At 71.9% G+C, this 115343-nt stretch carries 98 protein-coding genes, 3 pseudogenes and 1 riboswitch (1 of these 102 running past the window's edge); of the genes and pseudogenes, 66 read left to right on the forward strand and 35 right to left on the reverse strand.

From position 1 onward, the window contains the following. The 3 genes from H8R17_RS12385 to truA form a co-directional block, all read left to right on the forward strand. Positions 1 to 765: DNA-directed RNA polymerase subunit alpha (locus H8R17_RS12385; RefSeq protein WP_187823214.1), on the forward strand; the 765-nt coding region annotated here is incomplete at its 5' end. 202 nt (positions 766 to 967) lie between these two features. Then, positions 968 to 1498, forward strand: coding sequence for a 50S ribosomal protein L17 (rplQ, locus tag H8R17_RS12390; RefSeq protein WP_187823215.1), 531 nt, complete (start codon positions 968 to 970; stop codon positions 1496 to 1498). Between the two features lie 75 nt (positions 1499 to 1573). Next, entirely contained in the window at positions 1574 to 2428 is an 855-nt protein-coding gene (gene truA, locus H8R17_RS12395) for a tRNA pseudouridine(38-40) synthase TruA (RefSeq protein ID WP_187823216.1), read from the forward strand. A 78-nt stretch (positions 2429 to 2506) separates the two neighbouring features. On the opposite strand, the gene H8R17_RS12400 is transcribed toward truA, so the two are convergent. Next, on the reverse strand, positions 2507 to 3388 hold the full coding sequence (locus H8R17_RS12400; RefSeq protein WP_187823217.1) for a hypothetical protein: 882 nt from the start codon (positions 3386 to 3388) through the stop codon (positions 2507 to 2509). 422 nt (positions 3389 to 3810) lie between these two features. Between H8R17_RS12400 and rplM the strand changes: the two genes are divergently transcribed. The 3 genes from rplM to glmM all read left to right on the forward strand — a co-directional run bounded on the left by rplM (position 3811) and on the right by glmM (position 6420). Next, positions 3811 to 4254: a 50S ribosomal protein L13 gene (rplM, locus tag H8R17_RS12405; RefSeq protein WP_187823218.1), complete on the forward strand. Its 444-nt coding sequence runs from the start codon at positions 3811 to 3813 to the stop codon at positions 4252 to 4254. Positions 4255 to 4296: 42 nt separating this feature from the next. After that, positions 4297 to 4809 (forward strand): 30S ribosomal protein S9, encoded by a 513-nt coding sequence (rpsI, locus tag H8R17_RS12410; RefSeq protein ID WP_187823219.1) that lies wholly within the window; start codon positions 4297 to 4299, stop codon positions 4807 to 4809. Positions 4810 to 5061: 252 nt separating this feature from the next. Then, positions 5062 to 6420: a phosphoglucosamine mutase gene (glmM, locus tag H8R17_RS12415; RefSeq protein ID WP_187823220.1), complete on the forward strand. Its 1359-nt coding sequence runs from the start codon at positions 5062 to 5064 to the stop codon at positions 6418 to 6420. Between the two features lie 147 nt (positions 6421 to 6567). Here the strand turns inward: glmM and coaA are convergent, their stop codons facing one another. From coaA to H8R17_RS12435, 4 genes are all read right to left on the reverse strand, one after another. Then, a complete protein-coding gene (gene coaA / locus H8R17_RS12420; RefSeq protein WP_187823221.1) occupies positions 6568 to 7557 on the reverse strand; it encodes a type I pantothenate kinase in 990 nt (329 codons plus the stop codon). A 45-nt stretch (positions 7558 to 7602) separates the two neighbouring features. After that, the gene (locus H8R17_RS12425; RefSeq protein WP_187823222.1) at positions 7603 to 7758 is read right to left on the reverse strand and encodes a hypothetical protein; all 156 of its coding nucleotides are present in this window, start codon (positions 7756 to 7758) and stop codon (positions 7603 to 7605) included. A gap of 104 nt (positions 7759 to 7862) precedes the next feature. Beyond that, positions 7863 to 8063: a DUF397 domain-containing protein gene (locus H8R17_RS12430; RefSeq protein WP_187823223.1), complete on the reverse strand. Its 201-nt coding sequence runs from the start codon at positions 8061 to 8063 to the stop codon at positions 7863 to 7865. Between the two features lie 8 nt (positions 8064 to 8071). Beyond that, positions 8072 to 8923, reverse strand: coding sequence for a helix-turn-helix transcriptional regulator (locus H8R17_RS12435; RefSeq protein WP_187823224.1), 852 nt, complete (start codon positions 8921 to 8923; stop codon positions 8072 to 8074). A 220-nt stretch (positions 8924 to 9143) separates the two neighbouring features. Here H8R17_RS12435 and H8R17_RS12440 point away from each other — a divergent pair, with 220 nt between their 5' ends. After that, positions 9144 to 9548: an ATP-binding protein gene (locus tag H8R17_RS12440; RefSeq protein WP_187823225.1), complete on the forward strand. Its 405-nt coding sequence runs from the start codon at positions 9144 to 9146 to the stop codon at positions 9546 to 9548. 468 nt (positions 9549 to 10016) lie between these two features. Here H8R17_RS12440 and H8R17_RS12445 read toward each other — a convergent pair whose 3' ends face one another. Beyond that, on the reverse strand, positions 10017 to 10862 hold the full coding sequence (locus tag H8R17_RS12445) for an LLM class flavin-dependent oxidoreductase (RefSeq protein WP_187823226.1): 846 nt from the start codon (positions 10860 to 10862) through the stop codon (positions 10017 to 10019). Positions 10863 to 11153: 291 nt separating this feature from the next. Between H8R17_RS12445 and H8R17_RS12450 the strand changes: the two genes are divergently transcribed. The 3 genes from H8R17_RS12450 to H8R17_RS12460 are packed head-to-tail and all read left to right on the forward strand — an operon-like array spanning position 11154 to position 12923. After that, a complete protein-coding gene (locus H8R17_RS12450; RefSeq protein WP_187823227.1) occupies positions 11154 to 12095 on the forward strand; it encodes a hypothetical protein in 942 nt (313 codons plus the stop codon). A 3-nt stretch (positions 12096 to 12098) separates the two neighbouring features. Beyond that, a complete protein-coding gene (locus H8R17_RS12455) occupies positions 12099 to 12542 on the forward strand; it encodes a hypothetical protein (RefSeq protein WP_187823228.1) in 444 nt (147 codons plus the stop codon). A 9-nt stretch (positions 12543 to 12551) separates the two neighbouring features. Continuing rightward, positions 12552 to 12923 carry a holo-ACP synthase gene (locus tag H8R17_RS12460; RefSeq protein ID WP_187823229.1) on the forward strand — a complete coding sequence of 124 codons (372 nt, stop codon included), beginning with the start codon at positions 12552 to 12554 and terminating at the stop codon, positions 12921 to 12923. A 56-nt stretch (positions 12924 to 12979) separates the two neighbouring features. On the opposite strand, the gene H8R17_RS12465 is transcribed toward H8R17_RS12460, so the two are convergent. Continuing rightward, positions 12980 to 14173: a hypothetical protein gene (locus H8R17_RS12465; RefSeq protein ID WP_223124953.1), complete on the reverse strand. Its 1194-nt coding sequence runs from the start codon at positions 14171 to 14173 to the stop codon at positions 12980 to 12982. Between the two features lie 153 nt (positions 14174 to 14326). On the opposite strand from H8R17_RS12465, the gene H8R17_RS12470 reads away from it, so the two are divergent. The 5 genes from H8R17_RS12470 to H8R17_RS12495 all read left to right on the forward strand — a co-directional run bounded on the left by H8R17_RS12470 (position 14327) and on the right by H8R17_RS12495 (position 19563). After that, positions 14327 to 15760, forward strand: coding sequence for an NAD(P)H-hydrate dehydratase (locus H8R17_RS12470; protein ID WP_187823230.1), 1434 nt, complete (start codon positions 14327 to 14329; stop codon positions 15758 to 15760). 473 nt (positions 15761 to 16233) lie between these two features. Further along, complete coding sequence (alr, locus tag H8R17_RS12480) at positions 16234 to 17406, forward strand: alanine racemase (RefSeq protein WP_187823231.1); 1173 nt, start codon at positions 16234 to 16236, stop codon at positions 17404 to 17406. 135 nt (positions 17407 to 17541) lie between these two features. Beyond that, positions 17542 to 18783, forward strand: a complete 1242-nt coding sequence (locus H8R17_RS12485; protein WP_187823232.1) for an alpha/beta fold hydrolase — start codon at positions 17542 to 17544, stop codon at positions 18781 to 18783. Further along, on the forward strand, positions 18749 to 19261 hold the full coding sequence (gene tsaE / locus H8R17_RS12490; protein ID WP_187823233.1) for a tRNA (adenosine(37)-N6)-threonylcarbamoyltransferase complex ATPase subunit type 1 TsaE: 513 nt from the start codon (positions 18749 to 18751) through the stop codon (positions 19259 to 19261). Before H8R17_RS12485 ends, tsaE begins: the two co-directional genes overlap by 35 nt. Before the next feature lie 134 nt (positions 19262 to 19395). Beyond that, entirely contained in the window at positions 19396 to 19563 is a 168-nt protein-coding gene (locus tag H8R17_RS12495) for a hypothetical protein (protein ID WP_187823234.1), read from the forward strand. 34 nt (positions 19564 to 19597) lie between these two features. Here the strand turns inward: H8R17_RS12495 and H8R17_RS12500 are convergent, their stop codons facing one another. Beyond that, entirely contained in the window at positions 19598 to 20140 is a 543-nt protein-coding gene (locus H8R17_RS12500; protein WP_187823235.1) for a hypothetical protein, read from the reverse strand. Between the two features lie 108 nt (positions 20141 to 20248). Between H8R17_RS12500 and tsaB the strand changes: the two genes are divergently transcribed. The 4 genes from tsaB to H8R17_RS12520 are packed head-to-tail and all read left to right on the forward strand — an operon-like array spanning position 20249 to position 22791. Further along, positions 20249 to 20902, forward strand: coding sequence for a tRNA (adenosine(37)-N6)-threonylcarbamoyltransferase complex dimerization subunit type 1 TsaB (gene tsaB / locus H8R17_RS12505; protein ID WP_187823236.1), 654 nt, complete (start codon positions 20249 to 20251; stop codon positions 20900 to 20902). 29 nt (positions 20903 to 20931) lie between these two features. Beyond that, a complete protein-coding gene (rimI, locus tag H8R17_RS12510) occupies positions 20932 to 21453 on the forward strand; it encodes a ribosomal protein S18-alanine N-acetyltransferase (RefSeq protein ID WP_187823309.1) in 522 nt (173 codons plus the stop codon). After that, entirely contained in the window at positions 21446 to 22531 is a 1086-nt protein-coding gene (tsaD, locus tag H8R17_RS12515; protein ID WP_187823237.1) for a tRNA (adenosine(37)-N6)-threonylcarbamoyltransferase complex transferase subunit TsaD, read from the forward strand. Before rimI ends, tsaD begins: the two co-directional genes overlap by 8 nt. Then, a complete protein-coding gene (locus H8R17_RS12520; RefSeq protein ID WP_187823238.1) occupies positions 22528 to 22791 on the forward strand; it encodes a hypothetical protein in 264 nt (87 codons plus the stop codon). The genes tsaD and H8R17_RS12520 overlap by 4 nt, the downstream gene beginning before the upstream one ends. Positions 22792 to 22855: 64 nt before the next feature. Here the strand turns inward: H8R17_RS12520 and H8R17_RS12525 are convergent, their stop codons facing one another. Further along, positions 22856 to 25174: a glycoside hydrolase family 3 N-terminal domain-containing protein gene (locus tag H8R17_RS12525; protein ID WP_187823239.1), complete on the reverse strand. Its 2319-nt coding sequence runs from the start codon at positions 25172 to 25174 to the stop codon at positions 22856 to 22858. 116 nt (positions 25175 to 25290) lie between these two features. Here H8R17_RS12525 and H8R17_RS12530 point away from each other — a divergent pair, with 116 nt between their 5' ends. From H8R17_RS12530 to H8R17_RS12540, 3 genes are all read left to right on the forward strand, one after another. Then, positions 25291 to 26343, forward strand: coding sequence for a LacI family DNA-binding transcriptional regulator (locus tag H8R17_RS12530; RefSeq protein WP_187823240.1), 1053 nt, complete (start codon positions 25291 to 25293; stop codon positions 26341 to 26343). 134 nt (positions 26344 to 26477) lie between these two features. After that, a complete protein-coding gene (locus H8R17_RS12535) occupies positions 26478 to 27839 on the forward strand; it encodes an endo-1,4-beta-xylanase (RefSeq protein ID WP_187823241.1) in 1362 nt (453 codons plus the stop codon). A gap of 85 nt (positions 27840 to 27924) precedes the next feature. Beyond that, positions 27925 to 28980, forward strand: coding sequence for an LCP family protein (locus H8R17_RS12540; RefSeq protein WP_187823242.1), 1056 nt, complete (start codon positions 27925 to 27927; stop codon positions 28978 to 28980). A 44-nt stretch (positions 28981 to 29024) separates the two neighbouring features. Here the strand turns inward: H8R17_RS12540 and H8R17_RS12545 are convergent, their stop codons facing one another. Further along, complete coding sequence (locus H8R17_RS12545; RefSeq protein WP_187823243.1) at positions 29025 to 29552, reverse strand: DUF6624 domain-containing protein; 528 nt, start codon at positions 29550 to 29552, stop codon at positions 29025 to 29027. 392 nt (positions 29553 to 29944) lie between these two features. Here H8R17_RS12545 and H8R17_RS12550 point away from each other — a divergent pair, with 392 nt between their 5' ends. After that, complete coding sequence (locus tag H8R17_RS12550; RefSeq protein WP_187823244.1) at positions 29945 to 30301, forward strand: YciI family protein; 357 nt, start codon at positions 29945 to 29947, stop codon at positions 30299 to 30301. A 46-nt stretch (positions 30302 to 30347) separates the two neighbouring features. Next, a complete protein-coding gene (locus H8R17_RS12555; protein WP_316959380.1) occupies positions 30348 to 31613 on the forward strand; it encodes an RNA polymerase sigma factor in 1266 nt (421 codons plus the stop codon). Between the two features lie 29 nt (positions 31614 to 31642). On the opposite strand, the gene H8R17_RS12560 is transcribed toward H8R17_RS12555, so the two are convergent. Beyond that, positions 31643 to 32824 (reverse strand): THUMP-like domain-containing protein, encoded by a 1182-nt coding sequence (locus H8R17_RS12560; protein ID WP_187823245.1) that lies wholly within the window; start codon positions 32822 to 32824, stop codon positions 31643 to 31645. Between the two features lie 90 nt (positions 32825 to 32914). Here H8R17_RS12560 and H8R17_RS12565 point away from each other — a divergent pair, with 90 nt between their 5' ends. From H8R17_RS12565 to groL, 4 genes are all read left to right on the forward strand, one after another. Continuing rightward, positions 32915 to 33835, forward strand: a complete 921-nt coding sequence (locus H8R17_RS12565) for a polysaccharide deacetylase family protein (RefSeq protein ID WP_187823246.1) — start codon at positions 32915 to 32917, stop codon at positions 33833 to 33835. Between the two features lie 2 nt (positions 33836 to 33837). Next, complete coding sequence (locus tag H8R17_RS12570; protein ID WP_187823311.1) at positions 33838 to 34677, forward strand: polysaccharide deacetylase family protein; 840 nt, start codon at positions 33838 to 33840, stop codon at positions 34675 to 34677. A 352-nt stretch (positions 34678 to 35029) separates the two neighbouring features. Further along, positions 35030 to 35338 (forward strand): co-chaperone GroES, encoded by a 309-nt coding sequence (gene groES, locus H8R17_RS12575; RefSeq protein ID WP_187823247.1) that lies wholly within the window; start codon positions 35030 to 35032, stop codon positions 35336 to 35338. A gap of 118 nt (positions 35339 to 35456) precedes the next feature. After that, positions 35457 to 37082, forward strand: a complete 1626-nt coding sequence (gene groL, locus H8R17_RS12580; protein ID WP_187823248.1) for a chaperonin GroEL — start codon at positions 35457 to 35459, stop codon at positions 37080 to 37082. A 163-nt stretch (positions 37083 to 37245) separates the two neighbouring features. Here groL and H8R17_RS12585 read toward each other — a convergent pair whose 3' ends face one another. The 4 genes from H8R17_RS12585 to H8R17_RS12600 form a co-directional block, all read right to left on the reverse strand. Further along, a complete protein-coding gene (locus H8R17_RS12585; protein ID WP_187823249.1) occupies positions 37246 to 37953 on the reverse strand; it encodes an ester cyclase in 708 nt (235 codons plus the stop codon). 103 nt (positions 37954 to 38056) lie between these two features. Further along, positions 38057 to 38830 (reverse strand): SDR family oxidoreductase, encoded by a 774-nt coding sequence (locus tag H8R17_RS12590; RefSeq protein WP_187823250.1) that lies wholly within the window; start codon positions 38828 to 38830, stop codon positions 38057 to 38059. Between the two features lie 13 nt (positions 38831 to 38843). Beyond that, positions 38844 to 39620: a multicopper oxidase domain-containing protein gene (locus H8R17_RS12595; protein ID WP_316959381.1), complete on the reverse strand. Its 777-nt coding sequence runs from the start codon at positions 39618 to 39620 to the stop codon at positions 38844 to 38846. Positions 39621 to 39666: 46 nt separating this feature from the next. Further along, positions 39667 to 40335 carry an MOSC domain-containing protein gene (locus H8R17_RS12600; RefSeq protein WP_187823251.1) on the reverse strand — a complete coding sequence of 223 codons (669 nt, stop codon included), beginning with the start codon at positions 40333 to 40335 and terminating at the stop codon, positions 39667 to 39669. Between the two features lie 79 nt (positions 40336 to 40414). On the opposite strand from H8R17_RS12600, the gene H8R17_RS12605 reads away from it, so the two are divergent. Further along, entirely contained in the window at positions 40415 to 41320 is a 906-nt protein-coding gene (locus H8R17_RS12605; protein WP_187823252.1) for a LysR family transcriptional regulator, read from the forward strand. A 57-nt stretch (positions 41321 to 41377) separates the two neighbouring features. Here H8R17_RS12605 and H8R17_RS12610 read toward each other — a convergent pair whose 3' ends face one another. After that, entirely contained in the window at positions 41378 to 41707 is a 330-nt protein-coding gene (locus H8R17_RS12610) for a WhiB family transcriptional regulator (protein WP_187823253.1), read from the reverse strand. A gap of 381 nt (positions 41708 to 42088) precedes the next feature. Here H8R17_RS12610 and H8R17_RS12615 point away from each other — a divergent pair, with 381 nt between their 5' ends. The 4 genes from H8R17_RS12615 (at position 42089) to H8R17_RS12630 (ending at position 46832) form a co-directional block, all read left to right on the forward strand. After that, a complete protein-coding gene (locus H8R17_RS12615) occupies positions 42089 to 42700 on the forward strand; it encodes a response regulator transcription factor (RefSeq protein ID WP_003948568.1) in 612 nt (203 codons plus the stop codon). A gap of 490 nt (positions 42701 to 43190) precedes the next feature. Continuing rightward, complete coding sequence (locus H8R17_RS12620; RefSeq protein WP_187823254.1) at positions 43191 to 43778, forward strand: sigma-70 family RNA polymerase sigma factor; 588 nt, start codon at positions 43191 to 43193, stop codon at positions 43776 to 43778. Between the two features lie 284 nt (positions 43779 to 44062). Then, the gene (gene guaB / locus H8R17_RS12625; protein ID WP_187823255.1) at positions 44063 to 45568 is read left to right on the forward strand and encodes an IMP dehydrogenase; all 1506 of its coding nucleotides are present in this window, start codon (positions 44063 to 44065) and stop codon (positions 45566 to 45568) included. A 145-nt stretch (positions 45569 to 45713) separates the two neighbouring features. After that, positions 45714 to 46832, forward strand: coding sequence for a GuaB3 family IMP dehydrogenase-related protein (locus tag H8R17_RS12630; RefSeq protein WP_187823256.1), 1119 nt, complete (start codon positions 45714 to 45716; stop codon positions 46830 to 46832). 551 nt (positions 46833 to 47383) lie between these two features. On the opposite strand, the gene H8R17_RS12635 is transcribed toward H8R17_RS12630, so the two are convergent. After that, a complete protein-coding gene (locus H8R17_RS12635) occupies positions 47384 to 48592 on the reverse strand; it encodes a nucleotide sugar dehydrogenase (protein ID WP_187823257.1) in 1209 nt (402 codons plus the stop codon). A 270-nt stretch (positions 48593 to 48862) separates the two neighbouring features. Here H8R17_RS12635 and H8R17_RS12640 point away from each other — a divergent pair, with 270 nt between their 5' ends. Continuing rightward, on the forward strand, positions 48863 to 50569 hold the full coding sequence (locus H8R17_RS12640; RefSeq protein ID WP_187823258.1) for a glycerol-3-phosphate dehydrogenase/oxidase: 1707 nt from the start codon (positions 48863 to 48865) through the stop codon (positions 50567 to 50569). A 191-nt stretch (positions 50570 to 50760) separates the two neighbouring features. Here H8R17_RS12640 and H8R17_RS12645 read toward each other — a convergent pair whose 3' ends face one another. Then, positions 50761 to 51804 carry a serine hydrolase gene (locus H8R17_RS12645; protein ID WP_187823259.1) on the reverse strand — a complete coding sequence of 348 codons (1044 nt, stop codon included), beginning with the start codon at positions 51802 to 51804 and terminating at the stop codon, positions 50761 to 50763. A gap of 170 nt (positions 51805 to 51974) precedes the next feature. On the opposite strand from H8R17_RS12645, the gene H8R17_RS12650 reads away from it, so the two are divergent. From H8R17_RS12650 to H8R17_RS12685, 8 genes are all read left to right on the forward strand, one after another. Beyond that, entirely contained in the window at positions 51975 to 54041 is a 2067-nt protein-coding gene (locus H8R17_RS12650; RefSeq protein ID WP_187823260.1) for a serine/threonine-protein kinase, read from the forward strand. Positions 54042 to 54202: 161 nt separating this feature from the next. After that, entirely contained in the window at positions 54203 to 57004 is a 2802-nt protein-coding gene (locus H8R17_RS12655; RefSeq protein WP_187823261.1) for a protein kinase, read from the forward strand. A 130-nt stretch (positions 57005 to 57134) separates the two neighbouring features. Next, positions 57135 to 58904 carry a serine/threonine-protein kinase gene (locus tag H8R17_RS12660; RefSeq protein ID WP_187823262.1) on the forward strand — a complete coding sequence of 590 codons (1770 nt, stop codon included), beginning with the start codon at positions 57135 to 57137 and terminating at the stop codon, positions 58902 to 58904. 116 nt (positions 58905 to 59020) lie between these two features. Continuing rightward, entirely contained in the window at positions 59021 to 60208 is a 1188-nt protein-coding gene (locus H8R17_RS12665) for a serine/threonine-protein kinase (RefSeq protein ID WP_187823263.1), read from the forward strand. A gap of 134 nt (positions 60209 to 60342) precedes the next feature. After that, positions 60343 to 60480: a hypothetical protein gene (locus tag H8R17_RS12670; RefSeq protein ID WP_187823264.1), complete on the forward strand. Its 138-nt coding sequence runs from the start codon at positions 60343 to 60345 to the stop codon at positions 60478 to 60480. Between the two features lie 109 nt (positions 60481 to 60589). Next, a complete protein-coding gene (locus tag H8R17_RS12675) occupies positions 60590 to 62518 on the forward strand; it encodes a serine/threonine-protein kinase (RefSeq protein WP_187823265.1) in 1929 nt (642 codons plus the stop codon). Positions 62519 to 62622: 104 nt separating this feature from the next. Next, entirely contained in the window at positions 62623 to 64236 is a 1614-nt protein-coding gene (locus tag H8R17_RS12680; protein ID WP_187823266.1) for a succinic semialdehyde dehydrogenase, read from the forward strand. A gap of 77 nt (positions 64237 to 64313) precedes the next feature. After that, complete coding sequence (locus H8R17_RS12685; protein WP_187823267.1) at positions 64314 to 66101, forward strand: GMC family oxidoreductase N-terminal domain-containing protein; 1788 nt, start codon at positions 64314 to 64316, stop codon at positions 66099 to 66101. A gap of 120 nt (positions 66102 to 66221) precedes the next feature. Here H8R17_RS12685 and H8R17_RS12690 read toward each other — a convergent pair whose 3' ends face one another. Beyond that, a complete protein-coding gene (locus H8R17_RS12690) occupies positions 66222 to 67232 on the reverse strand; it encodes an LPXTG cell wall anchor domain-containing protein (protein WP_187823268.1) in 1011 nt (336 codons plus the stop codon). Positions 67233 to 67503: 271 nt separating this feature from the next. On the opposite strand from H8R17_RS12690, the gene H8R17_RS48635 reads away from it, so the two are divergent. Both H8R17_RS48635 and H8R17_RS48640 read left to right on the forward strand, forming a co-directional pair. Continuing rightward, positions 67504 to 68187 (forward strand): hypothetical protein, encoded by a 684-nt coding sequence (locus H8R17_RS48635; RefSeq protein ID WP_316959382.1) that lies wholly within the window; start codon positions 67504 to 67506, stop codon positions 68185 to 68187. Positions 68188 to 68281: 94 nt separating this feature from the next. Next, positions 68282 to 68680, forward strand: coding sequence for a hypothetical protein (locus H8R17_RS48640; protein ID WP_316959383.1), 399 nt, complete (start codon positions 68282 to 68284; stop codon positions 68678 to 68680). Positions 68681 to 69281: 601 nt separating this feature from the next. On the opposite strand, the gene H8R17_RS12700 is transcribed toward H8R17_RS48640, so the two are convergent. Then, positions 69282 to 69590: a chorismate mutase gene (locus tag H8R17_RS12700; RefSeq protein WP_187823269.1), complete on the reverse strand. Its 309-nt coding sequence runs from the start codon at positions 69588 to 69590 to the stop codon at positions 69282 to 69284. A 280-nt stretch (positions 69591 to 69870) separates the two neighbouring features. On the opposite strand from H8R17_RS12700, the gene guaA reads away from it, so the two are divergent. Then, a complete protein-coding gene (guaA, locus tag H8R17_RS12705; protein ID WP_187823270.1) occupies positions 69871 to 71448 on the forward strand; it encodes a glutamine-hydrolyzing GMP synthase in 1578 nt (525 codons plus the stop codon). A 14-nt stretch (positions 71449 to 71462) separates the two neighbouring features. On the opposite strand, the gene H8R17_RS12710 is transcribed toward guaA, so the two are convergent. Next, positions 71463 to 71921, reverse strand: a complete 459-nt coding sequence (locus tag H8R17_RS12710) for a pyridoxamine 5'-phosphate oxidase family protein (RefSeq protein ID WP_399476634.1) — start codon at positions 71919 to 71921, stop codon at positions 71463 to 71465. Between H8R17_RS12710 and H8R17_RS12715 the strand changes: the two are divergent. Beyond that, a pseudogene (locus H8R17_RS12715) lies at positions 71857 to 72651 on the forward strand (class II aldolase/adducin family protein). The gene H8R17_RS12710 and the pseudogene H8R17_RS12715 sit on opposite strands and share 65 nt — an antisense overlap. A 24-nt stretch (positions 72652 to 72675) precedes the next feature. Here H8R17_RS12715 and H8R17_RS12720 read toward each other — a convergent pair. Then, a pseudogene (locus tag H8R17_RS12720) lies at positions 72676 to 73020 on the reverse strand (DUF4429 domain-containing protein); the annotation flags it as partial. A 195-nt stretch (positions 73021 to 73215) separates the two neighbouring features. Between H8R17_RS12720 and H8R17_RS12725 the strand changes: the two are divergent. Beyond that, the gene (locus H8R17_RS12725; RefSeq protein WP_187823272.1) at positions 73216 to 74514 is read left to right on the forward strand and encodes a hypothetical protein; all 1299 of its coding nucleotides are present in this window, start codon (positions 73216 to 73218) and stop codon (positions 74512 to 74514) included. Positions 74515 to 74877: 363 nt separating this feature from the next. Here the strand turns inward: H8R17_RS12725 and H8R17_RS12730 are convergent, their stop codons facing one another. Both H8R17_RS12730 and H8R17_RS12735 read right to left on the reverse strand, forming a co-directional pair. Further along, complete coding sequence (locus H8R17_RS12730) at positions 74878 to 75255, reverse strand: hypothetical protein (RefSeq protein ID WP_187823273.1); 378 nt, start codon at positions 75253 to 75255, stop codon at positions 74878 to 74880. Beyond that, entirely contained in the window at positions 75252 to 75638 is a 387-nt protein-coding gene (locus tag H8R17_RS12735; RefSeq protein ID WP_187823274.1) for a hypothetical protein, read from the reverse strand. Before H8R17_RS12735 ends, H8R17_RS12730 begins: the two co-directional genes overlap by 4 nt. A 1255-nt stretch (positions 75639 to 76893) precedes the next feature. Here H8R17_RS12735 and H8R17_RS12740 point away from each other — a divergent pair. Continuing rightward, a complete protein-coding gene (locus tag H8R17_RS12740) occupies positions 76894 to 77418 on the forward strand; it encodes a DoxX family protein (RefSeq protein WP_187823275.1) in 525 nt (174 codons plus the stop codon). Positions 77419 to 77421: 3 nt separating this feature from the next. On the opposite strand, the gene H8R17_RS12745 is transcribed toward H8R17_RS12740, so the two are convergent. Together H8R17_RS12745 and H8R17_RS12750 are read right to left on the reverse strand one after the other, a co-directional pair. Next, positions 77422 to 77670 (reverse strand): hypothetical protein, encoded by a 249-nt coding sequence (locus H8R17_RS12745; protein WP_187823276.1) that lies wholly within the window; start codon positions 77668 to 77670, stop codon positions 77422 to 77424. After that, positions 77657 to 79072: a PspC domain-containing protein gene (locus H8R17_RS12750; protein WP_187823277.1), complete on the reverse strand. Its 1416-nt coding sequence runs from the start codon at positions 79070 to 79072 to the stop codon at positions 77657 to 77659. The genes H8R17_RS12745 and H8R17_RS12750 overlap by 14 nt, the downstream gene beginning before the upstream one ends. Positions 79073 to 79251: 179 nt before the next feature. Here H8R17_RS12750 and H8R17_RS12755 point away from each other — a divergent pair, with 179 nt between their 5' ends. Together H8R17_RS12755 and H8R17_RS12760 are read left to right on the forward strand one after the other, a co-directional pair. After that, on the forward strand, positions 79252 to 80541 hold the full coding sequence (locus H8R17_RS12755; RefSeq protein WP_187823278.1) for an ATP-binding protein: 1290 nt from the start codon (positions 79252 to 79254) through the stop codon (positions 80539 to 80541). Then, the gene (locus tag H8R17_RS12760) at positions 80538 to 81290 is read left to right on the forward strand and encodes a response regulator transcription factor (RefSeq protein WP_187823279.1); all 753 of its coding nucleotides are present in this window, start codon (positions 80538 to 80540) and stop codon (positions 81288 to 81290) included. Before H8R17_RS12755 ends, H8R17_RS12760 begins: the two co-directional genes overlap by 4 nt. A gap of 46 nt (positions 81291 to 81336) precedes the next feature. On the opposite strand, the gene H8R17_RS12765 is transcribed toward H8R17_RS12760, so the two are convergent. Next, positions 81337 to 82401 carry an NlpC/P60 family protein gene (locus H8R17_RS12765; RefSeq protein ID WP_187823280.1) on the reverse strand — a complete coding sequence of 355 codons (1065 nt, stop codon included), beginning with the start codon at positions 82399 to 82401 and terminating at the stop codon, positions 81337 to 81339. A 534-nt stretch (positions 82402 to 82935) separates the two neighbouring features. On the opposite strand from H8R17_RS12765, the gene H8R17_RS12770 reads away from it, so the two are divergent. Next, positions 82936 to 83289 carry a hypothetical protein gene (locus H8R17_RS12770; RefSeq protein ID WP_187823281.1) on the forward strand — a complete coding sequence of 118 codons (354 nt, stop codon included), beginning with the start codon at positions 82936 to 82938 and terminating at the stop codon, positions 83287 to 83289. 40 nt (positions 83290 to 83329) lie between these two features. Here the strand turns inward: H8R17_RS12770 and H8R17_RS12775 are convergent, their stop codons facing one another. Continuing rightward, positions 83330 to 84505 (reverse strand): C40 family peptidase, encoded by a 1176-nt coding sequence (locus H8R17_RS12775; RefSeq protein ID WP_187823282.1) that lies wholly within the window; start codon positions 84503 to 84505, stop codon positions 83330 to 83332. A gap of 7 nt (positions 84506 to 84512) precedes the next feature. Then, positions 84513 to 84684: riboswitch (cyclic di-AMP (ydaO/yuaA leader) on the reverse strand. Positions 84685 to 84876: 192 nt separating this feature from the next. On the opposite strand from H8R17_RS12775, the gene H8R17_RS12780 reads away from it, so the two are divergent. Both H8R17_RS12780 and pcrA read left to right on the forward strand, forming a co-directional pair. Beyond that, a complete protein-coding gene (locus H8R17_RS12780; RefSeq protein WP_187823283.1) occupies positions 84877 to 85266 on the forward strand; it encodes a hypothetical protein in 390 nt (129 codons plus the stop codon). Between the two features lie 12 nt (positions 85267 to 85278). Continuing rightward, positions 85279 to 87762, forward strand: a complete 2484-nt coding sequence (gene pcrA, locus H8R17_RS12785; protein WP_187823284.1) for a DNA helicase PcrA — start codon at positions 85279 to 85281, stop codon at positions 87760 to 87762. A 132-nt stretch (positions 87763 to 87894) separates the two neighbouring features. On the opposite strand, the gene H8R17_RS12790 is transcribed toward pcrA, so the two are convergent. Beyond that, positions 87895 to 89376, reverse strand: a complete 1482-nt coding sequence (locus H8R17_RS12790; RefSeq protein WP_316959385.1) for a M23 family metallopeptidase — start codon at positions 89374 to 89376, stop codon at positions 87895 to 87897. A 424-nt stretch (positions 89377 to 89800) separates the two neighbouring features. After that, complete coding sequence (locus H8R17_RS12795; protein ID WP_187823286.1) at positions 89801 to 90673, reverse strand: triacylglycerol lipase; 873 nt, start codon at positions 90671 to 90673, stop codon at positions 89801 to 89803. A gap of 445 nt (positions 90674 to 91118) precedes the next feature. Between H8R17_RS12795 and H8R17_RS12800 the strand changes: the two genes are divergently transcribed. Beyond that, positions 91119 to 91535 carry a cobalamin B12-binding domain-containing protein gene (locus H8R17_RS12800; protein ID WP_187823312.1) on the forward strand — a complete coding sequence of 139 codons (417 nt, stop codon included), beginning with the start codon at positions 91119 to 91121 and terminating at the stop codon, positions 91533 to 91535. Positions 91536 to 91634: 99 nt separating this feature from the next. On the opposite strand, the gene H8R17_RS12805 is transcribed toward H8R17_RS12800, so the two are convergent. Together H8R17_RS12805 and H8R17_RS12810 are read right to left on the reverse strand one after the other, a co-directional pair. Then, on the reverse strand, positions 91635 to 93251 hold the full coding sequence (locus tag H8R17_RS12805) for a DUF5691 domain-containing protein (RefSeq protein WP_187823287.1): 1617 nt from the start codon (positions 93249 to 93251) through the stop codon (positions 91635 to 91637). Between the two features lie 236 nt (positions 93252 to 93487). After that, entirely contained in the window at positions 93488 to 94900 is a 1413-nt protein-coding gene (locus H8R17_RS12810) for an SWIM zinc finger family protein (protein ID WP_187823288.1), read from the reverse strand. A gap of 133 nt (positions 94901 to 95033) precedes the next feature. Between H8R17_RS12810 and H8R17_RS12815 the strand changes: the two genes are divergently transcribed. The 7 genes from H8R17_RS12815 to sucD all read left to right on the forward strand — a co-directional run bounded on the left by H8R17_RS12815 (position 95034) and on the right by sucD (position 106637). Continuing rightward, positions 95034 to 96164: an AAA family ATPase gene (locus tag H8R17_RS12815; protein ID WP_187823289.1), complete on the forward strand. Its 1131-nt coding sequence runs from the start codon at positions 95034 to 95036 to the stop codon at positions 96162 to 96164. A gap of 55 nt (positions 96165 to 96219) precedes the next feature. Beyond that, positions 96220 to 99024 (forward strand): DUF5682 family protein, encoded by a 2805-nt coding sequence (locus H8R17_RS12820; protein ID WP_316959386.1) that lies wholly within the window; start codon positions 96220 to 96222, stop codon positions 99022 to 99024. A gap of 177 nt (positions 99025 to 99201) precedes the next feature. Further along, complete coding sequence (locus H8R17_RS12825) at positions 99202 to 100365, forward strand: VWA domain-containing protein (protein WP_187823290.1); 1164 nt, start codon at positions 99202 to 99204, stop codon at positions 100363 to 100365. Between the two features lie 298 nt (positions 100366 to 100663). After that, entirely contained in the window at positions 100664 to 101719 is a 1056-nt protein-coding gene (locus H8R17_RS12830) for a hypothetical protein (RefSeq protein WP_187823291.1), read from the forward strand. 208 nt (positions 101720 to 101927) lie between these two features. Further along, positions 101928 to 103994, forward strand: a complete 2067-nt coding sequence (locus H8R17_RS12835; protein ID WP_187823292.1) for a hypothetical protein — start codon at positions 101928 to 101930, stop codon at positions 103992 to 103994. Positions 103995 to 104549: 555 nt separating this feature from the next. Beyond that, on the forward strand, positions 104550 to 105731 hold the full coding sequence (sucC, locus tag H8R17_RS12840) for an ADP-forming succinate--CoA ligase subunit beta (protein ID WP_187823293.1): 1182 nt from the start codon (positions 104550 to 104552) through the stop codon (positions 105729 to 105731). 21 nt (positions 105732 to 105752) lie between these two features. Then, positions 105753 to 106637 (forward strand): succinate--CoA ligase subunit alpha, encoded by an 885-nt coding sequence (sucD, locus tag H8R17_RS12845; protein ID WP_187823294.1) that lies wholly within the window; start codon positions 105753 to 105755, stop codon positions 106635 to 106637. A gap of 91 nt (positions 106638 to 106728) precedes the next feature. On the opposite strand, the gene H8R17_RS12850 is transcribed toward sucD, so the two are convergent. After that, entirely contained in the window at positions 106729 to 107937 is a 1209-nt protein-coding gene (locus H8R17_RS12850; protein ID WP_187823295.1) for a helix-turn-helix domain-containing protein, read from the reverse strand. 96 nt (positions 107938 to 108033) lie between these two features. On the opposite strand from H8R17_RS12850, the gene H8R17_RS12855 reads away from it, so the two are divergent. Then, positions 108034 to 109725, forward strand: a complete 1692-nt coding sequence (locus tag H8R17_RS12855) for a DUF6350 family protein (protein ID WP_187823296.1) — start codon at positions 108034 to 108036, stop codon at positions 109723 to 109725. A gap of 172 nt (positions 109726 to 109897) precedes the next feature. On the opposite strand, the gene H8R17_RS12860 is transcribed toward H8R17_RS12855, so the two are convergent. Next, positions 109898 to 110695 (reverse strand): hypothetical protein, encoded by a 798-nt coding sequence (locus tag H8R17_RS12860; RefSeq protein WP_187823297.1) that lies wholly within the window; start codon positions 110693 to 110695, stop codon positions 109898 to 109900. A gap of 342 nt (positions 110696 to 111037) precedes the next feature. On the opposite strand from H8R17_RS12860, the gene purN reads away from it, so the two are divergent. Both purN and purH read left to right on the forward strand, forming a co-directional pair. Beyond that, positions 111038 to 111676 (forward strand): phosphoribosylglycinamide formyltransferase, encoded by a 639-nt coding sequence (purN, locus tag H8R17_RS12865; RefSeq protein WP_187823298.1) that lies wholly within the window; start codon positions 111038 to 111040, stop codon positions 111674 to 111676. Further along, a complete protein-coding gene (purH, locus tag H8R17_RS12870) occupies positions 111673 to 113235 on the forward strand; it encodes a bifunctional phosphoribosylaminoimidazolecarboxamide formyltransferase/IMP cyclohydrolase (protein WP_187823299.1) in 1563 nt (520 codons plus the stop codon). Before purN ends, purH begins: the two co-directional genes overlap by 4 nt. Before the next feature lie 56 nt (positions 113236 to 113291). Here the strand turns inward: purH and H8R17_RS49190 are convergent. Continuing rightward, positions 113292 to 113573 (reverse strand): annotated as a pseudogene (locus H8R17_RS49190) (hypothetical protein); the annotation flags it as partial. A gap of 776 nt (positions 113574 to 114349) precedes the next feature. Between H8R17_RS49190 and H8R17_RS12875 the strand changes: the two are divergent. Together H8R17_RS12875 and H8R17_RS12880 are read left to right on the forward strand one after the other, a co-directional pair. Further along, positions 114350 to 114868 carry a peptidoglycan-binding domain-containing protein gene (locus H8R17_RS12875; RefSeq protein ID WP_316959387.1) on the forward strand — a complete coding sequence of 173 codons (519 nt, stop codon included), beginning with the start codon at positions 114350 to 114352 and terminating at the stop codon, positions 114866 to 114868. Further along, positions 114865 to 115343 carry the 5' portion of an XRE family transcriptional regulator gene (locus H8R17_RS12880; protein ID WP_187823300.1) on the forward strand. Its footprint extends 517 nt past the window's final position, so 479 of the gene's 996 nt are visible here — the first part of the coding sequence; it begins with the start codon at positions 114865 to 114867; its stop codon lies beyond the right edge, outside the window. The genes H8R17_RS12875 and H8R17_RS12880 overlap by 4 nt, the downstream gene beginning before the upstream one ends.

Consider the following 115343-nt stretch of genomic DNA (forward strand, 5'->3'; position numbering starts at 1 on the left):
TCGGAGCACGACGAGCCGGTCGTGATGTACCTGCGCAAGCAGGGCCCGGGTCTGGTCACCGCCGCCGACATCGCGCCGCCGGCCGGTGTCGAGGTGCACAACCCCGACCTGGTCCTCGCCACGCTCAACGGCAAGGGCAAGCTGGAGATGGAGCTGACGGTCGAGCGTGGCCGCGGTTACGTCTCCGCCGTGCAGAACAAGCAGGTCGGTCAGGAGATCGGGCGTATTCCGGTCGACTCGATCTACTCGCCGGTGCTCAAGGTCACGTACAAGGTCGAGGCCACGCGTGTCGAGCAGCGCACCGACTTCGACAAGCTGATCGTCGACGTCGAGACGAAGCAGGCGATGCGTCCGCGCGACGCGATGGCCTCCGCCGGTAAGACCCTGGTCGAGCTGTTCGGGCTGGCCCGTGAGCTCAACATCGACGCCGAGGGCATCGACATGGGTCCGTCCCCGACGGATGCTGCGCTGGCTGCCGATCTGGCGCTGCCGATCGAGGAGCTGGAGCTCACCGTTCGGTCGTACAACTGCCTCAAGCGTGAGGGCATCCACTCCGTGGGTGAGCTCGTTGCGCGCTCCGAGGCTGACCTGCTGGACATCCGTAACTTCGGTGCGAAGTCCATCGACGAGGTCAAGGCGAAGCTGGCCGGGATGGGTCTCGCGCTCAAGGACAGCCCGCCTGGATTCGACCCGACCGCGGCTGCGGACGCCTTCGGGGCGGACGACGACGCGGATGCCGGGTTCGTGGAGACCGAGCAGTACTGAGAGCTCGGACTCGACGGTTCGTCGGGTGCGGGTGGACTGTTGCTGGTCGCGCCCACGCGGCGGAGCCGCAAATGCAACACAGCCCCGCGCCCTTCCGGGTTCGCCCCCGCGGGGCTTACCCGGATCTCCGACAGGCGACCGCCTGCTCGGATACTGACCCCGGTACCTGATACGGCCGGGGCAGACACACAGGAGAATCACCATGCCGAAGCCCACCAAGGGTGCCCGTCTGGGCGGCAGCGCCGCGCACGAGAAGCTGCTGCTCGCGAACCTTGCGAAGTCGCTGTTCGAGCACGGCCGGATCACCACCACCGAGGCGAAGGCCCGCCGCCTGCGCCCGTACGCCGAGCGTCTGGTCACCAAGGCGAAGAAGGGCGACCTTCACAACCGCCGCCAGGTGCTTCAGGTCATCACGGACAAGAGCGTCGTCCACACGCTCTTCACCGAGATCGGCCCGCGCTACGAGAACCGTCCCGGTGGCTACACCCGCATCACCAAGATCGGTAACCGCCGTGGCGACAACGCGCCCATGGCCGTCATCGAGCTGGTCGAGGCGCTGACGGTGCAGCAGGCGGCGGTCGGCGAGGCCGAGGCGGCCACCCAGCGTGCCGTCAAGGAAGACGCCCTCAAGAAGGAGGAGGCCCCCGAGGCCAAGTCCGAGGAGGCCGTCGAGGACGCCAAGGTCGACGTGACCAAGGCCGAGGACGCCGCTGAGGAGTCCAAGGACGCCTGAGGCCAAACCTCGCTGTGAGCGGGCCCGTTCCCTCTGGGGACGGGCCCGCTTTCGCATACCTGAGAAGATGCGTACGTGAGCGATGAAGTACAGCCCGGATACGTACGTCTGCGCCTCGACCTGTCCTACGACGGGAGAGAGTTCTCCGGGTGGGCCAAGCAGGCCGGGGGACGGCGGACCGTGCAGGGAGAGATCGAGGACGCCCTGCGGACGGTGACGCGGTCGAGGGAGACGTATGAGTTGACCGTGGCCGGGCGGACCGACGCCGGGGTGCATGCGCGGGGCCAGGTCGCGCATGTCGATCTGCCCCGGGAGGTGTGGGCGGAGCACGGAACGAAGCTGCTGAAGCGGCTCGCCGGGCGCCTGCCCCGGGACGTACGGGTGTGGGCCCTCAGGGAGGCGCCGAGCGGCTTCAACGCCCGTTTCTCGGCGATCTGGCGACGCTACGCGTACCGGGTGACCGACAACCCCGGCGGCGTCGATCCGCTGCTGCGGGCTCACGTCCTGTGGCACGACTGGCCGCTCGACGTGGACGCCATGAACGAGGCGGCGCGGGGGCTGCTGGGGGAGCACGACTTCGCGGCGTACTGCAAGAAGCGTGCGGGTGCGACGACCATCCGCACGCTCCAGGAGCTGAGCCTCGCGCGCGGAGCCGACGGGATCATCACGGCCGCGGTCCGCGCCGACGCGTTCTGCCACAACATGGTGCGCTCGCTGATCGGCGCCCTGCTGTTCGTCGGCGACGGCCACCGTCCGCCCGACTGGCCGGGCAAGGTCCTCGCGGCCGGCGTACGCGACTCGGCCGTCCACGTCGTACGCCCGCACGGCCTGACCCTGGAGGAGGTCGGCTACCCGGCGGACGACCAGCTGGCCGCGCGCAACAGGGAGGCGCGCAACAAGCGGTCACTGCCGGGCGCGGGCTGCTGCTGAGTACCGGCGGACAGCGGGGCCTGGGCGGCAGCCCCCAGACGGCCACACCTGCGCAGGGCGCCCTACTCAGCCGGCGCCCTACTCGTTCGCGGCCGCCGAGGCCTGCGCCTCCCCGCGCCGCCGGATCTGCCGGAACGTGAACTCGGCCAGGTCATCCCCCGTGGAGAAGGCCGCCGTGTCCTTCTCCGTCACGTCCTTGCCGTTGGTGAAGCCCGTGATCGTGAAGTAGGCGTACCGGCCGTAGGAGTTGGTCGTGGACCGGCAGAACGCACCGTCGCAGAAGGACTTGACCCCGCCGCCGGTCAGCGCCCTGACGAAGCTCTTGTCGTCGGCCTGCGTCTTGGCCTTGGTCGCCCGCGCCTCGGTGTCGAAGACGGCCACGCCGACCGTCACCGCCATGTTGTCCTTGGTGTAGGTGACCCGGATCAGACGGGTGCAGTCGTTCGCGTCGAGGATCTTCGACAGGGTGCCCTGCACGGCCGAGGTGCAGTTCCTGGTGTCGGCCGTCGGGCCCTTCTTGTACACGGTCTCGCCCATGGTCAGCTGCGTGCCGGGGAACAGCGTCTGCGGGCTCAGCGGCGCCTTGTCCTTCTTCGCGCTGGCGACGAAGTCCTTCGGGTCCAGCGGGGGCGGCGCGCTGGTCGGCGCGAAGGACGGCGCGGCGGGGCTCTCGGCCGGGATGTCGGCGGTCGCGGGCAGCTGGGAGGCCGGCCGGTTGGACGCCTCGCTGTCGCCGTTCGCGGACACGACGGCCACGGCGACGGCGGCCCCGATCGCCACGGTGGCGAGCGCGCCGCCGCCGATGAACAGCAGCCGGCGCCGCTTGTTGCGGGCCTCTGACGCCTCAGCGAGCGCGGCCCAGTCCGGAGTCCCGGTACCGCCGCTGTTCCACGGCTGCTGCTGAGAATGCGGTTTCCAGGGGTCCCACTGAGACTGAGGACCCCCCTGCCCATAACTCATGGGGCGCATCTTAGACGGGGTGAGTGGCGTGCTGGTCCGCCTCAGGGGGGACTGGGGCCGTCGGCGTCCCTTCACCGCGGGCGGCAAAAACGACATCTCCGGGTGCTTGGTACGACCGGCGAACCGGCACCGGTGGGCAGGTCTCGTGACGGGGTTGTGCGCAGTGGCAGACCACGCGGCGGCAGACGGCGGAGACGGCGGTGTGCCCTCGTTTTGACCCCCTCGGGTGCGCCCAGGTATTCTGCCTGTTCGTTGTGTATTGGCTTGCTCATTCTCACGGGACGGGCCCTTACACCGGTCCACCGGGCCGATGACCAGCGACCCCACGCACGCGGTTTGCGTCGCCGCCGTGGGTCAAGGCTGTCGTGATCGTTTCGGTGACCTTGTCTAGGACCATTCACTCGAAGCGAAGGCTACGAACCGTGCGTACGTACAGCCCCAAGCCCGGCGATGTGACGCGCCAGTGGCACGTCATTGACGCTCAGGACGTTGTCCTGGGTCGTCTCGCCACCACCGCAGCGACCCTTCTCCGGGGCAAGCACAAGCCGATCTACGCACCGCACGTCGACGCTGGTGACTTCGTCATCATCATCAACGCCGACAAGGTGCACCTGTCCGGCAACAAGCGGACGCAGAAGATGGCGTACCGCCACTCCGGCTACCCGGGCGGTCTGCGCTCCGTCCGCTACGACGAGCTGCTGGAGAAGAACCCCGAGAAGGCCGTCGAGAAGGCCGTCAAGGGCATGCTCCCCAAGAACTCCCTGGGCCGTCAGATGCTCTCGAAGCTGAAGGTCTACAAGGGTGACCAGCACCCGCACGGCGCGCAGCAGCCGCAGCCGTACGAGATCACCCAGGTCGCGCAGTAAGTCCGGCCACCCCCTAAGACTGAAGAGAATCTGAGGAGAATCGTGGCCGAGACCACTGCCGAGCAGCCGCTCGAAGAGCTTGACATCGACAGCTACACCACCGAGTCCGAGACCCCCGTCGAGGGTGAGTACACCTCGGAGTCCCTCGGCTCCCGCTTCGGCGAGCCCCAGCCGGCCGCCGGCCTGGGCCGCCGTAAGAACGCCATCGCCCGCGTCCGGATCGTCCCGGGCACCGGCAAGTGGAAGATCAACGGTCGCGCCCTCGAGGACTACTTCCCGAACAAGGTGCACCAGCAGGAGGTCAACGAGCCCTTCAAGGTGCTGGAGCTCGAGGGCCGCTACGACGTCGTCGCCCGCATCGCCGGTGGCGGCGTCTCCGGTCAGGCCGGTGCGCTCCGTCTCGGTGTCGCCCGTGCGCTGAACGAGGCCGACGTCGACAACAACCGCGGCGCGCTGAAGAAGGCCGGCTTCCTGCGCCGCGACGACCGTGCGGTCGAGCGCAAGAAGGCCGGTCTGAAGAAGGCCCGCAAGGCTCCGCAGTACAGCAAGCGCTAATCGCGTCCGCTGTATCGCGTTCGCAGTTTCGCTGTTCGCGACGATCGCCCCGGCGGCACATTCCGTGCCGACCGGGGCGGTTCGTTTACGGGGGATGTCGTTACGGGGCATGCCGTTCACGGGGAATGTTGTATAGCGCAGGCTTACAACCTCGGGACACGTCGGACGGTCTCAGGGGATGTACTTCGCCCAGGGCGTGACTGGACACTCGGTGAGAGCCGCACTCTCTCAGCACTTTCGGAGGACACCACAGTGGGACGACTCTTCGGCACAGACGGCGTGCGCGGCGTCGCCAACGCGGACCTGACGGCCGAGATGGCACTCGGCCTCTCCGTCGCCGCGGCGCACGTACTGGCCGAGGCGGGCACGTTCGAAGGACACCGGCCGACCGCGGTGGTCGGGCGTGACCCGCGCGCGTCCGGGGAGTTCCTGGAGGCCGCCGTGGTCGCGGGCCTCGCCAGTGCCGGCGTGGACGTGCTGCGGGTCGGCGTGCTGCCGACGCCGGCGGTGGCGTACCTCACCGGCGAGCTGGGCGCCGACCTCGGCGTGATGCTCTCCGCGAGCCACAACGCCATGCCGGACAACGGCGTCAAGTTCTTCGCCCGCGGCGGGCACAAGCTCGCCGACGAGCTGGAGGACCGGATCGAGGCCGTGTACGAGGAGCACCGGCGCGGTGAGCCGTGGGAGCGGCCCACAGGCGCGGGGGTCGGGCGCGTACGGGAGTACGGCGAGGGGTTCGACAAGTACGTCGCGCACCTGCTCGGCGTGCTGCCGAACCGGCTGGACGGCCTGAAGATCGTCCTGGACGAGGCGCATGGCGCGGCCGCGCGGGTCTCGCCGGAGGCGTTCGCGCGGGCCGGTGCCGAGGTCGTCACGATCGGGGCCGAGCCGGACGGGCTGAACATCAACGACGGGTGCGGGTCGACGCACCTGGAGCAGTTGAAGGCCGCCGTCGTGGAGCACGGGGCCGATCTCGGTATCGCACACGACGGGGACGCCGACCGGTGTCTGGCCGTGGACCACACCGGCGCGGAGGTGGACGGCGACCAGATTCTGGCCGTGATCGCGCTGGCCATGCGGGAGCGGGGGGCGCTGCGGGCCGGGGCCGTGGTGGCGACCGTGATGTCGAACCTGGGGTTCAAGCTCGCCATGGAGCGCGAGGGGATCACGCTCGTGCAGACGGCGGTCGGTGACCGGTACGTGCTGGAGGAGATGAAGGAGAAGGGGTACGCGCTCGGGGGCGAGCAGTCCGGGCACGTGATCATTCTTGATCATGCGACGACGGGGGACGGGACGCTGACGGGGCTGATGCTGGCCGCGCGTGTTGCCGGGAGTGGTCGTACGTTGCGGGATCTTGCGGGGGTGATGGAGCGGTTGCCGCAGGTGCTGATCAATGTGCCGGACGTGGACAGGTCGCGTGTCGCGGACTCGGCCGAGTTGTGTGCTGCCGTTGCCGACGCGGAGAGGGAGTTGGGGGCGACCGGGAGGGTGTTGCTGCGGCCGTCGGGGACTGAGCCGTTGGTTCGGGTGATGGTGGAGGCCGCGGATATTGAGCAGGCTCGGTCGGTTGCCGGGCGGTTGGCCGATGCGGTGAAGTCGGCGCTGGGTTAGGGGGCCGTTCCGGGTAGGGGGTGGGGGTTCTGTGCGGCGCGGGCTGCGGGATCGTCGTGGCTGGCCCGCGCAGTTCAATGCGCCCCTTACGGGGCGCTCCTCTTCGCCAAGGTGATGCTCTCTGGCAGGCCGCTGTGACGGTCGCTGTCACAGCTTGCGCAGGCTGAGCCGCTGCACCTTGTGGTCGGGGCCCTTGCGCAGGACGAGGGTGGCGCGGCCCCGGGTGGGGGCGATGTTCTCGAGGAGGTTCGGCTTGTTGATCGTGCGCCACATCGTGCGGGCGTAGTCGAGGGCCTCCTCCTCGGACACCTGGGTGTACTTGCGGAAGTACGAGGACGGGTCCTGGAAGGCCGTGGCGCGCAACTTGCGGAAGCGGCTCAGGTACCAGCGCTCGATGTCCTCGGTGCGGGCGTCGACGTACACGCTGAAGTCGAAGTAGTCGGCGAGGCCGACGCGGGTGCGGCCGTCCTGGCCGGGCAGGGCGGGCTGGAGGACGTTGAGCCCCTCGACGATGAGGATGTCGGGGCGGCGGACGGTGAGTTGCTCGCCCAGGACGATGTCGTAGATCAGGTGGGAGTAGACGGGGGCGGTGACCTCGTCCTTGCCGGCCTTGACGTCGGCGACGAAGCGGGTCAGGGCGCGGCGGTCGTACGACTCGGGGAAGCCCTTGCGGGACATCAGGCCGCGGGCCTCCAGCTCCCGGGTGGGCAGCAGGAAGCCGTCGGTGGTGACCAGCTCGACGCGGGGGTGCTCGGGCCAGCGGCGCAGGAGGGCCTGGAGGAGGCGGGCGACGGTGGACTTGCCGACGGCGACGGAGCCGGCGACCCCTATGACGAAGGGTGTGCCGGACTGGGAGCCCTGCTCGCCGAGGAAGGTGTTGAGGGCGCCCCTCAGCCCGTCGGTGGCCTTGACGTAGAGGTTGAGCAGCCGGGACAGCGGCAGGTAGATGTCCCGCACCTCGTCGAGGTCGATGACGTCACCGAGGCCGCGCAGCCGCTCGACCTCCTCGGCGCTGAGCGGCAACGGCGTCTTGGCCCGCAACGCGCTCCACTCGTCACGGGTGAGGTCGACGTAGGGAGTCGCCTCCGGCCGCTGCCGGTGGGCGCTCCGGGGTATCGAGGAGACCGGAGAGATCACAGTCCATTGTTAACGCGGATTGGGTGGGGTGGCGGGTGGGGTGCGTCACGCCCGGTGCCGGTGGGGGCGGATCGTGCAGCGCGGCGTCGACGAGACCTCGCCGTAGACGCCCTTGGCCTTGTACGGGTCGGGCTTCTTGGGCTTGATGGGGCTGAGGACCCTGCTGCAGTCCTTCGGCAGGGCGGCGGCCTTGGCCGTCACCGCGACGGCGGTACCACCGGTGAGGGCCGTGCCCGACGAGGGCAACGGCGGCGGCCGCGATCCCCAGCGACTTGAACTTCATGGTCAGTGAGTGCGTGGGAGGGTCACTTGCCCTGGCCAGAAGGCTTTCTGACGGTTTCTATGAAGAGGGCGAAGGCTTTCGGGGGGAAGGTGAGGGTGGGGTGGGTGGGGGTCTTTGAGTCGCGGATGGATGTGTGGGTGGAGCTGTGCGCGATCTCGACGCAGGCGTTGCCGTCGCCGCTGCCGGAGTAGGAAGACTTCCGCCAGTTGTCGGGAGTGATCACCGGACGCCTCACAGTTCCTGGGCCAGCCTGTGGATGAGGTCACGCGACCGTTCGTGGTCGAGCGACGCCGCCTCCACTCTACGGAAGAGTGTTCGGAAGACGCCGAGTTGTGCCTCGGAGTCGATGAACAGCGAGCCGTGCGGGCCGTCGCGTACGACGGTGTCCAACTTCGGTACGGCGCCGCCGGCGTACACCATGGCCGCTGTGACGTCGGCGAAGCTGTCCAGTTCGAAGGGGATGACCCGCACGGTGATGTGTTCGGCTTCCGAGGCCTCCAGGATGCGGGCGAGCTGAGCCCGTGAGACGGCTCGGCCGCCGACCCTGATCCGCAACGCCGCCTCGTGGACCACTACGTGGTACGGGATCGGCTGTGCACCCTCGATGATGACGCGCCGTTGGAGGCGGTGGCGTACGCGCAACTCCAGCTCGTCCTCGGGGGGTTCCGGGACACGGCAGGAGAAGAGTGCGCGGGCGTAGTCCTCCGTCTGGAGAAGGCCGGGGATGTGCAGGAAGTCCACGTCCCACCGGTGTGTGGCGTGGTGCTCCAGTTCGGACAGGTCGAGGAACGGTGTGGGCAGCTGACCTCGGTACTCCTCCCACCAGCCGCGCGTCCGGTCCGTTGCCATCGCCACCAGAGCGTCGACGAACTTTTCGTCCGTGCACGAGTAGTGGGCGGCCAGGCGGCGCAGTCGCTGCTCGCTCACGCCCGTGAGGCCGGATTCGATGTGGCTGATCTGGACGCGACTTGCTCCGAGCAGCGCAGCCGCCTCGCGGGCGGTGAGTCCAGCCGTGTCGCGGAGTCTGCGCAGTTCGACTGCCAGGCGCATCTGACGTGCTGTGGGTTCGCGCCTCAGAACCATCGGTTGCTCCTCGTTCAACACGCCTGCCGGTGCGACTCGTTCGGGGGTCAGATTACGCGAGCGGCTTGCTCGGGATGACAGGTTAGCCCTACCGTCAGTGACGCGACGTACACTCTGCGGAACGCCGGGGCACCGCAAGCGCACCGCTCCGCCCTGCCATGACGGACGCGGCACTGACACCGGCCCGATCTCTCCACGACCACTGAAACGGAGCCCACGCATGCCTGAAAACGAACCCTGGGAGTACACCCTTTACATCCCGAACGACCTGCGCGCCGTCACGGTCAGTCGCCGTACCCTGCGCCTGATCCTCACCCTGCACGGACTGATCGGTCTCGTGGACACCGCGGAGCTGGTCTCCAATGCCGTACGCCATACGAAGGGGCCGGCCGCGTTGCGGGTGTGCTGGTCGGCGGGAGTGCTGAGGATCGGTGCGTGGGATGCCGACCCGGAACCGCCGGAGCCGCCGCGGGTGTTGGAACAGCTCGGTGAGGTGGAGGAGGGGAGGGGGCTGGCGTTGGTGCGGGCGTGTGCTGATGTGTGGGGGTGGAATCCGCTGACGAGGCACGGGAACCGGGGGAAGTACGTGTGGTGTGAGATCACTGCCGGTCGGCTGGCCGCGTGATGAGGAGGTGGGCGTTGGGCCGCCCGCTTCTTGGTCAGTGTCGTGCTTCCGCGAGCCGAGTAAGGGGCGCTTCACTCCGGTGCGCTGCGTTCCGCGTCGGCTTCGCCGATGGCCCTTCGGGCCACCCTTGACTCGGCTCGCGGAAGCACGGGGAAGGAGCGAGCGGGCGGCCGGGGAGCGGCGGGTGGTCCAGGGGGTTGGCGGTGCGGGTTGGTTGGGTTGTGGGGCGGGGTTGGCGGCGAGGTCGGGGAGTTGGGGATACGCCGGGTGGGCTGAGCGGCGGTCGGCCGGTGGGTGGTGCGGCCGCGGTCGCGGCTCGCATGCACGCCGGGTGGGTTTGGCGGTTTGTGGTGAGTGGGTGGGGTGAGTGGTCGGAAAGCGCCAGATGGGGGTGGCGGGACCCGCCTGGCGCCGTCCGGTGTTGGCCGAACGCGGCCGATCCCACCCTCACCCTCGTTCCGTACGGCGTTACAAGGTGTCGGCGAGGCGGTGTAGCTGGCTCGGGTCGAGGGCGTGGCAGTAGAGCATGACCTCGTCGGCGCCGAGGTCGGTGAAGGCGGTGATCGCGGTGCGGATCTCGGTGGGGGTGGTGAGCAGGGCGGCGACCATGCGGTCGGGCATGCCGGTGAAGGCGTAGTAGGCGTGCATGCGGGAGCGGGCGTCGTCGAGGACGTCCTGTGGGCCGAGGGCGACGTTGACCTGGGCGACGAGGCGGGGGGCGCCGTCGCGGCCGTATTCCTTCCAGAAGGTGCGTACGGTGTCGAAGAGGGCGCCTGCCCAGGAGGGGGGCGCGGCGGCCAGGAAGCCGTCGCCCCAGCGGGCGACGCGTTCCAGAGCGGCGGGCTTGAAGCCGCCGAAGAGGATCTCCGGGCCGCCGGGGCGGGCGGGGGCGGGACCGATCGGGCCGGTGTTGGCGTCGTACGGCTCGCCCCACCACAGGCGGCACATCAAAGCCATCTGTTCGTCCAGGCGGCGGCCCCGGGTGCGTATGTCGATGCCGGAGACCTGGTGGTCGTCGTCCCGGCCGCCTACGCCCAGGCCGAGGACCAGGCGGCCGCCGGTCATCCGGTCCAGGGTGGCGGCCTGCTTGGCGAGGAGGGCGGTGTCGCGTAGCGGGGCGAGCAGGACCTCGGTCTGGACGCGGATGCGGGAGGTGGCGCCGGCGAGGACGGCGAGGGCGACCAGGGGCTCGGGGTTGTCGTAGACGAGACGGTCGAGCAGGCCGAGCGTGCTGAAGGGCCCGGCGTCGGCGTGCTGGGCCCAGATGAGCAGGGTGGCGGGGTCGCCGATGGGCAGGCCGATTCCGACGTTCATGAAGGAGACCTCCGGAAGGAAGGGTCGACAAAGACAGCTGCCGCCCCTCCGGCACCTCGGTGAGGTGGGACGCTCCCGCCCTGCGGCGTGCTTCTGGGGAACGTCTCGTCGGAGTGATGTGACCTTAGAGCGAGTGGGGTTGGGAGACAAGCGGATTTCGGGGCGACCGGCCTGTCTTTGGTGCGGTGAATGGGCGAGAGCGGGGGCGTGAACGTTTCATCGACGCTCGAATGGGTGAACTGGTTCTGGTCGCGCAGTCTTTCTCTGTCTGGGCCCGCCAAGGTTGCGCGCATGGTCACATCAGCTCACGAGGGCATGCACCGGATCTTCCAGGAGCGGCCCGAGATCCTGGCTCCCGTGTTCGGGGTGCTGGGCGTCCCGTTGGCCGCGAAGGCGACCGTGGACGCCGTCACCACGGACGTTACGCAGACCCGGCCGCTGGAACGCCGCGTGGACACCGTGCTGCGCATCGGCCCGTCCGACGGCGAGGACTTTCTGCTCGCCATCGAGTCGCAGTCCGGGAAGGTCGCGGGCAAGGAGTGGAGTTGGTCGTACTACATCGCCTACCTCCAGGCGAAGTACGGCCTGCCCGTGCTGCTTCTCGTGGTCTGCCAGGACAGAGACACGGCCAAGTGGGCGGCCGGCCCCTTTGACTGCGGCACGCGTGACTGGACGGCTCAGCGGACGTATCCGCTGGTCGCCGGGCCGGACAACCTGCCGGTGATCACCGATGCCAGGACGGCGGCGAAGAACCTGGCACTGGCCGCGCTCTCCGCCTTGGCGCACGCCCGCAGTGCCGACTGCGACGCCATAACGAAGGCAATCACAACCGCCCTGCTGGAGATCCGGAAAACAGACCCCGGGACCGCCGACTACTTCTTCGACTTCCTGGAAATCAGCCTGGGGAACACCCCAGCCGGACAGAAACTGAGGGAAATCATGTCGTTCGTCAGCTATTTCCCCGGACGGGGAACGGTCCGCGAGACGGCCTATCTGGAGGGCAAGGCTGCAGGCAAGGCCGAAGCCGAGGCCGCAGGCGAGGCCAAGGGGATCCTGGCCGTGCTGGAGGTGCGTGGCATCCCCGTACCGGACAGTGTGCGCGAGCGCATCACCAGCTGCACCGATCTCGACCGCATGGACCTCTGGCTGGAGCGGTCCCGCACGGTCCAGCGGGCCGAGGATCTGTTCGCCGGGGACCCGGAGGTTCCGCGGAACAGCCCTGAAGGGGCCTGAGCGTTGGCCGAGGAGCAAGACAGTCAGCAGGACGTGCCGTCGGAGTTGTTCGACCTCTACCGGTTCACGACGACGTGCCTCGCATTGGGCATCCCCGCGCCCAAGGTGGCGGGTGACTTCCTGTTCGGGCTGGAGGACCTCAGGCAACGTGGGGTGGTTCCCCTTGAGGAGGTGGCCCGGATTCGCGCCAGCACGGCGGGGGAGGAGGCGCGGGAGCACCTTGAGCAGCGGGCCTCAGGATTCGCCGCTGGGTACCGCTCGGCCTGGGCGGCAGCCATCCTGCGCGTCCTGGACACGCGCGGCGTCGAGTTCGACAAGCATCTCCACCGGGGCCTCCACCTGTGCCCCGACACGGACAGGCTCACCCGCTTCCTCGACCGGGCCGTCACCGCGACCGACGAGGCCGACCTGGTCGCTGGGGAGCCGAGCTCGTCGCACGGATCGTAGAGTGCCCGGGTGAGCATCATCGGGGTCGGGATCGACGTGGCCGAGATCGATCGGTTCGAGGCGTCGCTGAAGCGGACGCCCGGGCTTGTCGATCGGCTGTTTGTGGAGCGGGAGTTGCTGCTGCCCAGTGGGGAGCGGCGCGGGGTGGCCTCGTTGGCTGTGCGGTTTGCCGCCAAGGAGGCGTTGGCGAAGGCGTTGGGGGCGCCGGCGGGGCTGCTCTGGACCGATGCCGAGGTGTATGTGGAGGACAGTGGGCAGCCTCGGCTTTATGTCACCGGGTCGGTGGCGGCCCGGGCGGCGGAGCTCGGGGTGCGGTCCTGGCATGTGTCGCTCAGTCATGACGCCGGGGTGGCCTCCGCTGTGGTGATCGCGGAGGGATGACGCCGGTCACAGAGGAGTGGGGCCGGCCCTCGTACCGGCCCCACCCGGACCCGGCGTCAGCAGATCGACTGGCGGCTGTTCACCAGGCGGTTGTTGCGGAACGTGGTGTTCTCACCGCAGGGGCTTTCCCTGATGGCGGAGTTGGTCACCGTCAGGTTCTGGATGGTGATGTCCCGGTTGTTCGGGAACTCCGAGCGTGCGGCGAGGCGGATTTCGCCGCCGCCCGAGACGCTGCCGCTCTGGGCGGCGATGTTCACGTTGTAGCAGTTCTCGATCAGGATCGAGTTGTTGCCGGTGTTGGAGATGTTCACCCGGTCGATGACCGCGCCGCCGCTCTCCGACACGCAGAACACGCCGCGGCCGCCGCCGCGCGCGATGACCTCGCCGACGCGGATGTTCGTCGGGTAGCCGCTGCCGACGCGGCCGTTGCGGTTGGCCATGCGGAACGCGGCGTAACCCGTGCCGGTGCCGGCGCCCTCCGCGTCGACCTTCGTCACGGTGGCGTTGATGGTCTGGTTGAACAGCAGGCCCGACTCGCCCACGTTGCGGGCGGTGACCGTACCGATGGTGATGCCGTCGACGCCGTACGTCTCCACCGCGTGGCTGCTGGCGCCGGAGACGTACACGTTGTTGATGCGGACGTTGCGCGTCCACTGGCTGGTGTTGCCGCGGTTGTCGATCCGGATGCCGAGGCCCCGCGACAGGCGCATGTCGATCTGGCCGAGGACCACGTTCTGCACGTTGCGCATGAAGATGCCGTACAGAGGTGAGCCGGTGACCTTGAGGTTCTGGACCTCGACGTCCCGGGCGCCGCGGGAGTAGATCGGGGCCTGGTCGCCCGAACCGCTGCCGGTGACGTTGATCGTGCCGCAGACGTCGAGCGTGGTGTAGCTGGGGAGGGATATGCGCGAGCCCGCGGACATCGAGCCCGAGCCGCGGACCACGACCCGTTCCTTGGCGGTGCGGCCCGACGTCAGGCTGTTCACGGCCGCCTGGACGGCGGCGCGCATGTCACTGCCGGTGTAGACGGTGCGGCTGCCGCGGCGGGCCGTCCAGGTGCTGCCGTTGAGCACGGCCTCGGCCTGGTACGAGCCGTCCCCGCAGGCGGCGGCTTTCGCGGGGGCGGCGGGAGCCGTGGGAGCCGCGGTGGCCTGAGCCATCAGGGTGCCCGTGGCGGTGAGGAGCGCGACGGCGCCGGCCGCTGCGGTGAAGGCGGCTCTTCGTCCTATGCGGGTTCGTCCTCGTCCCATGCGGGTTCGTCCTCTCGTCGAATCGATTCGACTGAATCGATTCATCCTGTGGGGGGCGGTGAGTTTGGCAAAGGGGCGGCAAAGCGTCAATGGGCGGGACGCGCGTTCCTGGGCGATGCCGTGCGGAGGGTGTGGTGCGGGAGACTCGGTCGCATGCGGACTGCGTACAGCGTGGAGACGGTAAGGGCGGCCGAACGGGAACTGATGGCGCGGCTTCCGGAGGGCGCGTTGATGCAGCGCGCCGCCGCCGGGCTCGCCGCGGCCTGCGCGGACCTGCTGGGGCGGGTGTACGGGCGGCGGGTCGTACTGCTGGTCGGCAGCGGGGACAACGGGGGTGACGCCCTGTACGCCGGGGCGCGGCTCGCCCGGCGCGGGGCGGGAGTCACGGCCGTGTTGCTCTCGGCCGAGCGGGCGCACGGCGGGGGGCTCGCGGCGCTGCGGCGAGCGGGGGGTTCGGTAGCGGGTTCCGATGCGGCGGAACGGCTGATCGAGCGGGCCGATCTCGTCATGGACGGGATTGTCGGGATCGGCGGGAAGGGCGGGTTGCGGGCGGGCGCGGTGCCCTTGGCTGCTGCGGCCGAGCGCTCGCGGGCGGCTGTCGTGGCCGTCGATCTGCCGAGCGGGGTGGATGTCGACACCGGCGAGGTGCGCGGCGTCGCCATGCGGGCCGACCTGACCGTGACGTTCGGGACGCACAAGCCGGGGTTGCTGATCGACCCCGCGCGGGAGTACGCCGGGTCGGTGCGGCTGGTGGACATCGGGCTCGAACTGCCCGTCGAGGCCGAGTTGGAGGCGTTGCAGCACGTGGATGTGGCTCGGCTGCTGCCGGTGCCGCAGGTGGAGAGTGACAAGTACCGGCGGGGAGTTGTGGGGATCGCCGCCGGGTCGGGCCGGTATCCCGGCGCGGCTGTGCTGGCTGTGGCGGGGGCGTTGCGGGGTGGTGCCGGGGCGGTGCGGTACGTCGGGCCGGCCGGGGATGCGGTGATCGCGCGGTACCCGGAGACGCTGGTGTCGGATCAGGGGCCGAAGCGGGCGGGACGGGTGCAGGCGTGGGTGGTCGGGCCTGGGGCCGGTGACGACGCCGCGACTGTCGCGGAGGTGTTGCGGGCGGAGGTGCCGGTGCTGGTCGATGCGGACGGGCTGCGGTTGGCGGAGGTGGAGGCGGTGCGGGGGCGTACGGCGCCGACGTTGATGACGCCGCACGCCGGGGAGGCCGCGGCGTTGCTGGGGGTTGACCGGGGGGAGGTCGAGGGGGCTCGGCTGGCGGCGGTGCGGGAGTTGGCCCGGCGGTACGGGGCGACGGTGTTGCTGAAGGGGTCGACGACGTTGGTGGCGGATTCGGGCGGTGGGGCGGTGCGGGTGAATTCGACGGGGACGGGGTGGCTGGCTACGGCGGGGAGCGGGGACGTGTTGTCCGGGCTTACGGGGTCGTTGCTGGCGGCGGGGCTTTCCGCCGTGGACGCGGGGAGTGCGGGGGCGTATGTGCATGGGTTGGCGGGGCGGTTCGCGGCGGACGGGGCGCCGGTGGGGGCGCAGGATGTGGCGGGGGCGGTGGTGCGGGCTTGGCGGGATGTTCGCGGGGAGTGAGCCGGGGGAGAGGAGGAGGCGGTGCGGCCTTTCGGAGCCCACGTCCTGGCCCGCGGCGAAGTCGCCCGCGCCCATGCCCTGCTGGGCATCCTCATCGCGCCCCAGCAACTCCAGCTCTGCCGCCTCCTGTTCGACGGCACGGCCCACTGGCTCACCCCCCCAGCCGCGCACTGGAACAGGACCTGCCCGCCGCCGACCGGGACCGCTACGCCGCCACCACGGCTGCCGCCCGTGAGGAGGACATGCGCAACAGCTGGCGCTGGAGCCGGGACCTGGCCGCCGAGGCAGCCGACCGCTGGAGCATCCACGTGCCGCACGAACTGCACGAACAGATCAGCGGCCTCCTGGACGAGCCTCGCTGACCGCATCCCGCGGGGCGGAACAGGCAACGCCGGACGGATCGGGTTAAGAGTGGGGGCGTCGGCCCGGCACGTGACGGAGGCTGTCATACCTCTCTGAGACACTGGGCGACGATGAGTACGACAGCAGCCCTGCGGACCGCGCCCCTGCGCGCCCGCGCCGAGATCGACCTGGCCGCCCTGCGGGCCAATGTGCGCGCCCTGCGTGCCCTGGCGCCGGGCGCCGCCTTCATGGCCGTGGTGAAGGCGGACGGGTACGGGCACGGGGCGCTGCCGTGTGCGCGTGCGGCTGTCACCGCGGGGGCAACCTGGCTGGGTACGGCCACTCCTGAGGAGGCCCTCGAGCTGCGGGCGGCCGGGTTGCCCGACGACATCCGGATCATGTGCTGGCTGTGGACGCCGGGCGGGCCCTGGCGGGAGGCCGTCCGCGCTGATCTCGATGTCTCGGTGAGTGGGGCCTGGGCCCTGGAGGAGATCATCGATGCCGCCCGGCAGGCCGGGCGGCCCGCGCGGGTGCAGCTCAAGGCCGACACGGGGCTCGGACGCAACGGGTGCCAGCCCGGGGAGGACTGGGCCGAGCTGGTGGGCGCCGCCGTGCGGGCGGAGGCGGAAGGGGCCCTGAAGGTCACCGGGCTCTGGTCGCACTTCGCCTGCGCCGACGAGCCGCGGCATCCGTCCATCGCCGGTCAGCTCGGGCTCTTCCGGGAGATGGTCGCGTACGCCGAGGGGCGCGGGCTGCGGCCCGAGGTGCGGCACATCGCCAACTCGCCGGCCACGCTCACGCTGCCCGAGGCGCACTTCGACCTCGTACGGCCGGGCGTCGCCATGTACGGGATCTCGCCCAACCCGGCCATCGGCACCCCGGCCGACCTCGGGCTGCGGCCCGTGATGCGGCTCGCGGCCTCGCTGGCGCTGGTGAAGCGGGTGCGGGGCGGGCACGGCGTGAGCTACGGGCATCACTACACGACCCCGGGCGAGACCACCCTCGGCCTCGTGCCGCTCGGGTACGCGGACGGGATCCCGCGGCACGCCTCCTCCACCGGGCCGGTGCTGGTCGAGGGCAAGTGGCGTACGGTCGCGGGGCGGATCGCGATGGACCAGTTCGTCGTCGACCTGGGCGGAGACGAGCCCCCGGCAGGTGCGGAGGCGGTGCTGTTCGGGCCCGGAGACCGGGGCGAGCCGACCGCCGAGGACTGGGCGCAGGCCGCGGGCACCATCGCGTATGAGATCGTCACACGGATCGGAACACGTGTTCCACGCGTCTATCTGAATGAGTCAGGTGAATGAGCAACCGGGTGGGTGACCCGTAGCCGGTGTGCCAGGCGCAGCACCGGTAACAAGAGCACCGGGAGCAGCGGCACCGGTCACACCGGTCATCGCGGCACCAGCCCGGACGAACCCCAGCGGCCAGAGGAGCGGTACGTGAGCGAGAGCAGTGCGGAAGCCGTCGCAGCCGTCGCCTCCGCCACGGGGGCGGCCGGAGGCTGGCGCCGGGCGACCGGCATCGCGGGCATCGCGATAGGCGTGATCGCCGCGGGCGCCGCCACCGGTGTGGCCATAGAGCGGATGACGGTCGGCCGCGGCATGCGGCAGAAGGCGCGGCTCGCCCTCGACTCCGCGGGGCCGTACGGCGCGCTGCGCGGCACACCGGGCAAGGCGTACGCCGACGACGGCACCGAGCTGTACTACGAGGTCGACGACGTGGACCCGGAGGCGGTGCCGCCGCTGAGCCCGCGCCGCCGGCGGCTCTTCGGGCGCAAGGCGCCGGCTCCCGTCACCGTCGTCTTCAGCCACGGCTACTGCCTCAACCAGGACTCCTGGCACTTCCAGCGCGCGGCGCTGCGCGGCGTCGTCCGGACCGTGCACTGGGACCAGCGCAGCCACGGGCGCTCCGCGCGCGGCGTGGGCCAGGTGCAGGGCGACGTGCCGCTGGACATCGAGCAGCTGGGGCGCGATCTGAAGGCCGTCATCGACGCGGCCGCGCCCGAGGGGCCGCTCGTGCTCGTCGGCCACTCCATGGGCGGGATGACCGTCATGGCGCTCGCCGACCAGTACCCGGAGCTGATCCGCGAGCGGGTCGTCGCCGTCGCCCTCGTGGGTACGTCGTCGGGGCGGCTCGGCGAGGTGAACTACGGGCTGCCGGTGGCCGGCGTCAACGCGGTGCGGCGGGTGCTGCCGGGCGTGCTGAAGGTGCTGGGGCAGCGGGCCGAGCTGGTGGAGAAGGGGCGCCGGGCCACCGCCGAACTGTTCGCCGGGATCATCAAGCGGTACTCGTTCGCGTCCCGCGACGTCGACCCGGCCGTCGCCCGGTTCGCCGAGCGGCTGATCGAGGGCACGCCGATCGACGTGGTCGCCGAGTTCTACCCGGCGTTCGGCGACCACGACAAGACCGAGGCGCTCGTCCACTTCGCCGACCTGCCCGTCCTCGTCCTGGCCGGAGTGCAGGACCTCGTCACGCCCAGCGAGCACAGCGAGGCGATCGCCGACGTGCTGCCGGACGCCGAGCTGGTGCTGGTGCCGGACGCCGGGCACCTGGTGATGCTGGAACACCCGGAAGTGGTCACCGACCGCCTCGCCGACCTGCTCACCCGCGCGGGTGCCGTCCCGGCAGGGGCTACGGTAAGTGGTTATGGAAGCACCAGCAGCACCGCACGACCCGGCTGAGACCAAGCTGACCGTCACCTCCCCCGAGCAGATGCGGGAACTCGGACGACGGCTCGCCAAGCTGCTGCGGGCCGGCGACCTCGTGATGCTCACCGGGGAGCTGGGCGCCGGCAAGACCACACTGACCCGCGGGCTCGGCGAGGGGCTCGGGGTGCGCGGGGCCGTCACCTCCCCGACCTTCGTGATCGCCCGCGTGCACCCGCCGCTGGGCGACGGGCCGCCCCTCGTCCACGTCGACGCCTACCGGCTGTCCGGGGGCCTGGACGAGATGGAGGACCTCGACCTCGACGTCTCGCTGCCGGAGTCCGTGGTCGTAGTGGAGTGGGGCGAGGGCAAGGTCGAGGAGCTGACCGAGGAGCGGTTGCAGGTCCTCATCCACCGGGCCGTGGGTGACACGACCGACGAGGTGCGGCACGTGACCGTCACCGGGCTGGGGGTGCGCTGGGCGGCGGTGGATCTCAGCGTGCTGTCGTCCTGAGTGTCACTTTCATGACGGTTCCGACAACGTGTCGGCACATTGTTGCGTTGGCCGCTCTGCGCGTGGTCACATGGTACCCAGTCCGTAGTTAGGTCTACCTAACTACGTCCGCCCCCGGCTTTCAGGAGGCGTCCATGCCGGCCACAGAACGAGACGAGTCACCGCCGCGCGTGGCGTCCGGGGTGTCCATGCGCGAGCTGCTGGCGGCGTGCGACGCCGCGGCCCTGATCTCCACCCCGCCGCGCGCACCGGAACCGGAGACCTCCGAGCCCCCGGTCGAGGAGCACCCCAAGGCCGCCTGACACGCCACAGTGGCGGCCCGCACGCCACGGTGGCTCAACGGACCACGACGACCTTCCGCCCGATCGTCGCGAACCGCCACATCGCGGTGCCGTCCGCACGCGACTCCCGGATGCCGCCCGTCCTGACCGCCGGGTCGGCCTGCGGCATCGAACCGTCCACGGCGGCGCTGAACCCGACGGACACGCCGTCCACGCTCGTGAACCGCACGACGTGCTCGACGGGCGTGCCGTCGGATCCGGTGACCGCGTTCGAGCGGGACGTCACCGCGTAGGTGCCCGGCGCCGGGTCGACCGCGCTGGGGGCGACCCGGAACGTGCGCGTGACCTTGCCGCGGGTGTCGACCAGCCACACGCGGTCGGCGTCCAGCGCGTACACGACCCGTACGCCGGTGCCGGACTTCGCGGGCAGGGCGGCGGGGTTCCGGGGCGCCTTGGCGGTGGCCTCCGGCGAGGTGCCGGCACGGGGGCTGCCCAGGTCGGCCGGGACGGTCGCGGAGGCCTGGTAGGCGAGGAAGCCGACCGTCGCGAGCGCCGCCACGGTGAGCCCGGCCACGAATCCCGAGCTGCTGCCTGCCACCGTCGCCCACCTCCGCGTCGTACGTCCTGGTCTGCCGCGACGGTAGCAGCAGGTGACCTCCCGGCCGGGAGGTCCGACACGGGCCCCGATGAGCCGTAGGCTGTTTGCGTGCTCTTGCTCGCTCTGGATACCGCCACCCCCGCCGTCACCGTCGCGCTGTACGACGGCCGGGACGTCATCGCCTCGTCGAGCCAGGTGGACGCGCGCCGGCACGGCGAGCTGCTGCTCCCGGCCGTGGACCGGGTCCTCGCCGAGTCCGGGCTGAAGCTCGACGCCGTCACCGGCGTCGTCGCCGGAACCGGTCCCGGCCCGTACACCGGGCTGCGCGTCGGCCTGATGACCGCGGAGACCTTCGGGCTCGCGCTCGGCGTGCCCGTGCACGGTGTGTGCACGCTGGACGGGCTGGCGTACGCGGCCGACCTTCCGGGCCCCTTCGCCGTGGTGACCGACGCCCGGCGCAAGGAGGTCTACTGGGCCCGCTACGCCGACTCCCGCACCCGCGTCACCGACCCGGCCGTCGACCGCCCCGACGCCGTCGCCGGCCAGGTCAGAGGCCTGCCCACGGTCGGCGCGGGCGCGCTGCTGTACCCGGACGCCTTCCCGCAGGCGCACGAGCCCGAGCACGTGTCCGCCGCCGCCCTCGCCCGCCTGGCCGCCGAGAAGCTCGCAGCCGGCGAGGAACTGCCCGCGCCCCGGCCGCTGTACCTGCGCCGGCCCGACGCCCAGGTCCCCAAGAACTACAAGGTGGTCACCCCGAAGTGACCGACTCCGTGCCTGTCGTACTGCGTGAGATGCGCTGGTGGGACATCGATCCCGTGCTGGAACTGGAGCGGATCCTGTTCCCCGAGGACGCCTGGTCGCGGGGGATGTTCTGGTCCGAGCTGGCCCATGCGCGCGGGCCGGCGGCGACCCGCCGCTACCTCGTCGCCGAGCAGGGCAGCCGCGTGGTGGGGTACGCGGGAGTCGCCGCCTCCGGCACTGCATCCGACAGCCGCTCCGCCGCGGTCGCCGACATCCAGACCGTCGCCGTCGCCCGCGACCACTGGGGCACCGGCCTCGGCGGGCGGCTGCTGACCGAGCTGCTGAAGGCCGCGACCGCCTTCGAGTGCGCCGAGGTCATGCTCGAGTGCCGGATCGACAACATCCGCGCCCAGAAGCTGTACGAGCGCTTCGGCTTCGAGCCCATCGGCTTCCGGCGCGGCTACTACCAGCCGGGCAACGTGGACGCCCTGGTGATGCGCCTTACCGCCCCCGAGACCGCCCCTGAGACCGCCCCCGAGAACTCCGTACAAGGAACCGACATCCATGGCTGACGAACCCCTGGTCCTGGGGATCGAGACCTCCTGCGACGAGACCGGCGTCGGCATCGTCCGCGGCACCACCCTGCTGGCGGACGCCGTCGCCTCCAGCGTCGACGAGCACGCCCGCTTCGGCGGGGTCGTGCCGGAGGTCGCCTCGCGGGCCCACCTGGAGGCGATGGTGCCGACCATCGACCGCGCGCTCAAGGAGGCCGGCGTCTCGGTGCGGGACCTCGACGGCATCGCCGTCACCGCCGGTCCCGGGCTCGCCGGCGCCCTGCTGGTCGGGGTCTCGGCGGCGAAGTCGTACGCCTACGCGCTCGGCAAGCCGCTGTACGGCGTCAACCACCTCGCCTCGCACATCTGCGTGGACCAGCTGGAGCACGGCAGCCTGCCGGAGCCGACGATGGCGCTGCTGGTGTCCGGCGGCCACTCCTCGTTGCTGCTGTCCTCCGACATCACCTCGGACGTCCGGCCGATGGGCGCGACCATCGACGACGCGGCCGGCGAGGCCTTCGACAAGATCGCCCGCGTGCTGAACCTGGGCTTCCCCGGCGGCCCGGTCATCGACCGGTACGCGCGCGAGGGCGACCCGGACGCGATCACGTTCCCGCGCGGGCTGACCGGGCCGCGCGACCCGGCGTACGACTTCTCCTTCTCCGGTCTGAAGACGGCCGTGGCCCGCTGGATCGAGGCGAAGCGGGCGGCGGGGGAGGAGGTGCCGGTGCGGGACGTGGCGGCCTCCTTCCAGGAGGCGGTCGTGGACGTGCTGACCCGCAAGGCGGTGCGCGCCTGCAAGGACGAGGGCGTCGACCACCTGATGATCGGCGGCGGCGTGGCCGCCAACTCCCGGCTGCGGGTGCTGGCCCAGGACCGCTGCGAGGCCGCCGGGATCCGGCTGCGGGTGCCGCGTCCCAAGCTGTGCACCGACAACGGCGCGATGGTGGCCGCCCTCGGCGCGGAGATGGTCGCCCGGAACCGGCCCGCGTCGAGCTGGGACCTGTCGGCGGACTCGTCGCTGCCGGTGACGGAGCCGCACGTGCCGGCGCACGACCACGTCCACGAGGTCAGCAAGGAGAACCTGTACTCGTGACGGTCGCGCTGATGTGGGAGGCACGGGCGGTGGCCGGCCGGGGCGAGGAGCTGCTGGCCTGGGCGCGGGCGCGGGCGCACGAACTGACCGAGCAGCCCCTGCGCCGGGAGACGTTCCGTGCCCCGCAGGACCGGGTGCTGGTCATCACCTGGTGGGACGCCCCTTACGATGCCGAGTTGCCCGAACTACCCGAGCCGGACGGTGATTTGGTCACACGCGCGGTTCATAGATGGAGGTTCGAGTCGGTGGGCGTCGGATGACCGGCGTGAAGTCTCGAAATGGACGTACCAGCTTATCGGCACCCCCGTGCCCCCCGGGCGCCGGTCACTCCACGTCCGACACCTCCGTCTCGCAGCGCACCCTGCGGTCCGGGCCCAACTCCCGTACCGGTCCTGTGAGGTTCAGCCGGGCCGCGTGCCGTACGTCCGCGCTGGACACCCCCAACCGTAGTTCCAGTGCGCCCGGTTCGACCACTTTTTGGCCGGAACGGCCACTGAAGGACGAAAGATCCGCATGGAAGCGGAACGTCACCCGGCTCGCCCGACCCGGCGCCAGCTCCACGCGCTGGTAGCCGATCAGGCGTACGTCGGGGCGGGTGACGGAGGCCACCGGGTCGTGCAGGTACAGCTGGACGACCTCCGCGCCCTCGCGGCCGCCGGTGTTGCGGACGGTCACCGAGAGGTCGTACGAGCCGTCCGTGCCGAGCTCCGCGCGCTCACCGCCGGTGATGTCCTCCCAGGCGAACGTCGTGTACGAGCGGCCGTGGCCGAAGGCGTACAGCGGCGTGGGATCGAGGTTGCTGACCTCGCCCGCCAGGCCCAGGGGCGGCTGGAGGTAGGTCCAGGGCTGGCCGCCGGGGACGTGCGGGACGCTCACCGGGAGGCGGCCCGAGGGGTTCACGCGGCCCGACAGCACTCCCGCGACCGCCGGGCCGCCCTCCTCCCCCGGGAAGAACGCCTGGACGACCGCGGCCAGCCGCCCGTGCCAGCGGCCCAGCGCGTACGGCCGACCCGTGAGCAGCACCAGCACCACCGGGACGCCCGTCGCCACCAGCGCGTCCAGCAGCGCACCCTGGACGCCCGGCAGCCGCAGGTCCGTCGCGTCGCAGCCCTCGCCGGAGGTGCCGCGGCCGAACAGGCCCGCGCGGTCGCCGAGCACGGCCACGCACACGTCCGCCTCGGCGGTGCGGGCGACGGCCTCCTCGAAGCCCGCGGTGTCCGGGTCGGAGGTGTCGCAGCCCTCGGCGAACGTCACCTTGGCATCGGGGAGTTCGGTGCGCAGCGCCTCCAGGAGCGTCGGGATCTCGAGGCCCGCCGGCACGTCGGGGTGGTGGGGGAGGACATGGGACGGGAAGGAGTAGCAGCCCAGCATGGCCAGCGCGTCGGCCGCCCGCGGTCCGACGACCGCGACCCGGGTGTCGGGGGCCAGCGGGAGCAGGCCGTCCGGGTTGTCCAGCAGGACCACCGACTTCTCGGCCAGGCGGCGGGCCAGGGCGCGGTTCGCCGTCGAGTCCAGGTCGATCGGGCCTGCGGGCTCGGGCGTCCAGTCCTCGTCGAGCAGGCCCAGCTCGCACTTCTGGAGCAGCACGCGGCGGGCCGCGCGGTCCACCACGTCCACCGGGATCTCGTCCGCCCGGACCGCCTCCAGCAGCGGCCTGCCGTAGCACTTGCGGGTGGGCAGCTCCACGTCGATGCCGGCGGTGAGCGCCGCGTGCGCGGCCTCGGCCGGGGTGCCGGCGACGCGGTGCAGGGTCTGCAGGAAGCCGATGCCGAAGTAGTCGGACACCACCGTGCCGGTGAAGCCCCACTGCTCGCGCAGCAGCCCGGTCAGCAGGGACGGGTCCGCGGAGGCCGGGACGCCGTCGATGTCGTTGTACGCCGCCATCACCGACCGCGCCCCGCCCTCGCGCAGCGCCAGCTCGAACGGCGGCAGGGTCACGTCGGCGAACTCGCGGATCCCGGCGCGCACGGGCGCCAGGTTTCGGGCGCCGGCCGACGAGGAGTACCCGGCGAAGTGCTTCAGCGTGGCCACGACCCCGGCCGACTCCAGGCCCCGCACATACGCGGCCCCGATCGTGCCGACCAGGTACGGGTCCTCGCCGATCGTCTCCTCCACCCGGCCCCAGCGCGGATCCCGTACGACGTCCAGGACGGGCGCGAGGCCCTGGTGGACGCCGACCGAGCGCAGGTCGCGGCCGATGTGCCGGGCCATCTCCTCGACCAGCGGCGGGTCGAAGGTCGCGCCCCAGGCCAGCGGGACGGGGTAAGCGGTGGCCCGCCAGGCGGTGAAGCCGGCCAGGCACTCCTCGTGGGCGAGCGCGGGGATGCCGAAGCGGCCGGCCTCGCTGATGCGGCGCTGTGCGCGCGCCAGTGCCTGCGCGCCGAGCGCCGGGTCCACGGGGGCGGTGCCGAAGGGGCGGGTGAGCTGGCCCAGACCCTGGGCGATCAGCTCGGCCCATTCGTCGTCGGTGGAGCCGGCGGTCATTTCGTGCTGGTGCGGGGCGACATCGCCGCCGTCCGTTTCGGCGCCCACCCACACGCCGTAGAGCTGGGCGGTCTTCTCCTCCAGGGTCATCCGGGAGAGCAGGTCGTCGACGCGGGCGGAGGCGGGCAGGGACGGGTCGCGCCACGGGGCGGTGGTCATGTAACTCCTGTCGGTGGAGGCGCGGCGAATGTTTCGAGCTGCGCTTCGAATGTTCCGGGAACGTATGGTGCCGCAAGGGGTTCGTCAAGGGGGTATGCAGGGATACGATCGCCCGCATGACATCCCCGCAGCCCGCTGAAACCCGGACGCAAGGGCGCACTGCGCAGACCGCGACGCTTGCCGAGATCGCCCGAGAGGCCGGCGTGTCGGCACCGACTGTTTCGAAGGTCCTCAACGGCCGGGCCGACGTCGCCCCGGCCACCCGCGCCCGCGTCGAGGAGCTGCTGCGCGCCCACGGCTACCGGCGCCGCCGCGCCGAGGCGACCCGCTCCCCCCTGATCGACCTGGTCTTCCACGAACTGGAGAGCGCCTGGGCGATGGAGGTCATCCGGGGTGTGGAGAACGTGGCCCGGGACGCGGGCCTGAGCGTCGTGCTGTCCGAGAGCGCGGGGCGGCTCACGCCGGGGCGCACCTGGGCCGACCAGGTCGCCGCGCGCCGGCCGCACGGGGTGATCCTCGTGCTGTCCGGGCTCGACGAGTCCCAGCGGGCGCTGCTGACCAGCCGGTCCATCCCGTTCGTGGTGATGGACCCGGCCGGCGACCCGGGTGCCGACGTGCCGTCCATCGGCGCCACCAACTGGCAGGGCGGTCTCGCAGCCACCCGGCATCTGGTCGAGCTGGGGCACCGCAGGATCGGTGCGATCACGGGGCCGTCGCAGATGATGTGCAGCCGGGCGCGCATCGACGGCTACCGGGCCGCCCTGGAGACCGCCGGGCTGCCGGTCGACCCCGAGCTGGTCCGCACCGGCGACTTCCACCACGAGGCCGGCTACCGGCAGGGCCTCGCCCTGCTGCGCCGCGAGGAGCGGCCCACCGCGGTCTTCGCCGGCAACGACCTCCAGGCGCTCGGCTGCTACGAGGCCGCCCGCGAGGTGGGGCTGCGCATCCCCGGGGACGTGAGCGTGGTCGGCTTCGACGACCTGCCGGTGGCCCGCTGGGTGGGGCCGCCGCTGACGACCGTACGGCAGCCGCTGACGGAGATGGCCGAGGCCGCGGCCAAGCTGGTGCTCGACCTCGGGCGCGAGGAGGCTACGCCGGCCGCCACGCGGGTGGAGCTGGCGACCAGCCTGGTGGTGCGCAGCAGTACGGCGGCGCCGGCCAGGCCCTGAGGGGTGGTGGCGTCGGCCGCGTGCCAGGTGGCTCTGCGTGGCTGGAAGTTGCCGTGTTGACGGGTGAGGCGGGCCCCTTCACACTCCACCGAAGTCAATCGGTTGCACGGCCGAAACTTTCGGAGGAGCCCGCAATGAGAACCTCCAGATCCTCTGTACGGTCACGTCTCACCGCCCTGTTCGCCGGAGCCGCCACCCTCGGCGCCCTGCTCGCCGCGGGTACGGCCACCGCCCACGCCGCCGGCCCGCCGCTGCGCGACCTCGCCGAGGCCAAGGGCAAGGTCATGGGCACGGCGGTCACCGGATCCAAACTCACTGGCACCTACGGCGAGATCGCGGGCCGCGAGTTCAACTGGCTCACCCCCGGCAACGCGATGAAGTGGGGCTCGGTCGAGCCGGCCCGCGGCAGCTTCAACTGGGCGGAGGCCGACCAGATCGTCGACTTCGCCGAGGCGCACGGCCAGGAGGTGCGCGGCCACACCCTCGTCTGGCACAGCCAGAACCCGGGCTGGCTGGACAACGGCAACTGGACGCCGGCCGAACTGGGCCGGCTGATGGACGACCACATCGCCCTCGAAGTCGGCCGCTACAAGGGCCGGGTGGCCGCCTGGGACGTGGTCAACGAGCCCTTCAACGAGGACGGCACCTACCGCCAGACCCTCTGGTACAACGGCCTCGGCACCGACTACATCGCCCGCGCCCTGACCGCCGCCCGCGCCGCCGACCCGGCCGCCGAGCTGTACATCAACGACTACAACGTCGAGGGCGTCAACGCGAAGAGCACGGCTCTCTACAACCTGGTCAAGTCCCTGAAGGAGCGCGGCGTCCCCATCGACGGCGTCGGTCTCCAGGCGCACCTGATCGTCGGTCAGTACCCGTCGACCATGCAGCAGAACATCCAGCGCTTCGCCGACCTGGGCATCGACGTGGCGATCACCGAGCTTGACATCCGGATGCAGCTGCCGGCGACCCAGGCCAAGCTGACCCAGCAGGCCGCCGACTACAAGGCGGTCATGAACGCCTGCCTCGCCGTGTCCCGCTGCACCGGCGTCACCGTCTGGGGGTTCACCGACTCCGATTCCTGGATCCCTGGCACCTTCCCGGGGCAGGGCGCGGCGACGCCGTACGACGAGAACTACAACCCGAAACCGGCCTACCACGCGATCGCCCAGGCGCTCGGTGGCGGTACCGGTCAGCCCACCGAGGGGTGCACGGCGACGTACAGCGTCGGCAGCCAGTGGAACACCGGCTTAACCGGGCAGGTGCGGATCGCCTGCGCCGGGGCCTCGCTGTCGTCCTGGAAGGCGGACTGGACATTCGGTGCGGGGCAGCGGATCACGCAGGCGTGGAACGCGACGTGCACGCAGTCGGGGACGACGGTGAGTTGCACGAACGCGGCGTGGAACGGGTCGGTGCCGGACGGCGGTTCGGTGACGTTCGGCTTCAACGCCTGGTGGAACGGGAGCAATCCGGTGCCCACGGTGACTCTGGGGTGAGCCGGGGCGGCGGAATCTGAGAATCCCCGAAGAAAACTGTCCTGACGTCGCCGCTCGTAACAATTCGGACTTACGTTCCTGTCTTGTGACGGGACACGACGGGAACGGCGGGCACGAGGCGACCGGGGACGAGGGCAGACGAGCGGGCCGGCGGCCGAGGTTCCTGACGGCCGCCGGCCTCACCCTGGCGTGCGTACTGGTGCTGGGTGCCGGGGCGGCCGGCTGGGCCTACTGGCAGCTCAACGGCAACATCAAGAGCGTCGACATCAACAGCGCGCTCGGCGACAACCGACCGGCCCGGCCGGCGCCGTCGCCCACGGCCGCCGATGCGCAGCCGACCGACGCCCTGAACATCCTGGTCCTGGGCTCGGACTCGCGCAGCGGCGCGGAGAACCAGGAGCTGGGCGGCGGGGACAGCAGCGGTGCGCGGTCCGACACGGCGATGGTCGTGCACGTGGAGCCCGGCCGGGAGCGCGCCACCGTGGTCAGCATCCCGCGCGACACGCTGGTCACGCGCCCGTCCTGCCCGCGGCCGTCCGGGGGGTCGACGCGGGTGGCGTACAACGCGATGTTCAACAACGCGTACGCGGTGGGCGGGCCCGTGTGCGCGGTGAAGACGGTCGAGACACTCACCGGCCTCCGCATGGACCACTACATGGAGATCGACTTCTCCGGCTTCGCCAAGCTGGTGGACGCGCTCGGCGGGGTCACCGTCAGCACGGCGCAGGACATCGACGATGACAAGAGCCATCTGCGCCTGGAGGCGGGCACCCACCATCTGAACGGCACGCAGGCACTGGGCCTGGCCCGCACCCGGTACGGCATCGGCGGCGGCAGCGATCTCGCCCGCATAGGTCTGCAACAGCAGCTGGTGAAGGCACTGCTGACCCAGATCTCCGCGACCGACCTGCTCACCGACCCGGCCCGGCTGTACCGGGTGGCGGACGCGGTGACCGGCAGCCTCACGACCGACACCGGGCTGGACTCCCTGCCCGAGCTGAGCCTCGGCCAGAGCCTGCGGGGGCTGTCGGCGGAGGCGGTGCGGACGGTGACGATGCCGGTGGCGCAGGCGCCGTGGGATCGGAACCGGGTGGTGGTCCGGGAGGGGGAGGCGCGGGAGTTGTGGGAGTCGTTGCGGTGAGGTGGTGAGGGGGTGCCTGCGGGGTGTTGTGGTGGGTACGGCGGTCAGGACGGCGCGTGCTTCGCCGTGTACTCGGCGAACGGCTCGATGCCGACCTCGGCGCGCAGCTCGTCCACCCGGCCGGGCTCCCGGCAGGGCCACGGCACCGGCTGTCCGTCGCGCACGCCGGCGATCTGCGTGCCGTAGATCTGCTCGCGGCCCTCGTTGACGAGCGTGCGGTCGCGCAGGAAGGCCAGGTCGCGTGCGCTCGCCCGGCCGTCGGCCACCGCCTGTTCCAGCAGCCGCAGCGCACGTCGCTGCACGCCGAGCTGGCGGTCCGCGTGCTGGGCGATCAGCCAGGCCGCGCGGGCGGCGTCCGGGCCGACCAGGTCGGCGGCCGGCCAGCAGTACGTGTCCATGATCTCGTCGAGCCGGTCACCGTGCCGCGCGGTCAGCCGCCGCCAGGCGAGCTGGTCGGCCGGGTCGTCACTGGTGCCGTGGCGCACGGCCGCCGCGTGATCGGCCTCGGCCATGGCGGTGAGTTCGGCGGACAGGGCGGACAGGGCTGGGGGTTCGAGGGGGTCGTGGGTCATGGCCATCACCCTAGGCCGCATACGGGACACAAAGATCATTCCGGAGGCTGGTGACATCGGGCCCCGGCCTGGGTCAGAATTGATCCAACCCGCTGAGAACCAGGGCCTGTTGCGAAAGTGACGTCGTCGCCCGAAGCGCGGCAGGCGCCACTTTCGCGTCGGCTGGCGTGCGTCATGCTGGTACTCGCGGTCGTACGGCGGGCTGTTCCCGCGGATGAGCTGCGTGCCGCCGGGCCGGTGGGTGACCGGCGCCCGGGGGTCCTCACCTGCGGAAACACCGACCGGAGAAAAACTTCGAAGAATTCCGGCGAGCATGTCGATCCGGCGGTCTCCCGATCGACGCAGGGGTGAGAGGCCGGGAAGCACCCGGTCACCGATCCCCAGGAGTCACCATGCCGCGCTTTCTCACCATGATCCGCATCGACGAGAAGAACGCCCCCGCCGAGGGCCCGAGCCCGGAGCTCCAGGAGCGCATGGGCAAGCTGCTGGAGGAGATCACCAAGGCCGGGGTCATGCTCGACACGGCCGGACTGCACCCGACCGCGGAGGGCAGCCGGGTGCACTGGGAGGGCGGGAAGCTGTCCGTCACCGACGGGCCGTTCACCGAGTCCAAGGAGGTCATCGGCGGCTACTCGATCTCGCAGTGCAAGGACAAGGCCGAGGCGATCGAGTGGACCAAGCGGTTCCTGTCGCTGCACGAGGACTACTGGACGATCACGGCCGAGGTGCGGGAGATCGCCGAGGGCTGAGCGGTTTCCTTGGCCTGTCCCCTCTGAGGGTGTCTGATGGTGGGCTGTGACCCCGCAGCCCACCGCAGGCCCCGACCCGCGTACCGCTGTCGAGACCGTCTTCCGCATGGAGGCCCCGCGGATCATCGCGGGCGTCGCCCGCATCGTCCGTGACGTCGGTATCGCCGAGGAACTCGCGCAGGACGCTCTGGTCGCCGCGCTGGAGCAGTGGCCGCGGGACGGCGTGCCCGGAAACCCGGGCGCCTGGCTCATGGCCACCGCCCGCCGCCGCGCCGTCGACCTGATCCGGCGCCGCGAGAACTACTCCCGCAAGCTCCAGGAGATCGGCCGGGACCTGTCTGCGGTGGCGGAGCCGGAGGAGCCCGCCGACCCCGACGGCATCGACGACGACCTGCTCCGCCTGGTCTTCACCGCCTGCCACCCGGTCCTGTCCGCCGAGGCCCGCATCGCCCTCACCCTGCGCCTGCTCGGCGGTCTGACCACCGCCGAGATCGCCCGCGCCTTCCTGGTGCCGGAACCGACGGTCGCGCAGCGGATCGTGCGGGCGAAACGGACGCTGGCGACGAAGAACGTCGCCTTCGAGGTGCCGTACGGACCCGACCGCGAGGCCCGCCTCGGGTCGGTTCTCGACGTCATCTACCTGATCTTCAACGAGGGATACGCCGCCACCACAGGCGACGACTGGCTGCGTCCGGCGCTGTGCGAGGACGCGCTGCGGCTGGCCCGCGTGCTGTCCGGCCTGATGCCGAAGGAGCCCGAGGTGCACGGCCTGACCGCGCTTCTCGAACTCCAGGCGTCCCGCGCCGTCGCCCGCACGGGCCCGCACGGCGAACCGGTCCTCCTCAGGGACCAGAACCGCGGCCGCTGGAACCGCATGCTCATCGCCCGCGGCATCGCCGCCCTTGGCCGCGCCGAGGCCACGGCCTGCGGTGCTCCCGGCCCGTACACCCTCCAGGCCGCGATCGCCGCCTGCCACGCGCACGCGTACTCCTACGACGAGACCGACTGGGGCCGGATCGCGACGCTGTACGGCCTGCTCGCGGCCCGCGCCCCTTCGCCGGTCGTGGAGCTGAACCGCGCGGTGGCCGTCTCCATGGTGGACGGACCCGAACCGGCCCTGGAGATCGTCGACGCCCTCGCCGCCGAGCCCGCTCTCGCCGACTACCACCTGCTGCCCAGCGTGCGGGGCGATCTGCTGGCCCGGCTGGGGCGTACGGCGCAGGCGCGGGCGGAGTTCGAACGCGCGGCCTCGCTCGCGCGGAACGAACGCGAGCGGGAGCTGCTGCTGCGCCGGGCGGCGGAAGCCACCTGAGCCGACCCGGGTGCGTCAGACCGGGTGCATCAGACCGGGTGCCCGATGAGCATCGTCGGTGCCCCCGCCACTCGGGTGAGGAAGACCGTCGCGGAGTGAGGGCCCTGCGGCTTGCCGTGCGGCTTGGGCAGGACCTTCCGCCGCAGCTCTTCCGGCTCGACCGCCGAGCCCCGCTTCTTCACGGTCAGGGTGCCGACCTCCCGCTCCCGCAGCAGCGCCTTCAGCTTCTTGACGTTGAACGGGAGGTGATCGGTGATCTCGTACGCGGTCGCGTACGGCGTCGGCCGCAGCGCGTCCCCCGTGATGTACGCGATGGTCGCGTCGAGCAGCCCGCCGCCGACCTGCTCGGCCACCTCGGCGACGAGATGGGCGCGGATGACGGCGCCGTCGGGCTCGTACAGGTAGCGGCCGGGCGGGCGCACCCGCGGGTCGGGGAGGCGGCGGGAGAGCAGGGTGTGCGGGCCGGGCAGCAGGGTCGCGCGGACGGCGCCCGGCTCGGTGCCGAACCACAGCACCGCCTCCTTCACATCCCCGCCGTCCGAGATCCACTCGGCCTCGGCGTCAGCGGGCACCGTCTCGTGCGGGATGCCGGGCGCGATCTTGAGGGCGGCGGCGCGGCGTGCCGTACGAGCGGCCTCGACCGCCCAGGACAGGGGCGGCGAGTAGGCCTCCGGGTCGAAGATCCGGCCCCGCCCGCCGCGCCGTGCCGGGTCGACGAAGACGGCGTCGTAGCCGGCGGTGTCGATCTGGGTGACGTCCGCCTCCCGCACCTCGATCAGACCGGCGAGATCCAGCGCGTCGGCGTTCGCGCAGGCCACCGCGGCGGTCTGCGGGTCCCGGTCCACGGCGAGGACCCGGATCCCGGCCCGCGCCAGCGCGATCGCGTCCCCGCCGATGCCGCAGCACAGGTCGGCGACGGAGGCGACGCCGAGGTCCCTCATCCGCCGCGCGCGGTAGGCGGCGACGCTCGCCCGCGTCGACTGCTCGACGCCGTTCGGCGTGAAGAACATCCGCTCCGCGTCCGCCGCCCCGAACTTGGCCGCCGCCCGCTGCCGCAGCCGCGCCTGGCCGAGGGCCGCCGACACCACCTCGGCGGGGTGCTCGCGGCGCAGCCGGGTGGCGACGGCGAGTTCCCGCGTGGGGTCGGTGCCGCGCACCTCGTCGAGCAGGGCGCGGCCTTCGGGGGTGAGGAGGAGGTCGAGGTCGTTCACGGGGTCATTGTGGGCCAGTCGGTGGATGGCGCGCCTGGGGTGGCGGTGTCGGACCGGATGCGGGGCCGTGTCCTGCGAGGATCCGGCGCCATGGGATTCGTGGGACAAAATGACAAAAGCCGGGCTCTTCGGGTGAAGGGATTCTGTGGCGGTCTTGCCGTCGCCGCCCTCGCCGCCGGCTGCGCCCAGGGCGACGCCTCCGGCGTACGCCCGGCCGCCGGTCAGCAGAACCTCAAGGCGCCCGCTGCCCGCGCGCTCGACGCGTACGCCGCGAGACTGCGCGCGGCGCACGCCGCACGGGTTGCCGCCGCCAAGCGCTGGGACCTGAAGCGCGTGCCGCTGACGGCCCCGCCGCCGCCCGCCAGGAAACCGCGGATCAAGACCCGCAAGGGCTTCGAGGTGGACGGCCACCGGGAACGCAACCTCCCGCCGGTCTTCACCACCGTCCCCACCCGCGACAAGGTCGTCTTCCTCACCATCGACGACGGCGCCGAGAAGGACCCGGCGTTCCTGCGCATGATGAGCGAGCTGAAGATCCCCTACACGGCCTTCCTCAGCAACTACCTGATCAAGGAGGACTACGGCTACTTCGAGAAGATGCAGGACAGGGGAGCCGGCCTGAACAACCACACCCTCCACCACCCCTACCTGCCCGCCCTGTCGTACGCCCGCCAGAAGCGCGAGATCTGCGGCATGCAGAACGTCATCGAGCGGCGCTACGGCAAGCGCCCGGTGCTGTTCCGGCCGCCCTTCGGCAACTACGACCGGGACACCCTCATCGCCGCCAAGTCCTGCGGTATCCGGTACGCGCCCCTGTGGAACGAGGAGGTCTTCGCCGACCGCTGGGAGTACCGCGAGTGGGACCGCGAGCTGCGCCCCGGCGACATCGTCCTCAGTCACTTCCGGGGCCGGGACGCCTGGAAGGGCACGATGCCCGACATGATCCGCCGCTTCCTGGACAAGGTCACGGCCGAGGGGTACGCGGTGGCCCGGCTGGAGGACTACCTGTGACCCTGCGGAGGGCGGCGACCGCCGGAGCGGTGGCGGCGGCACTCCTGCTGACCGGCTGCGCCGCCCGGTCCGCGGGGCCGCTGGAGCAATCGGGCGGGGAGGCGGCGGCAGAGCAGCGGGTGTCGCAGGAGGCGGGGCAGGAGAGGCGAGCCGTTGGCACGGCCGAGGAGGAGGGGCGTGCCGATGGTGTGGCGCAGAGGGCGAGGCGGGCCGAGGACGGACGCGCGCAGGGTTCGGAGGGGGCGCGGACCGCGGGCCTCCCGCCCGTCGTGGACCACATCCCGACCCGCGACAAGGTCGTCTTCCTCACCTACGACGACGGCGCCGAACGGGACCCCCGCTTCATCGACCTGGTCCGTGTGCGGAAGCTGCCGGTCACCATGTTCCTCACCGACAGCGTGGTGGGACCGGCGTACGGCCACTTCGCGCGCCTGCGCTCGGTCGGCGCGAGCCTGCAGAACCACACACTCGACCATCGCGCCCTGCGCGGCCTGCCCTACGCCGGCCAGCGCGCCGAGATCTGCGGCCAGCAGCACAAGCTCAAGGCCCGCTTCGGCATCCGCCCCACCCTCTTCCGCCCGCCCTACGGCAGGTACGACACGACGACCCTGCGGGCCGCCGCCGACTGCGGCATCGCAACGGTCGTCCTGTGGCGCGCATCCGTGACGCTCGGCGGCGACCTGACCTACACCCATGGCCGGCCCCGCCTGCGCCCCGGCGACATCATCGCCGTGGACCCGGACAACCCGACGGGCCTGTCCCTCGAGAAACGAACGGAACGGGTCCTGCGGAAGATCGAGGAGCGGGGGCTGAGAGTGGGCCGACTGGAGGATTACCTGTAACTCCTCGACGCCCGGACCGCGCATCAGCCACATCTCGGCCTGTCCGGCGTCTGAGGACGAGGCCGAAGGCCGACAGTGGGGTTCTGGGGGCGGCAGCCCCCAGAACGGTCACCGCAACGCAGCGCACCTGCGCAGACGTACGCCGACAGCAAACCCCCGGCCAAGACGCAGCACGGTAATTGGCACTCCGCTTGACCGAGTGCTAATCGCAGTCATAGTCTCGGCTCTGGCACTCGACAGAGGAGAGTGCCAACACAGCGACGGGCAGGTCCGGCACCCGCGACGACGGATCGACCTGGTCGCCACCTCAGACAGTTAACCCCGTGAGATCTCCGAAGGGGGAGGTCGGATCGTGACGACCGCCAGCTCCAAGGTTGCCATCAAGCCGCTTGAGGACCGCATCGTGGTCCAGCCGCTGGACGCCGAGCAGACCACGGCCTCTGGCCTGGTCATTCCGGACACCGCCAAGGAGAAGCCCCAGGAGGGCGTCGTCCTGGCCGTGGGCCCGGGCCGCTTCGAGGACGGCAAGCGCATCGAGCTCGACGTCAAGGTCGGTGACGTCGTGCTCTACAGCAAGTACGGCGGCACCGAGGTGAAGTACAACAACGAGGAGTACCTCGTCCTCTCGGCCCGCGACGTGCTCGCGATCGTCGAGAAGTAAGTCACCCCGAAGCACCTACTGCTTCCGAACTGCGCCCCTGGCCCCCGCGAGCGTTAAGAAGCCGGGCGCCCGGGGCGCAGTGATTTGACCCCAGATTTCCGAGAGGGCTCACGCTCCCATGGCGAAGATCCTGAAGTTCGACGAGGACGCCCGTCGCGCCCTCGAGCGCGGCGTCAACAAGCTTGCCGACACGGTGAAGGTGACGATCGGCCCCAAGGGCCGCAACGTCGTCATCGACAAGAAGTTCGGCGCCCCCACCATCACCAACGACGGCGTCACCATCGCCCGCGAGGTCGAGGTCGAGGACCCGTACGAGAACCTCGGCGCCCAGCTGGTCAAGGAGGTGGCGACCAAGACCAACGACATCGCGGGTGACGGTACGACCACCGCGACCGTGCTGGCCCAGGCCCTGGTCCGCGAGGGCCTGAAGAACGTCGCCGCCGGCGCCTCCCCGGCCGCCCTGAAGAAGGGCATCGACGCCGCCGTCGCCGCCATCTCCGAGGACCTGCTCTCCTCGGCCCGCCCGATCGACGAGAAGTCCGACATCGCCGCCGTCGCCGCGCTGTCCGCCCAGGACCAGCAGGTCGGCGAGCTCATCGCCGAGGCGATGGACAAGGTCGGCAAGGACGGTGTCATCACCGTCGAGGAGTCCAACACCTTCGGCCTGGAGCTGGACTTCACCGAGGGCATGGCCTTCGACAAGGGCTACCTGTCGCCGTACTTCGTGACGGACCAGGAGCGCATGGAGGCAGTCCTGGAGGACCCGTACATCCTCATCCACCAGGGCAAGATCTCCGCCATCGCGGACCTGCTGCCGCTGCTGGAGAAGATCATCCAGGCGAACTCCTCCAAGCCGCTGCTGATCATCGCCGAGGACGTCGAGGGCGAGGCCCTGTCCACCCTCGTCGTGAACAAGATCCGCGGCACCTTCAACGCCGTGGCCGTCAAGGCCCCCGGCTTCGGCGACCGCCGCAAGGCGATGCTGCAGGACATGGCGGTCCTCACCGGCGCCACCGTCATCTCCGAGGAGGTCGGCCTCAAGGTCGACCAGGCCGGTCTTGACGTCCTCGGCACCGCCCGCCGCATCACCGTCACCAAGGACGACACCACCATCGTCGACGGTGCCGGCAAGAAGGACGACGTGGAGGGCCGCGTCGCCCAGATCAAGGCCGAGATCGAGACCACCGACTCCGACTGGGACCGCGAGAAGCTCCAGGAGCGCCTCGCGAAGCTGGCCGGCGGCGTGTGCGTCATCCGCGTGGGTGCCGCCACCGAGGTCGAGCTCAAGGAGCGCAAGCACCGTCTGGAGGACGCCATCTCCGCGACCCGCGCCGCGGTCGAGGAGGGCATCGTCTCCGGTGGTGGTTCCTCCCTGGTCCACGCCTCCAAGGTCCTCGAGGGCAGCCTCGGCAAGACCGGCGACGAGGCCACCGGCGTCGCCGTGGTCCGCAACGCCGTCGTCGAGCCGCTGCGCTGGATCGCGGAGAACGCCGGCGTCGAGGGCTACGTCATCGTCTCCAAGGTCAAGGAGCTGGAGCAGGGCAGCGGCTACAACGCCGCCACCGGTGAGTACGGCGACCTGATCAAGGCCGGCGTCATCGACCCGGTGAAGGTCACCCGCTCCGCCCTGGAGAACGCCGCCTCCATCGCCTCCCTCCTCCTGACGACCGAGACCCTGGTCGTCGAGAAGAAGGAAGAGGAAGAGCCGGCCGCCGCGGGCCACGGCCACGGCCACGCCCACTGAGCCACACGCTCACGGAAAGCCCCCGTTCCCCGCCGAGGAACGGGGGCCTTCCCCTGCACGGCGACGCATTCGCTTGTGCGGCGGAGGCGTTCGGCTGTACGGCGGAGGCGTTCGCCTGTACGGCGGGATGATTCTCTGGCGGTTCGGTTCCTCTCGTACGGGACTAGCGTTCCAGCCCTTCCAGCGCCCCGAGCTGTGCCATCAGCCCCAGCCGGTCGTACTGCCACCAGCCCTCGGCGATCTTCCCTTCGGCCGTGCACCGGTGGACGGTCATCCCGGTCATCGTGACGTTCCGCCCCGTGGCCGCGATCCCGAGGAAGTCGCCCTTGTGCTTGCCGTTCCACGTCCAGCGCGTGCACACCTTGTCACCCTGGGCGATCTGGTCCTCGACGGTGAACGAGAAGTCGAACGCACTGCGCCACATCTCGACCTCCCGCCGGAGGGCGTCGAGCCCGATGACGTCCTGCTCGTTGGCGGGATCGTGATCGTGGTAGTCCTCGATGACCAGGCTGTTGAGCGGCGCCAGCTCCTCCTCCGCCCCCAGTGCCTCGAAGAACTGCCGCGCCGTGGCCGCGTTCAGCTGCTCGTCCCGCACCACGTCCAGATCCGTGAACGTGGGCTCCCTGTCACAGAGCGCCACCATCTCCTGGAAGATCCGGTTGGTCTCCGGAAGGTTCGAGTTCCGCATCGCCTCCTCGTACGACGGGAACTCCACGATCTCGACGAAGTGCGAGGTGTCCGACCGGTCCTTCCCGATCACGTCGTGCGTCGCCGTCCGCTTCCCCCTGGTCTGCTCGACCCACTGGTCCATCAGCCGGTTCATCTCGTCGAACCGGCTGGTCCTGCAATCGATGAGCTGCATGAACGTCATGACGCCGCCTCCCGGCCCTCTGGTCCGGTGATTCCTTTTACTCCGATATCTCCCATTTTCTCACCGGGAGAGCGACGTCACCTCCGCCACAACGGCGCCCGCGTCACTGCGGCCCGTACTTGCGCCCCGTCCGGGAGCTGATCCCCCCGAGCATCCCCCGCGGCACCATCTTTGCCACGCCCATCAGCGCCTTGTAGCGGGGATCCGGGATGGACACGGTCTTTCCGCGAGCCAGGTCGTTGAGCGCCGTCGCGGCCAGCTTGTCCGCGTCGAGCCACATCCAGCCGGGAATGTTGTCCGTGCCCATCCCGGCCCGCTGATGGAACTCGGTGCGCACGAAGCCCGGGCACAGCGCCATCAGCCGTACGCCGCTGCCGGCCAGGTCCCGCGCCGCACCCTGCGTGAACTGCACGACCCACGCCTTCGACGCCCCGTACGTCCCGCGCGGCAGGAACGCCGCGACCGAGGCGACGTTCACGACACCCCCGCGGCCCCGCTCCCGCATCGCCTCCGTCGCCGCCGACGTCAGCCGCAGCACCGCCTCGCAGTGCACCTTGAGCATCCTCAGCTCGTCGGCCATCGGCACGTCCAGATAGCGGCCCTTGTTGCCGAAACCTGCGTTGTTGACCAGCAGGTCGACCGGGTTCTTGCGGTCGCCCAGGCGGTCGGCCACCGCTTCGATGCCGTCGTCCTCCGCCAGATCGGCCGTCAGCACATTCGCCTCGATGCCGTGCCGGTCGTGCAACTCGGTCGCCTGCCGCCCGAGCCGCTCGCTGTCCCGGGCCACCAGCACCAGGTTGTGCCCGTCCGCCGCCAGCCGCCGCGCGAACGCGGCACCGATCCCCGCCGTCGATCCCGTAATCAGAGCCGTTGTCATGGCCCAAGGGTAGTTACCCGGACTGTGAGCTTCCGTGTCCTGCGTGCCCGGACGGAGCACCCGCCCGCTGTCCCTTCTCCACGACCGCGAACTGGCCCATCATCCCCTCGTCCTCGTGGTACAGCAGATGGCAGTGGTACATGTACGGCGTGTCCGGATCCGCCGGACCGGTGAAGCGCAGCGCCAGCTTCATCGTCGTCCCGTGCGGCACGAACACCGTGTCCTTCGGCCCGCGCAGCGCGGGCGGCGGCGCCGACCCGTTCGCCTCCAGCACCCTGAACTGCACGTCGTGCACATGGAAGTTGTGCGGCATGCCGTTGCCGTTGCGGACCGTCCACACCTCCGTCGTCCCGCGCGTGACCGTCTCGTCGACGCGCCCCATGTCCATCGACCGGCCGTTGATCCCGGACCGTTTCAGATCGAAGTGCCGCCCGCGCACCGCGCCCTCGCCGCCGGGTATCTCCAACTCGGCCAGCTCGGGAGGCAGTTCCGGAGAAGGCCGCAGCCGCTGGGCCACTCGCAGCTCCAGTACGTCGAAGGAGTCGTCGCCCCCGCCGAACCGCCGCTGCCACGCGTCCGCGTAGTTGTCCTGCGGGAAGCTGCGCAGCATCACGCGCTCACCCGGCCGCATCCGGACCACGATCTCGGCCCGCTCGCCCGGCGACAGCTGCACCCGGTCCATGGACGCGGGCCGCTCCAGCAACCCGCCGTCCGTCGCGACCAGCGAGAACGCGCGGCCGTCCAGGAAGCCCCCGACGCCCCGACGCCGCGTCAGGCCCCCTGCTGTCACCTGTACTTCCGCGGGCTTCCGGGCCATGCCGCCGCCCCGACGTCCGTCAGCCTCCGCGCTTCTCCACGTACTTCCGCGCCGCCTCCAACACCTCCGGATGCAGCGCCTCCCCGGCCGCCAGCACCCGGGGCAACAGCCCCCGCTCGATCGTCATCGCCCGGAACTGCAGCGCGACCGTCACGTCATGGTCCGGTCGATGCACGATCTCCATCGGGTCGCCCGCCCGTACCTCACCGGGCTCGATCACCCGCAGGTACGCACCCGGCGCACCCCGCTGCGTGAACCGCTTCACCCACCCCTGTTCACCCACATGGCCCTGGAAGGTGCGACAGGGAATCCGCCCGGAGGTGACCTCCAGCACCACCCCGCCCCCGATGCGCCACCGCTCCCCGATCCGCGCACCGGACACGTCGAGCCCCTCGGTCGTGAGGTTCTCGCCGAACGCACCGTTGGCCAGCGGCCGGCCCAGCTCGCGCTCCCAGTCTTCGAGGTCCTCGCGCGCCACCGCGTACACAGCCTGGTCGTCACCGCCGTGATGCCGCCCGTCGCACACACTGTCCCCGGCCACCCCGCTCGCGCCGACCCCCTTCGGCCCCGGTGCCGCCACCCGCACGGGCCCGTCGGCCGGCTGCTTGTCGATGCCCGTCACACCCTCAGGGTGATCTGTGTACGGCACGGACTTCGGGCGGCCCAGATTCACTGACAGAAGCTTCATGACGGCACGGTAGACGAGAGCGACCAAAGCGGCGCCGCAATATTCCCCACCGCATCAAAGGATCGCTTATCCTCGAGGGGTGATCGAAGCCCGTCACCTCCGCGTGCTGCGCGCCGTCGCCACCACCGGCTCCTTCTCGGCGGCGGGGCGCGAGCTGGGCTGCACCCAGCCCGCCGTCAGCCAGCAGATGAAGGCCCTGGAGGCGTCCGTCGGCACCCCCCTGTTGATCCGCAGCGGACGCGAAATGCGCCTGACCCAGGCCGGTGAGGCGCTGGTGCGGCATGCCACCGGGATCCTCGCCGGGCTCACCGCGGCCGAGGAGGAGGTCGCCGCCATCGCCGGACTGCGCGCCGGCCGGGTACGGCTCGTCTCCTTCCCCAGCGGCAGCTCCACCCTCGTCCCGACCGCCCTCGCCGCCCTGCGCGACGCACACCCCGGCACCCGGGTCTCCCTGGAGGAGGCGGAGCCGCCGGCGTCCGTCGGAATGCTGCGCGAGGGCGACTGCGACGTGGCGCTCGCCTTCCGGTACGAGGGCGCGCCGGGCGCCGAGGAATGGGACGACCTCGTCGTACGGCCGCTGCTGTCGGACCGGCTCGTCGGGCTCGTCCCCGAACGGCACCCCCTCGCGCGCGCTGGGTATTCGGGGTCTGTCTCCATCGGCGACCTCGCCGAGGAGCCGTGGATCGCGGGCTGCCCGCGCTGCCGCGGCCAGTTGGTCCAGGTGTGTGAGACGGCGGGCTTCACGCCCCGCATCGACTTCGCGACCGACGACTACCCGGCGGTCGTCGGCCTGGTCGGCGCCGGCCTCGGCGTCGCCGTCCTGCCCCAGCTGGCGGTCGAGTCCGTACGGCCCCGGGGGGCGCGCACGGTGACGCTGGAACCGGCGGTGCGGCGGGAGATCGTCGCGCTCACGCTGCCCGATCTGGCCCAGGTGCCGGCGGTCGCGGCGACCCTGGACCAACTGGCGCGGGCGGCCGCCCGCTAGGAACCCGGGAAAAAACTAGGGCACGCTTGCGCGTGCCCATGTAGCAGAAACGTTCCTTCAGCTGTTCGCGGGAGTGTTCCCGCTGGTCGTCGAGGCCGACACCAGCCGGTTGCGTGCCCGCCCCATCAGTTCTTCGCGCTCGTCCTCGGTCAGTCCGCCCCACACGCCGTACGGCTCGCGCACCGCCAGCGCGTGCGCCGCGCACTGGGCGCGGACCGGGCACCTCATGCAGACCTCCTTGGCCGAGTTCTCGCGAGCGCTCCGAGCCGCACCGCGCTCGCCCTCGGGATGAAAGAAGAGCGAGCTGTCCACCCCGCGGCAGGCAGCCAGCAGCTGCCAGTCCCACAGGTCCGCGTTCGGTCCGGGAAGGCGGGAGAAATCTGCCATTGCGTGACCCCTTGTAGCCGTTCTGGGCGGATACGGTGTCCACGACCGTACAACTACGATCTAAGGAGATGAAAATATGACTCATTGCGAATCTAGCCTCAGACACCAGCGAAGGGGAAGAAATAGGTCTGAATGGGGCATGGGTTGTGATGAAAGATTGAGGGTCTGCTGCGCGTATCTGCACCGTGTCCGTCCCCTCACGTAGAGTGCCGAAGATGACAGACGGCCCCGTAACTCTTTCGAGTGACCGTCGTTGAGAGTGCGGAGGCGGTTGAAGGAACAAGCGCTCGGGCGGGCGTCCGAGACGGTCGACCGCACAGGTGACGATTTCGTACCAGCCTGGAGGCTCAAGGTGACGCGCATCAGCTGCGGAGGGCGGTCATGACTTCCGTCCTCGTCTGCGACGACTCCCCGCTTGCCCGAGAGGCGCTCCGCCGCGCGGTTGCGACCGTGCCCGGCGTCGAGCGCGTGACGACGGCGGCCAACGGCGAGGAAGTCCTCCGCCGCTGGGGTGCCGACCGCTCCGACCTGATTCTGATGGACGTACGCATGCCCGGTCTGGGCGGCGTCGAGACCGTCCGGCGGCTGCTGTCCGCCGACCCCGGTGCGCGCATCATCATGCTCACCGTCGCGGAGGATCTGGACGGCGTGGCGCTCGCGGTGGCCGCCGGTGCCCGCGGCTATCTGCACAAGGACGCCTCGCGCGCGGAGCTGCGCGCGACGGTGACCCAGGCCCTCGCCGACCCGACCTGGCGGCTCGCCCCGCGCCGGCTGCGCTCCGCCGAGATGGGCGCCGCGCCCACCCTCACCGCGCGCGAGATCCAGGTGCTCGAAGGCATGAGCCACGGCCGCTCCAACGCCGAGATCGGCCGCGAGCTGTTCCTCTCCGAGGACACCGTGAAGACGCACGCCCGCCGGCTGTTCAAGAAGCTCGGCGCCTCGGACCGGGCGCACGCCGTGGCGCTCGGCTTCCGGTGGGGCCTGGTGCGCTGAGGCCTGTCCCTTCGGAGCGCGCCGACTCCGGACCCGGTGCGGCACACGGACGGGTGAGCGGGGGCATGACAGTGCCCCCGCGCGCGTGACGTGTCCGGTCGGGAGAGTCGGCGGCCGACGACAGCGCCGGTCAGGGACCCGGTGCGCTCGGGCGCGACCGGGTGTTTCGGGAGCGTGCGCGCCGTGTGCCGCGGCCCGGGGGCGATCCGGGAGACGGGGCCTCGGGGTGACCGCGTATGCCGTGGCGGGGGTTCGGACATCCCCGTCCGCCGCAAGGTGAGCGGGCCCGGCAGGAGGGCCCGCCGGGCGCCCGCTGCTCGTTTCGCCGCGGATGCCGCATCCTTGAGATGTGGAGTCTCTCGGGGACGAGTCGGTCGAGCGGAAGGGGAGGGCGCAGGGGATGAGTGCCGGCGCACCTGCTCATAACGCTTCGGTGCACAACACCGGACGCGGTGCCACGGACAGAACGGCCGCAAGGCACCATGGACCGATGCGCGAGGACGAGGCGGTCACTGCCCCAGGGGCTATCGGTGCGCTCGTCCACCGCGCCGTCGACGGTGACGAGCAGGCCACGCACGATCTGCTCGCCCATGTCCACCCCCTGGCGCTGCGCTACTGCCGCACCCGCCTGTCCCGGCTCCCGGGCGACGCCCGCCACTTCGTGGAGGACCTCGCCCAGGAGGTCTGCGTCGCCGTCCTGTTGGCGCTGCCGCGCTACAAGGACACCGGCCGCCCCTTCGAGGCGTTCGTCTTCGCCATCGCCGCCCACAAGGTTGCCGACCTCCAGCGCGCGGCGATGCGCCACCCCGGCTCCACGGCTGTCCCCAGCGACGAGATGCCCGAGCGCCCCGACGACTCGCTGGGCCCCGAGGAGCGCGCCCTGCTCAGCAGCGACGCCGAATGGGCGAAGAAACTGCTGGCCAACCTCCCCGAGAACCAGCGCGAGCTGCTGCTCCTGAGGATCGCGGTGGGTCTCACGGCCGAGGAGACGGGCCAGATGCTGGGAATGTCACCCGGTGCGGTCCGGGTGGCGCAGCACAGGGCACTGAGCAGGCTGCGGGCGCTGGCCGAGCAGTAAGGGATCTCGACGGCCGGTGCACGCGATCACCGCCGCGGGCTTTCGTTGCCGGTGCAACAACCTCTGCTCGCCGCCACAGCGATCAGCCACGACGGCGCGATCGGCGGTGCCGAGCTCACACCAGCCCGCCCCGGCAACCCACCCCGGCCACGGATGAACAGGCGTCCCACGAGTTCCGTAGGAACATACGAAGCCCGGAGTCGCCGCGCACCGTGGAATGAGTGACCCCTGCTTCCCGTTAGCATGGACATCCGCACCGAGCAAGGCCATTTGGGGAAGGTGTCATGACTGCCAACGTCGACGGAGTGCCCGACAAATTCGCAACCCTCGGGCTGACCTACGACGACGTGCTGCTGCTGCCGGGTGCATCCGAGGTGCTCCCCCACGCGGTCGACACCTCGTCCCGTATCTCCCGCAATGTCCGGGTGAACATCCCCCTGCTCTCGGCGGCGATGGACAAGGTGACCGAGTCCCGCATGGCAATCGCGATGGCCCGGCTGGGCGGCGTCGGCGTGCTGCACCGCAACCTCTCCGTCGAGGACCAGGTCAACCAGGTCGACCTCGTGAAGCGGTCCGAGTCCGGCATGGTCACCGACCCGATCACGGTCCACCCCGAGGCGACGCTCGCCGAGGCGGACGCCCTGTGCGCCAAGTTCCGCATCAGCGGCGTCCCGGTCACCGACCCGGCCGGCAAGCTGCTCGGCATCGTCACCAACCGGGACATGGCCTTCGAGACGGACCGCTCCCGTCAGGTGCGCGAGGTCATGACGCCCATGCCGCTGGTCACCGGCAAGGTCGGCATCTCCGGCACGGACGCCATGGAGCTGCTGCGGCGCCACAAGATCGAGAAGCTGCCGCTGGTCGACGACAACGGCGTCCTCAAGGGCCTGATCACGGTCAAGGACTTCGTCAAGGCCGAGAAGTACCCCAATGCCGCGAAGGACGCCGAGGGCCGCCTCCTCGTCGGTGCCGCGGTCGGCGCCAGCCCCGAGGCGCTGGAGCGCGCCCAGGCGCTCGCCGAGGCCGGGGTGGACTTCCTGGTCGTCGACACCTCGCACGGCCACAACAGCAACGCCCTCAGCTGGATGTCGAAGATCAAGTCGAGCGTGAGCGTCGACGTGATCGGCGGCAACATCGCCACCCGCGACGGCGCCCAAGCGCTCATCGACGCCGGTGTCGACGGCATCAAGGTCGGCGTGGGCCCGGGCTCGATCTGCACCACCCGCGTCGTCGCCGGCATCGGTGTCCCGCAGGTCACGGCCATCTACGAGGCATCCCTCGCCGCCCGCCCCGCCGGCATCCCGCTGATCGGCGACGGCGGACTGCAGTACTCCGGCGACATCGGCAAGGCGCTGGCCGCCGGCGCCGACACCGTGATGCTGGGCAGCCTCCTCGCCGGCTGTGAGGAGTCCCCGGGCGAGCTGCTGTTCATCAACGGCAAGCAGTTCAAGTCGTACCGCGGCATGGGCTCGCTCGGCGCCATGCAGTCCCGCGGACAGGGCAGGTCGTACTCGAAGGACCGCTACTTCCAGGCCGACGTGCCGTCCGACGACAAGCTGGTGCCGGAGGGCATCGAGGGCCAGGTGCCCTACCGCGGCCCGCTGGCCAACGTGCTGCACCAGCTCGTCGGCGGTCTGCGCCAGACCATGGGCTACGTGGGCGCCGCCACCATCGAGGAGATGGAGTCCAAGGGCCGCTTCGTCCGGATCACCTCGGCGGGCCTGAAGGAGAGCCACCCGCACGACATCCAGATGACGGTCGAGGCGCCGAACTACAGCGCCAAGCGGTGACCCACGCGCGCGTGCAGCAGGCCTGACGTACGAGGAGGGCGGTCCCGGGCTTCCGGGGCCGCCCTCGCGTCCGTCCGGGGCGGCCGCTGTCGTACCCGTCAGCAATACTGGAAGACGCTGAACGCATCAGGGAAAGGCCACAGACGTGACTGAGATCGAGATCGGGCGCGGCAAGCGCGGCCGCCGGGCGTACGCCTTCGACGACATCGCCGTCGTCCCCAGCCGCCGTACGCGGGACCCGAAGGAGGTCTCGATCGCCTGGCAGATCGACGCCTACCGCTTCGAGCTGCCGTTCCTGGCAGCTCCCATGGACTCGGTCGTCTCCCCGGCCACCGCGATCCGCATCGGCGAGCTGGGCGGCCTGGGCGTGCTGAACCTCGAAGGCCTGTGGACGCGGCACGAGGACCCGCAGCCGCTGCTCGACGAGGTCGCCGAGCTGCCCGCCGAGGCCGCAACCCGGCGCCTGCAGGAGATCTACGCCGCCCCCATCAAGGAGGAGCTGATCGGCGCGCGCATCAAGGAGGTGCGCGACTCGGGCGTGGTCACCGCCGCCGCGCTCTCCCCGCAGCGCACGGCCCAGTTCTCCAAGGCCGTCGTGGACGCGGGCGTGGACATCTTCGTCATCCGAGGTACGACCGTGTCGGCGGAGCACGTGTCCCACTCGCACGAGCCGCTGAACCTGAAGCAGTTCATCTACGAGCTCGACGTCCCGGTGATCGTCGGCGGCTGCGCCACCTACACCGCCGCCCTGCACCTGATGCGCACCGGCGCGGCGGGCGTCCTGGTGGGCTTCGGTGGCGGCGCCGCGCACACCACGCGCAGCGTGCTCGGCATCCAGGTCCCCATGGCCACTGCGGTCGCCGACGTGGCCGCCGCGCGCCGGGACTACATGGACGAGTCCGGCGGCCGGTACGTGCACGTGATCGCGGACGGCGGCGTCGGCTGGTCCGGCGACCTGCCCAAGGCGATCGCCTGCGGCGCCGACGCGGTGATGATGGGCTCCCCGCTCGCGCGCGCGACAGACGGTCCCGGCAAGGGCCACCACTGGGGCATGGAGGCCGTCAACGAGGAGCTGCCGCGCGGCCAGAAGGTCGCCCTCGGCACGGTCGGCACGATCGAGGAGATCCTCACCGGCCCGTCCCACACGCCGGACGGTTCGATGAACTTCTTCGGGGCGCTGCGGCGGGCGATGGCCACGACCGGGTACAGCGAGCTGAAGGAGTTCCAGCGGGTCGAGGTGACGGTGGCGGACTCGCAGCACTGACCGTAGGCCGTACGGCTGGGAAGGGCCGGTCACTCCGGGTGGGGTGACCGGCCCATTTGCGTGCCCAACGAGGGCTGGGCGGGGGCGCGTTGTGCAGGGAGGGGGCGTGCGGTTGCATTTGGGGCGAATGTGGGCTGAACGGGCGAAGTGAGGCGGTAGTGTCCGTGATCGGCGACCCAGTGTTCTGGGGCGCCCCCTTCCAAGGAGATGGTTCCGGACCCCGGCCCTCGGGGCCCGGCCCGAACTCCAAACGGACCGCCTACCGGGTTTATGGGCGGCATCGTGGAAGGGGGCGTGCCCATGGGCCGTCACCGCAAGCTCACCCGCTGGGACCGCATTCGGCTTCGCTGGTGAAGTTCCGGAGGAGGTGTGTCTTGTGGATCTACGGCCGGTGAGCGGCCGCCCCTACAAACACTAGGGGCGGACACCCGTGAACCGGCTCGGAGCCCGCTGCGCAGACCCTGCGGTGGGCGCCACCTGCCCCCAAGGTACCGGCGCAGAATGCCCCACGCCACCAGCCTCCGAGGCTCACGCACCCCACGCGCCCCCTTTCACAACCGATGCGCCGCCCCCGTAGGCGTCGCCCCCCGCGTGTCCAGCAACAGCTGCGCCTTCACCGAGAGCCCCTGAAGGTCATACGTCCGGTGCTGCTGGAGCAGGACCGTCAGGTCGGCGTCGGCGGCTGCCTCGTACAGGGAGTCCGCGCGCGGCACCGGGCGCTCCAGGACGTTCCAGGACGGGACGTGCGGGTCGTGGTAGCTGACTGTGGCGCCGAGCTCCATCAGGCGGATGGCGACCTCCTGCGCGGGGGTGCCCTGCTGGTCGGCGAGGTCGGGCTTGTAGGTGACGCCGAGGAGCAGCACGCGCGCGCCGCGCGCTGACTTGCCGTGTTCGTTGAGCAGGGCGGCGGCGCGCTGGACGACGTACCGGGGCATCTGACTGTTGACCTGCTGGGCCAGTTCCACCATGCGCAAGGTGCGGCCCGCCTGGCCGGTCAGGTCACGGGGGACGGCGTGGCCGCCGACGCCGGGGCCGGGGCGGAAGGCCTGGAAGCCGAACGGCTTGGTCTCGGCGCAGCGGATGACGTCCCACAGGTCGACGCCCAGGTCGTGGCAGAGGACGGCCATCTCGTTGACGAGGGCGATGTTGACGTGGCGGTAGTTGGTCTCCAGCAGCTGCACGGTCTCCGCTTCACGGGGTCCACGCGCGCGTACCACCTTGTCGGTGAGGCGGCCGTAGAAGGCGGCGGCCGACTCGGTGCAGGCGGGGGTGAGGCCGCCGATGACCTTCGGGGTGCTTGCGGGGGTGAGGTCGCGGTTGCCGGGGTCGACGCGGGTGGGGGAGTAGGCGAGGTGGAAGTCCCGGCCGGCGCGCAGGCCCGAGCCCTCTTCGAGGAGCGGGCGCAGGAAGTCCTCGGTCGTCCCGGGGTGCACGGGTGACTCCAGGATCACGGTGGTGTGCGGGCGCAGCCGTGCGGCCAGGGTGCGGGCGGCGCTCTCCACCTGGCTCAGGTCGAGCCCGCCGTCGGCGCCGCGCGGGGTGGGCGGGCAGATGACGGCCGTGCGCACACGCCCGAGTTCGGCCGGACCGGCGGCGGTACGGAAGCCCGTGGCGAGCATCCGGCGCAGTTCGGCGGGGCTGAGGGAGCCGGACTCGGGCCCGGTCCGGTAGCCGAGCGTGGGGATGCCGGCGTCGACGGCGGCCCGGGCCAGGGGCAGGCCGTACGGGCCGAGTCCGATGACGGCGAGATCTGCGGGCATGGCGTGGGCCGTCCTTCCCAATAACCGAAGCGGGACAGGTGCGCAAGCCCGGTGGACAGAACGAGCGAGCGCAATGTCAGACTAGGAGTAAATATGACCGTTATGTGGGATTGGTGGGCTGCGTTTCCCGGTGGTCCCGTGACTGTTGTCCACAGGCTGGGGCCAGTGGTGGCTGAAGTCGGGCAACCCGGTCAGAATTTGGGCATGAGGGAGGGGAACAGGGCTTCGCCCGACGGGTGCGGCCGGCGCTACCGATGAGCGGAGGCAGCGGTGAGGACAGCGACACTCGGGCCGGCGCAGCGCGCTGAGTCACTCGCGGCGATGGCCGAGCGCGAGTTGGACGTACTGGTCGTCGGCGCAGGCGTGGTGGGCGCGGGCACCGCTCTGGACGCCGTGACCCGGGGTCTGTCCACTGGCCTGGTCGAGGCGCGTGACTGGGCATCGGGCACCTCCAGCAGGTCCAGCAAGCTGATCCACGGCGGCCTGCGTTATCTGGAGATGCTCGACTTCGCCCTCGTTCGGGAGGCGCTGAAGGAGCGCGGCCTGCTGCTGGAACGGCTCGCTCCGCACCTGGTGAAGCCGGTGCCGTTCCTGTATCCGCTCCAGCACAAGGGATGGGAACGCCTGTACGCCGGTTCGGGCGTCGCGCTGTACGACGCGATGTCGATGGCAAGGGGACACGGCCGCGGCCTGCCCCTGCACCGCCATCTGAGCCGCGGTCACGCCCTGCGCGTCGCCCCCGCCTTGAAGAAGGACGCGCTGGTCGGAGCTTTGCAGTACTACGACGCCCAGATGGACGACGCCCGCTATGTGACCACGCTGGTGCGCACGGCGGCGGCGTACGGCGCGAATGTCGCCAACCGCGCGCGGGTGACCGGCTTCCTGCACGAGGGCGAACGGGTCGTCGGGGCGCGGGTGCAGGACGTGGAGGCGGGCGGGGAGTACGAGATCCGCGCGAAGCAGGTCGTCAACGCCACCGGTGTGTGGACCGACGACACGCAGGCCCTGGTGGGGGAGCGCGGGCAGTTCCACGTGCGGGCGTCCAAGGGCATCCACCTGGTCGTCCCGCGGGACCGCATCCATTCCTCGACCGGGCTGATCCTGCGCACCGAGAAGTCCGTGCTGTTCGTCATCCCGTGGGGCCGGCACTGGATCATCGGGACCACGGACACCGACTGGGACCTCGACAAGGCCCACCCGGCCGCGTCCAGCGCGGACATCGACTACCTGCTGGAGCACGTGAACTCGGTGCTCGCGGTGCCACTGACGCGGGACGACGTCCAGGGCGTGTACGCGGGCCTCAGGCCCCTGCTGGCCGGGGAGTCGGAGGCCACCAGCAAGCTGTCGCGCGAGCACACCGTGGCGCATCCGGTGCCCGGGCTGGTCGTCGTCGCGGGCGGCAAGTACACGACGTACCGGGTGATGGCCAAGGACGCGGTGGACGAGACCGTGCACGGGCTCGACATGCGGGTCGCCGAGTGCGTCACGGAGGAAGTCCCGCTGCTGGGCGCCGAAGGGTACCGGGCGCTGTGGAACGCGCGGGCGCGGATCGCCGCGCGCACCGGCCTGCACGTGGTGCGTGTGGAACACCTGCTGAACCGCTACGGGGCGCTGACGGAGGAGGTGCTCGACCTCATCGCCGCGGACCCCTCGCTGGGTGAGCCGATGCCGGCCGCCGACGACTATCTGCGCGCCGAGATCGTGTACGCCGCCTCGCACGAGGGGGCGCGGCACCTGGACGACGTGCTGACCCGGCGCACCCGCATCTCGATCGAGACGTTCGACCGGGGCACCCGCAGCGCCCGCGAGGCCGCCGAGCTGATGGCGCCGGTGCTCGGCTGGGACCAGCACCAGATCGGGCGTGAGGTCGAGCACTACCAGAAGCGGGTGGAGGCCGAGCGGGAGTCGCAGCGGCAGCCTGACGACCTGACGGCCGACGCGGCGCGGCTGGGCGCGCCGGACATCGTGCCGCTGTAGCACTCCGGAGGCACGGGCCGGACCCGACGGGCGGTGGCGCGGCGCCGGGTCGGCCGCGCACGGGCAGCGCCGGGCCCACGGGCAGCGGCGGAGCGCCGGGTACAGGGACAGCAGCGCGGCCCCGGGCCGTCGGCCCAACGTCACCCGAACGAGTGTCCCGAGCTGGGATCTCTGCTCGGATCCCGGCCGTTCTACGACATGCGAGGGCAGAACTCGGCGGCCAGCAGGCGGGGTTCGAGACCGGGATCTGCCACCGCCGTCGTGTTCACCCGGAAGGTGAGGACATGACGGCCGTCGACGGTGGCCGCGGTGCGCACGTAGCTGCCGGCGATGCGCCCGTTGTGCCCCCACACCGTGACGCCGCACGGCAGCTTCACGGGGAACAGGCCCATGCCGTACGAGCCGTGTGCGGCACGGGTGTCGAGCATCTCGCGCAGCCAGCGCGGGGGCAGCAGCGCACCGCCCAGCAGGGCCGCGTAGAAGCGGTCGAGATCGGCGAGCGTGCTCACCACCTCACCCGCGGCACCGGCCACCCGCGGGTCGAGGTCGGTGACATCGGTCCCGTCGGAGGCGTAGTCGTGGCCGTGCGGGGCGGGCAGTGAGGTGCGGGAACCGGGGAAGGAGGTGTCGGACAGACCCAGCGGAGCGAGGATGCGGCGCTCGGCCTCGACGGCGTAGGAGTTGCCGGTGACCTGTTCGATGACCAGGCCGAGCAGGACGTAGTTGGTATTCGAGTAGGAGTAGCGGCCGCGGTCGGCCGGAGGGTGGGTGATTGCGAGGCGTACGGCCTGAAGAGGGGTCACGGGGATGGAGCCCCTGGTGTCCGCGGCGAAGTCGTGCAGGCCGCTGGTCTGGGTGAGCAGGGAACGCAGGGTCAGCGCGCGCCCGTCGTTGCCCGCTCCGCGCACCAGGCCCGGCAGGTGCTGCTCGACCGTGTCGGACAGCGACAGCCGGTGCTCGGCCGCCAGCTGCAGCACGACCGTCGCGACGAAGGTCTTGGTGATGCTGCCGGCGCGGAAGTGGTCGGCGCGGGCGATGCCCGGGCCTGCTTGGGCATAGCGGGTGTGGGATCCCTCACGGGCCAGCAGGGCCGCGGCGGGGGCGTCGCCCCGCGTGACGAGGAGCGGAAGGAGTCTGTCCGTGACCGGGGGCGGCGGCTTCGGCAGGGTCGCCGCGACCAGACCTAGCAGGACCAGGGACACAGGTAGGGCCAGTAAGGTCCGAAGCGGTGGCATCCGTCTCCTTCCTCGTGGCCGCCCATGATGCAGGGTGGCGGAACGAGCGGTTCCGCCGGGTCCTCGGGTGCGCGGCATCCGAAGCGCCGCCAGAGGCACCCTGAGCCCCCGGCACTTGCCGGGTGAGGGACAATGGAGGCTCTGTCAGGGCGGGTTGTATGAGGGGACGCATGTCGGAGGCGGAGAGGGCGGGGACACCTCGTCAGGACACTCGTCAGGACAACCGGGATCGTCTTCTCGCGGGGCGGTACCGGCTGGGGGATGTGCTCGGCCGGGGCGGCATGGGCACCGTGTGGCGGGCCGAGGACGAGACCCTGGGCCGGACGGTCGCGGTCAAGGAACTGCGGTTCCCGGGGAACATCGACGAGGAGGAGAAGCGGCGCCTGATCACGCGCACGCTGCGCGAGGCCAAGGCGATCGCGCGGATCCGCAACAACAGCGCCGTGACGGTCTTCGACGTCGTCCAGGAGGACGACCGGCCGTGGATCGTGATGGAGCTCGTCGAGGGCAAGTCGCTCGCCGACGTCATCCGGGAGGACGGCGTCCTGGAGCCGAGGCGTGCGGCGGAGGTCGGGCTGGCGGTCCTGGACGTGCTGCGGTCCGCGCACCGCGAGGGCATCCTGCACCGTGACGTGAAGCCGTCCAACGTGCTGATCGCCGAGGACGGCCGGGTCGTGCTCACCGACTTCGGCATCGCCCAGGTAGAGGGCGACCCGTCCATCACCTCCACCGGCATGCTCGTCGGCGCGCCCTCCTACATCTCCCCGGAGCGGGCGCGCGGGCACAAGCCGGGGCCGGCGGCCGACCTGTGGTCGCTCGGGGGGCTGCTGTACGCGGCGGTGGAGGGTGTGCCGCCGTACGACAAGGGGTCCGCGATCGCGACGCTCACCGCCGTGATGACCGAGCGGCTGGAGGAGCCGAAGAACGCGGGGCCGCTGAAGGACGTCATCCAGGGGCTGCTGACCAAGGACGTAGCCAAGCGCCTCGACGACGCGGGTGCCCGGGCGATGCTCAACGCGGTCATCCACGCGCCGGAGCCCAAGGAGAGCGAGCCGGAGCCGGTTCTGGACGCGACGAAGGTCGTGCCGCTGCCGGCTCAGCCGGACGCCCCAGAGGACAAGGGGGGTTCGCCCGGCTCCGGGGGCAAGCGGGGCGAGGAGGCAGGTGAGCGGCTGCGCGGGGCGCTGCGTTCCGTGCGGCAGGCCGCCGTCGCGGCGGGGTCGGCCGGTCCGGCGGCCGCGGCCCGCGCCAAGTCCGGGAGCGGTACGGCCGCTTCGGGGACCGGCGGTGCCGCGTCGGGCGGGCTCGCCGAGACCCTGGGGTCGGGCGTGCCCACGCCGTCCGCGGTGTCCGACTCGTCCGTGCCGGCCTCGGCGTCCGCGTCGGGCGGGCAGGGGGCCAAGGCGGGGACCGGCGGACGGAGTTCGGGCTGGCCCGTGATGCCGCCGCCGGACCTGCCGCCCAGGCCCGTGCCCCGGGCGCCGCTCTCCGACGTGGTGCCGCGGCGGACGCTGGTCATCATCGCGGTGGCCGTGGCGCTCGCCGTGATCGGCACCGTGCTGGCCTTCGCGCTCCAGAACGGCGGGGACAACGACGCGAGCGGCGCAGGGAAGGGCGGCAAGGCCGTCGCCGGTGCGACGCCCAGCGCCGACACCAAAGAGGACACGGGCGGCGGCCGTCCGCACACGGACGGTGCGAAGGAGCCCGCGGCCACCGGTTCGGCGCCGGACAGCGCGCCGGGTGCCGGGGCGGACGGGTCCGGCGACGACGGTGCCGGGGCGGACGACTCGGCGGGGAAGGGCGACGCGGCGACGTCCAGGCACCAGGGGAACCAGGGCTACTCGATCGGGCTGCCCAAGGGGTGGAAGTACCGGTCCACGGGCGCCGCGGAGGACCGGTTCACCGGGCCCGACGGGCAGAAGCTGCTGGTCGGTTGGACGTCCACGCCCAAGGCCGACCCGGTCGCCGACTGGCGGAACCAGGAGCGGTACATGGTGCGTTCGCAGTACCAGAGGATCCGAATAGAGAAAGTGGGCTTCCGCGGCTGGAACGCGGCCGACTGGGAGTTCACCTACGTGGGGAGCGGCACCAAGTACCGGACGATCGACCGAGGCTTCGTCGTCAACGACCATCTCGGATATGCACTGATGTACACGGCCAAAGCCGCCAATTGGGGAAGTGACCTGCGCAAGGAGACATGGCGGACACTGGCGAGGAGCTTCGAGCCCAAGTCGTGAGATGCGGTTTCGGACTGGGTAGGGAGATCTGGCATCCCCACTTTGCGGGTTGCCTCCGGCACGTATCGTGAGTGCTTGCGGACCGCACGCATCCAGGTCCGTACGCGGAACGGGACACGGGGCTAACGGAATTGACCGACCGGGCTGCCGGGGGAGGCAACGTGGACGACTATGCGGGACGGGTACTCGCCGACCGCTACCGCCTGCCGCTGCCGCCGTCCGACGAGTACGAACTGACCGAGACCCGGGCGTTCGACACCTACAGCGGGCAGGAAGTCCTGGTCAGGCAGGTGCCCTTGCCGGAGGTCGTCGAGGCGGAGGTGCTCGACGCCGAGGGGCTGCCCGACGGCTTCACCGCGCGGGACGGCGGGCCCCGGCGCCCGTCGGGGCGTGCGGGCACGCGGCGGCCCACCGACCCGGTCGTCCGGCGGGCCGTCGAGGCCGCGCAGACCGCGGCCCACATCCCCGACCATCCGCGGCTCGACCAGGTCTTCGACGTGTTCGCGGAGGGCGGTTCGCTGTGGATCGTCAGTGAGCTGGTGGCCGCGCGGCCGCTGGCGGCGCTGCTCACCGAGAAGCCGCTGACGCCGTACCGGGCGGCCGAGATCGCCTCCGACGTCCTCATGGCGCTGCGCGTGCTGCACGCCCACGGCTGGGTGCACCGGAACATCACCGCGCGCACGGTCCTCGTCTGCGACGACGGCCGGGTCATGCTGACCGGCCTGGCGGTCGGGGCGGCGGAGGAGGCGCTGTGCGGGTACGACCCGGTGCCGGCTCCGGAGGGTGAGGCGGACACCGGGGCCGAGAGGTTCGTGGAGCAGCGGGACTCCGGCGGACCCGGGGCCCTGGGCGGACCTGGAGCGCCGGGCGGTCCCGGCAGCCCCGGTGGCTCGCCCGGTCCTGGTGGGTTCGGCGGGCCCGGTGGTGCCCTCGGCGGCGGCCGGGACGGGCACGGCGGCGGAGAGAGCACGGGAGCTCCCCATGGTGTCGGCGGCGGGCCGGGCGGGTTCGCCGATCCCGAGGCCGCCCGGCGGGCTGCCATCGAGGCGCGTGCGGCCGGAGGGCTGCCCGAGGCCGGGCCGGACGCCAACGGGCCCTCGGCGCCGGAGGCCCCCAGGGCCCTCGACTCCGGCGGGGACATCCGCGCGGCGCGGGCCGGGGCGATCGCCGCGTACCGCGCGGGCGCACGGGCCGCGGCCCGGGTCCAGGACGCCCAGCAGAACGGGCGGGCGGCCCTGCCCAGTGCACGCCCCGCCCCCGACGGCGGCCCCGCATCCCACAACGGCTCGGCCCAGCCGCCGCACGGCACGACGCCCGTCTCTCCGGGCCAGAACGCCGACCCCTACGACGTGCGCCCCGGCCCCGTCTCCTGGCACGGCGCCACGCCCCGCACCGGCGGTGACCTCCCGCCGGCCGGAGACGACACCCCCGGCGAGCAGGGCCGTACGGCGCTCCCGCCCGGAGTCGGCGACGACGGCCGTACGACACCGCCCGGTACGACCCCCGCACACCCCGCCGGCATCACTCCCCCACCGCACGCCCTGCCCGGTCCCTACGTCTCCGCCGGCACCCCGGGCCACGCGCCGCCCGACGGCACCTTCGGGATCCCCGCCCCGGCGCGCCCCGGCATCGAGTCCGCCGACCCGGCCCCGCCTCCGAGCCGCTGGGACGACCCGGCCGCCGGTACCCCGCCGCCGCGCCGCGGTCCCACCACCGCGCTGGCCGCCGAGCGGGCCCGGCAGGCGCGGATGGCCGTGGTGGGGCCGGTGACCGAGCGGTGGGCGCCGGAGCAGGCCGGACCCGTGCACGAGAACTGGCAGCTGGCCCCGCCGATCGGCCCCGCGACCGACCTGTGGGCGCTGGGCGCGCTGCTCTTCCGCGCCGTACAGGGGCATGCGCCGTACCCGGAGGAGTCGACGGCCGAGCTGGTGCAGATGGTGTGTGCCGAGCCGCCGGCCTTCGCCGAGGAGTGCGGGCCGCTCAGGCCGGTCGTGGAGTCGCTGCTGCGTCAGGATCCCACCGAGCGCATCGACTTCGAGGAGCTGAGCGGCTGGCTGCGCTCGCTGGTGCGCTCGGCGCCCGAGCCGGACGCCGGGCTGAACGTCGTCCCGGCCCCGCCCCCCGACGCGAGCCGGCTGCCCGTCGTACGGCGCCGGGGCGAGCTGATGCGCAGGCGGCGCGCCGGGCTGCCCGTGCACCACGGCCGCCACAAACGGCAGGAGGCGAAGTCACCGCGCCGGCTCGGCCGTACGCTCCTCCTGCTGATACTGCTGGCGATGGCCGTGGCGGTCGCGTACGCCATGCTGTTCATGCCGAAGACCGAGACGACTGGCGCGGACGCGGCGGCCCCGGACCGCACCGGCTCCGCCGGCCAGGCCGGACAGGCACCCGAGAAGTCGCCGGAGGCCAGCAGCGAGCCCCGCCCCGAGCAGACCTCGCCGGAGTCCGGCGCGGACGACAAGCCCGCGGACGCCGGTTCCACCGAACCGCAGACCACCGGCCCCGAGATCCCCGACGGCTTCGCCCTGCGCAAGGACCCGGAGGGCTTCCAGGTCGCCGTCGCCGAAGGCTGGAACCGCACGCCGAAGAACGGCAGCGGCCAGGTCGTGTACACGCGCGGCGACTTCGAGCTCATCGTCGTACCGGGCCGGGACAGCGCGACCGAGTACGGCAGCGATCCGATGGCCTATCAGCGGGACGACGAGCGCGAGCTGCAGCCGTACCGCGCCTCCAGTTGGGCCACCTCCACCGGGCTGCGGCGGATAGAGGTGGGGGGACGGACCATGGCCGAGGGACAGTTCACCTGGACCGGCACCGACGGGGGCGACCTGTACGTGCGCAACCTCGCGATACTCGTCGGCGGGCGCTACCACGTGGTGCAGGTGCGCGGCCCGGAGTCCGAGCGGGACCAGGTGACACGGGTGTACGAGCAGGCGTCGGCGACCTACCAGTTCACCGGCTGAACACGGCGGTTCACCGGTTGAACACAACAACCGTCACAGTGCGGTCTCCTTGGGACCCCGCTGGTTCCCTTGGTCCGGACCGGTCCTTACGCTGACCCTGTCAAGAGCATTGCGGGGCAACGTGAATCAGATGCAGGGCCTGCTCCTCGCGGGCCGCTATCGGCTCGGCGACGCCATCGGAAGCGGCGGCATGGGCCGCGTGTGGCGGGCGCACGACGAGGTGCTGAACCGGGCGGTCGCCATCAAGGAGCTGACCGCCGCGCTCTACGTGTCCGAGAGCGACCAGGCCGTGCTGCTGGCGCGCACCCGGGCGGAGGCGCGCGCGGCCGCGCGGATCAACCACTCCGCGGTCGTCACCGTGCACGACGTACTCGAACACGACGGCCGGCCGTGGATCGTCATGGAGCTGGTCGCGGGCTGCTCGCTGGCCGACGCGGTCAAGGAGCGGGAGCGGGTGGAGCCGCGGGAGGCGGCCCGTATCGGCCTGTGGGTGCTGCGCGCGCTGCGGGCCGCGCACACCGCCGGTGTCCTGCACCGCGACGTCAAACCCGGCAACGTCCTGATCGCCGACGACGGGCGCGTGCTGCTCACCGACTTCGGCATCGCGCAGATCGAGGGCGACACCACCATCACGCGCACCGGCGAGGTCGTCGGCTCGGTCGAGTACCTCGCACCCGAGCGCGTCCGCGGCCACGACCCGGGCGCCGCCTCCGACCTGTGGGCGCTGGGCGCCACGCTGTACACGGCGGTGGAGGGCCGGTCGCCGTTCCGGCGCACCTCGCCGCTGGGCATTATGCAGGCGGTGGTCGAGGAGGAGGCGACCGAGCCGCACTACGCCGGTTCGCTCGCGCCCGTCATCAGCGCGCTGCTGCGCAAGGATCCGGCCACCCGGCCCACCGCGGCCGAGACCGAGCACATGCTCGCCGAGGCGGCGGAGGGACGGCGACCGCAGGCGGCGCAGGCGTATGTGCCGACGCAGTACGGCGGTGGGAGCGGGGCCGGGGGCGCCTATCAGGCTCACCAGCATCACGCCAACCAGCGTCACGACAACCACCACCAGGCCGGCCACAGCGGTACGACCTACACCGGCGGTACGGCGTATTCGGGCCCCGGCCACCACACCGGCATTTCCGGCCACCACACCGGCCCGGCCACCGCGTCGTCCACGCCGTACCCGCCGGTGACCGGGCCGACGACCGTCGGTCCGGCGGACGTGGGCGGGCTGCCTTACGGCATCGGCGCTACCCCCGAACGCCCCCGGCGGCGTCGGCTGCGCACGCTCGCGCTCGTCGTCGTGCTCGCCGCGCTCGTCGGCGGGGGCACGGCGGTCGTCCTGCAGGAGTGGGCGGAGGGCCGGCGTACGGACAACGGTGTCACCGCGCCGCCGAGTTCCCCGCCCAGTACGTCGCAGGGTCCGGAGGGCGGGGTTCCGGCGTCCTGGGTCCGCCGTGACGACCCGGCGGGTTTCAGCCTCTACCTGCCCAAGGGCTGGAAGCGGGAGCTCTTCCAGAACCGGAGCGGCATGAAACAGGTCGACTACACCCCCGACGGCGGCCGGCACTTCGTCCGCATCGCGGTGGACCTCACCCCGGACTTCGCCGACCCGCACGCGCACCAACTCGACCTGGAGCAGCAGATCCAGCGGTTGGTCGACTACCAGCGGGTGACCCTGCGCAAGAACCTCTACCGCGACCGCAACGGCTCCCTGTGGGAGTACACGTGGACCGCACGGGCCACGGACACCCCGTTCCCCGGTCCGCGCCGCGCCGTCGAGGAGACGTACGTCGCCCGGGACGGCACGGAGTACGCCATCTATATGTCCGGGCCGGTGAAGGACTGGCCGAGGATCCGCAAGCAGTTCACTTCCGTGTTGCAGGGCTGGCAGGAGAAGAGGCCCTGACGGCGGATTCACGACCGCTGAGGTGACGTCCACCAAGCCTGTGGCGACGTCAGGTCTCGGCCACCCGCTCGTCGCCGTCCCGGAGTCGGCGCCTCCGCTGATGCATGATGGGGCGCATGGGGACCGAGGGGGCAGGCGGGCGGGTCATCGGGGGCCGTTACCGGCTGGAGGCGAGGCTCGGCAGCGGCGGCATGGGCGTCGTATGGCGGGCCACCGACCAGCTGCTCGGCCGTCATGTGGCCGTCAAGGAGCTCTCCTTCGACGACACCCTATCCGCGGACGAGTTCCGGCGGCAGCGCGACCGCACCCTGCGCGAGGCACGCGCGCTCGCCCGGTTGCAGCACCCGCACATCAGCGCCGTCCACGACGTCGTGGTGGACGAGGCCGACGAACGCCCGTACATCGTCATGGAGCTGGTCGACGGCGGCTCGCTCGCCGAGCGCATCGCCGCGCACGGCCCGGTGGACGCCGCCGAGGCCGCCCGTATCGGCATCTCCCTGCTCGGCGCGCTGCGCACCGCCCACGCGGCCGGCATCCTGCACCGCGACCTCAAGCCCGCCAACGTGCTCATCGAGGAAGGTACCGGCCGGGTCGTGCTCACCGACTTCGGCATCGCACAGGTCTCCGGGGCCACCACGCTCACCGAGAGCGGCTCCTTCGTCGGCTCGCCCGAGTACACCGCGCCCGAGCGGATGTCCGGCGCCCGGACCGGCCTCGCCTCCGACCTGTGGTCGCTGGGCGCGCTGCTGTGCGCGGCCCTCAGCGGCGAATCGCCGTTCCACCGGGACTCGTTGGGCGGAATCATGCACGCGGTGGTCGAGGGCGAGATACGGCCGCCCGCGCAGGCCGCGCCGATCCTCCCCGTCGTCCAGGGCCTGCTGGACCGGGATCCGGACCTGCGGCTGGACGCGGAGCGGGCGGAGCTGATGCTGCGTGAGTACCTCGACACGGGCCGGGCGCTGAGGCGACCGGTCGGCGGTGCCCCGGACCGGCAGGAGGCCCCCTTGTGGCCACCGCACTCCCGCCGCGGCGCCCTCATGGCCGCGGTCGTGGTCGCCGCCATGGCCGGAGCGGGAGTGTCCGGGGCTGCCCTGCTCCTGGACAGGGACGGCAACGGGGGCGGCGCGCCGAGGAGCCCGTCGGCGGAGACGTCCGTGCACGTGTCGCCCACGGCCCCGTCCTCGTCGCCCTCGCCCTCTTCATCACCGTCGTCACCGTCACCGTCGCAGTCGCAGTCGCAGTCGCAGTCGCCCAGCAGCACGCCCAGCAGCCCCACGCCGCCTGTCTCGCCCACGCGGCGCTGACGTACGTACGGCCAACGACACACGGTCGTTCCTACAGGCATAAATGGGAGATAAGCCCCGCCGCACGTCACGGCTCGGTGACCGCCGCGCTTTCGCAGTGGATGCGCATGTGTTGGCGCGATATGGATGGACGCATGAGCAGCAAGGGGGGAGCCCGCTACGGGGCTGACGAGCCAACGAGTTTCGGTCTGCAACCACCGAATCCGCCGACGCGGGTGCCGCGCGAGGTGGCGAGCGCGGCGATCGCCAACCTGGAGCTCGACAAGCTCTGAACCGGCGTCACCCACCGGCGCGGTGGCGTCCCGTGTCGCCTGGTCGCCTGCCTGGCCCTCGCCGCCGCCCGCGTCGACAAGAGGCTGTTCCGCACGGTAGGCATGGGGCATGAGTGACGGCGGCGAGCATCAGCGCGACGGCCGACTGGTCGCCGGGCGCTACCGGCTGATCGAGCGCATCGGCTCGGGCGGGACGGGCACCGTGTGGCGGGCGCTCGACAAGTTCATGGACCGCGAAGTCGCCGTCAAGCAGCCATGGTTGCTTGGTGCCCCGGAGGACGAGGACCACCGGCGGGCCGCGGGCCGGCTCCACCGCGAGGCCCGCGCCGCCGCGCGCGTCGACCATCCGGCCGCCGTCACCATCCACGACGTGGTCGTCGACGAGGACGGACCGGACCACAGCCCCTGGATCGTCATGGAGCTGATCCGTGGCGAGTCCCTCCGCGAGGTCCTCGGCCGCGGACCGGTGCCCGCGCCCGAGGCCGCCCGCGTCGGCCTCGCCGTCCTCGGTGCCCTGCGCGCCGCCCACGCCGTCGGTATCGTGCACCGCGACCTGAAACCGGGCAACGTCCTGCTCGGCACGCACGGGCGGGTCGTCCTCACGGACTTCGGGATCGCGTATGTGCAGGGGGAGGAATCGGGAACGGGGGGTGGGGAAGCCGACGCTGGTGGTGGAGGAGTCGACGCTGCTGGTGGGCAGTACGGCGCTTCCGGCGGGGCATCCGGTACCGCCGACGGGGAGTCAGGTACCTCCAGCGGTGAATCCGGTGCCTCCGGCGAGAAATCCGGCGCCGTCAACAGCGGATTCCCCGCCGATGACGGTGAATTCGGCGCCGCCGACGAAGAATCCCGCCTCGCCAACGGTGAGTTCACCGGCTCGCTGGACTTCACCGCCCCCGAGCGGATGTCCGGACGCGGTAGCGGTCCCGCCTCCGACCTGTGGTCCCTGGGCGTCCTGCTGTACGCCGCCGTCGAGGGCCGGCTCCCGTTCCACCGTACGACGCCGGAGGCCACGCTCGCCGCGATCCTGGCCGCCGATCCGCCCGCCCCGACCCAGGCAGGCCCGCTCGGACCGCTGATCGTACGGCTGTTGGCGCAGGACCCCGAGGAGCGGCCGGACGCCGACGAGGTCGCCGAGGCGCTGGGAGCAGTGGCCGGAGCAGCCGTACAGGCAACGCCGGAAACCTCGGCAGGGAAGCCGACGGCTGCGCAGAGCCTGTCCCGGATGCGCGAGTTCGTCGCAGTCAGCGAAGCCGTGGTCAACGAAGCCGAACCCAACGTGACCTCGGCCGCCCCCCAAGCCATACCGCCAACCGAAACCGAACCCCCCGAGCCCCCGAACCCACCCTCCCCCCACTCCGACTCCCACTCCCACACCCACCGCCACCCCCACTCCCGCCTCCTCCGCCCCGCTCCCCTGGCCCTCTTCGGCGCTCTCCTCCTCCTGGCCGGCACATGCTTCGCCGCCTCCCGTGGCGGCATCGGCAGCGGCGCCGCCTCCGAAGAGACCGCCACCACCCCGGCCACCCCACCCGGCACCCCCACCGCCTGGACCCCCCACCGTGTCCCGGACATGAAGGCCGTTCTCGCCCTCCCCGCCGACTACCAGCGCTCCACCGCCCCGCACGACCCAGACAAACAGCCCCGGATCGTGACATACGAGAACGTCCGCATCCACGTCCGCCTCACCCAGTGGGACAGGGCGCCCCGTTCCCCGATGGCGCAGGCGCGGCAGGTGCGCGACGGCCGGGACCGGTACCCCCATCACGACGACGTGCGGACGCAGTTCACCGGCACCAGCGTCCAGGGCCACGAGGCCGTGCTCGCCGACTCCACGTTCGGCCCGGCGCGGAGCCCGGTCCGCGTCCTGGAGTTGGTGATCCGCACCGACGACGGCCGTATGTACGCCCTGCGCGTCGACATGCCCAAGGGCACGCCGGAGGAGAAACAGGGCACGGCGGTGTTCCACGGCGCCCGTGACCGGCTCGAGATCGGAACCGGCCGGACCGCCGCCGACCCGCGCCCCACAACGCCCTGATCAGGGCGTTTGTTGCCAGCGATCGCTGGCAGCGTGTGAGCAGTCGGTGAATCCCTATTACCGACGGGTACACAAAGCCTTCGTGGCGGCATACCCTGCGGCTCATGACGGACGCGCAGGCCCCGGAAGAGACCGGCACCAATCCTCTCGCCCCCGCTCCGGAGGGCGCCCGCACTGCCGCCGACGTGGTGACTCCCGAGCTGATCGCCCAGCTCACCAAGGGAGTTGTCGGCTCCGGTCGGACCGCCAACCACACCCCCTTCACCGGCGAGAAGCTGGCCGACCTCCCCGAGTCGACACCCGAGGACGTACAGGAGGCCTACCGGGCAGCGCGTGCCGCCCAGGCCGTCTGGGCGCAGACTCCGGTACGGCAGCGCGCGGCCGTCCTGCTCCGCTTCCACGACCTGGTGCTGGAGCGCCAGGCCGAGGTGCTCGACCTGATCCAGCTGGAGACCGGCAAGGCCCGGCTGCACGCCCACGAGGAGGTGCAGGCCGTCGCGGTCGCCTCCCGTCACTACGGCAGGAAGGCGGGCTTCTATCTGCGGCCCAAGCGGCACACCGGCGCCGTACCGGTTCTGACGAAGGTCACCGAACTGCGCCACCCGCGGGGCGTGATCGGCCAGATCGCTCCCTGGAACTACCCGCTGGAGCTGTCCGTCGGCGACGCGCTGCCCGCGTTCGTCGCGGGCAACGCCGTGGTGATGAAGCCGGACACCGAGACCTGCCTGACCGCTCTGTGGGCGCGTGACCTGCTGGTCGAGGCCGGGCTGCCCGCCGAGGTCTTCCAGGTCGTCCTCGGCGACGGCCCGGTCGTCGGCCCCGAGGTCGTCCGGCATGCCGACTACGTCTCCTTCACCGGCTCCACCCGCACCGGCCGCGAGGTCGCGCAGGGCGCCGCCGCCCGCCTGGTCGGGGTCTCCCTCGAACTCGGCGGCAAGAACGCCATGCTGGTCCTCGAGGACGCCGACATCGAGAAGGCGGCGGCGGGCGCTGTCCGCGCCTGCTTCTCCTCCGCCGGCCAGCTGTGCATCTCCGTCGAGCGGCTGTACGTCCACGAGTCGATCGCGGACGTCTTCCTGGAGCGCTTCGCCGCCCGCACGAAGGCGATGCGGCTCGGCACGTCCCTGGCCTACGGCGCCGACATGGGCTCCCTCGTCGGCGAACGCCAGCTGGAGACCGTCGCGCGGCACGTGGAGGAGGCCGTCGCGCAGGGCGCCCGGGTCGTCGCGGGCGGCACGGCCCGCCCGGACATCGGCCCGTACTTCTACGAGCCCACCATCCTCGACGGCGTCGACCCCTCCATGTCCGTGTGCGAGGAGGAGACCTTCGGCCCGGTCGTCTCCCTCTACCGCTTCTCGTCCGAGGACGAGGCGGTCGAGCGCGCCAACGCCACGCCGTACGGCCTGAACTCCTCGGTCTGGACGAGGGACGCCCGCCGCGGCCGCGACGTCGCCGCCCGCCTGCGCACCGGCACGGTCAACGTCAACGAGGGCTACGCACCCGCCTACGGCAGCGTCCAGTCGCCCATGGGCGGCATGAAGGACTCCGGCCTCGGCCGCCGCCACGGCTCCGAGGGCATCCTCAAGTACACCGAGGCCCAGACGGTCGCCCAGCAACGCCTGCTCCCGATGGCTCCCTCACTGGGCATGGACGACGAGAAGTACGCCCAGTTCATGAGCCGCAGCCTCCGGCTCATGAAGGCCTTCCGGTTCCGTTAGCCAACCTCGTAAGGGGCGCGGGGAACTGCGCGCTCAACCACAGCCGGCCCGCACGCGAAACTCAACGAGGAGACCCCGTGCCCCAGGACGCCTACGACTACGACGTCATCGTCGTCGGCTCAGGCTTCGGCGGCTCGGTCAGCGCCCTGCGCCTCACCGAGAAGGGCTACACCGTCGCCGTCCTGGAAGCCGGCCGCCGCTTCACCCGCGACACGCTCCCCAAGAACTCCTGGGACCTGAACAACTACCTCTGGGCACCGAAACTCGGCATGTACGGCATCCAGCGCATCCACCTGCTGGGCAACGTCATGGTCCTGGCCGGCGCCGGAGTCGGCGGCGGCTCCCTCAACTACGCCAACACCCTCTACGTACCGCCGAAGCCCTTCTTCGACGACCCGCAGTGGCGGGACATCACCGACTGGCAGGAGGAGCTGCGGCCGTACTACGACCAGGCGCGCCGCATGCTCGGCGTACGGCTCAACCCGACCATGACCCCGTCCGACGTGCACCTGAAGGCGGCGGCCGAGCGGATGGGCTGCGGCGACTCCTTCCACCTGGCCCCGGTCGGCGTCTTCTTCGGCGACGGCGAGGACGCGGACGGGGCGGTGCAGGCCAAGCCGGGGGAGCAGGTGGCGGACCCCTACTTCGGCGGCGCGGGTCCGGCCCGCCGGGCCTGTTCCGAGTGCGGCGAGTGCATGACGGGCTGCCGCCACGGCGCGAAGAACACGCTCACCGAGAACTACCTCCACCTCGCCGAGAAGGCCGGCGCGGTGGTCCACCCGATGACGACGGTCGTGTCGGTCACGGACGACTCGCGCGGCGGGTACGCGGTCGCCACGCTCCCCACTGACGGCCGGCGCCGCGCGAAGGGCCGTGTCTTCCGGGCCCGCCAGGTGGTCCTCGCCGCCGGCACGTACGGCACGCAGACGCTGCTGCACCGGATGAAGGCGGGCGGACAACTGCCCCACATCTCCGACAAGCTGGGCGAGCTGACCCGCACCAACTCCGAGGCCCTGGTCGGCGCGCAGACCGACAACCGGCGCTACCGCAAGGCCACCGGGGAACCGCGGGTCGACTTCACGCGGGGCGTCGCCATCACGTCCTCGATCCACCCCGACGACAGCACCCACATCGAGCCGGTCCGCTACGGCAGGGGCTCCAACTCGATGGGCGGCCTGTCCATCCTCCAGGTCCCGTACGCCGGGAGCGGCACGGGATCCAGGCGCGTCCTGGGCTGGCTGGCACACGCGGCCCGGCACCCCTGGCTGGTGCTGCGCTCCCTGTCCAACCGGCGCTGGTCGGAGAAGACCATCATCGGCCTGGTCATGCAGTCGCTGGACAACTCCCTGACGACGTACCTGAAACCGTCCGGCGTCGGGCGCGGCCTGCTCACCGCCCGCCAGGGCCACGGCGCCCCCAACCCCAAGCAGATCAGGGCGGCGGTCGAGGGCGCGTCGGCGCTGGCGGCGGAGATCAACGGCTTCGCGGGCTCGAACGTCGGCGAGTTGATGGGCACCCCGCTCACCGCCCACTTCCTGGGCGGCTGCCCCATCGGCGCCTCCCGCGACACCGGCGTGATCGACCCGTACCACCGCCTCTACGGCCATCCCGGCATCTCGGTCGTCGACGGCGCCGCCGTCTCGGCGAACCTGGGCGTCAACCCGTCGCTGACGATCACGGCCCAGGCCGAGCGGGCGATGTCGTACTGGCCGAACAAGGGCGAGGCAGACCCGCGTCCGGCGCAGGGTGCGGCGTACGTACGCCTGAACCCGGTCGAGCCGAAGTCCCCGGCGGTCCCGGCGAACGCCTTCGGCGCACTGCGCCTGCCGTTCCTGGGGATGCCGACGGCGCCGTCGAAGAAGTAGCAGACGGGAAGCAGCAGACAGGCAGAAGGACCTGCACCCCCCTCCGAGCGCAGGTCCTTCTCCCTGTCTTGCGGTGAGCCTTACGGCTCTCGCGCCTTACCGGCGCTCACCGGGCGTGGGTCACGCCTCGGCACCGGCCTTGCGACGGCGCACCACGAACATCGCACCCGCACCGGCCACGACGGCCAGACCGCCGGCCAGGCCGATCGTCGGCAGCGCGGAGCTGGATCCGGTCTCGGCGAGGCTGCCGGTGACCTCCGGCGTGTTGGCCTTGGGCTTCTCGTTCGTGATCGGCGCCTTGCCGCCCTCCTGCGGCTTGGTGCCGTCCGTGTCCGTACCGGCGGAGACGATCTGGAACTTGTACGAGACGCTACCGAAGCCGGTGCACTCGCCCTCGGAGTCGCCGTAGATCGTCGCGCCGAGCGAGAAGCCGGAGCCGACCGGGGCGGACGCCGCGACGTTGAGGCGCAGCGGGATGTTGACCTCGTAGTCGGGCTTGAGCTTGTCGGTGTAACCGACGTAACCGACCGCGTAGCCGCCCTCGTTCAGGTTCTCCCAGGTCTTGGCGTCCGGGTTCCAGGCCTGGAGCTTGACCTGCTTGCTGGTGAACAGCTCCTCGCCGTTCTTGTCGGGGGAGGCCCCGGCGAAGAAGTCGAGGTCGTTCAGCGTGGAGTCGGAGTTGTTGAGCACGTTCAGCGAGAACTTGTGCCAGCCGCTGCCCGCCTCGATCTTGCCGGGCAGGCCGGAGATGCTGACGTCGACCTTGGTGTCCTTGCAGACACCCGGCTCCCCGGGCTCCGGCTCCTGCGTCTCCTCCGGCTCGGAGGCGGTCGGCTCCGGGGCGGTCGCCGTCGCGGTCGGCGTCTCGGTCGGGGCGGGAGGCGTCTCCGGCTCCTTCGTCTCCGTCGGAGGGTCGGTCGGTGTGGAAGGCGTCTCCGGCTCCTTCGTCTCCGTCGGAGGGTCGGTCGGCGTCGGAGGCGTCTCCGGCACCTTCGTCTCCTCCGGCGAGGTTGCCGTCGGCGTGGCGGAGGGCTCGTCGGCGGTGGCGTATGCGGCCGGGGCCGAGAGCAGCGCCAACGGGGCTATCACTGCCGTCGCGGCCGCAGCGGCCATGGCGCGGCGAAGCTTCATGAAGACCTCGAAAAGTCAGGTGTACCGCCGGTCGCGGCACGGGCTTTGGGGGAGGCCTCCGCGGTGGGGGGCGCGGGTGTGGCCCTTGATTCAGCAGGTTTGATCAGTGAAGGCTGTGAATGGTTGTGCTGCCCTTCACGAAATTCTTATGTGAGCTGGATCACGCCCTCGGTGGGGGTGCATCTGCGTCCATCCGGCCCGGCCGCCGCCCGGCACTGACATACGCTCAGCTGCCTGTCCGACGACCGACCGAGAGAGAGCGCACAGCACCGTGGCCGACAAGCCGTCCGAGGACGCCAGACCGGAACCCGTGCCGGAGCCGGGCCCCGACGCGTCCTCGTCCGTACCGGACGACGTGTGGGAGAAGTTCATCCAGGACAGTGAGCGCGACATACGCTCCTCCGCCCCGAAGGAACCGTCCGCCCGGGCCCGCCTGGTCACCGAGCGGCTGCGGCAGCAGGAGGCACGCGGCGAACAGCCCCCGGGGTGGCGCACCGGCCCGGCCTGGCGGGAGAGGGACGGGCGGGCCGCACGGCGCCGCCGGCTGTGGGCGCTGATCGGTGTGCCGGTCGCCATCGCCGTCGCCGTCGTGGCCGTACGGCCGTCGCTGCTGCCCGGCGACCCGTTCGGCACCGGGGAGCCCGAGCCCGCCGCCGCATCCCCGCTCCCCGCGGAGGAGGCCGCCCCGACCGCTCCGCCGTCCGCCGCCCCCGCCGACATCCCCACGCGCAAGCGGCCGTTCGCCGGATCGCCGGCCGAGCAGTGGGCCTCCGGCGAGCAGGCCATCGAGCTGCCGAAGGCCGAGGCCGTCGGCGGGATCTCCGCCACCCGGATCGAGGCGGCGCTGCGGCGCACGAAGGATTTCCTGGTCGCCTCGAACCTCGACCGCGACGTGCTGTACGGCGCCCAGCCGAAGCGGGCGCTGGCGCTCGTCGACCCGCTCGCGAAGGAGTAACCTGTCCCAGCTGCGGGACGCACTGCGCCGGCCCACGGCCGGGAACGACCCCAAATGGACCTCCACCCGCTTCGACCGCGACGAGGTCGAACTCGTGGGCGACGACATCCGCGTCCGGGGCCGGACGACGGTCGAGGCCGGGGCCGGCGGCACCGGAAGGGTGACGATCAAGGCCGACTACACCTTCGTGTACCCGCTGGTCAGGGCCGCCGGCGGTGACGAGGTGGCCCGCACGATCATCCGCCGCGTCGTCGAGGTGGACGTCCCGGACCCCGCCAGGTACCAGGTCACCGAGGGGCGGCTGTGGCTGGTCGCCGTCGACAGCGAGATCGGCAACGACCTGTGCCGGGAGGGCGACGGCTTCATCCACCCCCTGTTCGACAGCGAGCTGTCCGCCGCCCGGCAGCCGACGGGAGAGGAGCGGGACCCGTACGACCGCAGCAAGGAACTGACCGGCGCCGGAAGGGAGTGCGGCACGGTGACCCGCACCTGACCTGCGCGCACCGGAACGGCGTAGACGAGCGAAGGGCCCCGCGGGAGCTCGGCCGCGGGGCCCTTCCTTCGTCAGCACCGACGTCAGGGCAGCGCCGGTGCCTGGAAGCGGCGCCGGGGGGTTGCGCCGCTGGTCTCGAAAGCCCCGGGTCGGCGCCTCGGCGCCCATGGGGCGCGCGGATGGTCTGAACCTTTGGCGGTAACCGGTGGTACGCCGACGCAGGGCAATGAAGTTGTCTGCGAGGGGACTTGGTCTTTGTACGCATCGTGCTGAATGGGCGCGGCCCCCGCAACCGTTTGACCCAGATTTGGATGTGTACCGTCGGCCGGCCCCGGGCGTCCCCGGAGCCGGCCGTTCTCTTGGGTGACCGGGCTGCTGTCCCCTGCCGTCCGGTCACTTCCTGGAGCGAGGTCCCACGACGCACAGCACGATCCGTACGCCTCATCGCTCCAGCGAGCCACGCGTGGTTCTTTCGGGCCCGCCCCTGGCTGGCACGGACACCGGGACCAACGAAGCGCCTCGTCCGGCGGTCACGCACCGTACGGGTGAGAAGGGGTGCGTACGTCTGTACCGGGAACGCGGATTCCCCGGGCGCACGGACTCAGATCTTGCCCCGGCACAGCTCCAGCAGGGTCATCGCGAGGGCTGTGCCCGGCTTGCCCAGGGCCTCCCTGTAGTGGGCGAGGATCTCCATCTCGCGGGAGAGGTTCACGCGTCGGCCGCCGGAGCCGATGCGCGCGTCCTGGATCACGGCCGAGACGGCCATCCGTTCCTGGATCAGACCAATGATCCGATCGTCGAGCGCGTCGATGCGCTCCCGCGCGCCGGTGATCACATCGGCGGCCTCGGGGGTACGGGCGGCGGCAGCGGTAGCAGCTGATGTCTTCGTCTCGGGGGTGGTGGCAGTCATGGCCTCAGGGTCCTCACTCGGTGGCGGTGCCCCGAAACGACAGGATCCGGAAAGCATCAGGCGCCCCGGACCTTGTCGGCCCGGGGCGCCTGGGAAGTCGCTTGTCAGTAGCTCAAGCAGCACGACCATGGCAGCCGGCGGGCCGGTTGCCATAGGTAAAGACGAAGGTCGGGTGCTTGTGCATGGGGGCCAGTATGCCACGGCGGCGTCTGGTCCGAACGACCCCGTTAGAATCGGTAACCACAGACCCCCGCCCCACCGCCGGAAGGCAAGGCACCCCGTGTCATCGACCCCCGCTGCCACCGCCCCCGACACCGTCCTGGTCGTCGACTTCGGCGCGCAGTACGCCCAGCTCATCGCCCGTCGCGTCCGCGAGGCCCGGGTCTACAGCGAGATCGTGCCGAGCACCATGCCGGTCGCGGAGATGCTCGCCAGGAACCCGGCGGCGATCATCCTCTCCGGCGGCCCCTCCTCGGTGTACGAGACCGGCGCCCCGACCGTCGACCGCGCCCTCTTCGAGGCCGGCGTCCCCGTCTTCGGCATGTGCTACGGCTTCCAGCTCATGGCCCAGAGCCTGGGCGGCACCGTGGACAACACCGGCGCCCGCGAGTACGGCCGTACGGATCTGCACGTCTCCAAGGCGTCCTCCACCCTCTTCGAGGGCACCCCGGCCGAGCAGGCCGTGTGGATGTCGCACGGCGACGCCTGCTCCGCCGCGCCCGCGGGCTTCACCGTCACGGCCTCCACGGACGTCGTCCCGGTCGCCGCGTTCGAGGACGACGAGAAGAAGCTGTACGGCGTGCAGTACCACCCCGAGGTGATGCACTCCACGCACGGCCAGCAGGTGCTGGAGCACTTCCTTTACCGGGGCGCGGGGCTGTCGCCGAACTGGACCACCGGCAACGTCATCGATGAGCAGGTCGCCGCGATCCGCGCACAGGTCGGCGACAGGCGCGCGATCTGCGGTCTGTCCGGCGGCGTGGACTCCGCCGTGGCCGCCGCCCTGGTCCAGAAGGCCATCGGCTCCCAGCTGACCTGCGTGTACGTCGACCACGGCCTGATGCGCAAGGGCGAGACCGAGCAGGTCGAGAAGGACTTCGTGGCCGCGACCGGCGTGCAGCTGAAGGTCGTGGACGCCAGCGAGCGGTTCCTCACCGCCCTCAAGGGGGTCTCGGACCCCGAGGAGAAGCGGAAGATCATCGGCCGGGAGTTCATCCGGGTCTTCGAGCAGGCCCAGGCCGAGATCATCGCGGACGAGGGCCCGGCGGTCGAGTTCCTGGTGCAGGGCACGCTCTACCCGGACGTGGTCGAGTCCGGCGGCGGCACCGGTGCCGCCAACATCAAATCCCACCACAACGTGGGCGGCCTGCCGGAGGACCTCGAGTTCCAGCTGATCGAGCCGCTGCGCAAGCTCTTCAAGGACGAGGTCCGCATGGTCGGCCAGGAGCTCGGCCTGCCGGACGAGATCGTCCAGCGCCAGCCCTTCCCGGGGCCCGGCCTCGGCATCCGGATTGTCGGCGAGGTGACCAAGGAGCGGCTCGACCTGCTCCGCGAGGCCGACGCCATCGCCCGCGAGGAGCTGACGGCGGCCGGCCTCGACCGCGACATCTGGCAGTGCCCCGTGGTGCTGCTCGCGGACGTCCACAGCGTCGGCGTCCAGGGCGACGGCCGCACCTACGGCCACCCGATCGTGCTGCGCCCGGTGTCGAGCGAGGACGCGATGACGGCCGACTGGTCGCGGCTGCCGTACGACGTTCTCGCCCGGATCTCCACCCGGATCACGAACGAGGTCGCCGACGTCAACCGGGTCGTCCTCGACGTGACGTCCAAGCCGCCGGGGACCATCGAGTGGGAGTGAGCCCGCTGTGATCCCTATGTGCGCTTGATCGTGCGCAGGGGCTCGCCGGGCTTCCAGACCTCGACGACGAGGTACTTCTCGTCCTCGACGTAGGTCCGGACGATCTCGGTCAGCTCGGTGCGGAACAGGTGGAACGGCTCCGGCGGTTCCACCTCCTGCGTGTACCGGGCTTTCGTCCCGGGATCCCCGACCTCGATCGCCCGCCCGCTGATCCGGACGTCGCCGCCGACCATGCCGGTGCCCTCGCCCGGGTTGGCCTGCAGCGCGAAGCGCGGGTCGCGGCGCAGGTCGAGGGCCTTGAGCGAGTCCGGCACCCCCGTACGCCTCATCTTTACAAAACAGCCCTGCCCATTTCGGCTCACCGACGGTAACTTCCGCCCCGTACAGGAACCCAGTGCTGGAGGACCTATGCACGGGCCCACGCCGCCCCTCCCGCTGCCCACCGACCAGTTGCGGTTCGCGATGCCGCCCATGCACGAGTCGGTCGAGGACGAACGCCGGCACCGCAAGGAACGGCTCGCGGGGGCGCTGCGGGTCTTCGGGCGGTACGGATTCGAGGACGGGGTCTCGGGGCACATCACCGCGCGCGACCCCGAGTACAGCGACTGCTTCTGGGTCAATCCGTTCGGGATGCCCTTCAAGCATGTCACCGTGAGCGACCTCGTGCTCGCCAACGCCGACGGCCAGGTCGTCGACGGCCGCTACCACGTCAACCAGGCGGCGTTCACCGTGCACGCCCAGGTGCACGCAGCCCGCCCCGATGCCGTCGCCGTCGCCCACTGCCACTCCGTGCACGGCCGCGCCCTCGCCGCCCTCGGCGAGCTGCTGTAACCCATCACCCAGGAGAGCTGCGCCTTCTACGAGGACCACGCCCTGTACGACGCCTACACCGGCGTCACCGTCGACGCGGAGGAGGGCCGGCGCATCGCGCGGGCACTCGGCTCCCACAAGGCGCTCGTGCTGCGCAACCACGGGCTGCTGACGGTGGGGGACTCGGTGGACGCGGCGGCCTGGTGGTTCCTGTCGATGGAGCGGTCCTGCCAGGTGCAGCTGACGGCGCGGGCGGCGGGGCGTCCGGTCCTGATCGACCACCGGGCGGCGGTGTCGACGCGCGAGCAGCTCGGCGGGGACCTCGTCGCGTGGATCAACTACCAGCCGCTGTGGCAGGACATCAGCCGGAGCGAGCCGGATCTGCTGAGCTGAGCCTGTCGGCGGGCGGTGTCAGAAACCCCGTAGGACGGCTGCCTTCGTCATCGCGAACTCCTCGTCCGTGAGCACCCCCGACCGGTGCAGCTCGCCCAACTCGCGCAGGCGCGCAACAGTACGTCGTGATGGTCGGCGGGGGGCGGCACCGCGGCGGCCCGCTGCGGGCGGTCGGCGTACTCGCCGGGCTCGAGGCCGTCCGCGCTTGCGTTCGGGTTCGAAGACGACACCGGAGACGGCCTCCAGTGGCACGGCGATCTCCCCATACGTCTGCCGGAACAGCGGTACGGTGCGGTGCAGGCCCGGCGTGATCCGGACCGTGCTGCCGTCGAAGGCCCAGGTCCCGTCGCGCTGGATGATCTCGGCCATAAGGGAATTCTCGCAGCCAGGTCAACACGGCGATCCGGAGTTCACCCGCACGGCAGCGGTACGGACCCGACCTGCTGGATTCCGGGCGCGTGGCGTAGGGCACAATTCGCTTTCGTCACACGGGAGTTGTACGGCGGCGGTGCCGTGTGTCGCGGGCCGCCGGTGGTTCGGTCGTGCGGAAGGCGGGCGTCGGGCGTGGCGGTGCAGGAGGCGAGGCAGGGCGGCGCGGGTGCGCATGACTCCGTGCGGGCAGGCGTGCACGGGGGTGGCTGCACCTGCGGGGACTGTCCGCACGGGGCGCGGGCGGGGCACCGGCGGGCGGTCGCCGCGTTTCTGCTCCAGCGGGACGAGTTCGCGGCCGGGCAGGGGCTGCCGGCCGCGGTGGCGCACTCCGCGTCGGCCTCCCGGCAGTGGGTCTCGGAGGAGCTGACCCAGTCCGCGGAACTCGTCGCCGAGCGCGGCCGGGCCGAGGGGGAGGCGTGGCTGGCCGGGCTGTGGCGGTGGACGGCGTGCGTGGCGTGGGCGACCGTGGTGGTGCTGTTGCTCGTGCAGGCGCTCACCGCGGTCGGTGCCGGATGGACGGCGGGGCGGACCGCCGGGCTGGTGGCCGCGGTGGTGGTCGCCGGTGCGCTGACCGTGGCGTCGTGGTTCCACCGGGCGCGGGGCGGGGTGCTCGCGCCGGTGATCGGTGAGGACAACCGGCTGTCCACGTCGCGGACGGTGGCGGCGGTGTGGGTGCTGTTCGTCGCGTACGCGGTGCTCGTGCTGGTGGGGCGGCTGGCGGCGGCCTCTCGGCACGGGGAGCGCGACGCGCTGATCGCCGGTCTTGAGCTGGCTCGGGGGGCCGGTGTCGTGACCGTGCTCGCGGTGGTGTGCGGGATCGCTGTGCTGGTGCGGCGGGTGGTGGGGCTGCGGGTGCTGTCCCAGCGGCTGCAGAAGGTACGGGCGGAGCGGCCTCGGGCGGCCGATCTGCTGACCGACGACTCGGGGCGGGGGACGTTCGCGGATATTCAGTATGTCGTGATCAGTGCGGTCGCTCTGGCGTTCGCGGCGGTGCGGTTGGCCCGGCGGACGGATCAGCTGCCGGATCTGCCGTGGGGGCTGGCGGTGGTGGTGCTGGTGTCGGCGGCGACGTATCTCGCCGGCAAGTACGCGGAGGGCGGGCGGCCGGTGATCCTGTCCGTGGTGCGGGCGCGGGAGGCCGGTGACCTGGACGCGCCGATCCGCACCGGCGACGACATCGAGATCCGGGGTGCCGGGTTCGTGCCGCCGGGTGCGCATCGCGCCGACCGGCTCTCGCGGATGGTCGTCCGCGTCGGGCCGGTGCACGTTCACGTGCCGCTCGTTCCGGTGACCGGCGGTTTCAGCAACCCGACGGACACGGTGCTGACGGTGCCGGTGCCGGCGGATGTGGAGCCGGGGCGGGTGGAGGTGCAGGTGGTGACGGCGGCGGGGGTCGAGACGAACCGGTATGCGATCGATGTGACGGAGTGACGGTCCGGTTCTCCGGGTTGCTCGAGTTGTTCGGGTTCTCGGGGTTCTCGGGGTTCTCAGGGTTCTCCGGGTTTTCGTCCGCGGGTTGTGTTGTATGCCTGCGGCGGCCTGTGCGGGTGGGGTGGGGGTGCGCGTAGCGCCTGCGGTGGGGTTGTGGGTCGGGGCCGCGCCGGGGGGTGTTCGTCCTCGGTCCGGCGATGTGGTCGGCTCTCGGCTACGGGGGGTGGTCGTGTGTTGCCGCCGGCCGCTGCGGGCGGACACCCCCGACACGTCCCCTTCCCGCCGCCGGCGACCGGGGGTGCGTGGGGGTGCGCCTGCGGAACTGAGACGTCGGCCGTGAAGTCGGCGATGGTGCTTTCTCTGTCAAGTTCTGCGTGTTGCTGATCTGGTGTTCGCCCTTGTGTCATCGGGTGGTACGGGTGCACCGCGTTCCACGAGCTGATCCAGATAGGTCCTCAACCACCCCATGGACTCCCATGTGCCGACGGTCTGTTCGGCTTGCTCGGTCAGGCGTTGCATCTCCGTCCAGTCGGACACGATGTCGTCGGCGAAGTCGTCGACCACTCGCAGCGCCCAGATCAGCAACGGCCCCATGGTGGCCGGATCGATCGGCTCGCGGCTGTTCTCCCCGGGGCCAGGCGTGGCAGGGGGAGGTAGTCGTCGACGCCGTACCGGTGTCAGAGGCATCACCAGGCCGGCCGGGTGGGCGCTCGCGGCGTCGAACGCCCACAGGCAGGTCACCGCAACGCCGTATTGATCATCATCCAGGCCGCCAGACGCATCTCTTCCTGGAAGGCGTCCGGGAACTTCGACCAGTCCACGCCGACCCGCGACGCACTGAGGTTGGCGATCAACGGTGCAAGGGACCAGACGTCGTCGCCGTAGATCGAGATCGAGATCGAGATCGGGACGGGGCCGGGCGCGAGGATCAGAGACGGCGCGATGACCGGGGTCCTCCATCCGGGCAGGGCCGGCAGTTCGGAGGGCAGAGCGGTCACAAGTCGTAGTCCCCGTGGAAGTTGATCGATGACATCGCGGTCGGTGTCGGTGACCGCGGCGAGCGCGGCATCCCAGAACCGGCTCCCCGACCCGGTCGCGTAGATCAGTGAGCCGGGCGTGGGCATCTGCCCAGTCCGCGTCCCACACGGCCGGTTCCACGGTGCCGCGCAGGTTGCCCAGCGCCTGGTGCAGGTGCGCCAGACGAGGGTGATGGGCGGGCGTGACCCGCGCGTTCGGGCAGGCCGTGCACAGCAGGAACGAGGCGACGCAGGTCTGGCCTGGCGGGCCGAATGGGCTGTGCTCGTAGTCGGCGCAGCCCGCCGTCGCCGTCTCCCGCTCCCCTGCCCCGGACTCCTCGGTCAGGCGGCGGCGAACACAGTGCGGTGAGCAGCCGCCACCGCGTCCAGGGCCCCGTCGGCGATCACCGGCACGGCCGCCTGCTGGACTTGCGGCTCCGGGAGCACGTAGACGCTGTCGTGCGTGTCCCTGGGTGTTCTGCCCAGGCTCGCGCCGGTACAGCACGTTCACGGTCTTGCGGATGCGCTTCAGCGGAGAACCGCGCAGCACGACCGACCGCGCCCAGTCGCGACCGGAGCGTTCGTCCACGCCGAATCCGAACGGGCCGACCCGGACAGCTTTGAGGTAGGCCTGTTGCTCGTGCTCGGTGGTCTGGTGCCAGACCAGCAGCCGGTCGGAGTCCGCACCGAGCAGCGCCAACGTGGCCCGGGCATGTGAAGTCGCCTGCAGAGCCTCGCTGATGATCCGCCCGGAGGAGTCGGCGCCGGAATAAGCGGCCACGGTGACCTGCACGGCGTCGTTTCTCCAGCCCTAGCCGGTAGACCGGCGTCCCCGCTTCCGCCGTGCCGGGCAGCGTCTCCGGCACGGGCATCTCGGAGATCGTGGTGGAGTTCAGCACGTGCTCCGAGGCGATGAGCACAGCCAGCGCGGCCGTTTCCTTGCGGCTGAGGAAGAGCCGCTTCCCGGGCCAGCCGCGTGAACACCCCTGCGAGCTCCTGCTCCGATACCGGTCCGCCAGTGAGCACGAAGTCGGCCAGCAGCGACAGCAGTTGCAGATCCAACCTCGGCGAGGCAGCCGAGTACATGTTCGACCACACGATCTTCCAGGACAACCTGGTGTTCGTGGACTTCTGTGAAACCTCGCCGGCCCGCTGCTGCTGGTGGCGGCGGTTCTCGCGGTGCGCGGCCGGGCGCCGTACTCCCTCCTCGAGACCGTGGCCGGCTGACAGCGCGAGCAGAGCTTCGTGACTGCCGGCGAATCGACAGGAAAAAACCCGTCCGCGCAGGGTTGAGCGGGGCTTCATTGCCGTACGTATGGTCTGTTGAGGGGGTCTGGGTACGGGCGAGAGGCGGCTGGTAGTGATGACTCACAGTATGCGGAGCGACACGCACGTCCCCCATCTCGATGGCGGTCGGGACTGGAAGGACATCAGATTCGCCCTCCTTCCACTCCGGGTGTTCCTCGGCGTCACCTTCATCTACGCGGGGCTGGACAAGCTCACCGACAGCGCCTTCATGAAGGACTCCGGTGCCGGCTCGATCGGCGACATGATGCGCAGCGTCCGCGACTCCTCGGCCATCCCCGCCCTGGTCGACCTTTCCCTGAAGAATCCCGTCGGCTTCGGCTATGCCATCGCCTTCGGCGAACTCGCCGTCGGCATCGGCACCCTCATCGGCCTGCTCGCCCGCCTGGCCGCACTCGGCGGCGCGCTGATCTCGCTCAGCCTCTGGCTGACCGTGAGCTGGGCCGCCGACCCGTACTACTACGGCAATGACCTCCCCTACCTGATGGCCTGGATTCCGCTGGTCCTCGCAGGCGCACCCCTGCTCTCCCTGGACGCCGCCCTACGGTCACGTCGCAGGCAACGGCGCGGGGGCTACCGGTAAGCCTCAGGGGGCTGTCGCTTCCTGGCCGGGACCGTCGTCGGTGGCCGTACGGCGCGCGCCACGGCGTCGGCGTATGCCCAGGTCCAGGAGGCCGACCGCGCCCGCCAGGCACAGGCCGACCACGACGAGGGGTATCACCGCGAACCACGGCGTCTCCCAGGTGCCGCCCGCGTCCCCGGCGTAGATCACGCCCGCGAGGGTGAGGAAGGCACCGGCGACCAGCCTTCCGGGCCTGAACTCATGACGCAGCACGGCTCACCTCCGCCTGACCCACGCCGACCTGGAGGTCCAGGTCGAGTGTGCCGCTCTTCTCGACGCCCGCGGCCGGAGCCAGGGTCATCTCCTTGTGCTTGCCCGGTGCCACGTCCACGTCCTTCTCGTGGTCGCCGGGCAGCTGGATGTCGCCCACGCCCACGTCGATGCTCACCCGCACGGTCACGTCCCGGGGCACGATCACCTCTATCCGTCCCATGCCGACGTCGGCCCGCGTGGTCACCGTCTGCCCCTCGGCGACCTTCAGCCGGGTCAGGTCCAGGGTGCCGACGCCGGTACCCACGTCGTAGTCGGGCCGGACGTCCGCCACCGCGGCCGGACGCCAGGTCGTGTCCGTCCAGTGCGTGCCGATGTCCTTGGGCAGCGCTGCCGCACAGGCCAGCAGTCCCGCCGTGACGACCGCGAGGAAGATGGATCCCGCCCCCGTGCGGCCGAGGAACGCGCTGACCGCTATGCCGAGGCCGAGGACGGCCAGCGCGCAGGCCAGACCGGTCTGCAGGCTGGTGCCCAGCGGGTGCTCCTCCCATGTCAGGCCCGTGCCGAGGCCGCCCGCGGCCAGCGCGAGCAGGAACACCCAGCCGCCGATCCAGCGGGGCCCGCGGGGCTTCGGGGGCTGGGGACGCGCGGCCCGTACGTCCTCGTGGCCGGTGCCGAGGCTGATGTTGACCGCCGCCGCGATGTCCCGGCCGCGGGAGTCCCGCGGCCCCCACAGATAGCCGGTGCCGCCGTAGTGCGTGCCGTCCTTGACTATGGGGTCGCGCCACCAGGAGGGGGAGGAGGCGGGCACCGGCGGCGCCTGGGCCTCCGGCGGGGCGTCGGCGACGGCCTGGGCGGCGAGCGGGTCGGGGCCGGGGGCGCCGCGCTGCCGCGACCAGTACCCGGCGCCGGCCAGGAGCAGGGACAGCACGACCGCGAAGGTCAGCACGCCGCCGTTGTTCATCAGCGTCAGGAACACCCCGCAGCCGACCAGCGCGAACAGCACGGCCGTCAGCGCCTGGCCGTCGACCCGGCCGGTCAGCAGCTTGCGCACCTCGTTCTCGTCGTCGTCGAACGGGACGAGGAGCCAGGCGAAGCCATAGAAAAGGAGGCCGATGCCGCCGGTCGCGGAGAGCACGGCGAGCGTGATCCGGAAGATCACCGGATCCATGTCGCACTGCCGCCCCAGACCGGCGCACACCCCGGCGAGCACCTTGTGCCGCCGGTCCCGCCGGAACTTGTGGGGAGGCTCGGGCACGCCCGGCTGCTCCGCCTCGACGGCGGTCGCCTTTCCCGCGGCGTCCGGAGCCGCGGCGGGCGCGGCATCCTGCGGCCCGGCGCCCGCGGCGGGGCGCGGGCCGGAGCCGGGTCCCGGACCCGTCGCGGCGTGCTCGTGATCTGTCATGTGTCCATGGTGACGGGCGCGGCGGCGTCGCGGCAGTCGGTACGACCCTGGCCGGACCCTGATATCGCCCCTGAGCCGGGACCGGGGAACCGTTCGACGGATCCGGCCGCCGAAGATCAGGGGAGTCTCGGGGGACAACCCTGATGCCCCGGCCCTCGCGGCGTGTGAACATCGATGGCATGCCGGAAGCCGCAGCAGCGCCACTCGTCGAACCGCGGCCGCCGCGCAAGCTCTACCGCAGCAGCGACGGACGCTGGCTCGGTGGCGTGGCGCGGGGGCTCGCCGGGCACCTCGGGTTGCCCGTCGTCTGGGTACGGCTCGTCTTCGTCGGCCTGTTCATGGCCAACGGCCTCGGCGCGCTGCTGTACGCCGCCTTCTGGTTCTTCGTGCCGCTCGGCGTCGGCGGCGTCGAGGCGCAGAAGCCGCCCGCGCTGGTCAGCACCGAGACCTCGCCGGACGGCCGCCGCAGACTCATCGCCCGCAAGCCGGACCGGGGCCAGATCGTCGCCCTGCTCCTCATGGTCGTCGTGGCCATGGTGTTCGTGGGCAGCGTGGATCTCAGCACCGGCGTGCGGGCCTACCTCTGGCCCACCGTGCTCGTCGGCGCGGGCGTCGCCCTAGTCTGGCGCCAGGCGGACAACGCCCGCCGGGCCCGCTGGGTCGAGGTCGGCAGCCGTCGGCGCACGGTCACCCTGCTGCGGTCCGTGGGCGGCGTGCTGCTGGTGACGGCCGGTGTCTCCGGCATCTTCGTCCTGCAGGGCTCCGCCGCCCACCTCGGCTCGGTCCTGCAGGCGGCCCTCGCGGTGCTCGTCGGGATAACGCTGCTCGCCGGTCCGTATCTCGTGCGCATGACCCAGGACCTGTCCGAGGAGCGCCTGATGCGCATCCGAGCCCAGGAGCGCGCGGAGGTCGCCGCCCACGTCCACGACTCGGTGCTGCACACCCTGACCCTGATCCAGCGCAACGCGGAGAACGCGAGCGAGGTGCGCCGCCTCGCCCGCGCCCAGGAGCGTGACCTGCGCACCTGGCTCTACAAACCGGAGGGCACCGGCAAGGACGAGGCCGACGAACCCACCACCCTCGCCGACGCCGTGCGGCGCAACGCCGCCGAGGTCGAGGACAAGCACGGCGTCCCCATCGAAGTCGTCGTGGTCGGTGACTGCCCGCTCGACGAGGGGACGGGCGCACAGATGCAGGCGGCGCGCGAAGCGATGGTGAACGCGGCCAAGTACGGTGGCGAGGGCGGTGCCGTCCAGGTCTACGCCGAGGTCGAGGGAAAGACGGTCTTCGTGTCCGTCCGGGACCGCGGCCCAGGCTTCGACCTCGACTCGATACCCGCCGACCGCATGGGTGTCAGAGAATCGATCATCGGCCGCATGGAGCGCAACGGCGGTACGGCGCGGCTGCGCGCGGTGCCGGACGGCGGCACGGAGGTCGAGCTGGAGATGGAGAGGGCGGAGACGTCATGAGCGACCCGACCGAGGCGAACGGGACGGCGGGAGCGGCCGAGGGCGCCGGGGCTGCCGAGTCCGCGGAGCCGACCGGCGGCGCGGGGCAGCGGCACGTGCGCGTGGTCCTCGTCGACGACCATCGCATGTTCCGTACGGGGGTACAGGCCGAGATCGGCCGGACCGAGCAGACCGGCGTCGAGGTGGTCGGCGAGGCCGCGGACGTCGACCAGGCGGTCACGGTCATCACCGCGACCCGGCCCGAGGTGGTCCTCCTGGACGTGCACCTGCCGGGCGGCGGCGGGGTCGAAGTGCTGCGCCGCTGCGCCCCGTTGATGTCCGACGCCGAGCAGCCCGTCCGCTTCCTCGCGCTGTCCGTCTCGGACGCGGCGGAGGACGTGATCGGTGTGATCCGCGGCGGCGCCCGCGGCTACGTGACCAAGACGATCACCGGCACGGACCTCGTCGACTCCATCTTCCGCGTCCAGGAGGGCGACGCGGTCTTCTCCCCGCGCCTGGCCGGCTTCGTCCTGGACGCCTTCGCCTCCACCGACGCCCCGCCGGTCGACGAGGACCTGGACCGCCTCACCCAGCGCGAGCGCGAGGTGCTGCGGCTCATCGCCCGGGGCTATGCGTACAAGGAGATCGCCAAGCAGTTGTTCATCTCCGTCAAGACCGTCGAGTCCCACGTCTCGGCGGTGCTGCGCAAGCTCCAGCTGTCCAACCGGCACGAGCTGACCCGCTGGGCCACGGCACGCCGGCTGGTGTGACACCGGCCGGTACCGGGCCACGGGCCGTCGGCGACCGGGCGCCGCGTCACACCACCCGCGTGGCCCCCGCGTACGGCATCTCGCCGAGCGGGGCCAACCGTACCGGGGCGCCCGGCCTCGGGGCGTGGATCATGCTTCCGTTCCCGACGTAGATGCCCACGTGGCTGATGCCGGAGTAGAAGAACACCAGGTCGCCGGGGAGCAGTTCGGAGCGGGAGACGCGGCGGCCCGCGTCGATCTGCGCGTACGTCGTGCGGGGCAGGGAGACGCCCGCGGAGCGGTAGGCGGCCTGGACGAGTCCCGAGCAGTCGAAGGCGTCCGGGCCGGTCGCGCCCCACACGTAGGGGTTGCCGAGCTTCTGGTAGGCGTAGGAGACGGCGTCCGCCGCACGGGAGTTGGGGGCCCGGGACGTGACGGACCGGGGTGCCGCAAGGCCGTCCCGCGCGCCCGCCGACCGGGACGCACGGCCCGTGCCCGCGCCCTCGTCGAGCCGGGCGCGCTCCTGCGCGGTCAGCCGCGACAGCAGCCGCCGTGCCTCGCCGAGCTTCCCGGTGACCGTGTTCTTGTGCCGGTTCAGCGCCTCCTGCCGTGACTTCAGCGAGGCGAGTTCGATGTGCGCGTCCCCGCGCAGCTGCTCGATCTCCCACAGCTGCCTGCGCACGCGCCCGACGGCGGCCTGTTGTCTGTTGCCGGCCCGTTCGACGAACTCGGCGCCGTCGAGGTACCGGTCGGGGTCGTCGGACAGCGCGAGCTGCACGGCCGGGTCGAGACCGCCGCCGCGGTACTGCGCCGCCGCGACCGAACCGAGCGCGTCCCGCGCCGAGTTCAGCCGGTCCTCCTTGCGGGCCGCCTCGTCCTGCAGCCGCGTCAGCCGCTTGCCGGCCGACTCCGCCTTCTCTTTGGCGCCGTTGTACTTCTCGGTGGCGACCTCCGCCTCCTGGTACAGCTGGTCCACCTTGGCCTTGACCTGCGCCGGTGTCAGCTGCGGCTCGGCGTGCCCGGTCCCGTCGAAGCCCGTCGCGCTCGCCGCGCCCGCGAGGGCGATCGTGACGGCGGTACGGGCCGTGTTGGTGCCCGCGGGGCGTTGCCGGGGCTTGCGGTGCGCTGCCACCAGGGCTCCACGTCCTTTCGTACGACCGCCCGGCGCGTACGTACGCCGCCCGGGAAGCGGACCGTGGGGCGGCTGACGCGTCCGGCGGCGGCCCGACAGGGGAACGGGCCGCCGCCGGACCTTCTCGGCGGTGGTGTCCGACTGCCGCCCCTGGCCCGGGCGGCGGTGGGGAGCCGGTCACCTGGTGGAGGACGCTAATCCTGGCCGGGGCGGGCCTGTGACGGGTTGCGCGGAACTGGCGCGAGGGGACCGGCGGGTGACCGAGTGCGACCGTAATCCCGTCCGGGCGCCGTCGCCTTCTCACTGCGCGCTGACCGAAGTGACGATTCCGCGCCCCTCGCCGGTCACGGAGTGCTATGGGCGCATATATGCAAGCGCTCACGGTGACGGGGTGCGGCGGCCTGTTGCCGGGCTGGGGGCGGGCGTGGTGCCGGGCTGGGCCGGGTGTGGCACCCGGTCGCGACAGGCCTGGTGACGGAATGCGGCGGGCCCGGTGTCGGAGGGCGCCCGCGCCCCTGATTAGGCTCCGGCCCCATGGACGTACTCATCCACCTCTTCGTCGGCCTGCACATCATCGGCATCGCCTCGCTCCTCGGCGGCTTCCTCACCCAGATGAAGGCGATGGGCCAGGGCACCGCCCGCTTCACCCCGGCCATGCTGCACGGCGCGCTGACGATGCTGGTCACCGGAGCGGTCCTGGTCGGCCTCAACCAGGCCGACGACCAGTCGGTGAACAACATCAAGATCGGCGTCAAGCTGGCGCTGCTGGTCGTGATCCTCGGCCTGGTCTATGTGAAGCGGGACGACGAGCAGGTGGACAAGGGCCTGTTCGGCACGGTGGGCCTGCTGACCACGGCGAACATCTTCATCGCGGTGCTGTGGACCTGACGTCCGTCGCCCGGTCCGCTCCCGCCGCCGGCGGTGCGTGTCAGGCCGGGCGCACCACGCTGTGGATCGACGACTCTCCGTCGTAGTAGATCGACTCCTCGCGCACGTAGGCGCCCGGCTTCGGGGCGTGGATCATCATGCCGTTGCCGATGTAGAGGCCGACGTGGCTGATGTCGTCGTAGAAGAACACGAGGTCGCCGGGCTGCGCCTGGGTGAGCGGGACGGTGGTGCCGGCGTCGACCTGGTCGTAGGTGGTGCGCGGCAGGGACACGCCGGCGGCCTTCCAGGCGGCCTGGGTGAGGCCGGAGCAGTCGTAGGAGCCGGGACCTATGGCGCCCCACACGTACGGCTTGCCCATCTGCGCGCGGGCGAAGGCGATCGCCTTCTCGGCCTTGGCGGCGTAGGAGGAGTCGGTGGCGGGGGCGCTGGTCTCCGGGGCGGTGGTGGAGCCCGACGCGTTGCCGCTCTCCTGCTGCCGGGCGGCCTCCTCCCGGGCCTGCCGCTCCTGCTCGGCCTGCTGCTGCCGGGCCAGCTCGGCGGCCTTGCGGGCGGCCTCCTGCTGCTTCTTCTTCTCGATCGCCGCGAGCCGCGCCTTCTCCTCGGCGGTCAGCTGCGACAGCAGTTCGCGCGCGTCGGCGAGCTTCCGCTGGACGGTGGCTTTGGCCGTCTTCAGGTCGCTCTGCGACTCGGTGAGCGACCGGAGACTCTCGGTGGCCTCCCGCCGCTTCTGCATCGTCTCGGACTGCTGCGTGACGTAGTCGTCGACCGCTTCCTTCTGGCGGCCGGTCAGCCGGTCCGTCAGCTGGTTCTGGTCGAAGTAGTCCTGTGGCGAGTCCGCGAGCAGGAAGGTCGCCGTGGCCGGGAGGGTGGCGCCGTTGCGGTACTGGGCGGCGGCGAAGGAACCCAGCTCATCCCGCGCCTCGTTGAGCTGCTGGGTGCGCTGGGCGACGTCGTCGAGGAGGGTGTCGACGCGCTTGCGCTGCGTGGCGGTCTTCTCCTTGGCCGCGTTGTACTTGTCGGTCGCCGACTCCGCCTGGCGGTAGAGGTCGTCGACCTTCTTCTCGACCTCCTCCAGGCTCGGCCGGTCGTCCGGGGGTGCGGCGTTGGCCGTCTGGGACAGCAGGGCCACGGAGGTGAGGGCCGCCGTCGCGAGGGCGGGGGTCCGTATGCCTGCTACGCGCGTTCCGGCGGGACGCGACTTGCGGTGCGACGCCAAGGAGGCGACTCCTTCCGTGTACCGCCTACCGGGTTAGCTGTCGGGTTCGGGCGGGTGGTTCGGAAGGGTTGCCCTACGGCCCCTGTCCCGTGAGGGAGTCGGGCCGATTCACCCCATGGTTTCTGTTGGGTCCCCGGCTCCGGCTGCCGCTGGCACGCCGGACTCGACGGAAGCCGCGCGACCCGGCGACGTTCGCCGGTGGAGGTCGTACGGCCCGCTCGGCACGGTAGCCAATTCGTGTGGCGCCTGTGAAGGTTGGTGAGCGATATGCCCGATACATTTTCGTGACCTTAGCCCAAGAGGTCGCTCAGGATTGCCTATTCGTAGTGAAAGATGGCGGTATACCCTGAATAAGCACGTCCGCCCGCTTCGTGGCGACAGCTTCCAGCCAGCCACGCTTCGGCGTGATCGACAATCCGCGCCGGCTCTCCTACGACCATCGACAGCTGCACGTCGCCGCGGCGGGGCCGCGGCGGCCCGAAGGGCGTCGGAACGGGGCTCAAGGACTCGGCCTGACCTACACGGTCACGAAGATCGACTGGGACGGAGGCGCGTGGAAGCACACCGGGTGGTGCGCGGGCAGCCGGACACCTCCCCGAACCACCTCGCCCGCCCTCGGCTCCGATGGCAGGCCCTACGTCGGTGAGCTGAACGGCGAGCCCGAGCGGCCCACCGCGCGGGTGGGCGGCAGGTCGGCCCTGAGGGCGGTGATTCCGGCGATTGTCTCGGGGTGGCGGCGGGCTGTCAGTGGGGCGCCCTAGACTCGGAGAGCGATGAGCAGCCTCTTTGATGACAGCTTCCTGGCGAACCTCCAGGCCCAGCGGGGCCCGGCGGAAGAGCCCCCGCCGCCGCCCGAGGACGATCACGTACCGGAGTCGATTCCGGACGATCTGTTCGACGGGAAGTTCGACCTGCCGCCGGACCGGGACGCGTACTACCGGGACGGTGCCCCCCGCCCGCCGGTGGACGCCGCCGCGCTCCTGGAGGGGCTGAACGACAACCAGCGCGCCGCCGTCGTGCACTCCGGCTCCCCGCTGCTCATCGTGGCCGGCGCCGGCTCCGGCAAGACGCGTGTGCTCACGCACCGCATCGCCCACCTCCTGGCCGAGCGGGGCGTCCACCCGGGCCAGATCCTCGCGATCACCTTCACCAACAAGGCCGCGGGCGAGATGAAGGAGCGCGTCGAGCAGCTCGTCGGTCCGCGCGCGAACGCGATGTGGGTGATGACCTTCCACAGCGCGTGCGTGCGCATCCTGCGACGGGAGAGCAAGAAGCTCGGCTTCACCTCCTCGTTCTCGATCTACGACGCCGCCGACTCCAAGCGCCTGATGGCCCTGGTCTGCCGCGATCTGGACCTCGACCCAAAGCGCTTCCCGCCCAAGTCCTTCAGCGCCAAGATCAGCAACCTCAAGAACGAGCTGATCGACGAGGAGGACTTCGCCGCCCAGGCCTCCGACGGCTTCGAGAAGACCCTCGCCCAGGCCTACGCCCTGTACCAGTCGCGGCTGCGCGAGGCGAACGCCCTCGACTTCGACGACCTGATCATGACGACGGTCAACCTGCTGCGCGCCTTCCCGGACGTTGCCGAGCACTACCGCCGCCGCTTCCGCCACGTGCTCGTGGACGAGTACCAGGACACCAACCACGCCCAGTACGCCCTGGTCCGGGAACTCGTCGGCACGGGCGCGCACGACGAGGACGTCCCGCCGAACGAGGACGACATCCCGCCCGCCGAGCTGTGCGTGGTGGGCGACGCCGACCAGTCGATCTACGCCTTCCGCGGCGCCACGATCCGCAACATCCTCCAGTTCGAGGAGGACTACCCGGACGCGACGACGATCCTGCTGGAGCAGAACTACCGCTCGACGCAGACGATCCTCTCCGCCGCCAACGCGGTCATCGAGCGCAACGAGTCCCGCCGCCCCAAGAACCTGTGGACCAACGCGGGCGCGGGCGCCACGATCACCGGGTACGTCGCCGACACCGAGCACGACGAGGCGCAGTTCGTCGCCGACGAGATAGACCGCCTCACGGACGCGGGCGAGGCGAAGGCGGGCGACGTCGCCGTCTTCTACCGCACCAACGCCCAGTCCCGTGTCTTCGAGGAGGTCTTCATCCGCGTCGGCCTGCCCTACAAGGTCGTCGGCGGCGTCCGCTTCTACGAGCGCAAGGAGGTCCGGGACGTCCTGGCCTACCTGCGCGTGCTGGCCAACCCCGAGGACTCGGTGCCGCTGCGCCGCATCCTCAACGTCCCCAAGCGGGGCATCGGCGACCGCGCCGAGGCCATGATCGACGCCCTCGCCCAGCGCGAGAAGATCAGCTTCCCGCAGGCGCTGCGGCGCGTGGACGATGCGTACGGCATGGCCGCGCGCTCCACCAACGCCGTCAAGCGGTTCAACACGCTGATGGAGGACCTCCGTACGATCGTCGACTCCGGCGCCGGACCGGCCACCGTGCTGGAGGCGATCCTCGAACGCACCGGCTACCTCGCCGAGTTGCAGGCCTCCACCGACCCGCAGGACGAGACCCGCATCGAGAACCTCCAGGAACTCGCCGCCGTGGCCATGGAGTTCGAGCAGGAGCGCGGCGAGGGCGAACAGGGCACCCTGGCCGACTTCCTCGAACAGGTCGCGCTGGTCGCCGACTCCGACCAGATCCCCGACGAGGAGGAGGACGGCTCCGGCGTCATCACGCTGATGACCCTGCACACCGCCAAGGGCCTGGAGTTCCCGGTCGTGTTCGTGACCGGCATGGAGGACGGCGTCTTCCCGCACATGCGCGCCCTCGGCCAGACCAAGGAGCTGGAGGAGGAGCGGCGCCTGGCCTACGTCGGCATCACACGCGCGCGGGAGCGGCTGTATCTGACCCGGTCCACCATGCGCAGCGCGTGGGGGCAGCCGTCGTACAACCCGCCCTCCCGCTTCCTGGAGGAGATCCCGCCCGCTCACGTCGAGTGGAAGCGGACGGGAGCCGGTGCACCCCCCTCCTCCGGGCCGGTCTCGGGCGTGGCGGCCTCGCTGTCCTCGTCCCGCTCCCGCTCCTCGGCCTCGGGCGCCTCCGGGTTCGCCACGCGCCGCGCCTCCGAGAAGCCGGTGGTGTCACTGGCGGTCGGCGACCGGGTCACGCACGACCAGTTCGGGCTCGGCACGGTGGTCGCGGTGAAGGGCACGGGCGCGAATGCGGAGGCGACGATCGACTTCGGCGAGGCCAAGCCGAAGCGCCTGCTGTTGCGGTACGCACCGGTCGAGAAGCTGTGAACGCCGGGTGGAAAAGAAGCCCGTCCGGCGTTTGAGCGGAGGGCCGTCCAGGCCGAAGCGGGGGGTTTGGGGGGCGGCAGCCCCCAGACCTGAACCGCAACGCACGGTTCACTCACCGCCAACGGTCAGGGCTTACGTCGGGTCCAACCCATGGCTCCGCAGCCACGGCAGTGGGTCGATGGCCGACCCCCCGGCCGGCCGGACCTCGAAGTGCAGGTGCGGGCCGGTGGAGTTGCCGGAGTTGCCGGAGTGCGCGATCGGCTGACCGGCCTTCACCGCCGTACCGGACGGGACGGTGTAGTTGGAGAGGTGGCAGTACCACGTCTCCGTGCCGTCCTTCGCGGTCACGATCATCATGTTGCCGTAGGCGCTGTTCCACTGCGTGCGCACGACACCGTCGGTCGCTGCCATCACGGGCGTGCCGTATGTGACGGGAAAGTCGATGCCGGTGTGCAGGGACATCCAGTTGATGCCGGACTGGCCGTAATAGGCGCTGAGTCCGTGTTCGGCGACCGGTAGCGCGAACTTCGGGCGCAGCCGTTCCTTGCGGGCTGCCTCCAGTGCCGCCCGCTTCTTCTCGGCCGCCTGCTGGGCCTTGAGGTCGATGCGCTCCTGGGTGCGGCTGGCCCGGTCGGCGAAGTCGTCGGCGCCCGCCGCGAGGCTCTGGAGTTGGGTGTCCAGCTTGTCGTTGGCGGCGGACGGCTGAACCGGCTGTGCGTTCTTGGTCGTCGCCGACGTCTCCTTGTCGTCGCCGCCGGACAGGCTGCCCACCGAGGCCGCGGCGATCCCGGCCACGCCCATCACACACGCCGAGGGCACGGCGATCGTCAGCAGCGCGGAACGCTTGGCGGGCGGGCGGCGGCGGGAACGGGACCCGCTCCGGGAGGCCGCGCGCGAGCCCCGGGCTGCCGGGGTGGCCTCTTCCTGGCCGTCGAGCAGCGAGGTGCCGGCGGGCAGTTCACCGGGGGCGGGCAACTCGACGCCGCCGTGGCCGGATTCGTCGTACGAGAACTGCTCGAACGTGGCCGTCGCCTGCTGATCGAAGGTTTCGCCACGTGGCTCGTAGTCGTCGGCCGGCGACGTGTCGCCGTCGGTGTTCCACTGCGTGGCGTCGTAGGCACCGGTGTCGAAGGCCTGGGTGCCCCACTCCCACTGCTGGGTCTGGTCGGCCGGGTTGCCCGACTGGTCGGGCTGCAGCCAGGCGCCGGCGTCCCACTGGCCGCTGGTGTCGCTGCCCGTGGCCTGCGCCGGGATGGCGGCCAGGTGCTGGTAGCCGTCGGTCCAGGCGGTCGTGTCGTGAACGCCGCTGTCGTAGGCGGCGTGGTGCTGGGCCGCGTACGCGTCGTAGTGCAGGGCCTGGTGGGTGCCGGTGGACCAGTGGGCGGTGTCGTAGGCGCCGGTGGTGTCTTCCGGGAGGCTGCCGAAGAGGGGATCGGCGGCGAAGGTCGTCGTGGCGGGGCCGCCGGTGCCGAAACCGGTGGCGTCGTAGCCGCCGTACGTGGTGAAGTCGCCGTACTGGGCCTCCTGCGTGCCGTACGACGTGTAGTGCGTCGAAGCGGCGTCGGAAGCCGGAGCCGGGGTGGTCATGGTCCCCGACGGGTGACGGTCGTTCACCAACTTCTCTTTCGCCTCGACAACAGGGGCTGCCAGAGCAGTGCGGCGACTGTACCCGGCGGTATGCGGGCACGACAATCTTCGGCAGGTTTCCCGCGTGCGGGAAACGGGCATTCGGCCGCGTTTTGGCGGAGAAGGGCCCGCGGCCTTGGCCTTCTGTTCGATGTCTGTTCGACGCCGTTTGGGTGTGCGGGCGCTGTGCGCCGGGCGTTCCGGGCCCGTTGCGCCTACCCATTTCGGGCGGTGGTGAGGGGGTGCTGCGGGGGCGCGCCGTCACCTCGCCACGGGGCGCCCCCGCGGCGGCGCCCCGTTACGCCCCAGTCGCCGCGCCCGTTGCGCCCCGGCGTGGCGTCCTGTTATGGCCCGGCGTGGCGCATGATGTTCCCTGGCGTGGCGCTCTGATGTTCCCTGGCGTGGCGCCCTCTTAGGCCACCGTCAGACCACCGGCGTGGTCGGTTTCGGCGCCGGCCGGTGCCGAGTCCAGCGCCTGCCGTATCCCCGCCGCGACCGCCGGATGCACGGGCAGGGCGAGATGGCCGATGCCGCTCACCCGGATGTTCTGCATGCTCAGGTCCGGGTGGTCGACGCAGGCCGTCTCCAGCGGGTCCATCAGGTGGTCCAGGTCACTCCAGAAACTGACGAAGTGCGTACGGCAGCCGGGTGCGGGCCGCGAAAGCTCCTCGATCACCGGCGAGTCGGGGCGCATCTGGCGCACGATCGGGTGGGCGTTCGCCAGCGGGACGACCCGGGTGCCCGAGTGCGGGGTGCCGAGCGTCACGAGCGTGCGGACGCGGATGTCGCCGCCGAGCCGCTGCGCGTAGTACCGCGCGATCAGGCCGCCGAGGCTGTGCCCCACGATGTCGACCTGCCTGCTGCCGGTGCGGGCGCAGATCTCCTCTATGTGCCGGCCGAGTAGCTCGGCCGCGGTGCGGATGTCGCAGGTCAGTGGCGAGTAGTTGAGCGACGCGACCTGCTGCCTGCCGTGCTGGGCGAGACTGCGGCGCAGCAGCACGAAGACCGACCGGTTGTCGATGAAGCCGTGCAGCAGGACGACCGGGGGTTTGGCCTCGGTGGGCAACTGGGCGGTCTCCGGTGCGTCGGGGGAGTCCGGGGTCGGCAGGGCGGAGGCCTTGCGTTCTTGTGTGATGCCGGAGGGATAGAGGAGGAGATGCCCGGCCAGGATCGCGATCTCCAGGGCGGATGCCTTCAGGAGGGCCAGGGAGAGTCCGGTCAGCCTGCTTGGCAGGAGGCGTCGGCAGAGCGGAAGAAAGGGCAGAGAAGCCCCGGTGACCTTCATGGCCGACCTCCTGTCAGCACGCCGGAGGACGGCTCCGCCCCCGTGTGCCCTCGTGGGAAGCCGCGGCCGAGGCGGCCGGCGTGCTGCGGGCGGGGCGTGTGGAGCGGGTGCGGGTGTGGCGCATGTGGCGCCGGTGAAGCGACGGATACCCCTGCCGGTGTGGCGACGAGGCTCCGCGCTGTCGTGCCCTGCCTGCCCTACGTGCCCTGCGCGCCACCACCGACGTGCCGTACCGCCCCGGCGCGCTGCCGACGGCGCGGCGGTACGGCGACCTCGTTGCGGCTCCCTGAACGTGTCCCACGTGTGATTTCCCCCTCGGTCCGCACCGCGAAACGGCCGGCTGCGGGATGCTGGCGATAACGTTCGTTCACTTCCCCGGTTGGCTCGAGCGAAGTGTGCGGTACTTGTCGGTACGGATGGATGTAGTCGCTTCATGGAGGCAGTGATGGGTGTGGCAGCCGGTCCGATCCGCGTGGTGGTGGCCAAGCCCGGGCTCGACGGCCACGATCGCGGGGCCAAGGTGATCGCGCGGGCGCTGCGCGATGCCGGTATGGAGGTCATCTACACGGGGCTCCATCAGACGCCCGAGCAGATCGTCGACACCGCGATTCAGGAGGATGCCGACGCGATCGGGCTGTCCATCCTTTCCGGTGCGCACAACACGCTGTTCGCGGCGGTGATCGAGTTGCTGAAGGAGCGGGATGCGGCGGACATCCTGGTCTTCGGTGGCGGGATCATTCCTGAGGCGGACATTGCTCCGCTGAAGGAGAAGGGGGTTGCGGAGATCTTTACGCCCGGGGCCACGACTGCGTCGATCGTGGAGTGGGTTCGGGAGAATGTGCGGCAGCCGGCCGGGGCCTAGGTGCGGGTCTGTGGGCGTTCGCGTCAGGGCGTTTCCCACCCGCTCACCCGTTTCCAGTTGGTGGACAGGCGCATTTGACAGGTGCAGTTTTGGGGTGGGTCACTCCAGTTCGTTTGTCATTGCCGCGCGGAAACGTAGCGTCGTGACCAGGCGTTGGAAGGCCTCCGCCCAGTAGCCGCCGGCGCCGGGGGAGGCGTCCTCCGGTTCGTCGGGGACGGCCTGCAGGCCGTCCAGGCGGCCGGCCTCCGAGGGGGCGAGGCAGCGCTCGGCCAGGCCCATGACTCCGCTGAAACTCCATGGATAACTCCCCGCGTCCCGCGCGATGTTGAGCGCGTCGACCACCGCCCTCCCGAGCGGCCCGGACCACGGCACCGCGCACACCCCGAGCAGCTGAAACGCCTCGGACAGGCCGTGTCTCGCGATGAAGCCGGCCACCCAGTCGGCCCGCTCGGCGGCCTCCAGCGTGCCGAGCAGCTTGGCCCGCTCGGCCAGCGACACCGCCCCGGGGCCCCCGGCCTCGGGCGCCGAGGGCGGGCCGAGGAGCGCACGCGCCCATGCCGCGTCGCGCTGGCGGACCGCCGCCCGGCACCACGCCGCGTGCAGCTCGCCCTGCCAGTCGTCCGCCACCGGCAGCGCGACGATCTGCTCCGGCGTACGGCCGCCCAGTCGCGCCGGCCAGGTACCGAGCGGTGCCGCCTCCACCAACTGGCCCAGCCACCATGACCGTTCACCCCGGCCTGTCGGCGGCTTGGGTACGACGCCGTCGCGCTCCATGCCCGTGTCGCACTCGTGCGGCGCCTCCACGATGACCGTCGGCCGGTCACCGGTATGGTCGACGGCCACGCACGCCCCGGCCCTGACCGCCATCCGGGCCGCCAGCGCCGAAACCGGCAGCGCCGAAAGCAGCTCCGCCGCCGTAGCCCGCACATTGCGGCTGCGGTCGGCCAGCGCCTGCTCCAGGAACGGCTCGTCGTCCGGACCGAGGCCGGACCGCAGTGAGTCGAGGAACATCAGGCGGTCCTCGGCGCGCTCCGTCGACCAGGTCGTCGCGAGCAGCTCCCGCGCGGCGGCCGGTTCGCGGGCGCGCAGGGCACCCAGAAGGGCGACCCGTTCGGCGAACAGCCCTTCCTGCCACAGCCGGTGGATCCGGTCCGGGTCCCGCAGGTCCGGGAGGGCCGCGCCGCCGCCAGGTGTCGCGCGCAGGGCGAACCGCCAGTCCGGGTTCAGCCGCGCCAGCCACAGGGCACGCGGTCCCGCGAACTCCAGTGCCGTGGGCCGTAGATCCGTACGCCCCCGGGCCGCGTCCAGCAGAGCGGGCAGCGTCTGCGGGGGCGGTGCGTAACCGCGGGCGTTGGCCGCCGCGAGCCACTGGGGCAGTAGTTCCATCAGGTCCGGTGCCGTGCCTTTGCGTCCGCCGCCGGAGGTGCCGGGGCGGTCGGCGAGCAGCATCGCGAGTCTGCGGGCGGCCGCGGGCGGCAGCGGCGGGCGTGGGTCCTCGGGCGCCGGCTGCGGACGCTGCGCCGCGCGCGCCGGACGCAGCCCGGCCCGCCGCCGTACGGTCTCCACGGCCGCCGCGTCCAGCAGCGCCGCCGGTGCGTCCCGGCCAGGCAGGCAGCCCGGCGGTGTACGCCGGTCCGTGCCGAGCAGGGCCGCGGTGACGAGGCCCTCCCAGGCGCCGGGCGCGGGCGCGTCCACAGGAGTGGAGGTCCTGTTCATGACGTTCCTTTCCGTCGGGCCGGCCATGGGGTGCCCATCGGGCTGTGCGGGGGCTTGTCCGTCGGGCCGTCCATGGGGTTGCCCGGCGGCCTGGTCTTTCGGGTGCCGTGAAAGTGGTTGAAGGTTCGTCCGCTTCGGGGGTCCCTGGACGTGTGACGCATGCACGGACCGGGTGACGTGCGTGTCCGTGGCCCGAGCGGCGGGCCGGGTTGCTCTCGGCACGGGCAGGGCGGCTCTCAGCACAGCGCCACCGCGTCGCCCGCTCGCGCCGGCCAGGCCGTCAGTGGTGTGAAGCCCAGGTGGCCGCACTCGCCGAAGACCTTGATGGGGGCGCCGCCCGACAGCGCGACCAGGCGCCACAGGCCCGGGCGGGACCGCGCGGCGGGGGTGAGCGGCAGGGCCGCGTCCTCGTCGGCGTCCGCCAGCTGCCAGGAGTCGCCGTCCGGGGTCGGTATGACCCGGTCGAGCGTCACGGGCACGGAGTCCAGCCAGGGGTCGTCCCGCAGCGCCTCGCCGTAGCGGGCGGTCGCCCGGGACGTCGTCACCCCCGGCGGGCGTATCTCCGCCGGTGCCGGGGGCGCGAACTGCTCGCCCAGCGCCGCCCGTTGCTGGCCGGAGCCCGGATAGGCGGAGACCTCCGCCTCCAGGGTCAGGCCGACCGGCAGCGCCAGCTCCGGAGCGCGGCCCGCGGCGCCGTAGGACAGGAGCAGCGCGGTGCGCTCGGAGTCGGCGCCGTACAGCCAGATCCGGCGGGTCGTCAGGCGGGTGTCCGCCGTGTCGTACTGGGCGAGGACCAGCCAGCGGTCCCGCACGGGCGGGCCGTCGGCCGAGGCGGGCAGGCCCACGCGGGAACGGACCGTCGCGGCCAGGCCGCCGGGCAGGTGCTCGCGGCGCAGCCAGCCCTGGTCGAGGAGGTGGAGCAGCGCGCACTCCTCCAGCATCCGCACCGGCCAGCCGGCACCGGACGCCGGGAGCGCCCCCAGCTCCCGCACCCGCGCGGCCAGTCCGGGCGCCTGGGCGTCGACCATGCGGGCCGCCGTCTCCTCCCACATTCCGTACCCCGCCTGCTCCGCAGTGGCCAGCCCGCCGCGCAGCAGGTCCGCCAGGCGCTGCTCCAGCTCCGTCGCCCCCGCGGTGATCCGCTCGGCCCGGCGCTCCGCCCGGCGTCGCGCCGCCTCCGGATCACCGGACCCGGACGCGGATCCGCCCGCGGCCTGCTTCTCCTCCGAGCGCCTGCGCCGCCCGGCTCTCCACTGCTCGGCCCAGTCCGGAGCCTGCCCCCGCGGCACCGCACCCTCCCCGCCCGCCCAGAGCAGCAGCAGGCCGAGAGCGTGCTTGCACGGGAACTTGCGGCTCGGACAACTGCACTTGTACGCGGGACCGGACGCGTCCGCGATGTCGACGACCGTCTGATACGGCTTGCTGCCGCTGCCGCTGCCGCTGCCGCTGCCGCTGCCGCTGCCGCTGCCGCTGCCGCTGCCGCTGCCGCTGCCGCTGCCGCTGCACAGCCCCCACACCGTCTCCTCGTCCGTGCCGGCCTCGGACCACGGTCCGGCCGCGCCGAGTTTGCTTCCTGCTTTGCGTGACGCGGCGTCAGGCGCCAGTGCCAGCACCTGGTCCGCGCTCCAGCGCACCCCCTGCTGAGTCATGCCATCGAAGGTAGATCCCGGCACTGACAATCGGCCTCGCGAACGCGTTTGTGCAGGTCAGAACCGATTGTCAGTGGCGTGGTGCACGGTTGGTGGCAGATCCGAACCGGCCGAGCTGGAGGGGGACCTTGCCATGCCTGTGACCGTGGAACCGACGTCCGTCGAGACGGGCGAGAGCGAGCCGACCGAGGCGTTGCGGCCGCATGCCGAGGACGCCTTCTCACATGAACTCGCAGCGCTGGCGGCGCAGGACGACCGCCCGCGCCCGCCCCGCTGGAAGCTGTCGCCGTGGGCCGTCGCCACGTATCTGCTCGGCGGCACTCTGCCGGACGGCACGGCGATCACACCGAAGTACGTCGGCCCGCGCCGCATCGTCGAGGTCGCCGTCACCACGCTCGCCACCGACCGTGCCCTGCTCCTGCTCGGCGTGCCCGGCACCGCGAAGACCTGGGTGTCCGAGCACCTGGCCGCGGCGGTCAGCGGCGACTCCACCCTGCTGGTGCAGGGCACCGCCGGCACGCCGGAGGAGGCGATCCGGTACGGCTGGAACTACGCGCAGCTGCTCGCGCACGGCCCCAGCCGCGACGCCCTCGTGTCCAGCCCTGTCATGCGGGCCATGGCCGAGGGGATGACCGCCCGCGTCGAGGAGCTGACCCGCATCCCGGCCGACGTGCAGGACACGCTCATCACGATCCTGTCGGAGAAGACCCTGCCGATACCGGAGTTGGGCCAGGAGGTGCAGGCGGTCCGCGGCTTCAACCTGATCGCCACGGCCAACGACCGCGACCGCGGGGTCAACGAGCTGTCCAGCGCCCTGCGCCGCCGGTTCAACACCGTGGTGCTGCCGCTGCCGGAGACCCCCGAGGCCGAGGTCGACATCGTCTCGCGGCGCGTCGATCAGATCGGCCGCTCCCTCGACCTGCCGGCCGTACCCGACGGCATGGCCGAGATCCGCCGCGTCGTCACGGTCTTCCGCGAGCTGCGCGACGGGGTCACCGCCGACGGCCGGACGAAGCTGAAGTCGCCCAGCGGCACGCTGTCGACGGCCGAGGCGATCTCCGTCGTCACCAACGGGCTGGCGCTGGCCGCCCACTTCGGCGACGGCGTGCTGCGGCCGAGCGACGTGGCCGCGGGCATCCTCGGCGCCGTCGTCCGCGACCCGGCGGCCGACCGCTTCATCTGGCAGGAGTACCTGGAGACGGTCGTGCGCGAGCGCGACGACTGGATGGACTTCTACCGGGCCTGCCGGGAGGTGAGCGCGTGAACAACGCCTCGATGTGGGGCGGGAAGCGCCGGGGAGAGACAGTGAGGGGGAGCACGTGACGGGCGTGGACAGTGGTGCGGGGAGCGCGTTCCGTGCGGGGCCGCTGCTGCTCGGGGTACGGCACCACGGGCCGGGGTCCGCGCGGGCGGTGCGGGCCGCGCTGGAGGCGGCGCGGCCCCGGGTCGTGCTGATCGAGGGGCCGCCCGAGGCCGACGCGCTGATCCCGCTGGCCGCCGACGCGGGCATGTGTCCGCCGGTCGCCCTCCTCGCGCACGCCGTGGAGGAGCCCGGCCGGTCGGCGTTCTGGCCGCTGGCCGAGTTCTCCCCGGAGTGGGTTGCCATCCGCTGGGCCCTTGACCACGGCGTCCCGGCCCGCTTCATCGACCTGCCGGCCACGCACACGCTGGCGTGGGGGAGGCAGGAGGGTCAGGCGCCGGAGCCGCAGGACGGGGAGGGCGACCGCCGCGGGGGAGGGGCGGACGGCGAGGCGGGGCGTGCGCCGGACGCCGGGGCCGGGCAAGGCGGTGTGCCTGAGGCCGGGGCCGACAAGGGCGGCGATGAGGGTGGCCGTGCGGCCGGCCCCGGCGCCGATGTCCGGGTCGATCCGCTCGGGGTGCTTGCCGAGGCCGCCGGTTATGACGATCCCGAGCGGTGGTGGGAGGACGTCGTCGAGCACCGCGGTGTGGGGGAGGACGATGTGCTCGCGCCGTTCGGGGTGCTCGAAGAGGCCATGGGGGTGCTGCGGGAGACGTACGGGAGCGGGGGACACGACCGGGATCTCGTGCGGGAGGCGTACATGCGGCTCCAGGTGCGGGCGGCGCGGCGGGAGTTCGGCGACACCGTGGCGGTGGTGTGCGGGGCGTGGCACGTGCCCGCGCTGCGGCAGAAGGCGACCGTCACCGCCGACAGGGCGCTGCTCAAGGGGCTGCCCAAGGTCAAGGCGGACATGACGTGGGTGCCGTGGACGCACCGCAGGCTGGCCCGGGTCAGCGGGTACGGGGCGGGCATCGACTCGCCGGGTTGGTACGGGCACCTGTTCGGCGCGCCGGACCGGCCGGTCGAGCGGTGGATGACCAAGGTGGCCGGGCTGCTGCGGGCCGAGGACCGGATCGTCTCCTCGGCGCACGTCATCGAGGCCGTGCGGCTGGCGGAGACGCTCGCGGCGATGCGCGGCCGCCCGCTGCCCGGGCTGAGCGAGACGACCGACGCCGTGCGGGCGGCGATGTGCGAGGGCTCGGACGTGCCGCTGGCGCTGGTGCACGACCGGCTGGTTGTCGGGGACGTGCTGGGCGAGGTGCCCCCGGACGCGCCCGCGGTGCCGTTGCAGCGGGACCTCGACCGGACCCAGCGGCGGCTGCGGCTGAAGCCGGAGGCGCTGGAGCGGGAGGTGGAGCTCGACCTGCGCAAGGAGACCGACGCCGGGCGCAGCAGGCTCCTGCACCGGCTGCGGCTGCTCGGCGTCGCGTGGGGCGAGCCGGTCGCCTCGCGCGGGAGCACGGGCACGTTCCGGGAGACGTGGCGGCTGCGCTGGGAGCCGGAGCTGTCCGTGCGGGTTGCGGAGGCGGGGGTGTGGGGGACGACCGTGCTCGCCGCGGCGACCGCCAAAGCGGAGGCGGACGCTCTTGCCGCGCAGGGCCTCGCCGAGGTGACCGCGCTCGCCGAGCGCTGCCTGCTGGCCGAACTGCCGGAGGCGCTGCCGACGGTGATGCGGATCCTCGCCGACCGCGCGGCGCTCGACACAGACGTCGGCCACCTCGCCCAGGCCCTGCCGGCCCTGGTCCGCTCCCTCCGGTACGGCGACGTACGGGGCACGGACACCGGGGCGCTGACCGAAGTCGCCGCGGGCCTCGCCGAGCGGGTCTTCGTCGGCCTGCCCCCGGCCTGCGCCGCCCTGGACACCGACGCGGCCGAGGAGATGCGCCGCCATGTGGACGCCGTGCACGGGGCGGTGGGGCTCCTGGCCGACGCCGCCGCACCGGGGCGGGGTGATTCGGCCGACGTCTCGGCGTCCGGGCGGCGCGACTCGGGCGGCATGGCGGCAGCCGGGCGGGTGGGGTTGAGCGACGTGCCGGAACGGGGGTCGGCCGGTAGACCGGCACTGGGGCGAAAGGACTTGGGCTGTGTGCCGTCACCGGGGCGGCACGGCTCGGGCGGCATGGTGGCAGCCGGGCGGGTGGGCTTGAGCAATGCGCCGGAACCGGGGTTGGCCGGCAACTCGGCGCAGGGGCGGGAGGACTGGGGCAACGCCCCGGCGCAAGGCAGCGCCCAGGCACCGGCGAGGGACGTCCCGGACCGCACCCCCGGCCGCGGCGAGCTGCGATCCCGCTGGCGGTCTGTGCTGCGGGTGTTGTCCGCGCGGGACACCGTGCCCGGTGTGATCCGGGGGCGGGCCGTGCGGCTGTTGCTGGATGACGGGGAGCTGGGGCAGGACGAGGCGGCTCGGCTCATGGGGCTCGTGCTGTCGCCGGGGACGCCGCCGGCGGATGCGGCCGCGTGGATCGAGGGCTTCGTCGGCGGCGGCTCCGGTGGCGGGCTGCTGCTCGTGCACGACGAGCGGCTGCTCGGGCTGGTCGACGCCTGGTTGACCGGGGCGCCGGCGGAGGCGTTCACGGACGTACTGCCGCTGCTGCGGCGGACGTTCTCGGCGTATGAGCCCGGAGTGCGGCGCACGCTCGGCGAGCTGGTCCGGCGCGGACCGGGGACGCGGGCGAGCGCCAAGGCCGTCAGGTCCGGCCTGACCGGCTTCGGGACCGAGCCGGACGCGGAGCGGGCGGACGCCGTGCTGCCGGTGGTGCGGCTGCTGCTGGGCCTGGACGGAACGGACGAGGACGCCGCCAACCACCTGGTGGGGGCGGCGTGATGAACAACCTGACGGGGGTGGTGGCGTGATGGCGGCCGACGGAATGAGGGAGCCGAGGGAGCGGGCCGAAGAGGCGGATGCCCTCCGGCACGTGCGAGGGATCCGGGCGGAGAGCCGCCCGGCGACGACCGTGCCGGTGGTCCCGCTGTGGGAACGGCATCGCAAGGAGGTGCGCGGATGACGGCCGAAGCGACGGACCCGGCGCAGGAGCGGCTCAGGCGCTGGCGGCTGGTGCTCGGGGGCGACACCGCCGACGGCACCGGATGTGCGCTCAGCGGGCAGGAGGCCGCGATGGACGGGGCGCTGGCCGCGCTCTACGGGAAGGGGGACAAGGGGCAGCCGGGCCGGGACCGTTCGGCGGGGCTCGGGGCGTCGGCGCCGTCCGTGGCGCGCTGGCTCGGCGACATACGCACGTACTTCCCCTCGTCGGTCGTGCAGGTCATGCAGCGCGACGCCATCGACCGGCTCGGGCTGTCCACGCTGCTGCTGGAGCCGGAGATGCTGGAGGCGGTGGAGGCGGACGTGCACCTCGTCGGCACGCTGCTGTCGCTGAACAAGGCGATGCCGGAGACGACGAAGGAGACGGCACGGGCCGTCGTGCGCAAGGTCGTCGAGGACCTGGAGAAGCGGCTCGCCACCCGCACCCGGGCCACTCTCACCGGCGCCCTCGACCGCAGCGCCCGGGTCAGCCGGCCGCGCCACCACGACATCGACTGGAACCGCACGATCGCCGCGAACCTCAAGCACTACCTGCCGGAGTACGGGACGGTCGTGCCGGAGCGGCTCATCGGGTACGGGCGGGCGTCCCAGTCCCTGAAGAAGGAGGTCGTCCTCTGTATCGACCAGTCGGGATCGATGGCGGCGTCCGTCGTCTACGCCTCCGTGTTCGGGGCGGTGCTGGCGTCCATGCGCTCGATCAGCACGCGACTCGTCGTCTTCGACACGGCGGTCGTGGACCTCACCGACCAGCTCGACGACCCGGTCGACGTGCTGTTCGGCACGCAGCTCGGCGGCGGCACGGACATCAACCGGGCGCTCGCGTACTGCCAGTCGCAGATCACCCGGCCCGCGGAGACGGTGGTCGTGCTCATCAGCGACCTCTACGAAGGGGGGATACGGAACGAGATGCTCAAGCGGGTGGCGGCGATGAAGGCGTCGGGGGTGCAGTTCGTGACGCTGCTCGCGCTGTCGGACGAGGGGGCGCCCGCGTACGACCGGGAGCACGCGGCCGCGTTGGCGGCGCTGGGCGCGCCCGCCTTCGCCTGTACTCCCGACCTGTTCCCGGAGGTGATGGCGGCGGCGATCGAGAAGCGGCCCCTGCCGATACCGGACGCGGCCTGAGGAAGCGTCAAGGGGGGCTTTTCCCCGGCCATACGGCATACGGCTGAGCGGGGCGGGCTCAAGTAGGAACTGGTGACGATTTGTCGACCTATCGCCGGTGGACTTCTGCTAGCAAAACGGACATGAATGCCCATCGGTACCGGGGGGCTTGCGTGACCTCAGGCGGCACATGCAAGGATCGAGGCCTTGTCGGCGGTGCCCAGGGCTCCGCCCGTCCGTACGGGTCGTACCGACCCGACGCCCACAACGTGCCCACAACGCGTCTCGCGTTCCACCGCATGGGAGGAACCTCCCCGTCTTGACCTGGTCAGCAGTCCTGTCCGGTGCCGCTCTGCGCAGGATGCGCACGGCGGCCGGGCGGCGTGCGCTCCGAGCGGCGCTGCTGCTGGGCGCGGTGCTGGCGTTCGGGCTGCTCTGTGAGCAGCGGGCGCAGGCGGCCGAGGAGACTCCGGCGGCCGGGTCGGTGATCTCGGCCGGGACCGCGACCTCGGCTCCGGTAGAAGCGGGCGGCTCACGGGCGTTGACGCGGGACGTGGTCGGGCAGGTGCTCAACCGGCCGGACGAGCCGTCGTACCAGTCGTCGCATCAGTCGCATCAGTCGCATCAGTCGCATCAGCGGCATCAGTCGCCGCAGGAGCCGGGTGCTCGGGCCGGTAAGGGGGACGCGCTCACCGAACCCCCGTCTCGCCCTGCTCCCCACGAGCCCCTGCGTCCGGTGACCGATCGTGTCGTCGGGCCCGTGGGTGAGCGTGTCGTGCGGCCGGTCGATGACGTGGTCGGTTCGGTGACCGAGGGGTTGCGTGACGCGCAGGACAAGCTGCCGCTGCCGCCCCTGTCCCAGCTGCCGTCCCTGACGACGCCGCCGGACGCGCCCGTACTGCCGGGACCCCCTGGCGGTTCGACGCTGCCGGGGCTGCCCGGACTGCCCTCGCTCCCCGGGCTTCCGACGACCCCGGTCCACACGCTGCCCGCGCCCAGCACCCCGGCTCACCACCACCCCGCCACACCGCCGGCCAGGGAAGACACGCCCGGCGGACACGGCGACGCGCACGCACCGGCAGCCGCCCAGGGCCCGGAGTTCACCGACGCCGTGTCGGGCACCGGGACGCACGGCAGCGCACACCGTGCCCCCCCCGCCGGACCGGCCCCGGCTCCCCACACGCCCTCCGGTGACCTGGACAGCAGGCTGGCCCACGGTTCGGCTGCCGGCGGCGATACGCCGCGGCACGCCGACGCGCACGCCGTCCCGCTGAACCACCGGCCACCGCTGCGGCTCTTGCCCGGCGCCCTTGTGCGCGCCGACGCGGCCGAGACCCGGGACCGGTACCGGGACATTCCCGTTCCCCCCGCCTAGGGGCAGACCCCTTCCCCCGCCGCAGACCTGCCGCGCGGGGGCGGAAACAGGTCTGCCCGCCCGTCCGGACACCACCCCCACCTTTCCGGCTTTCCGGACGGATGTCGCCGGGGTCACCCCGGCGCCGGAATGTCCCCACCCCTCCGAGGTCCCGCCCCTCCCCCCACGGGCTTCGGAACTCCCGAGGATCTAAGGATCTGACGCAAGCATGAACAAGAACATCCGACGTTCCATCGTCATCGCCGCCGGCGTGACCGGCGCCTGGGCGCTGGGCTCCACCGTGGCCAGCGCCGACGAGCTGCCCGCCTCCACCCTCTCCGTACCGGACCCGACCGTCCACGCCCAGGCCGACGCCGATGTCACTTCTGGCACGGCCACCGGCACTCTCACCGACACGGTCGGTGGCATCGTCTCCGGCGTGCAGAACACCGTGCAGGACACCGTCGCGGGCGTCACCGGCGACGTGGCTTCGGCGACCGGCACGGCCCAGGACACCGCCGGCCGGGCCACGTCCACGGTCACCGACACCACCGCCGACGCCACCGCCACCGCCCGGCACAAGGCCGCGGCCCCCGCCGACGCCGCCGAGCAGGCCCGCCGGTACGTCGAGGCCGACGTCGCCGTCCCGCATGCGCCCAAGGTCAGGGGCGCGCAGGCCATCCAGGGCGCCAAGGCCGCCCGCGCCGCACAGGCCGAGGCCGACGCCACCGCCCACAGCGCGGTGTCCCACACGGCGGACCTCCGGAACCCGCAGGTCCCCCAGACCCCGAGGGACGGCATCGACTACCTCTTCGGCCCCCTCGCCGCCTTCGCCCCCGAGGTGGAGCAGCTGCTGGCCGGCGCCCAGACCAAGCTCCAGGCGGTCCAGTCGGCCGCCCACACCCAGGCGCAGGGCGTCGACGGCGTCGTTCGCACGAAGGCACAGCAGACGATCGCGACCGCGGGCCGCACGGCAACGGGCGTCAACGCCACCGCCCAGTCGGCGATCGGCACCCCGCAAACCGCCGTCACCGGCGTGACCCCGGCCGTCCCCGCCGCGCACACGGCCGCCATGACCGCACAGACCGCCGGGACCGGCACCGCCCAGAGCACGCTCGCCGGTGCCCAGTCCCGCGCCGACGCCGTCGCGGCCACCGCGCAGGGCGAGTTCGGGAAGGTCACGTCCGCCGCCGAGGCCTCCGTCTCCTCCGTGCCGAGTCACATCACCGGCGCCGCCGGCGGTGTCCGGCAGAAGGTCGTCGGCACGGTCGGTACGCTGCCCGGCACCGTCACGCCGGTTGTCGAGGAGACGCGTGACGCGGGGGTCCCGCCGGCGGCCGGTGCCGCCGTGGACGGGGTGCAGCCGATCGCCCACCAGACCAGCAGCGGCGCTGCCCCGGTAGCCCAGTACGCGGTCGCCGGTGCCGTCCCCGTCGCCGCCCACGCCGTGGACGGCGTTCAGCCGGTCGCCGGTGGGGCGGCGCAGGGGGTGACGCAGACCGCCGGTCACGCGGTCGACGCCGCGACCGGGCTGGCGTACGGCGTCGCCGCCGACGGGCAGTACGTGGCCGGGCAGGCGGTGGACGGCGTTCAGCCGATCGCCCACCAGGCCGTCGCCGACGCTCACCTCCTGGCCGACGGCACCGTCTCCGGCGTGCAGCCGGTCGGGCAGGGTGTCGTCGCGGACGTGCCGCCGTACGCCACCGGGCTGGCCGGTCAGGTCACTGCCGACGCCACCGGCTCCGCGCTGCCGCCGCTCGCCGGGGCCGTCGTGGACGGCGCGGTGTCCGTCGCCGGGCAGGCCGTGGCGGACGCGCAGGCGCTGGCGTACGGCGTGACGGGCGACCTCCAGTCCTTCCAGGGCGGTGCCGCCGGTGCCGCGGCGCCGTTCGCGTACGGCGTGGCCGGGCAGGCCGGTCCGGCCGCCGAGGGTGTCGCGGGCGAGGTACCGCAGTTCGCGTACGGCGTCACCGAGGCCGCCCGGCCCATCGTCGATCTGGTCCAGCCGGTCGCGCAGGGCGTGGCCGACAGCGCCACGGCGTTCGGGTACGGCGTCGCGGGCCACGCCGCGCCCGTCGCCGGCGAGGCCGACCCGTTCGTGCACGGCGTCGCCGGGCAGGCCGTTCCCTTCGCGCAGGACCTGACCGGCACCGTCCAGGGCACCGGTGGACCGCTGGCGGCCCACGCGGTCGCCGGCGCCGAGGCCACCGCCGAGACGAGCACGCCGGGCCACCTGCACGGCACGCAGTACGGCGCGCAGTACGGCATGCAGTACGGAACGCCGTACAGCGTCTGATCCCCGGGTGCCGTACGACGCCCCCGGACGAGCCCGGACGCCTCCGGCGTCCCCCGTCTGAGCCGTCGCACGACATCCGTCACCGCGACCACCGCCGCGGCGCGCACCGCGCACCACGGCGGGCGACCGGCTCCGCGGGGCGTCAGGACCGGGCGGCCGAATGCCGTCGGCTCGTCCGGGCCCGAAACCCCGCGGATGGGGCCGGGTGGTCCCCATTGGGGTGGGGATCAACCGCCCCGCACCCCGAGGAACGGGCCGTTCACGGCACTTCGGGGGTGCTCGACGGGCCTCACCGGGTCAACCCCAGCCCGGTGAGGCTCTTCACATGCGGCACGCTGTGCCAGAGAGCCAGGCACCATGTGACAGGTATCACCGCTCAGGTGTGACCCTCGATTTAGAGCCGCTCCGCAAGCGGCGATAACCTGCGAGACGGACATGCCGCGCGCTCGGACACCGTGTGCGCCTCCCTTGTGACACATGCGGACGTCACGTTGCCCTTCGCGGCACGCCCACGCATCCAACGAACCGCTAGATCACTGATAGGGACGGAAGCGCGTGGACCTGTTCGAGTACCAGGCGAGGGACCTCTTCGCCAAGCACGATGTACCGGTGCTGGCCGGTGAAGTCATCGACACGCCTGAGGCGGCCCGCGCAGCCACCGAGCGTCTCGGTGGCAAGTCCGTCGTCAAGGCTCAGGTGAAGGTCGGCGGCCGTGGCAAGGCCGGTGGCGTGAAGCTCGCCGCCACCCCGGACGAGGCCGTCGCCCGCGCGACGGACATCCTCGGCATGGACATCAAGGGCCACACGGTCCACAAGGTGATGATCGCCGAGACGGCTCCGGAGATCCTGGAGGAGTACTACGTCTCCTTCCTCCTCGACCGTGCCAACCGCACCTTCCTCTCCATCGCGTCCGTCGAGGGCGGCGTGGAGATCGAGGAGGTGGCCGCCACCCGCCCGGAGGCCGTCGCCAAGATCGCGATCGACCCGATCGACGGGGTCGACGAGGCCAAGGCTCAGGAGATCGTGGCCGCGGCGAAGTTCCCGGCCGAGGTCGCCACCAAGGTGGTGAACGTCCTCGTCACGCTGTGGCAGACCTTCATCGAGGAGGACGCCCTCCTCGTCGAGGTGAACCCGCTGGCCAAGGTCGCCTCCGGTGACGTCATCGCCCTCGACGGCAAGGTGTCGCTCGACGACAACGCCGAGTTCCGCCACCCCGACTTCGAGGATTTCCACGACAGGGCCGCGGCCAACCCGCTGGAGGCCGCCGCCAAGGCCAAGGGCCTGAACTACGTGAAGCTCGAGGGCGAGGTCGGCATCATCGGCAACGGCGCGGGTCTCGTGATGAGCACCCTGGACGTCGTCGCGTACGCCGGTGAGGCGCACAGCAACGTCAAGCCCGCCAACTTCCTCGACATCGGCGGTGGCGCCTCGGCCGAGGTCATGGCGAACGGCCTGGAGATCATCCTGGGCGACCCGGACGTCAAGTCCGTCTTCGTCAACGTCTTCGGCGGCATCACCGCCTGCGACGCCGTCGCCAACGGCATCGTGCAGGCCCTGGAGCTCCTCAAGAGCAAGGGCGAAGAGGTCAACAAGCCGCTGGTCGTGCGTCTCGACGGCAACAACGCCGAGCTGGGCCGCAATATCCTGACGGACGCGAACCACCCGCTGGTTCAGCAGGTGGACACCATGGACGGCGCGGCCGACAAGGCCGCCGAGCTGGCTGCTGCCGCGAAGTAAGGGACGAGGTCACACAACACCATGGCTATCTTCCTCACCAAGGAATCCAAGGTCATCGTCCAGGGCATGACCGGCTCCGAGGGCCAGAAGCACACCCGGCGCATGCTGGCCTCCGGCACGAACATCGTGGGCGGCGTGAACCCCCGCAAGGCGGGTCAGACCGTCGAGTTCGACGGCACCGAGGTACCCGTCTTCGGCTCCGTCAAGGACGCCATCGAGAAGACCGGTGCCGACGTCACGGTCATCTTCGTGCCGGAGAAGTTCACCAAGAGCGCGGTCGTCGAGGCCATCGACGCCGAGATTCCGCTCGCGGTCGTGATCACCGAGGGCATCGCGGTGCACGACTCGGCGTCCTTCTGGGCGTACGCGGGCAAGAAGGGCAACAAGACCCGCATCATCGGCCCGAACTGCCCCGGTCTGATCACCCCGGGTCAGTCCAACGCCGGCATCATCCCGGCCGACATCACCAAGCCGGGCCGGATCGGGCTGGTCTCGAAGTCCGGCACGCTGACGTACCAGATGATGTACGAGCTGCGGGACATCGGCTTCTCGACGTGTGTCGGTATCGGCGGTGACCCGATCATCGGTACGACGCACATCGACGCGCTGAAGGCGTTCCAGGACGACCCCGAGACCGACCTGATCGTCATGATCGGCGAGATCGGCGGCGACGCGGAGGAGCGGGCCGCGGCGTTCATCAAGGAGAACGTGACCAAGCCGGTCGTCGGCTACGTCGCGGGCTTCACCGCGCCGGAGGGCAAGACCATGGGGCACGCCGGTGCCATCGTCTCCGGTTCGTCTGGTACCGCCCAGGCGAAGAAGGAGGCGCTGGAGGCTGCGGGCGTGAAGGTCGGCAAGACGCCGACGGAGACTGCGAAGCTGGCGCGGGAGATTCTGGCCGGCTGAGGCCGGTTGCGCTGAAGGTTGGCAGGCCCGTTCCCCGGTGCGGGGGCGGGCCTGCCGGCGTTTCGCTCGCCGGCGGCCTGGCTGTCCGCGGCTATCCGGGCTCTGGCGTCAGCCTGTCCGGGCCGTGTTGCACGTGTTCGCGCAGCTTCGTGCGCAGTTCCAGGTCGGTCTGCGACAGCGGGCCCGGTGCCACCCTGGGCGGCACCCCGCTCACCGTCGCTCCCGGTGGGACCGGTGGTTCGTAGTGCGTGGGGGCCGTGTGCAGGGTGAGTGCTGTCGTGGCGATCAGGGCGATGGTGAAGGCGATGGCGGCGCGGGTCCAGTACTGGGCTCGGCGTTCGCTGCCCAGGCGTACCGTCGGTGGTTTGGCGGCGCGCAGGCGCTCGGTGGAGGCCAGTTCGTTGAGGCGGCGGTGCAGGGACTCCGGGTCCGACAGTTCCGGCAGACGCGCGGCGATCTCCTCGCGCGCGTGCAGGAGGCGGTGCGCGGTCGCCGCCGTGCTCGCCTCCGACTCCGCCGCCGTCTCCGGCAGGTCGAGGCCGACTCCGTCGTACAGCAGGAGCGTGCGGCGGTGTGACGGCGGGAGCTGTAGGAGTACGCCGAGCAGGGCCCGGTCGGCGGCGTCGGGGGGCGGTGGTTCGGGGTGCCGGTGGCGGGGGCGGAGGCGGTGCCAGGGGGAGAGGGCGTACTCGTACGCCGCCGCCCGTACCCAGCCCGCCGGGTCCCGGTCGCGGGCCACCTCCGGCCAGCGGTGCCAGGCGAGTTGGAAGGCCCGCTCGACCGACTCCCGCGCCAGCTCGCGCCGGCCGGTCAGCAGGTACGCCTGGCGGACGAGGGCCGGGGCGCAGAACGCGTACAGGGCGTCGAAGGCCTGAGCGGGGGTCAGCGGGGTCTGGGGAGTCAGGGGGGTCTGGGGGGTCTGGGGGGTCTGCCGGTCGGGTGACGGATCGGGTGAGGGGGCCGAGGGCTGCGGGGCCGAGAGCGTCGGGCGGCGGCTGCGGGGCCGGCGCTTCTCAAGGGGCACCGTGGGTTTCGCTTCGGGTGACGGCTTCTGAGGCGGCTCCTGGGACCGCCTCTGAGCGGCCGTCACTTTTCCCTTTTCGGAGAGGGTGGTCAGCACCTTCGCGTACGCCTCCCGTGTGCGGCCGCGCGGAGTGGTGCGGCCGGTCTCCCACGCGCGTACGGTCTCACGGCTGACGCCGACCCGCGCCGCGAGCTGAGCCTGTGTCAGCGCACCGGCCTCGCGCAGACGTCGGCGCTCCTTGGGCGGGGGGAGCGGGCTTGCAGGGCTCTGCGTCACAGGGCGCCCCTCCGTGCGAAAAAGAACATAAACGTATATTGAGCGACACGGCGTGCGTTCGCCTGTTACGAGGGGAAAGCGCGTGTCGTTGGGAGCATGGCGGGCGTGATCGAGATGACCGCTCGCCGACCGTCGCTGTCGCCCCTGCTCACCCGCATGCGCGGCCGTTCGCCCGGGCTGGCCGACGGCCTCCTGGGCGGCGTGTTCGCGGCGGGCCTCGGGCTGGGGGCGCTCGCCGTGCTCGTGATGGTGCTGTGGATCAGCTCGCCGTACCCCGACAGCGGGCCCGGAGGTGCGCTGCACATCGCCGCGGCCCTGTGGGTGCTGGCGCACGGTGCCGAACTGGTCCGCACCGACACGCTCTCCGGTGTCTCCGCGCCGGTGGGCGTCACGCCGCTGCTGCTGCTCGCGCTGCCGGTGTGGCTGGTGCACCGGGCGGCGCGGGATGCGACGGAGGGACGAGAGGAGGGGGCGCCGCTGCTGCCCGCGCGGACGGCGTGGGCGGGGGTCGTGCTCGGGTATCTCGCGGTCGGTGCGCCTGCCGTGCTGTATGCCGCGGGGGGTGAGCTGCGGCCCTCGTGGGTGGGAGCCGGGGTGTGTGTGCCGTTGGTCGCCGTGGTGGCGGCGGGGTCGGGGGTGTGGTCGGCGTACGGGTGTCCGGGGCGGCCGGTGGAGCGGGTGCTGCGTCGGGTGCTGCCGGTGGGCGTACGGCGGCTGCTTCTGTGTCCCGGTGGGCGGCTCGGTGTTGCGGCGCGGGCCGCGGCGGCCGGGGCGACGGTGCTGGTCGGGGGTGGGGCGTTGCTGGTGGCGGTGTCGCTGGTGTGGCACGGCGAGGTGGCGCGGGGGTCGTTTCTGCAGCTGACGGAGGCGTGGTCGGGGCGGTTTGCCGTGCTGCTGCTGTGTGCGGTGCTCGTGCCGAACGCGGCGGTGTGGGCGGTGGCGTATGCGGTGGGGCCGGGGTTTGCGCTCGGGGCGGGGCATGTGGTGGGGCCCTTGGCGGCGGATCCCGCTCCGCTGTTGCCGCCGTTTCCGCTGCTGGCGGCGGTGCCGGAGGCGGGGGTCGGGGGGCCGGTGAACTGGGTGGTCGGGGTGGTGCCGGTGATGGGTGGCGTGGTGGTGGGGTGGTTTGTGGGGCGGGCGGCCGAGGTGGTGGGCGGTGAGGGCGTGGGGGCGCGGTCGTGGCGGCGGACTGCTGGGGCTGCGGGGGCGGCGGCGGGGGTGTGCGCGGGTTTGCTTGCGGGGTTCGCGGGGTTGGCCGGCGGGCCGCTCGGGGGTGGGGCGCTGGCGCGGTTCGGGCCGGTGTGGTGGCAGGTGGGGGGAGCGGTGGCCGTGTGGGTCGGGGTGGTGGCGGTTCCTGTGGCGGTGGGGGTGCGGGGGTGGCGGTGCCGGGGGAAGTCGGCGGACGGGGGAGAGGCCGCGGGGAGTGGTGGCTCGGAGGAGCGGCGGCGGTTTCGCGGGGTGCGGTGGCGGGCGCGTGGGAAGGGGGCCGAGGGGAGGGAAGGGGCGGAGCGGCCTGTGGTGCCGGAGCCTGCGGAGGCGGCGAGTGCAGGGGGGTACGCACCGGTACTGCGGGCCTACGACGACGACACCCCGTACGGCGTTGTCGACCGCGACGATGCCACGTTGTCGCCGTATGACTTGCTGCCCTCCTCCGACGGTCCGACGGAGCCGGCGTCCGGGGCGCGTTGGGATGACGATGCGACCCGCCGGGCGCGGTGGGACGCGCTGACGCAGGCGTCCACGGCGGCGGAGTCGGCGGAGCCAGCGGACACACCGAACACGCTCTGATCAGACGCCGGCCGCTGCGGTTGCCGTCGGGGTGCTCTCGCCCCCGCCGCCCCTACCCGTGCCGTCCCCGGGGGCTGCCGCCCCCGGATCCCCGCGTCGGCCTGAACGGCCTCGTCCGCAAACGCCGGACGGGCTGAGATTGCCGGCCTGCGTGGAGAAGTGGCCGCCGGCCTCAGCTGTCCGTGCCCAGCAACCCCCGCAGTTCCTTCGGCAGAAGGTCGGTGCAGGACTGCTTGGCCTCGTTGGTGAGGGCGTCGTTGGTGCAGGTGTAGTAGTCGCTGTAGACCAGCTGGGCGGTGAAGGTCGCGGCGACCAGGGCGATGGCCAGGGAGGCGGTGACCAGGCCGCTCACCGCGGCTGTGGTCTGGGGGCGGCCGGGGGTGTCCTGCGCGGGGGCGTCGGGGTCGGCGGCGGCGCGGGGCTTGGCGCGGAGGGCGCTGATGCCCCAGTAGAGCGAGAGGGCGCCGAGCAGGAGCGCGACGTACGGCCAGCTGAAGAGGGCGAAGAAGAAGGCCCACATGCCGGAGAGCAGGGCGTAACGGGCGCGGCGCTGGGCGGGGTCCGTCGGGTCCCAGCGCAGTCCGCCGCTAGGCTGCGTGCCGCCCGGGCCCTCGGGCGTACCGCCGGGGCGCTCGCCGAAGCCGCCGGAGGAGCGGCCGGGCTGGCGGTCGCTCCAGCCCCGGCCCCACGGGGAGCGACCCTCGTCCGACTGCGACTCGTCGTCGTCGCCTGCCGGGCGCCGCGGCTGCCAGGGCCGGTCCGGCGAGCCCTCCGGCGGCGGCGCGAACGGGTTGTCCTCCTGGGCCGCCCCGCTCCGCTCGTCGGTCTTCTTGCCCGAGGACGCGTCCTTCTTGCCCGAGGACGCGTCGGGCGGCGAGGCGGGGCGCTCCCGCAGCAACACGCCGCTGCGCTCCCCTCCCTGCATCGGCTGCGGGGGGAGCGTGAGGAGTCGCAGGCTGCGGTCCGGCATCAAGTGAGCGTCTTCCCCTTGGTGAGTCCTGGCGTGTCGTGGTCGGTGCGACCTGAGTACGACTGAGCTGGCGCGTTCCGAAACGGTGCGTGCCCGGGTCCGTCATCATGTGAACGCATCGTGCCCAGAACGCGTTCCCGAACCAGCTCCTCCAAGACGCTACCTTCCGGCCACGCCCCCGTCCCGTGGGGGCCGCCCGGTGTGCCGGTATCGTTGCTGACGGTCGGCCGCTTCGTAGGCTTCCCCGTATTCGGGGGCGTGAAGCATTCGTATGAAGGTACAGAGCGAGCCCGCGCCGCCGGCCGGCCGTGAACAGACGCTTTCCCCAGAAAGGGCCCCACTGTGGCCGCCAAGCCCGTGGCCGAGCGCCCCAAGCGCCTCGTCGTGCTGGTCTCCGGATCCGGCACCAATCTCCAGGCGCTGCTCGACGAGATCGCCGGGACCGGCCCGGAGGCCTACGGCGCCGAGGTCGTGGCCGTCGGCGCCGACCGCACCGGCATCGAGGGGCTAGCGCGGGCCGAGCGCGCCGGGCTGCTGACCTTCGTGTGCCGGGTCAAGGACCACGGGACGCGTGCGGAGTGGGATGCCGCCCTCGCCGAGGCCGTCGCCGCCTTCGAGCCCGACCTCGTCGTCTCCGCCGGGTTCATGAAGATCGTCGGCAAGGAGTTCCTCGCGCGCTTCGGCGGGCGGTTCGTCAACACGCACCCCGCCCTCCTGCCCAGTTTTCCGGGAGCCCACGGTGTACGGGACGCGCTCGCGTACGGCGCCAAGGTCACCGGCTGCACCGTCCACTTCGTCGACGACGGCGTCGACACCGGCCCGATCATCGCGCAGGGCGTGGTGGAGGTCCGGGACGAGGACGACGAGAGCGCTCTGCACGAGCGCATCAAGGAAGTCGAGCGAAGGCTGCTCGTCGAGGTCGTGGGGCGGCTCGCCCGCAACGGCTATCGCATTGAGGGACGAAAGGTAGTTATCCAGTGACCGCCGAGAGCAACAAGCGGCCGATTCGCCGGGCGCTCGTCAGCGTCTACGACAAGACCGGGCTGGAAGAGCTGGCGCGCGGGCTGCACGAGGCCGGTGTCGAACTCGTCTCCACCGGTTCCACCGCCGCCCGCATCGCCGCCGCCGGCGTCCCCGTCACCAAGGTCGAGGACCTCACCGGCTTCCCCGAGTGCCTGGACGGCCGCGTCAAGACCCTGCACCCGAAGATCCACGCGGGCATCCTCGCCGACCTGCGCCTGGAGGACCACCGCCGGCAGCTGCAGGAGCTGGGGACCGAGCCGTTCGACCTGCTCGTGTCCAACCTCTACCCCTTCCGCGAGACCGTCGCCTCCGGCGCGAGCCCCGACGAGTGCGTCGAGCAGATCGACATCGGCGGCCCGTCCATGGTGCGCGCCGCCGCCAAGAACCACCCGTCGGTCGCCGTGGTCACCAGCCCGGCCCGGTACGGCGACGTCCTCCAGGCGGTCAGGGAGGGCGGCTTCGACCTCGCCGCACGCAAGCGCCTGGCCGCCGAGGCCTTCCGGCACACGGCGGAGTACGACGTCGCCGTCGCCTCCTGGTTCGCCTCCGCCTACGCCCCGGCCGACGAGTCGCAGTTCCCCGACTTCCTCGGCGCCACCCTGGAGCGCGCGCACACCCTGCGCTACGGCGAGAACCCGCACCAGCCCGCCGCCCTGTACACCTCCGGCGAGGGCGGCCTCGCGGCGGCCGAGCAGTTGCACGGCAAGGAGATGTCGTACAACAACTACACGGACACGGACGCCGCCCGCCGTGCCGCGTACGACCACGCCGAGCCCTGCGTCGCCATCATCAAGCACGCCAACCCGTGCGGTATCGCGATCGGCGCGGACCTTGCCGAGGCGCACCGCAAGGCGCACGCCTGCGACCCGGCCTCCGCGTACGGCGGCGTGATCGCCGTCAACCGGCCGGTCAGCAAGGCGATGGCCGAGCAGGTCGCCGAGATCTTCACCGAGGTCATCGTCGCGCCCGACTACGAGGACGGTGCGCTGGAGGCCCTCACCAAGAAGAAGAACATCCGCGTGCTGCGCTGCTCCGACGGCCCCGCCCACCCGGTCGAGGTCAAGCCGATCGACGGCGGCGCCCTGCTCCAGGTCGCCGACCGGCTCCAGGCCGAGGGCGACGACCCGGCCAACTGGACGCTGGCCAGCGGCGAGCCGCTGAGCGAGGCCGAGCTGAAGGAGCTGGCGTTCGCCTGGAAGGCGTGCCGCGCGGTGAAGTCCAACGCGATCCTGCTCGCCAAGGACGGCGCCTCCGTCGGCGTGGGCATGGGCCAGGTCAACCGCGTCGACTCCTGCAGGCTCGCCGTCGAGCGAGCGGGTGAGGAGCGCTCCCGGGGCTCCTACGCGGCCTCGGACGCGTTCTTCCCGTTCCCGGACGGCCCGGAGATCCTGATCAACGCCGGTGTGAAGGCCATCGTCCAGCCGGGCGGCTCCATCCGTGACGAGCTCGCAGTGGAGGCCGCGAAGAAGGCGGGCGTCACGATGTACTTCACCGGGACGCGGCACTTCTTCCACTGAGCCGTGCTTCTCGCCGTGGGCGGCGCTACGTGGTACCGCGTAGCGCCGCCCACGTGTTGGGCCCCACGTCGCCGTCGAACCTTCACCGCGGCCAGCCCCACGCCGTCCCCGGTTACGGCAGGCGTCCTGCTGCCGGCACCGTCGGCAGGCTGCGCCCCGCCGTCGGTGGCCAGCGCCAGACAGACCCGCCCCATGCCGCCGCTGCCGAGCCGCCCGAGCGGCACGTACGGCCCGATCCGGGGCGGATCCCCGGGCTCCAGCGGCGTCGCCCCCGCCTGCTGCAACGCCGCGTGCCCGGCCGCCGGTGTGTCCGGCGTACCGGGTCGCTGGTCTGTCATGAGTCCCCCGACTTCACTTGCTCCACAACGCGCTGGTGTGTCCCGCCAGTTGACGAGAGGCTACCGTCCCAGGAGGGGCGGGCGGGCGAGCGGTACCTGGAAGGTTCCAGGGTCGCGGAGCGGTGCGAGGAAGGGCCGCGGCGGGCGGACTCGCCCTGACCATCGCCCGGCAGCTGGAACTGCGCCCGGCACGGAAGGCGGTGCGGGGGTGGACCGCGCCGCCCTCCGTGTCCCAGCCACGATGTGCCGTGCCCCGGCCCCTGCGCCACCGCGGCCGGCGAGATGGGGTGATCATGGGACGAGGTCGACTCTGACCTGCGGTGATGTCGTCCCGCGCGGGGTGGGGGCGGGACATCGGACCCAGTGTGTGGGATGTGGGGAGAGCGGGCGGACGGCGTGGTCACGTCACCTTGGTCTGGCATTCTTTCCGAGGCTTTTCGGACATACGTGGGGGTGGACCATGTCCCGCTGGAAGGAACTGCCCGAGTCGCTCGACCCACGGCTCGGACAGCTCGTCGTGCAGTTGCGCGAGCACAAGGACCATTGCGGGCTGAGTATCACGGCGCTCGCATCGCGGACGGGGGTTCGGCAAGTCCTCCTGGGACCGCTACCTCAACGGCCGCGCGCTGCCGCCGGAGGAGGCCGTCGAGGCGCTCGCGCGGGCCTGCGACACGGAGGCCGCGCCGCTGCTCGCGCTGCGGGAACTGGCGGCGGAGGCACCCAAGGAGACGGCCACGGCAGCGACTACGGAACCGGACCCGGACACGGATCCGGGCGTGGAACCGGGCCTGAACCCGGAGGTGGCCGCCGAGGAGACCGTGCGCAGGGCCGTCCCCTCCCGCCCGCCCATCCCCTGGCTCGCCATCCTGCTCTCCTCCGTCACCACGTCCCTGGTGATGCTGGCCGGACTCATGGTCCTCGCCCCCTGGGAGAACGCGACCACGACCGCCGCCGTCGACCGGAAGCCGCACGCCGGTGCCGTCCACCCCAGCCTGGGGACGTTCGCCTACAGGGCGGGCACGACGTACGAGTGCGAGGTCGCGCGGGACGACGAGGACGGCCTGCTCTACGCGGGCTACAGCCGTACGCGCTCGGAGATGGTCCAGCGGGACGCCTCCCGCTGGACGGTGGTGGAGATCCAGTGCCTGCTGGAGCACCACGGCATCGCGCCGGGCGTCGTCGACGGCGCCTTCGGCAGCAACACGGAACGGGCGGTACGGCGGCTCCAGAACCGGGCGCGCATAGCGGTGGACGGGATCGTCGGCCCCGACACCTGGAAGGCGCTGCGCGCATGAGCGACGACCAGGGCGCCCGGCCGTCTGGCGGCGCGCGGGACGTGCCCCCGGAGTGCGCCCGGCTCGCCGCGACGCTGCGCGAGCTGCGCGCCGGTATGGGGCTGAGCCTGGCCGCGCTCGCCGCCAGGACGCCGTACAGCAAGTCGTCGTGGGAGCGGTACCTCAACGGCCGCACCCTGCCGCCCCGCCGGGCCGTGGAACACCTCTGCACACTGGCCGGGACGGACCCCCAGCGCCCGCTGGCCCTGTGGGCCCTGGCGGAGACGGCATGGAGCGGCCGTACGGGACGACCGGAGAAGCGGAAGCGGACGGCACCGGATACGAGACCGAACACCAGGCCGTCCGCGACAACACCGCCTACGACGACACCGCCGACGACAGTCCCGGTCCCGCCCGCCGAGGAACCGCCGAGGCCCCGCCCCCGCGTCTCCCGCCTCCACGCCGCGATCCTCGGTGGCGTGGCCCTCCTCGCCGC

This window comes from Streptomyces sp. TRM68367 (genome assembly GCF_014495685.1).
Classification (GTDB): domain Bacteria; phylum Actinomycetota; class Actinomycetes; order Streptomycetales; family Streptomycetaceae; genus Streptomyces.

Bases quoted from the DNA above. Each gene is read 5' to 3' on its own strand.
- guaB (WP_187823255.1), top strand. From the start codon at position 44,063: ATGACTGCCAACGTCGACGGAGTGCCCGACAAATTCGCAACCCTCGGG.
- H8R17_RS12440 (WP_187823225.1), top strand. From the start codon at position 9,144: ATGCCTGAAAACGAACCCTGGGAGTACACCCTTTACATCCCGAACGAC.
- H8R17_RS12660 (WP_187823262.1), top strand. From the start codon at position 57,135: ATGCAGGGCCTGCTCCTCGCGGGCCGCTATCGGCTCGGCGACGCCATC.
- rplQ (WP_187823215.1), top strand. From the start codon at position 968: ATGCCGAAGCCCACCAAGGGTGCCCGTCTGGGCGGCAGCGCCGCGCAC.
- H8R17_RS12445 (WP_187823226.1), bottom strand. From the start codon at position 10,862: ATGAACGTCGGAATCGGCCTGCCCATCGGCGACCCCGCCACCCTGCTC.
- H8R17_RS12680 (WP_187823266.1), top strand. From the start codon at position 62,623: ATGACGGACGCGCAGGCCCCGGAAGAGACCGGCACCAATCCTCTCGCC.
- H8R17_RS12700 (WP_187823269.1), bottom strand. From the start codon at position 69,590: ATGACTGCCACCACCCCCGAGACGAAGACATCAGCTGCTACCGCTGCC.
- rimI (WP_187823309.1), top strand. From the start codon at position 20,932: ATGCGCTGGTGGGACATCGATCCCGTGCTGGAACTGGAGCGGATCCTG.
- H8R17_RS12620 (WP_187823254.1), top strand. From the start codon at position 43,191: ATGCGCGAGGACGAGGCGGTCACTGCCCCAGGGGCTATCGGTGCGCTC.
- H8R17_RS12740 (WP_187823275.1), top strand. From the start codon at position 76,894: ATGACTCACAGTATGCGGAGCGACACGCACGTCCCCCATCTCGATGGC.
- H8R17_RS12585 (WP_187823249.1), bottom strand. From the start codon at position 37,953: ATGACGTTCATGCAGCTCATCGATTGCAGGACCAGCCGGTTCGACGAG.
- H8R17_RS12525 (WP_187823239.1), bottom strand. From the start codon at position 25,174: ATGACCACCGCCCCGTGGCGCGACCCGTCCCTGCCCGCCTCCGCCCGC.
- H8R17_RS12590 (WP_187823250.1), bottom strand. From the start codon at position 38,830: ATGACAACGGCTCTGATTACGGGATCGACGGCGGGGATCGGTGCCGCG.
- H8R17_RS12450 (WP_187823227.1), top strand. From the start codon at position 11,154: ATGGTCACATCAGCTCACGAGGGCATGCACCGGATCTTCCAGGAGCGG.
- H8R17_RS12770 (WP_187823281.1), top strand. From the start codon at position 82,936: ATGGACGTACTCATCCACCTCTTCGTCGGCCTGCACATCATCGGCATC.
- H8R17_RS12545 (WP_187823243.1), bottom strand. From the start codon at position 29,552: ATGACCCACGACCCCCTCGAACCCCCAGCCCTGTCCGCCCTGTCCGCC.
- H8R17_RS12670 (WP_187823264.1), top strand. From the start codon at position 60,343: ATGAGCAGCAAGGGGGGAGCCCGCTACGGGGCTGACGAGCCAACGAGT.
- pcrA (WP_187823284.1), top strand. From the start codon at position 85,279: ATGAGCAGCCTCTTTGATGACAGCTTCCTGGCGAACCTCCAGGCCCAG.
- H8R17_RS12690 (WP_187823268.1), bottom strand. From the start codon at position 67,232: ATGAAGCTTCGCCGCGCCATGGCCGCTGCGGCCGCGACGGCAGTGATA.
- H8R17_RS12800 (WP_187823312.1), top strand. From the start codon at position 91,119: ATGGGTGTGGCAGCCGGTCCGATCCGCGTGGTGGTGGCCAAGCCCGGG.
- H8R17_RS12805 (WP_187823287.1), bottom strand. From the start codon at position 93,251: ATGAACAGGACCTCCACTCCTGTGGACGCGCCCGCGCCCGGCGCCTGG.
- H8R17_RS12755 (WP_187823278.1), top strand. From the start codon at position 79,252: ATGCCGGAAGCCGCAGCAGCGCCACTCGTCGAACCGCGGCCGCCGCGC.
- H8R17_RS12530 (WP_187823240.1), top strand. From the start codon at position 25,291: ATGACATCCCCGCAGCCCGCTGAAACCCGGACGCAAGGGCGCACTGCG.
- H8R17_RS12710 (WP_399476634.1), bottom strand. From the start codon at position 71,921: ATGGGCGGCATCGCGAACCGCAACTGGTCGGTGGGCAGCGGGAGGGGC.
- sucD (WP_187823294.1), top strand. From the start codon at position 105,753: ATGGCTATCTTCCTCACCAAGGAATCCAAGGTCATCGTCCAGGGCATG.
- H8R17_RS12495 (WP_187823234.1), top strand. From the start codon at position 19,396: ATGCCGGCCACAGAACGAGACGAGTCACCGCCGCGCGTGGCGTCCGGG.
- H8R17_RS12665 (WP_187823263.1), top strand. From the start codon at position 59,021: ATGGGGACCGAGGGGGCAGGCGGGCGGGTCATCGGGGGCCGTTACCGG.
- H8R17_RS12610 (WP_187823253.1), bottom strand. From the start codon at position 41,707: ATGGCAGATTTCTCCCGCCTTCCCGGACCGAACGCGGACCTGTGGGAC.
- H8R17_RS12735 (WP_187823274.1), bottom strand. From the start codon at position 75,638: ATGCCCACGCCCGGCTCACTGATCTACGCGACCGGGTCGGGGAGCCGG.
- H8R17_RS12760 (WP_187823279.1), top strand. From the start codon at position 80,538: ATGAGCGACCCGACCGAGGCGAACGGGACGGCGGGAGCGGCCGAGGGC.
- H8R17_RS12750 (WP_187823277.1), bottom strand. From the start codon at position 79,072: ATGACAGATCACGAGCACGCCGCGACGGGTCCGGGACCCGGCTCCGGC.
- H8R17_RS12855 (WP_187823296.1), top strand. From the start codon at position 108,034: ATGGCGGGCGTGATCGAGATGACCGCTCGCCGACCGTCGCTGTCGCCC.
- H8R17_RS12835 (WP_187823292.1), top strand. From the start codon at position 101,928: ATGAACAAGAACATCCGACGTTCCATCGTCATCGCCGCCGGCGTGACC.
- H8R17_RS12810 (WP_187823288.1), bottom strand. From the start codon at position 94,900: ATGACTCAGCAGGGGGTGCGCTGGAGCGCGGACCAGGTGCTGGCACTG.
- H8R17_RS12465 (WP_223124953.1), bottom strand. From the start codon at position 14,173: ATGGGACGAGGACGAACCCGCATAGGACGAAGAGCCGCCTTCACCGCA.
- H8R17_RS12550 (WP_187823244.1), top strand. From the start codon at position 29,945: ATGCCGCGCTTTCTCACCATGATCCGCATCGACGAGAAGAACGCCCCC.
- H8R17_RS12400 (WP_187823217.1), bottom strand. From the start codon at position 3,388: ATGAGTTATGGGCAGGGGGGTCCTCAGTCTCAGTGGGACCCCTGGAAA.
- H8R17_RS12600 (WP_187823251.1), bottom strand. From the start codon at position 40,335: ATGAAGCTTCTGTCAGTGAATCTGGGCCGCCCGAAGTCCGTGCCGTAC.
- H8R17_RS12675 (WP_187823265.1), top strand. From the start codon at position 60,590: ATGAGTGACGGCGGCGAGCATCAGCGCGACGGCCGACTGGTCGCCGGG.
- H8R17_RS12565 (WP_187823246.1), top strand. From the start codon at position 32,915: ATGGGATTCGTGGGACAAAATGACAAAAGCCGGGCTCTTCGGGTGAAG.
- H8R17_RS12860 (WP_187823297.1), bottom strand. From the start codon at position 110,695: ATGCCGGACCGCAGCCTGCGACTCCTCACGCTCCCCCCGCAGCCGATG.
- H8R17_RS12815 (WP_187823289.1), top strand. From the start codon at position 95,034: ATGCCTGTGACCGTGGAACCGACGTCCGTCGAGACGGGCGAGAGCGAG.
- H8R17_RS12535 (WP_187823241.1), top strand. From the start codon at position 26,478: ATGAGAACCTCCAGATCCTCTGTACGGTCACGTCTCACCGCCCTGTTC.
- H8R17_RS12825 (WP_187823290.1), top strand. From the start codon at position 99,202: ATGACGGCCGAAGCGACGGACCCGGCGCAGGAGCGGCTCAGGCGCTGG.
- H8R17_RS12645 (WP_187823259.1), bottom strand. From the start codon at position 51,804: ATGCCACCGCTTCGGACCTTACTGGCCCTACCTGTGTCCCTGGTCCTG.
- H8R17_RS12470 (WP_187823230.1), top strand. From the start codon at position 14,327: ATGCGGACTGCGTACAGCGTGGAGACGGTAAGGGCGGCCGAACGGGAA.
- alr (WP_187823231.1), top strand. From the start codon at position 16,234: ATGAGTACGACAGCAGCCCTGCGGACCGCGCCCCTGCGCGCCCGCGCC.
- tsaD (WP_187823237.1), top strand. From the start codon at position 21,446: ATGGCTGACGAACCCCTGGTCCTGGGGATCGAGACCTCCTGCGACGAG.
- groL (WP_187823248.1), top strand. From the start codon at position 35,457: ATGGCGAAGATCCTGAAGTTCGACGAGGACGCCCGTCGCGCCCTCGAG.
- H8R17_RS12615 (WP_003948568.1), top strand. From the start codon at position 42,089: ATGACTTCCGTCCTCGTCTGCGACGACTCCCCGCTTGCCCGAGAGGCG.
- tsaE (WP_187823233.1), top strand. From the start codon at position 18,749: ATGGAAGCACCAGCAGCACCGCACGACCCGGCTGAGACCAAGCTGACC.
- H8R17_RS12650 (WP_187823260.1), top strand. From the start codon at position 51,975: ATGTCGGAGGCGGAGAGGGCGGGGACACCTCGTCAGGACACTCGTCAG.
- H8R17_RS12795 (WP_187823286.1), bottom strand. From the start codon at position 90,673: ATGAAGGTCACCGGGGCTTCTCTGCCCTTTCTTCCGCTCTGCCGACGC.
- H8R17_RS12635 (WP_187823257.1), bottom strand. From the start codon at position 48,592: ATGCCCGCAGATCTCGCCGTCATCGGACTCGGCCCGTACGGCCTGCCC.
- H8R17_RS12435 (WP_187823224.1), bottom strand. From the start codon at position 8,923: ATGGTTCTGAGGCGCGAACCCACAGCACGTCAGATGCGCCTGGCAGTC.